The sequence below is a fragment of the Niabella ginsenosidivorans genome (assembly GCF_001654455.1).
Classification (GTDB): domain Bacteria; phylum Bacteroidota; class Bacteroidia; order Chitinophagales; family Chitinophagaceae; genus Niabella; species Niabella ginsenosidivorans.
In genome coordinates, this window is record NZ_CP015772.1 from 1326443 (window position 1) to 1441785 (window position 115343).

Here is a 115343-nt window from a genome sequence, read left to right on the forward strand (position 1 = left end):
ATCATTAAGCAGATCAGCCTGCATCTTGCATTGACCAGTTCCAGGAAGATGGTAGCTGTGGACAGCTCTTTTTTAATGGCTAAGAATTCAGCGCTTATCTTCTGATAAGCGGTAATATCCAGGTTTAGCACCGGGTGCGCATTGTGCTCGGAAAAAGGGAACTGTAGTGCAGCAGGGAAGGTTTCCAACAATGCCCGTTTTATGGTTAGCCACTGCCCTTTTACCGGTGGCTGCAGTTTCCATTGCTGCTTTTGCCCGGGATACAGTATATGGATCTGTTTTGCTTTTATTGTATAATCTTCAGCATTGATGGAATGGGTGCCATTTCCTTTTTGAAACAGCACCAGCGCGAACAAATTGTCCGCGCCGGTTTCCCAATCGCTCCCGTTTCCAAGCTCCAGATAGCTGACATAGATTCCTTTTCCGGATTGGATGGAAGTGCCCTTTACCGGGGCATAGTTTTTCGTTTTTTTTCTCATATCAAAAGCACGATCTGTTTTAAAAGCTTTTACAGATACCGCAGCATTGTTTCACAATTAAATACCCGGTGGGTTTGTGAGCTCTGTCATAAGGCTCCTACAGCCATTGCCGGAGCAATAAAAATACGCTATTAACAGGAATACGGTAAGTAGTCTTCTTTGTATGAATAAGTGAAAATAGCTTTAATATCATAATAGTTTGAGCGCTGCTTTCCAAAACTTCAGGATGCAGGGGGTGATCAAAAAGTACTATCAGCCTGAGGCAATCCTGAAAGCATTTATATTTATTACCGTTGAAAATAACAGTTAAGTTGCCAAAGCAGCTGTCATGGTGAGCCTCAAATAAAGGTGTTGCATTTAAGCTGATTGGGATGGCAATTTTTTTAATCGTCATCCCGGGCGCAGTCGAGGGGTCTTTAATATTATAGAGATTTACCTTCGGTGAAATTGTTCTCCACTCCGCTTCGCTACCAATGACGAAACTATATATTATTGATCTTCAAAATAATACAACACTTGTCAGTAACAGCCCGCCTGGATGGCAGATATAATGATCAGTGTCATGTCATTCCCTGCCTCGCCGGCCGATGCGCGATCTGCAGAAGACATATCCTGTTAAGGCTGTTTTGAAATCCAGTTGTACACTATCAGTTATTTTTGCGACTTTTCGTTGAAGCTGATCATCCAGTTAATGCCAAACTGGTCGATGATCATCCCGAAAAAATCGCCCCAGAACGTGTCGGCAAGCGGCATGGTTATCTGCCCGTATGTTGCCAGGCCGCTGAACAGCTTTTCCGCCTCGGCTTTACTGTCGGCCAGTACAGACACGGAAAAATTATTTCCCTGCACAAGCGATGCCGCCCATTGCGGGCCCATATCGCAACCCATCAGCACCGAAGCGCCAATGGGCAGTGAAATGTGCATGATCCTGTTCCTGTCGGCATCGGTAACGGTATATCCCTGTTGCTGCGGCAGTTCGCTGAACCGTGCCAGGTGGCTGAAGTTGCCGCCAAATACGGATCTGTAAAAGTTGAAGGCTTCTTCACAATTGCCGTTAAAGGTGAGGTATGTGTTTGTTGTTGCCATTGCGTGATTTTTTTTAAGGTGTTGAATTTCTTATTGCGGTTCCTGACCGGGTATTGATCAGCCGTTTCTTTTTTTTACAGCAATTTCTGTTACGTTTAGTTTTCGCCCAACCGGTTTTGCAGCTTTCTTATTTCCTGCTGAAGATCCTGCATGCGGTTCAGCAAATGCATGATGGCTTCCATTCCTTCCATATTAATGTCCAGGTCATAATAAAGATGCATGTACTTTTCAAGATCTGTCAGCTGTTCGTACGCAATAAAATTCTTTTTACCGGAACGGGTCAGGCGGATCAGGCCATGCTCATCCAGCTCCTGTACAAAAGAGGCCTCAATCTTATAATAGATACAGCATTGCTCTACAGATATTCTTTTTGCTTTTTCCATCGTTGTTTTTTTAGCGTTCCTTTGCCAGCTGTTCAAATAATTCTTTTTCTTTTGCGGTAAGCTTTGTTGGTACCTGTACCTGGTAAGTGATATACAGGTCGCCAAAGCTGCCTTCTTTTTTATAAACGGGGAAACCTTTTCCTTTCAGGCGGATCTTTGTACCGTTCTGTGTTTCGGGAGCTACTTTTAATTTTACCTTTCCACCCATAGTGTCTGTGGTTGTTTCTCCGCCCAGCAGGGCTATATAAAGATCCAGCGGCACATCGGCATAAAGGTCATTGCCTTTACGTGTAAAATGCGTGTCGTTTTTTATTTCAAAGGTAATATACAGGTCGCCGTTGGGGCCGCCGTTTACACCCGGTGCGCCATAGCCTGCTATTTTTATTTCCTGGCCATGTTCTATTCCTGCAGGCACGGTGATCCGGATGTTTTTTCCATTAACAGTAAATGTTTGCTGGTGCGTTTTGCAGGCTTCGGATAAATTTACCTGTACCATTGCCCGGTAATCCTGCCCTTTAAACCGGTTTTGTGTGCCCCTGCCGCTACGGTTGCCAAACAGGGAGGCAAAGAAATCGGAATAATCGCCGTCTTCGTCTCCATCAAAAGAATAGTATTCCCCTCCATTTCCGAAAGGATTGCCGCCAGTTCCGAACGGGTGACCGCCTGCCGCCTGTTGTTGTTTCCGGGCTTCCTCAAACTGCTCTGCATGTTTCCAGTCTTTTCCGTACTGGTCGTATTTTTTTCTTTTTTCCGGGTCGCTCAACACCTCATTTGCTTCATTGATCTGCTGGAATAGTTTTCCTGCACCCGGATCATTGGGGTTCAGATCAGGATGATGCTTGCGGGCCAATTTCCGGTAAGCCTTTTTTATTTCATCCGCGGATGCATTTTTGCTTACGCCTAAAATTTTATAATAATCAATATAATCCATCACTTCAAAAAATTTCAGGTAGTCTTCCGTATTACTGATTGCTCTGAGCCGGTGCCCGATCCCTTTTATGAGCCGGGGTCGGCGGAATACTGATCTAACATCTCTATTGTGGGCACAAAGAACAGGGATCCTGTTTGCGCTGTGCTGAAATCCAGCAACCGGTCATAATTCCCCGGAGGATCTCCGATAAACATATTTTCAAGCATTTTTTTTGTGGTGCTGAAGGTATTGGCATAGGAAATGAAATAAGTGCCTGCCTCACCTTTGGAAGGATGCCCGAATGGCATATTGTCCCGGACGATTTTCAGGTCGTTGCCCTGCTCATCCGTTATGCCGGCAAGGGCGCTGTGCGAGTTGGAAGGCTTTACCGCATCCGTCATTTCAATATCGCTTAATTTATACCGCCCGATCACCCTTTCCTGTTCTTCTGTGGTTAAGCTTTCCCAGGCCTGCATATTGTGAAGGTATTTCTGTACAAACTGGTAACTGCCGCCTTTGTAAACGGGGTCTTCATCGCCTACCAGCGCAAACAACCGGCGTTCCCCGCCGATCGGGTTTTCGGTGCCATCTACAAAACCAATAATAGAGCGCCCGTCCCAATACCTGAATCCGTGTACTTCCTCCAGGCAAAGAGCCACGGGGCTCAGCACAGCCGCTATGTCGGTTGCCATATCAAAGCAAATGCCCGCATTAATGGCCCTCAGATGAAAATGAAGATCGGCCGGGGTGGCCACAGCTGTGTGTTTTGTGCCTGTAATGGGCTCAAAATTTTTCAGCTCTTTCGGCAGCGGTTGCGGCAATCCCAGTTTTATCCAGGCGTCATGACCCACCCCCATCACGCAACTGGTTCTGCCATCGGCCACGCGTATCGTAAAGGAATGGTTCAGATTTTCTATCAAAGCGCAAAGCCTTTCAAAAACCGGCCGGATGTCGGCGTTCTCTTTAAACTTCCAAACGGAAAATATTGTATTGTTATTGGGATAATCCGTTACATTCTGCGATTCATATACTGTTTCTTTTTTCATATTCTTTTTTCATATTCTTTTTCAGCAGTTGCCGCTATGGCAGGTTGGCTGCGGGCCCCACCCATAACTGCATTGCCCTGTGATCTTTCCGGTAATCAAATTTGAACAAATTTAGCAGCTATTATCCGTTGTCTTTATATCCGTGGGATTGATTAATAATATTCGATATTTTTTTCACCGTTTTTAACAGGAACAATTGTTTCCTCTTAATATTATAATAATTATTATTGTACACCATTCAATAAGCACCGCTTTTTGGGCAGTATTACAATACAATTTACTAAAGAATTGACTTATATAATGGGCGGAATTTAACGGGTTCCTGCATTAAAAGACAATAATGCAGATTTTTCCGGGAAAACCGGTATGTCTTTTCAAAAGTTTCCTTTTGCAGAAGGTATATCTTTGTAACAGTCAGCACCGGATTTAAAATTGTTGATACCTGTACCATGCAGCACTGGGAATTATTGCTTTTTTTTGGGATCATCGCTTTTATTTATGCTTCTGTGGGGTTTGGCGGCGGATCCAGCTACCTGGCGGTTTTGGCCCTGTATGCGCTTCCTTTTAAAGAACTGCGTTTAATAGCGCTGATATGCAATATTATAGTGGTTACCGGTGGTGTTTATATTTATATAAAGAATCATCAGGTACGCTGGAAAAAGATCCTTCCGCTTGTGGTGCTGAGCGTGCCGATGGCGTATTTAGGCGCAATTGTGCGCATCAGCCAGGATGTTTTTTTTGTTATTCTCGGGTGCAGCCTGGTTATTGCAGCCGTTCTGTTATGGATAAAGAGCAGCCCTGCTTCCATTGCTGATATAAAGGAACCGCAAAAGAGCAGCTTTATAAAGAACGGCGCATTGGGGGGTGCTATCGGTTTTTTATCGGGTATGGTAGGCATTGGTGGCGGTATTTTTCTTTCGCCGGTACTGAATTTAATGAAATGGGATACGCCGCAGAAAGTAGCAGCCACTGCCAGCCTGTTTATACTGGTAAACTCTGTGGCGGGTATTGCAGGGCAGCTTACAAAGCTTCCCGGGGAGATGAATTATTACAGGATCGTTCTGTTATGCCTGGCGGTTTTTATCGGGGGACAGGCAGGATCCCGGATGGCCATAAAATTCAACCCGCTGGTCATCCGCCGCCTGACGGCCCTGTTGGTACTGGGCGCCGGGGTGGAAGTTCTGTTCAAACATTTACCTTTGTTTTTTTAAACCGGGTTATAAAAAATGGAAATAGCTGTATTGGCATTTGGTATTGTAAAAGAGATCTTCGGGGCAGCATCCGTGCACAGGGAACTGCATGATGGAGCTACGGTACTGGAATTAAAAAACGGGCTGGCAGCTTCTTACCCGGCTTTGAAGAAATTAAGCACCTGCCTGATTGCTGTAAATAATGAATATGCCGGCGACGACCAGGTCATTCACCCGGATGATGAAATAGCCGTTATTCCACCGGTAAGCGGCGGGTAAAAAGAATGTATGATTGATGTAATTATATCTGACCGGCCACTGGATACTGCTGCCTGCATCAGCAGCGCAACAGATGCAGCATGTGGCGGTGTGGTTAGTTTTGCCGGCGTTGTAAGGAACAGCACCAACAACAAAAAAGTGCTGCGGCTGGAGTATGAATGTTATGAACCGATGGCGTTGAAGGAAATGAAGAAAATTGCGAAGGCAGCTATTCGTTTATATGCTGCCCGGAGCATTGTCATTCAACACCGCACCGGTATTTTATATACAGGGGATATTGCTGTGGTCATTGTAGCAGGCGCACCGCACCGGGAAGCGGCTTTTGATGCCTGCCGCTACGCCATTGATACGCTGAAGCAAACAGTGCCTATATGGAAAAAAGAAGTTTTTGAGGACGGCGAAGAATGGGTGTCGGCGCATGCATAAGAACCGCAGCTTTCCTGTTACTGTTGTTTTTTTTTATTAAATTTATAGAGCCGTCTTTTTTACTTAGAATTATACGGAATGAAACATCCGCAAACAGCATCCATTAAGCAGATCCCCATTCAAAAAGTGAAGGATTTTACAAGCGCCCACCTGTCTGATATTCTTTCCGTTGAGGAGCCGCTTGAAATAAGGATCGGCTATGGCACACCGGGTAACCGGGTAGGAAAAAGCATTTCTGTGACAATGCGCACGCCGGGCAACGACCCAGAGCTTGCGGTGGGCTTTTTGTTTACAGAGGGAATTATTGCTTCCGGCGACCAGGTACAGTCAGCTGGGCAGGTGCATATGGAATGCGTATCGCAAAAGGAAAATATTATCCGGGTAGAGCTGTCGGAAAATTTTATACCTCAGCTGGCACAATCGGACCGGAACTTTTATACTACTTCCAGCTGCGGGGTTTGCGGCAAAGGCTCTATCCAGTCTATAAGAACGGTTAGCCCTTTCAGCCAACTGGAAAAGCCCCGGCTAAGCCTGGCCGCAGCACTTCTTTACCAGCTACCGGCAACATTAAGGGCGGCTCAAAGCGGCTTTGCGGCTACAGGTGGCATCCATGCGTCCGGGCTTTTCACCACCGGCGGAGAGCTGGTCTTGCTGCGTGAAGATGTGGGCCGGCATAATGCCCTTGATAAGCTCATTGGCAGTGCGCTGACAGATAAGCTGCTTCCGCTGAACCGGCATATTTTGCTTCTTAGCGGAAGGGCAAGCTTTGAGCTGATTCAGAAGGCAGCGATGGCGGGCATTGCCATTGTTGCTGCTATTGGCGCCCCATCGAGCCTGGCGGTTGATTTAGCCGGGGAATTTGATATGACGCTTATCGGCTTTTTGAAGGAGAACCGATTCAATATTTATAACAAAAGCAGCTGTCATGAATTCATTAATCAGTAATCACCATGGATAAAAACAATCCGTGCATTCGTGGCTAAAAAATAGAAAGAATGAAAATCAGGATTAAAGGTAACTCATTAAGATACCGGTTGACCCGGTCTGAAGTAGCAAAACTTTGGGAAGAAGGTTTTTTGGAGGAGCGGACAGCATTTACCGGCAATGCACTGGTGTATGCAATAGAAGCAGTAAGCAGTGATCAGCTTTCCGCCGATTTTAATGCGAACAGGCTTGTGCTGCATATACCAAAGCAAATGGCTGACGCGTTGTACAATACCGACAAAGTAGGCTTTGAGGATCAGTCCGGTACCGTAAGCCTGCTTGTGGAAAAAGATTTTGTATGCATTGACAATACAGAGGAAGACCAGAGCGATAATTATCCCAATCCATCCATTTCCTGTCAATAAAATAATAACAAGATGAAAGATGAACATCAGATGGAAGATGACAGCCGTTTAAAAAAAAAGGATCATTTCAATGAAAATGGGGGTTTGAAGGACAAGGGCTCTTTGAATGGGGATGCATATGAAAACGGAAAAGGAAAAAAAGATGATAAAGAACCGGATGCAGAGAACCCATATAAACTTACCGGCCACCTTAAGGTAACGCATGTAGAAAAAAAGGCTGCGGGCATACCGGCTGTAATAGCTTCTTTTGCCGATCTGATTGAAGAAAAAACGCTCATAAGGGGTACACGCGCTTTATTTAAGATGAACCAGTTTGGAGGTTTTGACTGCTCCAGCTGTGCCTGGCCCGACCCGGACGATGACCGCTCGCCAATTGCTGAATACTGCGAGAACGGTGCCAAGGCATTGGCAGAAGAAGCCACTACCAAAAAAGTAACGCCCGAATTTTTCCGGAAAAACTCGGTGTATGAGCTTTCTCAATTGGATGATTACCGGATAGGGAAAATGGGCCGGCTTACAGACCCGGTATACCTGCCCAAAGGCGGTACGCATTACCAGCCTGTTAGCTGGGAAGATGCGTTCCGGAAAATTGCGGCGCACCTTAATGCACTGGATTCGCCGGACGAAGCAGCATTTTATACATCGGGCAGAACAAGCAATGAAGCCTCTTTTGTTTACCAGCTTTTTGCCAAAGAATACGGTACCAACAATATGCCGGATTGTTCCAATATGTGCCATGAAACATCCGGATCCGGGCTGCGGCCTACCATCGGCATCGGAAAAGGAACAGTAAAGCTGGAAGATTTTTACGATGCGGATGTCGTTATTATCATTGGGCAAAACCCCGGCACCAATGCTCCGCGTATGATGAGCGCGCTGGCAAAGTGTAAAGAAAACGGGGGAAAGATCATCGCCATCAATCCTTTGCCTGAAACAGGGCTGATGGGCTTTAGGGATCCACAGGAAATAAAAGGCATCCTGGGGGATGGTGTAAAGCTTGCCGACCTTTACCTGCCTGTAAAAATTAACGGGGATATGGCTTTGCTGAAAGCCCTTGAATGGCTGCTGCTTGATTTTGAAAAGAAATCGCCCGGGGAAGTGCTGGACAGGCAATTCATAGAAGAAAAAACGGTAGGCTATGATGCTTTCATTAAACAGTTTGAAGAATACCAACTGGAGGATCTTGCAGCAGAATCCGGCGTGGCTCCGGCCCTGCTTTATGACGCGGCCCAGATGATGGCTTTTAAAAAGCGCATCATCATCTGTTGGGGCATGGGCATCACACAACAGCCCAATGGAGTGGATATGGTAAAAGAGATGCTCAACCTGCTGCTGCTGAAAGGAAGTGTCGGTAAAAAGGGCGCAGGTGTTTGCCCGGTCCGGGGGCACAGCAACGTGCAGGGCAACAGGACCATGCTGATTGATGAAAAGCCAACTGATGAGCAGCTGGATCGTCTTGAAAACTTCTTTGGATTTAAGATGCCCCGCAAGCACGGTTATGATGTGGTAAGGGCTATTAAAGCCATGTACGAAGGGAAGGTGAAAGTGCTGTTCTGTATGGGGGGAAATCTCCTGTCTGCCGCGCCGGACACCACTTACACTGCCAGCGCTTTAAGAAAGCTGAACCTTTTAGTTTGTGTTTCTACAAAATTGAACCGCGGGCACTTAATTCACGGAAAGGAAGCGCTGATCCTGCCCACTTATTCCCGTTCAGATTTTGATATAGTGAACGGCGAACTGCAGATCGTAAGCACGGAAAACTCAATGGGCGTGGTGCAGTCGTCAAAAGGTGTTTTAAAGGCGGTGTCTGATAACCTGATCAATGAAACACAAATTGTTTGCCGCATGGCAATGGCTACTTTGGGCAGCAGGTCGGTGGTTGACTGGCAGCGTTTCCACGACAGTTATGATGCGGTAAGGGACGCTATTGAACAGTGTATTCCCGGTTTTGAGAACTATAATGTACGGGTGCGCCGGAAAGGCGGTTTTTATTTGCCAAATGCAGCAAGGGATGAGCAGCGTTTTGCAGCGCAATATGATTACCGTGCGCCGTTTACCCTTACGGAAATTCCTGATAACAGGCTGGCTGACGATGAATATATGATGGCGACCACCCGCACGCACGACCAGTTTAATACCACTATCTACGGGCTGGAGGATCGTTACCGCGGTGTTCATAACGGGCGCAGGGTGATCTTTATGAACAAAAGTGATATTGAGAAAGCCGGGTTTAAACCAGGGGAGAAGGTAGACCTGTTCAACTATGACGATGGTATAGAGCGCATTGCCCCGCTGTTTATTATTGTTTCCTATCCGATACCCAAGCGGAATACGGTTACTTATTTTCCAGAAACCAATGTGCTGGTTTCGATTAATAATGTTGTAAAGGAAAGTAATATGCCGGCGTCAAAATATGTGAAAATTAAGATCTGCAAACACGATCCTGAAATATACCAACGGATCAACCGGTTGTGATGTGCGAGGGTTGGCAGGTTCAGGGCGCAACTCGTCACGCTGGTTCCTTATGTGCGTCGCAAATTGTATTTCCCCGTCACTCCTGGCTAACGCATTCTTCTTTAGAGCCCTTCCATATAAAAGACATTAAACTTATGGCCATCCGGGTCGGCAAAAACAAAACCGTAATAGCCCTTTCCGAATTCTTCAGGAGGGGAAATGATTTTTCCACCCGCTTTTTCCACTTCTTTTGCCCAATGATCTGCCTGGTCTTTACTTTCAGCAGAGAGGGTGAAACAAACTTCGGTTACATCTTGTGCGTTGGCTATTTCACTTTTTATATTGTTTTTGAGGATGTCTTTCAAAAAAAAGTGTATCACAAAACCATTCTTACCCACCAGGAAGCTGGTAAGTTCCGCATTGGGAGCTCCATTGGGCTTAAATCCAAGTTCAGTATAAAATTTTGTTGTTCGCTCTAAATCGCTTGCGGCTAAATTTGCCCATATCATTTTTGGATTCATATCATTAAAATTTAGAAAGTTTCAGATTGGATGCACCTGCCTGATCTTTCATGAACGGTATATTGTTTTTGCGGTTTCAGCATCCGGCCGGGGCGCTTTTGATTTGAGCAGGCATCCCTGTAAACGTTTGGATTGTCACCTTAAACTGTTTTAAGGCAGCCGGTAGGTGGCAATAATGACACCGGTATCTGCAGCCACGGTATCAACTAACCGCAGCCTGGTTAACTGTTTACTATCCTTAAAAAGCTGATGTCCCTTTCCAAGCACCAGCGGGTGGATCTGCAATAAATATTCATCAATCAGATCCTGCTGCATCAGCGACCGGACCAGTATACCACTGCCAAAAATGATCAGTGTTTTGTTGTGCTCCTTTTTGAGCTTGGCAATGCTGCCGGCGGCATCGCCTGCCAGCAAAGTGGAATGCTCCCAGGGAAGCTTATAATCAGGGTTGTGAGAAACAACAAATTTCTGAACACTCGTAAGCGCCTGTGCCATAGGATGAGCGGGTTGCCGTACATGCCAGGCTTCATAAAGATCTTCGTATGTTATGCGCCCTGCAAGCAACGACCAGCCGCCGCCCATATATTTACCGACCACTTTTTGTATTTCAGGATCATTCCCTGCTACCGCCCAACCACCGTATTCAAAACCATCGCGGGTATCCTCGTCCGGGCGGCCGGGTGCCTGCATCACACCATCGAGCGTCAGGGCCTCAACTGCTATTATTTTGCTCATCCGGAAAGGTCAATGGGTTTCTGTATAAGTCTTAAAATTGTCCAGTATTGCCTGCCAGCCTTGTTGTTGCATGGCTACGGGGTTTTCATTTTCTGCTTCAAACAAGGTTGTTGTTTTTGTTTTATCGCCCGCCTCTTCAAAAGTGATCGTTACTTTTCTGCCATCCGCTATAGTATATACTATTTTTTTACCGTCAATGATCTCATCATACACTGCTTCAAAATCAAAGCCGGCGCTGCCGTCTTTTGCTTCCATGCGGGCAGTATATTTCCCGCCTGCTTTTAAATCGTTTACTGCACGTGGGCAATACCAATCATCTGAAGCAAAATTCCAACGGGTAATATGCCCGGGGTCTGTATAATATTCCCAAACCTTTGCTGCATCAGCGTTTATGATAGTTTGTACGGAGATCTCCTGTCTTTTTTTCATTGTATCCTTTTTTTTAATGAGCAATCCTGCTTTTCAGTTATGTTTATGCCCTTGTGCATGATAATACCAACAAAGTCAGTCATGTCAGCCTGTTAACTCACGGGCAATACAAAAGTAGCAATGGAAATAAAAGATAATGATATGGGTTTACGGCATTTTAAAGGGGCAATTGCGGCAAAAGGGCCTTTTAATACTAAAGATGTTTCGCGCTAGCCGGAAAGGCGGTACCGGCATTTTAGAGAACTTGTCAATAACAGGCACTCATAAAAGCGCTGCATTTAAGCCTGCCGGCAGGGAGTTCATTGGTCCGATCATTTGAGCTGAACATTCAGAACGGGAGACCTCATCTGTTATAGAGGCTTTTCCATTGCTGCCGCTATCGCGGCATCCGGTCGGTCCCGATGGCTATCAGATGGCGCCCTTAGGTACACTCATTTCCAGTAACTTTATGTTATTATTTTTTCTATACCCCCCTTTAATGAGTATACAGTTACATCAGGAAAATGTTCTTTGATCAGCCGTACAGCAATGGCACTCCGGCTGCCCGAAGCGCAATAACAGATGACGGGACCGGAAAAAGAAAGCCCGTCTAAATGATCGCTCAATTCATCAAGCGGAATATTTTTTCCGCCAATATTAAAGTGCTCATGTTCTTTTTTGGTGCGCACATCTATCAATTGATGATTGCTGGCTTGCTGCAAATCGGTAAAGCTGATGGTTGCAACGGTTACAGGCAGCTCCGTAATTTTTACATCCGGTCTTTTTTTCAGATGAATGATACGGGTGCTGCCGTCCCGGGCATTGATCATCCATAATTTCCCGGCCAGCAGTTCCTCAGCCCCGGTAAAATATTTTATGGCTTCGTTTGCCTGCATACAACCCACAATGCCTGCCAGGGTTGGGATTACCCCACCTTTGGCACAGTTGGGCACCTGCGCTTTTTCTGCATCAGGAAACGCATCCCGGTAATTGGGTGAATAGCTGCCGTCCTGCTGCAATACATTCCAGATGCTCATCTGCCCTTCATACTGATAGATAGCGCCATATATCAAAGGTCTGCCGGACAGCACGCAGGCATCATTTAATAAATATTTTGTTTCAAAGTTGTCTGTTCCTTCTATCACCAGGTCAACCTCTGCGATCAGCTCCATGATATTGGATGCCGTAATACGGAAAGGATAGGAGATCAGGTTGGCCGATGGATTTTGCTGTTGTAGCTTTTTAGAGGCTACCTCAGCTTTCAGCAGGCCCAGATCCTGCGGTGTATATAAAAGCTGGCGGTGCAGGTTGCTTTCTGCCACCGTATCATCATCTGCAATGCAGATTGTGCCTATACCGGCTGCTGCCAGGTATTGCGCAGCAGGGCAGCCCAGGCCACCGGCTCCTACAATCAGTACCCGGGCCTTTTGCAAAAGCTGTTGAGCACTTTTCCCGAAACCCGGCAGGGCCATCTGGCAATGGTAACGTTCAAAGTAATCGGTCATTGCGGTTGATTGCTTTACCAATAATTAATAATCTTTTATTCAATTTATTCAATTATTTAATGCCAGTATATATTTATCAATATACAATTGCTTTTCTCTGGATTTGTATTGTTGTATAAAACGCGGATGTTCCAGTACGGTTAAATGGCCAAAAAGCTTTGCTTCCCTGTTCAGCTTACTGATAAAAGCTGCATTTTTCTTTCCCAATATAAACACTTCCGAAGTATCCAACCCAAGGCTGATATGCTTTTTCAGAGAGCTTATCATAAAGTCTTTTACCGTTTCAAAAAGGACCGTATCATCATAATAATTGGCATTGAGCCATTTGCCGTCTTTTGTTTGCCGGGTGATTGCCAATGGAAAGGGAGAGTTGATATAAAAACGCTGATAGAAATCTGCCACACCTCCATAAGCGGCTATCATTTCATACATAAAAACAGAAGACACTTCGTGTGTGTACGCTGATCTCATTTCAATGCCGCAAACGCTTTTCAGCCGCTTGGTATCAGTAAATGGCACGCCGGTTACACCTGCGCCGTGCCTGCTGGGATTGATCCCTATAATGAACTTGCGTTGCAGGGTGTCCCTGTAATACTTGTGGTAAAACTGTTGCATGATCTCTATCGTTTCAGGATTGTCCAGGTAGGGATTGATTACCTGGAAACCTGCGGGCAGCTTGCCGGAGTACCGCAGCTGGCGGTTGAAATCAACAACTTTATCGGCAAAGGTTTTTGTCATAAAAAACAGTTTGAGGCCCCGGTGCGATAGTAACCGTTTTTATTATTCACTGCAATGCTTCGGTCCCTATTATCATTTGCTCAGCAGGACTTTTGCTTTTTCTGCATCCTCAGGCGTGTTTACGTTCATCAGGGCTTCGGGTTGGGCTGGTCGCAGGAGCGTAAGATTACTGTTCTGCAATACTTTCCTAGGGCAGGTAATTCCTTTTCCTAAAAAGTCCAATAGTACAGGATAGCTTTCCGGTTCCCAAATTGCGGTCAATGGTTCGGGCAAACCATCATGCGGGCTTTCATAAGCGGTTGCGATCCTTTTCCTATCTCTGTTTTCAATTAAAAAACGGATCGTTGCTTCACCCAGCAACGGAAGATCGCAGGCAATGACCAGCCAGGCCTTATCCCTTTGGGAGCGCAGGGCAGAAAGGATACCGCCAAAAGGCCCCATGTTCAGAAACGTATCGGGCAGTGTTTTATAAGCAGCATCCATCTCTTTTGCCTGATCCGGGCGGCAGGAAATAAACACTTCCTCACAAAAATGGCTCAGCAGATCTGCTGCATAATAGCGTTGTTCTTTATTATGCCATCTGATCAGGTCTTTGTCTGTTCCCATGCGCCTGCTTTTGCCACCGGCAAGCACCAGGCCGTTTAACGGGAGCGTATTATTTTTTTCTTTTGAGATCATTTTTACCTCCGCTTTTTTCTATCAGCTTTATTTCCCGGATCACCATATCGTGGCTCAGTGCCTTGCACATATCATAAATAGTAAGTGCCGCTACCGAAGCGCCGGTGAGTGCTTCCATTTCTACGCCGGTCTTGGCCTCAACGCCCGCTGTACAATAAATGACCATGTCCTGCTGACCGTTCAGCTCAATATTGATCTCGCAATTGTCCAGCCCTATGGGATGGCAAAGCGGTATCAGCCCGCCGGTTTTCTTGGCTGCCATAATTCCTGCAATGACCGCTGTCTGAAAAACCGAACCTTTACGGGTCATAAAATCATCTTTCCGTAGCGTTTCCATAACCTGTTCCGGCAGGGTTATCATTGCCCGCGCAACTGCATTTCTGCGGGTGATCTTCTTTTCACTTACATCTACCATAACCGGTTGGGAGTTCTTATTTACATGAGAAAGTTCAGCCATAAGTAAAATTATAAATTAAAAATTGTATACTTATCTACAGGGAATACTATACTTTGCCCTCCATTTAAATTGCGCTATATTCATTTTATTTTGCCCTGAATATCTTTTTCAAAGATAATCGAATTTATTTGAGGTATCGGGTGTTCCGCTGCATGCTATCAGCTATCAAATGTTGCCGGTTGTTAAAAACTGACCTTAATTACGGATACAGGGCTCTTTTAAACGAGGCCGGGCAATTGCAGTCTGCCGGGTAGTGCATCAGTGGCGATAAAAACAAATAAAAACAATTGCAGAAGAATTGATACAGCCCCTGATAGCATTACTATGCCGGCTGGTAGCGCCACACCTTATAAACCTCGCCCTTCTTAAACTCATTTTTCTCCAATGGTAATTCTATAAAAGCATCCGTATAGATGAGGTTGGAAAAATCACCGGAGCCGTTGGTATCAACAGGTGTTGCCTGCCAAAGGCCCTGATGGCTGGTATCCAGTTTTACCTGTGCAAAATATTGCAGGGGATAAGGAAAATAAATGTCCTTTTGTAAAACGGCATACCCCTGTAACTGTGATTGTATTCCCAGGGTATTTTCCAGCCAGGGAATAAAATACCGGTGCAGGCACATGAATACGGAAACCGGGTTGCCCGGAAACGCAAATACTAAGGTGCGGTTCCCCTGCGTACCAAACCAGAAGGGTTTTCCGGGGCGCTGCTGCACTTTGTGAAATAATTTCTCCACACCCAGTTCTTCCAGCACCTGCGGCACATGATCAAATTTCCCCATAGAAACACCACCGCTCATCAGCAATACATCATAGTTGCTCAGGCAGCGGGCCAGTTGGTTGCTAATCAGCTCAGCATCGTCTTTCCAATGCTGCAGTTGTGCATTGATCTTATATTTTTCCAGTACCGATTTGATTACAGTTCCGTTGGAACGCCGTAACTGGTAAGGCGTGGGCGTTTCTTCAGCGTTTACCAGTTCATCGCCTGTGGTAATGATCACTGTCCGGGGAAGTTTTTTGACCCAAAGCTTTGTTTTTCCAACAGCGGCGGCCAGCCCGGTCAGTGGGGGAGTAATGATCCTGCCGGCATTGGCTACCACATCTCCCTGCTTTTTATCCTTTCCCCTAAGATGAATATTCTGGCCCTTTTTGATCTCAATATTTTTTATGGTGGCTATGCCATCAGCTATATCAATGTCTTCATACCGGATCACAGTGTCTGCAGAATCATCCAGCGCCGCACCGGTCATTATTTCAATACAATCATCTTTTGCTGTAATCGTAACAGGATTTTCACCTGCGGCTTGCGTCGCCTTTATTTTGAAAGAACGCAAGCCATCATTATACGTACTGAATTTTATTGCGATACCATCAACGGTGGATCTGTTGAACGGCGGTAAATCTCTGTCGGCATAAAGGTGCTCAGCTAACACACGCCCTAACGCTGTTTCATAAAAAACTTCTTCAACACCAAAGTGGCGAAGCTGTGATTGAATAGTTTTTTCTGCCTGTTCTACGGTAATCATACTATCAGCCTCCTATTGTTGCCATTGATTGCTGCGCTGATTTTTGTGCCGCCAGTCTGTTCTCTGCTTCCCATCCGTCTGTTGGTTTTTTTAGGACGGCATTGGTGATCATTGTTTCCAGCTCTTCATCGGTACATCCTCCACGTATTATTTCTTTTAAGTTGAATGTGCCTGCATCATACAGGCAGGTCCGCAAAACTCCTGTAGGCGTAACGCGCAACCTGTTGCAGGAGCCGCAAAACGACCGGGTATAGGCGGCTATGATGCCTATATTTCCCTTATGCCCGGGAATATGATAATTAAAAGAAGTGGAATGGGGCGCGTCTGTAATTTTCTGAATACCGGGAAAATGTTCCCGGATATGTTCCAGTATGCGCAGGTAACTCCATGCCGGCGAAACGGGATGCGTGCCGCCGTTGAAGGGCATTTCTTCAATGAAGCGGACGCTTACCGGTGCTGTTTTAGTGAGCTGTATCAAAGGAACAATATCAGTAATATTGCAGTGTTCCATTACCACTGTATTTATCTTTACGGCAATATCGTCAGCTAAAAGCGCATCAAGCGTTTTTAATACTTTATCCAACCCGTCTCGGCGGGCGATGCGGATAAAACGGTTTTTATCCAAAGTGTCCAGGCTAAGGTTTACAGATTTAATGCCCATTCTTTTTAATTCAGGAACCAAAGGTGCGGTCAGTAACCCGTTGGTGGTAAGCGTCAGCTCCTGCAACCCGTTCATGAGCGAAAGGTTTTGTAAGAAGGGCAATACATCTTTTCTTACAAAAGGCTCACCACCGGTGATGCGTATTTTTTCTATGCCCATCTTTACCAGCAGCGAACAGATGCGCAGCATTTCTTCATAGGTCATCAGCTCTTTGCGGGAGCGCCAGTCCAGTCCTGCTTCGGGCATACAATAGGTACAGCGCAGGTTGCACCTGTCCGTAACGGCAAGCCGCAAATAATTGATGATGCGTCCGTAGCTGTCTGTTATCATGGCTGTTCCTGTTCTGCCCGGCTCACCACTACTTTGCTCAGGCATTTAATAAACCTGCGCCCTGTTTTGAAATCGGTTGGCGTTACCACTAAGATCCTGCTGCGCATATCCTGCAAAGCCTCACCGTTTATTGAAGTGACGATAAAAATATGATTACCTGTGGGCGAATTAAAGATCTCATTCCAGGAATATACCACTTTGTACTGATCGCTTGCAACAAAGGTGAAATAAAACTCGCTGAACCGTTTCAGATTATCTTCTTTTAGCGGTATGTCTTTCAACAGGTCTTTTACCAGAACGCCCTTTAGCTGTTTTAATGTGTCGCGTGGCTCTCCTTTATGATTGGTGATGACGATGTCGGGGATAGGGCCGGAAGGCGATCGCTCAATAGCTGCAAGCGTAAACTTCAGCTCGTTTGTGACCGCCCCGGTGACCAGGAATTCGTTGGTGGCTTCGATCGCCTTCTGTCCCCGGGTGGCTATGCATAAAAGCATCAGCATTATTGTTATCAGTTGCTTCATCTTTAATGATTCGTTATTCCCGGCTGGTGCATTTGTATTTAAAAACCGCCATCCGGCTTTTCCTGTTTAATAAACGGATGATTACTGCCCCAAATTTAGCATAAGTTGAACCATGAATTGCTCATTTCTGATAATAGATGATATTCGACATTTTTTTCACCTTTTCTGATACAAATAATTCCCTGCCTGTGCCTGCTAATTATTATTTTGCAATAACCTGCTGCAGCGCAGTTTTATCATGTATTTCAACATACTTATGCAGGGGTACCGGACTGTGGTACATACGATAGCATCATTACTCCGGGCAGGAACAGAGCGGATGTTTGTAACAGTGACCGTTGTCATAAAAAATTAAGCAGCGCTTGGGGTTTGCTGCATTCCCGGCTATGTAGATCCCTGAAGACAGGAGACGCTTCAAAAATGATTCCTTTGCTTACTTCAATCTTAATAAATCTTAAATTCTTTTTATGGAAAAGATAATCGGTATAGATCTGGGAACAACCAACAGCTGTGTGGCTGTAATGGAAGGCAACGAACCGGCCGTGATCGCCAATGACGAAGGGCGCCGCACCACACCGTCTGTTGTAGCATTTTTGAAAAACGGGGAACGCAAAGTGGGGGATCCTGCAAAAAGGCAGGCCATCACTAACCCTCAGAATACTATTATGTCCGTAAAGCGATTTATGGGGCGTAAATATGATGAAGTGCGGCATGAGCTTTCGCATGTAAGCTATAAAGTAGTGCGGGGAGATAATGATACCATCCGCATTGATATTGACGGACGTCTGTTTACGCCACAGGAAATTTCTGCCATCATCCTGCAAAAAATGAAAAAAGTTGCGGAAGACTACCTGGGGCAGGAAGTAAACGAAGCGGTGATCACCGTGCCCGCTTATTTTAATGATGCACAGCGCCAGGCCACCAAGGAAGCCGGAGAAATTGCCGGTTTAAAAGTGCGGCGCATTGTAAACGAGCCAACGGCAGCCGCCCTGGCCTACGGTTTGGAGAAAGGGGATAAGAGCCATAAAATAGCGGTGTTTGACCTGGGTGGCGGTACGTTTGATATTTCCATACTGGAGCTGGGCGATGGCGTTTTTGAAGTGAAATCCACTAATGGTGACACGCACCTGGGGGGTGATGATTTTGATAAGATCATTGTAGACTGGCTGGCCGATGAGTTTAAAAAAGATGAAGGCATTGATCTTCGCAAAGACCCTATGGCCTTACAACGGCTGAAAGAAGCCGCAGAAAAGGCAAAGATTGAACTGTCTTCCGCTACGGAAACAGAGGTTAACCTGCCTTATATCACCGCTGTTGACGGGGTGCCCAAGCACCTGGTTAAAAAACTGACCCGTGCAAAATTTGAACAACTGGCCGATCCTTTGTTTGAGCGCTGTTTAAAACCCTGTGAGGCTGCGTTAAAAGATGCAGGGCTTACTGCAAAGGATGTTGATGAAGTGATACTGGTAGGGGGCAGTACCCGTATTCCCAGGGTACAGGAGATTGTTGAAAAATTCTTTGACAAAAAGCCCAACAAGGGCGTAAACCCCGATGAAGTGGTAGCCATTGGTGCCGCTATCCAGGGCGCGGTACTGACCGGGGAGGTAAAAGATGTGGTGCTGCTGGATGTAACCCCGCTTTCTTTAGGCATTGAAACAATGGGGGGAGTAATGACCACCCTTATTCCTGCCAATACGACCATACCGGCAAAAAAATCAGAAGTGTTCTCTACTGCCAGCGATAATCAGCCCGGCGTGCAGGTGCATGTGCTGCAGGGCGACCGTTCCATGGCTACAGATAATAAAAGCCTGGGGATCTTTAACCTGGATGGGATCCCACCGGCTCCCAGGGGCGTACCTCAGATTGAAGTAATTTTTGACATTGATGCCAATGGTATTTTAAATGTGAGCGCAAAGGACAAGGGAACCGGTAAAGAGCAAAAGATCCGCATAGAAGCCGGCAGCGGCTTAAGCAAGGAAGAAGTGGAACGCATGAGAGCGGATGCCAAAGCCAATGAAGCAGCAGATAAAGCAGCCAGAGAAAAGATTGACAAATTAAACCAGGCAGACAGCCTGGCCTTCCAGACAGAGAAACAACTGAAAGAATACGGGGATAAGATCTCCGCGGAAAAGAAAACGGTCATTGAAGGGGCACTGGCAGCTTTGAAATATGCGCATGAACAGCAGGATATACCGGGTATAGACAGGGCCGTTGCCGATCTGAACACAGCCTGGTCCGCTGCCAGTGAAGATATGTATAAAACAACGCAACAGGGCGCGGCAGACGGAGCACAGGCCGGTAACGCACCGCAGGGAGGCGACCATCAGCCCGGTGGTGGAGAAGATGTAACCGATGTGCCTTTTGAAGAAGTGAAATAGAACCGGTCCTGAGGTGTTCTGTGAATGGTTTAGTGAGGATTTAATTATAAACTGTTTATTGAATGCGGCGATTGAAATTCCGCTGGTAGGCAGGTGCCGCATTCCGGCCGGAGGCATAATTCATTAACCGCGGCACTATCAGGCAGCAGGCCAGGTATTCCTCTTTATGCATTCACAGGATACAGCCAATCCGGCCGGTAAACAGGAAAAGTGTAAATTTACTTTCTGATAATTGGTTGAGTAGCGATATTTTTTTAGTGATGACGTGAGCCTTCCTGTTAAACATAAGATCTATACCATCGGGCATTCCACCCATAGCTTTGCTGTATTCCTGGAGATGCTGCAATCTTTTGATATCAGTACCCTGGCCGACATCCGGCGCTTTCCAGGCTCGCGAAAATATCCCTGGTTTAATAAAGAAGATCTGGCAGCAGCGCTGGAAAAGAACGGGATCCGTTATATGCACCTGGAAGAACTGGGCGGAAGGAGGAAAGTACAAAAAGACTCGGGGAACAGCCGCTGGCGCAATGCGTCCTTCAGGGGATATGCGGATTATATGGAAACAGCCGCTTTTGAAAAGGCTGTCCTGAAACTGGAAGCGCTTGCCCTGGCACAGCCAACGGCTTATATGTGCTCAGAAGCCGTATGGTGGCGCTGCCATCGCTCTATGGTGTCGGACTATTTAAAAGCAAAGGGGTGGAAGGTACTGCATATTATGGCAGCAGGCAAAGCAGAAGAACATTCGTACACGTCGCCTGCCCGGGTTGTTGGCGACCGTGTTTTTTATTCAGACGAAAATCTGTTTGATCAATAAAAAAATCTGATAATGGCTACAACATTCAAAGTAGGCGATGTGGTAAGCTGGAACTCTGAAGCCGGAAAGGTTTCAGGAACAATAATAAAAGTGCATACGAAAGATTTTGATTACAAAGGCTATACGCATCATGCAACAGAAGCCGATCCGCAATATGAGATCAAAAGCAGTAAATCGGATCACATTGCAGCCCATAAAGGCACTGCGCTTACAAAGGTTACGAACCGTTAAGCCATAGGCATTAAGATTTAACTGTGTTTAATTTTAACGCCTGCATGCAGGAGCAGGCCTGTTTTATTCATATCAGCTTCTGCCCGGTATAGTTTGGCATTGATCCTTTTTTCATAATTTTGATCAGCTCTTTTTGGGATCACGATCAGGCAATGGAACTGATTAGTGGGCACCATACACACATAGCATTTCCTCAGGCCGTATTCTGATGAAACCCAATCGTAAAATTGTTCAATTAAAATGATCACAAGGCAACGCACCAACTGGCTGCAAATGTTATTTATCTGGAAAGGTTCTGTGTTAAGGAATATCATCATCCAGCTTATTCTAATTGCAGTATTTTCATTAACCATTCTTTATTTTAACGGAAGAATATATCATTATAAAGTGCACCTGAACCCTACCATTTTTACCCTCATAGGGCTGGCGTTAGTGATTTTTATGGGTTTTTATAATACAGCAAGCTATGACCGTTTCTGGGAAGGCCGGAAATTATGGGGCACCCTCATTATAGAGGCAAGAATGCTTACAAGGCAGGTGCTGACCTTAGTAAGGATTCCTCGCCTGAATCCGGGGAAAGTAAGACGTCCTTTATAAAAATGATCGCAGCCTTTGGATGGTTGCTCAATTACCGGTTAAGGCATAATACAGGTACAGAACAGCTTTCCCGTTTGCTTACTGAAGAACAGCTCAGCTATTTAGAAGACAAAAAATACATCCCGGTAATGATCCTGGATCTGCTGGGTAAATGGATCAGTGAGCAAAACAGAAAAAAATATATTGACAACATTGTTTGGGTTGCTATGGACAAACAACTGAATCATTTTTCTCAGATCGTTGGCGGATGCGAGCGGATCTCTAATACCCCTTTACCTTTTGCATACAGCGTTTTGCTGCACCGGACCGTTTATTTCTACTGTTTCTGGCTGCCCTTTGGCCTGGTGGACAGTCTGGGCTGGATGATACCGGTAGTGGTACTGCTCATCAGTTATACTTTTATAGCACTGGATGCGATCATCCAGGAAATTGAAGAGCCATTTGGAGAAAAGGAAAATGACCTGGCATTGAATACTATCTGTCAGAGCATTGAATATTCAATCTTTGAACAGGCACAGATCCCGCAGGAAGAATACAAACCTTCCGGCTCATATTTTATTGACTGATCCGGGCAGATAACAGCCGGTTACAGAATGCTTGTCCGCTAGGCTATTACAGGGGCATTATTATTCTGTGTTTCCCGCGCAGAGAAGCGCTGATTGTAAATTATATAAAAAAAGTACCTTTAAGCATAAAGGCTCATACCGGTGCCGGTAAAGGCCTGCACTCCCTGTTAACAGAAAAAGTATAGTAATGGATAGCAGATAAACATTTAAAATGATTTTTTATGGCAATGCAATCGATCAATCCGGTAAACGGTAAAATTATCAGAACATATAAAGAGGATACCCAAAAAGCGCTTGTACAAAAAATTGAATCAGCAGAAAAAGCCTGGCAGCGATGGAGAACAACTTCCTATGAAAAAAGAGCGCAACATCTGTTAAAAGCGGCTTCTTTATTAAGACAGCAGGAAAATGAGCTTGTAAAACTGATGGCATTAGAAATGGGAAAACCCCTGAAGGATGGTGCCGCGGAAATTGAAAAATGCGCCCTGGCCTGTGAATATTATGCAAAGAACGGAGCTGCCTTTTTGAAGGATGAAGTTATAAAAACAGATGCCAGGAAGAGCTTTGTTACCTTTCAGCCCATAGGGGTTGTACTGGCCGTTATGCCCTGGAACTTTCCTTACTGGCAATGCTTCCGTTTTATTGCGCCGGCCTTAATGGCCGGCAATGTGGGGCTGCTAAAGCATGCCTCTAATGTGCCCGGCTGCGCGCTGTCTATTGAGCAACTGCTTTTAAAGGCAGGGTTTCCGAAAGGAGTATTTCAAACCCTGCTTATTGGCAGCAAAACAGTAAACAAAGTAATTGCGCACCCTTTGGTAAAGGCCGTAACCTTAACGGGCAGCACTGAAGCGGGCATGCGCGTTGCGGAGCAAGCCGGAGCGCTGATCAAGAAAACGGTTCTGGAGCTGGGCGGCAGCGATCCTTATGTGATCCTTGAAGATGCAGACCTGGAGCAGGCTGCAACGGTCTGTGCAGAAAGCCGTTTGATCAATAACGGACAAAGCTGTATTGCGGCCAAACGCTTTATAGTGGTAAAAAAGGTGGAAAAAGAATTTGTTCGTTTATTCAAAGAGAAAATGAGCCATAAAAAGCTGGGAGATCCCCTGGACGCGCAAACGGAGCTGGGGCCGATGTCGCGGGCAGACCTGAGAGATCAGCTGCACCGGCAGGTACTGGAAAATATTAAGGCAGGGGCTACCTGTATACTGGGAGGGGCGATCCCCGGTTTTAAAGGAGCGCATGCATTCTATACGCCTACAATACTGACCGGTATCAAAAAGGGGATGACCGGCTATGAGGAAGAGCTTTTTGGGCCAGTGGCCTGCGTGATTACTGCAAGGAATGAGGCGCATGCAATTGCAATTGCGAATGACACTGTTTTCGGACTGGGCGCTGCGGTGTTTACAAAAGATATAGCCAAAGGAGAACGGATAGCCAGGGAAGCATTGCAGGCCGGATCCTGTTTTGTGAACGGGCTGGTAAAATCTGATCCGCGTGTGCCGTTCGGCGGCATCAAACAATCCGGTTACGGGCGTGAACTGGGCAGCTTTGGAATCAAAGAGTTTGTTAATATAAAAACGGTCTGGCGGTAAGACTCTTTCCTTTTTTTGATTACAGGCTTTCAACCCCTTCAGAAGCATCGCTTCCGGTCGTTGATCGCAGCCGCTCAATCACATTTTTAATATTGCGGCGTCCTGCGCCTTGGGCCCGTTATTGTTTGTTGCTACGAATGTTTGGCTGCGGAGCAGCCAGGCTTCGTCAGTTGTTAATAGCAAGTGTTGTAATTTATTGAAAATAATTCTGCATAGAGAGTTGCATAGAGAGTATCATCCGATAACCATCGGATCCGGCCGGAATTTTTCCCAAAAGCAAAACGGACGGAAGAACTATTTCCGTACTGACCGTGAAGAAAAATAATTTTGATACCGGTTCCTTATAAGGTGCAGCGCCCCCGGTACTATTTATAAAACCCTTCAAAATGATCACAGAGCCGCAGCGCGGCATGATGTAAGCCTCCGCCGGCATGTTGCTGCCAGTAACATTGTTTTGAAGAAAATAGTTGTGCCCGCACTACACAGGCCAGGGTATTACAGCTTAAGACAAAAATACCCGGATAGCGCTGCTGTCCGGCTGTGCGGGTATTAATTTGTTCATGTTGCAAGGAACTTTAAAGGCACCTCACTTATAAAGAAAAACTGATGCCTGCATTCCAGTTGGTGCCTGCCTGGGGAAAATAATAGTTTTCGGTAGTGAAGCTGCCTCCCGTTAAATAACTGTAGGTATAACCATTGTTTTCATATTTTTTATTGAGCAGGTTATTAACCAGTACAATAATGCTGATCTCTTTAAATGCCCTTGTGCGCAGTTGATAGCGCAAACGCAGATCCGTTAAAGCATAAGGGTTAATGCTTTTCATTTTATCGGAGGCATTGTCCAGGTACTGACGGCTGATGTATTTTTCAAGAATATCCACATACAGATGCTGGTTGCCGGTGATCTTATACAAAGGTTCCACGGTAACGCTTCCGCCTGCAATTGTATTCGGCGAAAACGCAATATCCGTATTACTGTACTGAACGGACAGCTGTCCGCCGTTATCATAATCATCTGAGTACTGCGTAATATTTCGGATCCTGTTCCTGCTGAAAGTAGCATTGGCATTGATCTGTATCCAATCTGCCGGTTTGGCACCGGCCGTCAGCTCTATGCCGGCACGGTAGCTGTTGTCTACATTGGTTCTGGCATAAGCGCCCACATCATTGATCTTCCCGGTAAGGATCAGCTGATCCTTATATTTCATATAATAGGCGTTGATACCTGCCTGGAACAGGTGGGCATTGTATTGATAGCCGGCTTCAATATCCTGCAAATGCTCGGGACGGGGTTGTTCAGATAAGCCGGCTTCAAAGTCATCCCTGTTGGGTTCTTTATTGGCAATAGCATAGGATGCATATAGCTTGCTGCTGCCCTGGTTGTGGTGGTTGATGAAATAGCTGATCCCTACTTTGGGATTAAAAAAATGATACGTGTTGCTGATATGTATGCTGGTATCTTCCCTGAAACCATCAATCGTGTAAACAACATTGCGGTATTGCAGGTCTGCAAATGCATAAAAGTTGGGGGCTATTTGCTGCTGTAACTTTGCATAGATATTAAAATCACCTTTAAAGGAAGGCAGGTCATACCATTTATAATCAAGCGGTACCCCATAGTCTGCCCAGGTTACATAACCATATTGCCCGCCATCATAACGGGTGTAGGCACCGCCGAAAGTGAAATTGGTTTTGGCGGTATTATAGCTGGTTGAAAAAACGGTTCCGTAATAATAATTATCCAGCCAGAGCTGTCGGGTAAGGTTGGTTGTTTTCAGGGTGTCGCCCGGCGCCTTTACAAAACCGGGTAAATAGTAGTCTGCAAAAGACTGGTCGCTCTTGTATTCATTGTAATACCCTTTTCCCCTTGTTAAAAACGTTGCGATGTTTAAAGACCAGTTATTGTTGAGCTTTTGATTCAGAAAGAGCTGGTAATAGTCCTGCCAGTAATTATCCGTCTGGTCGTTATAATAGGTGCTGTCATTAATCTGGCCCAGGGTGTTGGTCCTTCTGCCTGTCTGATCCAGCACTGTTTCATAATTAAAATCAGCCGGATCGTCTTTATCGGTATAGGTTACCCCGATCCCGTTCCAGGCCTGGCCGGTACGCTCTTTGCCCGTGAGGTAATTGAATTTGATGTTGGTGGCTTCATTTTTTGATGTCCAGGACCCGATCACCTGTGCTGCGGACAGGCTGGAGGAGGAACGATCTATATACCCGCCGGAGCTCATCTTGGATAAGCGGATATCAAACTGGAAGCCCCCTTTCAGCATCCCTGTTCCGGCGCGCAGCGTATGCTTCCACGTGTTATAAGACCCATAGGAGTTGCTGAGGGATGCACTGGCTTCCCTGCTTTGTTCCAGGTTGGAGATATTAATGGACCCGCCAAATGCCCCTGCACCATTGGTAGAGGAGCCGGCGCCCCGCTGGATCTGTATGGTAGAGGTAGATGATGCAAGATCGGGCAGGTCTACAAAAATGGCGGCCTGGGATTCTGCATCATTTACAGGGATCCCGTTCATGGTTACGTTAATACGCGTCATATCGGTTCCCCGTATTCTCAGAGAAGAATAACCCACTCCCAGGCCATCATCTGCGTTCACGATCAGCGACGGAGTCTGGTTTAACAGATAGGGTAAGTTTTGCCCCAGGTTTTGTTTCGACAGTTCTGATGCCATAACATTGGATGTGGCAAAAGGGGCGCGGTTGCTCAATCGCAGGGAGCGTACTTCTACAGGAGACAGCTGGTAAAAGCTGTCTGTTTTTGCGGCAATAGTGTCTGTTTGTGCAAAAGAAAGTTGTGCTGCCATTATAAGGCACGCGGAAAGAAACATCCTCTTCATTTGTTTTTTCATTTTAAGATCCCGCCGCCGGCGGAACAGGTAAAAAAATAATGAGAGGGAAATGCTGAAAAAGAAAGGAACCATCCTTCCCTGCGCAGGCATTACCCTGATCAGGTTTACGGGTATTATCTCAGCCTTTATCCGTTATTAGCGGAATCAAGCACCCCGGGAACGCTGAAAACTTTATTGGCTTGCTGAACATTCAAACAAGCGCGCTTTCATTTTTTGAAAGAACGGATGCAAAATTATAAAAAAAATCAAGATAAAAGGAACTGTGTAAAATAATTAATTCCGGAATGCTTTTGTTATATCGGTTTTTTGTTCTATCTTTGTAGTGCGAGGTAGAGCAGCGGTAGCTCGTCGGGCTCATAACCCGAAGGTCCCAGGTTCGATCCCTGGCTTCGCAACTAACCAAATCCCGTTCTATAGCAGGCGGGATTTTTTATTTTGCATATATAATACATATAATATGTGCAGGGTTTATATAGTATATGGTAAAAAACCAGCAAAAATTTATACCGGTTTAAATTCCCGATGCCGATTCAAATCCAATGGATTTTAAGTTTATTTTTGTTCTCCGGGGCAACAGCATAAGGGATGCCGGCAAAGACGCCCCGGACAGCGAAATAAATCGTTTAACCATACCAGGGTCTATACAGTAATGAAGGCAGGTTTTGTAAATATTTTCGGAAGGCCTAATGCGGGTAAAAGCACTTTGCTGAACGCCTTAATGGGGGAGAAGCTGGCCATTGTTTCGCCGAAAGTACAAACCACGCGGCACCGGATCAAAGCCATACTTACAGAAAAAGAATACCAGATCATTTTTTCAGATACCCCGGGTATTATTGAACCCCAGTACAAGCTGCATGAAAAAATGATGCAGGCAGTAAAGAGCGCACTGGAGGATGCCGATGTGGCTTTGCTGATGGTGGATATTAATGATAACCGGGAAGAATGCGATCAGATCTTTTCGGCCCTTAAGCTTAAAGTACCCTGCATTTTGGTGATCAATAAAATTGATAAGGCTTCAAAAGAAAAAATTGAAGAAACGGTCGCCTGGTTTAAGGATAAGCCTTATGCAAAAAACATTCTGACCATTTCTGCGCTGGCGGGTGTGGACTATGAGCATTTTATAAAACCGATCGCTGACCTGTTGCCGGAGGGCGCGCCTTTTTATGATACCGACGAGATCAGCGACCTGCCTACAAAGTTCTTTGTCAGCGAGCTGATCCGCGAAAAGATCTATGAGCTGGCACAGGATGAAATACCTTATCATACAGCTGTTTTGATCCGCGAATTTAAAGAAAAACAAACCCTGGTAAAGATTATTGCAGATATTATTGTGCACCGGGAGACCCAGAAAATGATCCTGATCGGCGAAAAAGGAAGCATGGTCAAAAAAATTGGTACGGCCGCCCGTAAGGATATTGAGGCGTTTTTAGACCGGAAAGTGTTCCTGGAGCTGTTTATAAAAGTAAAACCCAAATGGCGGGATAACGAGTTGTATTTAAAAGAATACGGGTATGGAGCTTAGCCCGGAAAAGGGCAGCTGCCTGGAAAAATAAAATTGCAGGACTGATAATATTTCGCCATTTTTGCCAAAATAAATAACTTGCCTTGCCCGAAAGGCTTATAAAACAAAATAAGATTTACATTGGTTCCCGGGCAGAAACAGTGAGGAGAATTTAAAAAATTAAATGGCAGTACCACAAAAACCAACTTACAGACCACCAGGTACAGGATTTAAACCGGGTGGCGGTAACAGGCCCAAAGGAAATTTCAGAGGAAGATTTCAACCTCAAAAAGAAGCAGAACACCGCATCAATCATTTTATTCGTGTGCCACAGGTACGGCTTGTTGGCGATAACGTTGAGCAGGGTATTTACCCTACTCAGGAAGCACTTAAAATGGCACAGGACATGGAGCTGGACCTGGTGGAAATTTCACCAAAAGTAGACCCACCTGTTTGCCGTATTATAGATTATAATAAGTTTTTATACGATAAGAAGAAAAAAGAAAAGGAACTAAAGGCAAAAAGCAAGACCACCGAGATCAAGGAGATCCGGTTTACGCCGAATACAGATGATCACGACTTTGACTTTAAAGCCAAACATGCTGAAGGCTTCCTGAAAGAAGGAAACAAGGTAAAAGCCTATGTGCAGTTTAAAGGACGTGCCATCCAGTTTCAGGATCGCGGGCAGCTATTGCTGCTGAAATTTGCAGAGCGCCTGGCAGAGTTTGGCACATTGGAGAATATGCCTAAGCTGGAAGGCCGGCGTATGCTGGCAATGATTGCTCCTAAACCTGCAAAGAAGAAATAAACATCGTTTTTAATTGTTTTTAACAGGAAGGCCCATTTTGTATGGGCCTTTCCTGTTGGTATGCAGAAGCAGGCGGGTACTAAAGCGCATCAGAAACGGATATCATTCAGCAGCCCGCTTTTAAAGGTGTCATAGAACAGCTCCCAGAACATAATGCCCCCCAGGTGATTTTGCCGGATGTATTCCGTTTTTAATTGCAGGGACCGCTTATTGTCGCCTGTTACAAAAAGCTTTCGATCTTTATTGAACCAGTAAGGTGCTGCAGCATGCTCGTCCCAGTATTGGATAAACCCGCTGCTTGCCGAAAGAGAATCCGTATTCCACCGGTAGCCACTCATGAACAGGAATTTGCCAGGCTGGAAAAGGCCGTTATTGATCGCAGTATCTACCTGAAAAGCGCGTACATAAAAAGGTACGCCCACAACAATCTTCCGGAGCGGAAAATTTATTTTTCTGAAGAACCGGATAGCCCTTTCAACAGACTCTTCATCGGGCGCAGCAGAATATAAGGATGACTGATGCCCCGTTTTTGTGGAATAGCCATGCACCAGGTCATAAGTCATCAGATTCACAAAGTCTACTGTGCCGGCGATCTTCTGCCATTCAACAGATTCGTTTAAATAATATTGAAAGCCTCCTGCAGCGAATGTTACCAGCTTTTTGGCGCCCAGTTTTTTTCTCAGGCTTACCACCAGGCTGGTGAAGTTTTGCTGATCGGCGGGTGAGAAGGGGTGCCCGGGTACTCCCTGTATGGCGGGATACTCCCAGTCAAGATCAATGCCGTCAAGCCGGAAGTCCGCTAAAAAATTCTTTACGGATGCAGAAAACTGTTCAATACTATCCGGGTGACTGAATGTACCTGAGCAGGGTCTGCAACCGCCCCAGCCACCGAGCGCGATCATTGTTTTGAGATGCGGATACCGGCGCTTTATGATCTGGAATGCCTTTAATGCTGCTGTATCTTTTGCCCTGAATACGGCAAACTTTCCCAGGCTGTCCAGGTGCCCGAATCCGTATATAAGATGAGTAATCCTTCCCAAATCATACTGTAACAGGGTAGCACTGTCGCCGGAATAGTAAGCAACGATCTTATAATTTGTTTGCCGGGCGTTTGCACTGAGCAATACCAGGAAGAAAACAGCTGTTAAACTCCAATTTTTCAAAACTATTTGGTTTTGTACCGGAATATACTACAATTCAGCAATACATGCCGCTAAAAACCGGATCGGCCCTCGTGCTTTTGCAGGACCGGAAGGAGGGCCAAAAGAATGTAGATATGTGCAATCAACAGTCCTGCATAATCAGCCCATCTGCTTTCAGGTGCCCGAATAATAATAGAACGCCCGGTACCTGTGCCGGTTCTTTTCGGTAGGAGGGCTCATCAAAAAACCGCACTGCTGCAATTTCATTTCGGGGCTCTATATCCTGTGTCAGTTCATACAGAAAGCAGTCCTGCTCCATTATAATATAATCCGCTTCTCCATAGGCAGGCGCAGTAATGTGCCGGAAAAATGTCAGTTCCTGTTCTTTTATAACCAGGCTCAGTTCTTCTTTTATTTCTCTTATAAGTGATTGAACGGCTGTTTCTCCTTTGTCAATTTTGCCACCGGGTAAATACCATGCCTGCCTGTTCTTGCTATAAGCTAATAAGAGCTGCCTGTTTTTTATAACCACCAGTCCGGCGGTTGGCAGCTCTTTTATTGTATTGTTCCTGTTCATTTTCCTGCAAACTTTAAAATAGCGCCGGCAAAGATAACGCCCGCGCCTAATAAGGCAAAGTGGATTAAAGGATCAGTTGCTCTGACCAGTGAAGCCCTCCGCTAAGCCCAGCATCTGAAAATTCAATATGGATGACCCTTCTTCTTTTTTTATTAACGGTTCTGCCTGACCTATGCAGGAGCAGGGGCTTCATGATCATGATACCGCCCCGCGGAACTTTGCAAATGGTGGGTTGCTCCCTGTGCTTATTAAAACGATCCGGTGAAAGAATCCCGCTTTTATGAGAACCGGGAATAACTTTTAATGCACCATTGTATTCATCTGTATCGTCCAGGTGAATACGGATGGTAAAGTTGTTCTCTAAAATTTCAACGGGTGGCTGAACTGCATATTGACCCTGCTTAACCGTCCATAAACTGTAGCCGTCCGTATTTATTTTTTTATCCACTGAAATGGTCAGATCCTGATGGTATGCCACGTACCAGTTGGATGTTTCAGGCTTATCGAAGTAAATGCTTTTGGTTACAAAATAGATGCTTCCAAACACCTCATTAATGACTGCTTTCAGCCGTTCATTAAAAATTAACGGCAATACTTCAGGTATCTCTTTTAAGAACTGCCGTATTGCAAAGAGATCCTTTGATCTCCGGAACGTGTTGTGGTGGGTATCTGTATTGCTGATGGCAGCAATGAGCGTATCTATTACGCCGGGGGTATAAATATCCGGGATGATTGCGAACCCATTGGTGTTTATAGCGGATTGGACCTGGTCAGGATGGTTCATAAAAAATCAGATTAACAATAAGAGCTCCGGCCGGATTACAAGTCTTTCAATAAAATTGGGCCCGGCCCATTATAAGCAGTCACTCCCGGGTTTAAAAACCAGCCTTTTTATAATTTTATATATCATCTTTCGCTGAGCGCGTTAATGTCTTTAACTTCTAATACCTGCTGCAGACTTCCTTTTGTTACAGCATTGATCATTGCCCTGCCTACCTGCTGCAGGGTGCTTACGCTATCGGGAGCAATTGCTTTAAGCACCGGGTAAAGCCAGCTCAGGTACCTGTAAGCGCGCAGGGTAAACTGCTGCCCGGGCACTGCTTTCATAAATGCTGGCCGGAACATAAAGGCATTGCTGAACCCGGCTGCCAGCAGGCCGTTTTCTGTTTTTCCTTTTACCCGGGCCCACATGGAGCGCCCTTTTTCCGAGCTGTCGGTACCGCGTCCGCTTACATAAATAAAAGTTATCTGCGGGTTCTGGCGCAGCATCACCCTGGCAAAATGCATAGTTGTATCATAGGTAATGGTACGGTATTGATCTTCCTTTATGCCGATACTGCTGATGCCCGCACAAAAGAAGCAGGCATCATAGCCTTTCAGCATTTCATCATCCATCTGAAGTTCCCGGAAATCGGGCACCAGGTATTCTTTTAATTTAGGATGTGTTTTCCCTGCCGGCCTGCGGCTTACAGAAAGAACTGCTGCTACCTGGGGGCTCTGAAGGCATTCCAGTAAAACGCCTTCACCAACCATTCCGGTGGTTCCGGTAATTATTATTCTGATCCCCATGTTTTTTATTATTATAATGGTTTGTGTAACGCTACTGCACCTTTTTGGGAGGCACAGTATTGCCTGTTGTTTTTTTAAATGCCCACCCCATACAAACCGGCCATAGTTTACCGGTGCCTGAAAATGGACCCGTTTTATGATCAGGCTGGTCCCATCACTGCAAAGACATAAGTCCAGATAATGAAAAAAAGCTGCAGTGGAATCCGGAACCACAGGTACTTTACTCCCTGCCCTGTAAATGTTGTTCTTGCTCCGCCTTCTCTGGAAACTGCAGCATAAATATTTGCGGGCAGAATAACCAGGAAAAAGCAAATAAGCATCCAACCTGTAAGGATGCATGTTTGTGTAAATAAAAGTCCTGCAGCTGCGGCTATTTCGAGGATCCCGGTAAGCAGAATGAGCAATATCCTGCCCGGAATGGCTTTGGGCAGCATCAGGGCCATTTCCTTTGGCTTTGCAAAATGCGCAATGCCGGTAAAGAGCAGCATTACTGCCATTGCAATGCGCCCTGCCAGGGAATAGTCGTATACGCCACTCACAAGCCTGATGACGAGCAGGCTGAGTATAAAGGCAATGATAAGGATCAAAAAGGGCTTCATATGTTCAATAAATGGGTTTTTACTTTTGTGTATGATGTTCCTGAAATTGCAGGAGTTATTTTTAAAGATAATAAAAAACAGGCAGCGCTGACAGTGAACCACATTGCTGTTCATTTTTCGTTCAGCAAGATCCGCAAAATTAATGAATACTGGTTTTTGAGAACACATGGATCACTATTACTCCGGCTATGATCAGCGACAGGCCAATAATAGCAGGAAGATCCGGTATCTGCCTGAAAAAAACAATGCCCACTAATGTGATCAGTACAATGCCCACGGCCGACCATATGGCATAGGCAATGCTAACTGGTATTGTTTTAAGGGTAAGGCCCAGGAAGTAAAATGCCAGTATGTATCCTGCAATGGTTGCTACAGAGGGCAGGGGCTTTGAGAATTGTTCGGATGTTTTTAGTGCCGAGGTGGCGATGGTTTCAAATAGAATGGCAAGGAACAGGAAGATGTAATTTTTCATTGCATATTTTTTACACAGGCAAAAATAGGACTGTTGCTGATGAAATGTTGCTGGTTTGCAGTAAAACGGAGCGGTTTCTTAAAAGCCTGGTGACAGTATTTCTAATTATGATCGATCATCCACATACTGATGCCGAAACCGGCATAAGTGCCTTGCGGGTTATCCTCATTGGGCCCCTGGAAATCATAAATGTCGTTGTGCCGGTACACCATCCCGATGCCCTTTGCATACTTTTCAAATCCCACTTCTTTTAAGCCTAACTGTGTGCCGGACGTTGGGGGAATGTTTAAGACGGTATTGTTTTGCTGAACGGACCATACGTCCCTGTAGGTGTGGTTATCAACCGTTGTATCTCCAAAGTTATAGTAGCTGAAATTCCAGGTATTCATATCCCTGCCGGCCTGTGTATCATACAGATCGGCATAAGGGTCTGCTGCCAGGTAGGCATTGCCTTTCCAGCTGGCACCTGTGTAAATAGGGTTGGTAATCTTTATTACCTTTATATTGTCTTCAGTAACTTCAATGCTGTTCTCAGCCGGCGTTATGTAATAAAGGCCATCATCTTGCCAGTTGCCCGTTCCATCGGCATTACGGAGGGTACGGTGCACAACAAAGGTTTGCCTGCCCTGGTTATCGGTGGTTACGGATTCTATTAAGTGCTTTACCTGGTACTGATGCACCGCTACCTGGCTGCCGCTTCTGACAAATACGGTAGAATCAACCCGGTAGGTGATATATTTCCCTACTGAAAGCGGGTAATAATCCTTTATACTGTCTTTCGGCACAAAATCGCTGTTCTTATTTCCGCAGGAAAATAAAAGAACGTTCAGGATAAAAAGGGGCAGTAGGAAAAACAGTTTTTGCATTTGGCGTTGCTTTGAATACAATGAACAGGATTACCGGGCAAAAGGCGATCTGTTGCCGGAGCGGATGATGCCCCCACCAATAACGTCATCGCCTTCATAAAACACAGCGCTCTGGCCAGGCGCAATGCCTTTGGCATTCTGGTAAAAAGCCACTTTTATATCGTTCCCTTCGGGGTACAAATTGGAAAGGGTGCCGCTGTCCTTGTAGCGGATCTTTGTAATGGCTTCCATGCCTGGCGTAATGCTGTCGTATTTTATATAGTTGATCTTTGTAACCTGCATTTCATTTTTCTCAAGATCCACTTCATCCCCCAGCATAACGGTATTGGTGTCCGGATTGATCTCTGTAACAAAAGCCGGCCTGCCAAGGGCTATATCAAGCCCCTTCCGCTGCCCGATGGTATAAAAGGGATATCCTTTATGCTGCCCCAGCACTTTCCCGTTCTTATCTATAAAATTGCCGCCGTTTACACGGTCTTCCAGTCCGTCTACCCTTCTTTTCAGGAAGGAGCGGTAATCATTGTCCGGCACAAAGCAAATTTCATAACTTTCGCTTTTTTTTGCCAGTTCCGGATACCCGTAATCCATTGCCATCTGGCGGATTTCCGTTTTATGAAAGCCACCCAGGGGCAGGATGGTTCTTTTGAGCAGGTCCTGTTCAACGCCCCAAAGCACATAGCTCTGATCTTTGGCAGGGTCAACCGCCTTGCTGATCACATAGCGGCCGTTGTTATGCCGGCGAACTTTTGCATAATGCCCGGTTGCAATAAAATCGCAGCCCAGGGCATCGGCTCTTTTTAACAGCGCACGCCATTTAATATGTGTATTGCAAAGCACGCAGGGGTTGGGTGTGCGCCCTGCCAGGTATTCCTCTACAAAATCATTCACCACAAAGTCGCCAAATTCTTCGCGGATGTCCAGGATAAAATGCGGGAACCCGTGCTGCACAGCCGCCATACGGGCATCATTAAAACTATCCACATTGCAGCAGCCGGTTTCTTTTTTGCTGCCACCGCTGCCCGTGTAATCCCATGTTTTCATAGTAATGCCGATCACTTCATAGCCCTCATCATTCAGCATCAGTGCTGCCACTGTGCTGTCGATGCCGCCGCTCATTGCTACTAAAACTTTTCCTTTTTTGCTCATAATAATAGTTTGCAAAGATAAACCAAGAAATCGGAATAAAACAGCGCCCATTTTTTATGGCACCATCTGGCGGGCATACAGGGCTGGCACTGCAGGTAACGTGTTGTGAATCAGATGATACGCACTTTATCACCGGAGGGTAAAATTTTATGGTGATTCTGCCTGAAAAGATTATCTTGCCGGATGAATTTGTAAATTAAAATAAGAGCACTATGTTAAAAATGCAGATCATCGGCAATCTGGGAAGGGATTGCGTTGTAAATAATGTGAATGGAAAAAGCGTGATCAATTTTACGGTGGCGCATACTGAAAAATACCGGGACAGCCAGGGCAATAACCAGGAAAAGACCACCTGGGTGGATTGTGCCTGGTGGACAGACCGCACCACCATTTCTCAATATTTGACCAAGGGAAAACAGGTATATGCGGAGGGAACTCCCGAGGTAAGAAGCTTTACCCGTACTGATGGTACCAGCGGTGCCGCGTTATCGCTCAGGGTTCGGGAGGTACAGCTGCTGGGCGGCCGTGCAGACGGCAGCGCTCCTGTAGCTAACGGGGGATATAGTTCTGCTTCCGGGAACGCTTCCAACCCGCCTGTTGGTGGCGACGATACGGTTGATGACCTCCCGTTCTGATCAATTGATTTTTTTTAGCAGCCCCTGCATAAGGGGCTTTTTTGTGAACGGTATTCTGTGCAGGGGCAGGGTCAAAACAAAGCGGTCCGTTTTGCCGGGCGCTTTTTGATCGGGCTAAATGCCTCTTTCTTACCAGCACCCTGTTGTTATGCCTGTGTTTAATGCCTGTGAATGCACGGCCCCCGTTTGCGGAAGCGTGATTGAATGTAAAGCCGGTACAGGCCGGACTGATGGGTCCGGGGTTTTTATACAGCTTCTCAAATACGTTCGTGCCATAGTGGCGATTGATCCCATTAAATTTATGTGCCTTACCTCAATTTTGCGCTCTATTCATTTTATCTTTACAAAAAACGATAACTGAATGAGACCTGTTTTTATTGTTGCGCTGGGCGTAGTACTGCTTGGAGGTTGCAACCTTAAACTGAAATCCAATACAGATATTCATAAACTTTCAGCCAAAGAGGCTGAAGCTGTTTTACAGGGTAGCTGGCTGATTTACGAGGTAGGTGTTAAAGAAACGGACGATGAGGTACAGGATTTCTTCAGGGATACGCTCCTGCATCTTAAAAATGCAGCAGAATTAACAACGCTGGCCATTACACCCGGTCATCATTTTATTACGGAGGACAGTCTGGGCAACCAGACCCAAAGAACCTGGGAGTTCTTTCCTCCCAACCTGATCGGTTTTAAGCACGATGATATGGTGTTTGAGATTGCCGGTTTATCTGACAGCACGCTCACCCTGGATCTGAGGCTGGATCATAAAAAAAGAACTGTAAATGTGCTGCTGGCCTGCTACAGGGTGAGCCCGCAGCAATATGGAAAAGCGCTTACTGATCCCTCCTTAAACAAATGGCGGGCAAAACCGGGCAGGGCCGAAGATCCTGCAGCCATTGCACAGCGCGTGGTCAGCCTGTTGCAATACAATGCTGTTTATTTAAAGGCGATTGCTGATTCCCGCGCAGATTATTTTAATACGCGCAGGTTCCATTTGCCATTCTCCTATTATAACGGAGGCGTCGGATTAAGAAGTTTTGATTCCACCTCACAGTTTGCCGGTTTGTTTTTTAATACAGAAAATGCCAGAGAAGCTTATGCATTGTTAAAAGAGAACCTAAATGTACGGCCGTATCCCCGTATAGATAATTACATGCTGGCCTATGCCGCCTTCTTCAAAGACCTGGGAGAAGTGATTGCGTTAAACACATTCCAATAGGACATTTCAAAAGCAGGCCCGTTGTTATTGAACCACCTGGTCAGACGCGTCGGCGGAAGATAAGGTTTAACACAAATAGGATCACAACAGCACCTAATGCACCTTGTAAAATGGTGCCGATAGTGCCGGAGCCAAAACTGATATGCAGTTTGCCCAGCAACCAGCCGCCTACAAAAGATCCTAAAATACCAATGATGATATTTCCGATCAGCCCCAGGCCGCTGCCCTGGAAAATAACGGATCCCAGCCAGCCGGCAACGGCCCCGATAAGCAACGTCCAAAGTATATCCATTTGTTGTAAGATTTAAATGTTCAGGTCTTTTATTTCTAAATATATTGATTCTTTTTGTTCCGGCGCTTAAAGGCCAGATTTTTTTTACAGAAGATTTATGGCTATTGTTGTTACTTTGTAAGATGCAGGAAATGAACTATTCCCTTGAACATTTACGTGATTTTACGATACAGGTTTTTAAGAAAATAGGCTGTTCTGATAAAGACGCAGCAACGGCAGCAGCAGTATTGCTTTCGGCTGATTTGCGTGGGGTGGATTCGCATGGAGTGGCACGCCTGGCCGGCTATGTGCGGCTTTGGGAAGTACAGCGCGTAAATGCAACGCCTGGTATAAAGGTGATCCATGAAACCCCGTCTACAGCTGTTGTTGACGGAGACAGGGGGCTGGGCCTGGTAGTGGCTCCCTTTGCCATGCAGATTGCTATTGAAAAGGCAAAGAAGGTTGGCACCGGCTGGGTAAGCGTACAGAACAGTAATCATTATGGTATTGCAGCAGCACATGCTATGCAGGCACTGGCGCATGATATGATTGGTATTTCTATGACCAATGCAAGCCCGTTGGTTGCCCCAACTTTTTCAACGGCAAAAATGCTGGGCACCAATCCTATTTGCGTGGCAGCTCCGGCCGGCCGGCAGCCCGCGTTTGTGGCAGACCTGGCAACCACTACAGCGGCAAACGGGAAGCTGGAGATTTTACAACGTAAAAATCAGAAGGCACCGCCTGGCTGGGTACAGGATGCGGAAGGAAACCCGACTACCGATGCGGATATTTTAAAGCAAGGCGGCGCTTTGCTGCCCCTTGGTGGCGACAGGGAGCATGGCAGTCATAAAGGATATGCATTGGGCGCAGTGGTAGATATTTTTTCGGCAGTATTAAGCGGAGCTAACTATGCACCCTGGGTACCCCCGTTCCCGGTATATGTACCGATGCCGCAAAAGCAGCCTGGTAAGGGGATCGGGCATTTTTTTGGTGCCATGCGCGTGGATGCCTTCAGAACGGTGGATGCTTATAAACGGGATATGGATGACTGGATCGAAGGGTTCCGGAATGCAGCTACCATAAAGGGGCAGGATAAAGTACTGATACCGGGCGACCCGGAGCGTGAAACAGAAATAGTAAGAAGACAGGAAGGAATACCGCTGTTGCCTGCAGTTGTAGCCGACCTGAAAGCCCTCGGAGACAAACTGGGTGTGGCTTTTTAAAATGAATGCTGTTTACTGATGATTTTTTACGAAATTCGCGACCGGGCAAAATTGACGGGCGCTGCCGGGCATGGCAATGCTTTTTGTCAGGAACGCTTCAAAAAAACAAAAAATAAAAAAGAAATAAACAGGGACACTCATGAAGGTAATGAAATTTGGAGGTACCAGTGTTGGTAAACCGGAACGGATGAAACATATTGCAGCGCTTTTGCAGAAAGAAACAGAGCCTGCTATTGTAGTGCTTTCCGCGCTTTCCGGAACCACTAATGCACTGGTTGAAATTGGCAATGCGATTGCAGGGGGCGACAGGCATACTGCGCAGCAACTGATCAATAATTTAACAGAGCACTATAATCAGTTTATACAGGAGCTGTTCTCAAAAGCGGAATCATTGGCAAAGGCCCAGTCAATTGTTGACGAGCATTTTGAATTTTTGAACATCATTCTTAAAATATCTTTTAGTGAAGCGCTGAGCAAGGACATCCTGGCCCAGGGCGAGCTGCTTTCCACCAAAATATTTTCAGCATACCTGGAAGAGATCGGCGCTTCCTATGCGCTGTTGCCCGCGCTGGAGTTTATGAGCATTGATGAGAACGAGGAGCCCCAGATTGGCAGTATTCGTATTAAGCTGACACAACTGCTGAACCTGAATAAGGATAAAAGAATACTGGTAACACAGGGCTATATCTGCCGGAATGCAAGAGGAGAGGTAGACAACCTTAAAAGGGGCGGCAGCGATTATTCCGCGTCCCTGATCGCAGCGGCCATTAATGCATCGGTTTGTGAAATATGGACGGATATTGACGGCATGCATAATAATGACCCCCGTGTGGTGGGCACAACCCGGCCTGTTGAACAGCTGAGCTTTGAGGAGGCGGCGGAACTGGCCTATTTTGGCGCCAAGATCCTGCATCCCGCTTCCATATGGCCGGCACAGCAATATAAGATACCGGTGAGGCTGCTGAACACCATGGAGCCGCAGGCAAAGGGCACATTGATTACCCTGGAGCCCAGCGGGCATGGCGTAAAAGCAGTGGCCGCAAAAGATAATATTATTGCCATCCGTATAAAAAGCAGCCGTATGCTGCTGGCTTATGGTTTTCTGAGAAAGATATTTGAGGTGTTTGAAAAATACAAGACCTCAATTGATATGATCACCACTTCCGAGGTAGCCGTTTCACTGACTATTGACAGCGCAGAGCACCTGGAACAGATCATTAAGGAACTGGAAGTATTTGGAACGGTGACGATAGACAGGGAGCAAACCATTGTTTCTGTTGTAGGCTATAATATTAATGAAACCGAGGAGATCATAAAAAAGCTGTTCGGGTCCGTAAAAGATGTGCCTATCCGCATGGTGTCTTACGGGGGAAGCCCGCATAATATTTCTTTACTGGTATCTGCTGATGAAAAAGTACATTTGCTGAAGCAGCTGAATAAAGGGATGTTTGGGCTGGATTAAACTCCCGCAGAACGCATAGAATGATGCTGAATAATATGTTTTTCTTCGTTCCGAGGCTCCGGAACGATGGGGAAATATACCCGGCATAACTATATCGCTGATCTGCTCGTTTTTGCAGGCACCCGCACAGCAGGGCCGCTGAACTGTATTTCCGCCATTGTATCCGTTTGAAAAAAGTCTATTGCATACCGGGTTTTGGGGTTGATGAAAAGATTTACGGTAACCTGAAAATTGAAAATGCAGCCTTGCATTTCATCAACTGGCTGGACCCGGAAGAAGGAGAGTCTTTCCGCCATTACTGCCAGCGGATGTCAGAACCGATCGATTCCGAAGACCCGGTTATTATAGGCATTTCCTTTGGAGGGATGGTAGCCCAGGAAATTGCAGCTTTCAGGAAAGTAAAACTGATCATCCTGATCTCCAGCATCAAAACAAGAGCCGAAATGCCGTTGAGCATGCGGATAGCAGGTACATTGCGGCTGAACAGGCTGTTCCCCGTTAAAATGATCCAGCAAAGCAACCAGGTCTATAAGATCGCTAACCGCAGATTAGGCGCCTATACAAAAGAAGAGCAGGAATTTGCAAATGTTTACCGTAAAAATGCAAAGATCAGTTACGTGAACTGGTCTTTTGATCAGATCCTGAACTGGCGAAGCGGGGGAACGCCGGAAAAGATGATCCATATCCATGGCAGCAAAGACCGGATCTTTCCTATAAGAACCATTCAGGCCGATTTTATTATTGAAGGCGGAACGCACATGATGATATGGAACCGGTCGCAGGAAATAAGTCGGATCATTAACGACCAGCTTGCTGATGAATAGGAAGGAACTGCCCGAAAATGCGAAGAGGCATTACATATTCCCAAAACTTATGGGGCTACCGTGGAAATTTTTAATTTTCCCGCTGTTCAAATGTCTTTTTCGTTGCATTTTTAACAACGAACCTGTAGCTGCTTTTTGACAGACCGCCCCGATGGCTTTTAATCCGTATGAGATAATCTTATTACAGGGATATTGCCTCTGCGAGGCAGCAGTTCCATTGGGAACGGACGCAGGAACCAATCCCTTGCTGAAAAACAAGATCCTCCCCGGAAGGCACTGCCTGCATTCATATTTCCGGAAATCCCCGGGAACATTTTTATGCAGGACGCATTAGCTGGTGCTGTGGCTAATAACCTGTTTTGGCAAAGGCCTCCTCCTGTTTTTTGATTGCTGATTCCCCGAGGTGCTCTGCAGCGATGATGACCCTGTAGGTGAATTTTTTGCTTTCTCCCGGTTGCAGGGTAAGGTTCAGGGAATCTTTCCCGTTACTGAACACAAACCTTCCCAAGGGGTTCAGGGCAAACAAGCCATATCCCCGTGCATGCCAGTAAGTAGGGTACCCCGTATTGGAAGGATGGTCCAGCAGGGCAATGGTAATGGGAGCGCCGTCTTTCCGGCCCTGCAGCATGGCCCAGGTCCCCTGGCTGCTCCATACCGCATCTCCTTTCAGCCCGTTTGATGCATAATACATGCCGGTAGCTTTTGGGTTGCCCGATGCGGCGACTGTTGTTGCCGTACCATGCACATCTGTAAATGTTTTTGATTCCGCGGAAGGCATTTCCAGTTCTTTGGCTACTCTTATTGCAAAGAAGCCATCTTTTACATCTTTAAAGACCACTGGTTTTTGAAGGGCTGTAAGCGTGGTAGACCGTGTTATATAGAACAACCGGTCTTTAACCTCAAAAAAATAAGTAGTGGTTTCATTCAGCAGTTGTTCTCCTGAATGCGTAACCCAGGTAGCTGTTGTTTTTAAGGTAGCAGTAGTGGCTGTCTGTGCTTTATCAGTGATCTGCCGGTGCATGATGGTGCCGTAATGCTCCTTTTTTGAAGCAGGAATGGCAGAGGAATTATTCCAGAAATCGATCCCGTTCACTGATTCATAATTCAGCCAGATGCCTACATGGTGCGGATGGTCAGTACTTTCGCCGGGTATGGGTTTTACGGGGAAACCGCGTGTAACTGTAATTCCGCTCAGTGTATTTACAGGATAAAGAAATGGTTTTGCAATGCTGTCCGTATAACAATAGGCGGTCAGCAGCCGGCCATTATAAAGCACTGCCACCTGCTTCCGGGCAGGCTCATCCACCAGTTGAAACCCTGTAAGGGCCTGACTGTTTGCGGTCAAAAACAAGGTTATCGCCAGGAGGGAGAAGCTGTATTTCATATGCTTGTTATTATTCTATTACATGTCAAGTGCCAATTCTGTGAGTATCAAATGCTGCCGGGTGAAATTTAAAGGCCGGCTATTTACCGGATAAAATGATCACTCAATCGTTGTATCTATTCAAAGATAGTCAATGGCTGCTATATTCTAATGGTACCCGCTAATGCAGTGTATAACCTTTTGTGGCCCGGGAAGCTACCGGCCATGGTTTGTAGTTTATGAACCAGAAATATAGCATGGTCCCGGAGGCTTTGCCTTCTTCAGTTCCGACAGATAGCTATTTTCTTCAAACTTATATTACGCCGCGCTGCGGCTCTGTGATTATTCTGGATGGTTCAATAAATAATATAGGTGCGCTGCACCTTTACCATACGCTATTTGGAAAGCATAGCTGCTGAGCAGGCCGGTCCATAGCAGCAAACAATCATAGCCCCCCAAAGGCGCGCAGCGCCGTAATATTAAAAACAGGATGGACAGGGTGCGGCCAGTGACCGGAGGAAATGCTTCTGACGGACGGGTAACCCTGATGCCCGTTATTATAAGGGTTATTTTCAAAAAACCTGGCTTTTACTGCTGTACTGCCGGCTACAAACAAAAAGAGGTGATCTGTACGACCCCCTCTGTATACTTTAAAAACAATGATATTTAATTGTGCCCCGGCTGCACCTTTATGGCTGGGCCGGTCTTTTTAGCGCCTCTTTTTAAACCGCCTTTCAGGTCAACAAGAACAGGAGCCGCCACAAAGATAGAAGAGTAGACCCCGGTTATCACGCCGATCAGCATCGCAAAGGCAAATCCTCTTACTGCCTCACCACCAAAAATGAACAGGATCAGAACCGTAAGGAATACTGTAAGAGATGTCATAATGGTACGGCTCAACGTGTCGTTGATGGCTTTATTCACCAGTTGCTTCTGATCCAGGTTGGGGTACAACCGCCCGTCTTCCCGTATACGGTCAAACACCACCACCGTGTCGTTCATGGAGAAACCGATCACGGTCAGTATCGCCGCAATAAAATGCTGGTCGATCTCCAGCGGGAAAGGCACAATATCCCGGAAATAGGAGAAGACAATCAGTACCACCAACGCGTCGTGCAACAGGGAGAAAATGGTGCCCAGGGAGTACCTCCAGTCGCGGAAGCGGAGGAAGATATAAAGGAAGATGGCCAGTATGGCCAGGATCGTGGCCTTTACCGCGCCCCGTTTCAGATCGTCCGAAATGGTAGGTAATACGATTTTGGAGCTGAGTTTATATTGATTGTCGAACTGGGCAAAGGTAATACCGGCTGGCAGATAGGTTTTTAACCCGTCATACAGCTTATGCAGCACGATCGAATCTGCCCGCTGACTGTTGGGATCCTTGATCAGGTAAGAGGTCGTAATATCCAGCGTGCTTGCATCACCTACTGTTTTGATGCTGGGGTTTTCATTATCAAAGGTTTTCTTCAGGTCATCACGTACTTTCTCAACATCTACTTTTTTATTGAAATCAATACGATAGGAGCGGCCTCCGTCAAATTCCACACCATAATCAAACCCATGGAAAATGGTACCTAGTGAAAGCAGCAGGATCACTACTGAAATAGCGTAGGCAATTTTCCGGAACTCAATAAATTTGAAAGCGCTGTGTTTGAAAATGCTGCGGCTCAGGCTGGTAAAATACTTGAGGTGACGGTTCTTATCGGTGAACCAGTCCGTAACCCAGCGGCTTACCAGGATACCACAGAACAGGGAGAGCAACAGACCCAGTATCTGGGTGGTTGCAAAACCTTTTACAGGCCCCAACCCAAAATAATAAAGAATGATTGCTGTGATCAGGGTAGTAACGTGGCCATCCAGAACGGGAGAAAGGGACCGGTTATAACCTTCATTGATGGCTGTAATATATCCCTTGCCCTTGGTGAGCTCTTCTTTGATCCGCTCATAAATGATTACGTTACTGTCCACCGCCATACCAATAGTCAGTACAAGACCCGCAATACCCGGGGCAGTCAATGTTGCTCCAAGGCCCGCCAGCACGCCCACCGTAAACAGCAGGTTCAGGATCAGGGCAATATTAGCAATCCATCCACTGGTATTATAATACACCAGCATCAGTATAAAGATGACAATAAATGAAATGGTGAACGACATTAAGCCCCCTTTAATGGCTGCCTGTCCAAGTGTGGGCCCAACCGTTTCATCAGAAACGATTTTTGCCGGTGCGGGCAGTTTCCCTATTTTCAGGATATTGGCAAGGTCTTTTGCTTCATCCTGGGTAAAGCTCCCGGAAATGCTGGAACGGCCTCCTTCGATCACATCATTTACGATAGGGGCAGAATAAACCTGGTTATCTACCACTATCGCTATATAACGGCCCTTATTGGCTCTTGTCATGTCGGCCCAGATGCGGCTTCCCACAGCGTCCATTTCCAGGGAAACATTGGTTTTGCCCGTCTGGTCAAAATCATAGCCGGCATTGGTTACATGCTCGCCCTCCAGTTTTGCTTTATCTTTCCCGTAGGTCTTAATGGCATATAGTGCCACCATATTGCTTTTCTTGTTGCCGGCACCCACTCTTTGAGGAAGACCATACATCCAGGCAACTTCCGCCGGGAACTGTGCTTTTATAGCTGGCGTGTTTAAGATCTCCCGGACAGCAGCAGTGTCTTTGATGTTCACCTGGCCAATCATACCCACATCCGCCAGGCGGCCCTGCTGATCCATAGCGGGTATCAGCCAGCCCCAAAGGTGCTTCCTGGCTTCTGCCTCCTGACTGGAAGCTGCATCAGTGGTTTTGGGTGCATTCTTATCGCTGCCGGCCAGTTGCTTCAGTTGCTCTTCCAGCTTTTTGGAACTATCCTGGGCAGGGGCTTTTGTTGAATCGCCGGCTGCCCCGGCTGCGGCCGAATCAGTTTTTGCTGTACTGTCTTTTGCCGTTTTTCCGCTGTTCCGGGCAAAGAACAGTTCATCCGTTTTTTGCAGGTTGGCCCATAGTTCAGAAATATTGTACACTTCCCAGAACTGAAGGTTGGCTGAGGCCTGCAGGTTTTTACGAACTCTTTCCTTATCCTGTACGCCCGGCAATTCCACGGAAATGATCTGCTTATTCGGGTCAGGGTTAATGCCCGGCTGCGCTACGCCGAATTTATCAATACGGGTAGTGATCAGTTTGGCGGTATTGTCAAAGGCCGCTCTTGACTGATCCTGCAAAAATTTGATCACTTTTGAATCGCTGTCGGTCACTTTAATGCTTTCATGGTTTGCTGTAGCAAAGATCGAGGCCAGCGGGGTGTTCGGGCTTAATTTCTTAAATTCTTCAACAAACAGGCTGATGAAATTCGCATCACTGTTACCCCTGCGTTTGTCGGCATTATCCAGTGCTTTCAGAAAAACAGGGTCGTTTGAGTTATTCGCCAGTGTTTTCAGCAACCCGGTCATTTCCACTTCAAGGGTCACGTTCATACCACCCTGGAGATCCAGGCCAAGGTTCAGCTCTTCTTCTTTGGCCTTCTGATAGCTGATAGCGCCGGTGATGCCATAGGTAATGGTTTCATCTTTGGTGCTATCCTTCAAACGGCTCAGGCGCTCATTATAAATATGCGTTAATGTTTCCTGGTACACTTCCTGGGAGTCCTTATTGGATGGGTACTTTTGGACAGCAGTCTGGTAATTGGCATTCACATAATTCCGGGCAATCGTCTCTAATTTCTTTTCATGGTTGCGGACAAACCATGTAAATGACAGCTGGTAGAGTGAGTAGATAATGAGTAAGATTGTAAAAAATCGAACCAGTCCTTTGAGTTGCATACGTTTTTGTTATTTTAATCTTGGGTTCCTCTTATTTTTAAAGGGGGCAAAGATAAGGTTTATAGGCATAAATTGAATTTCGTTTTATACACGGTTTTTCTACTGGATAAATTTCTGAGTTGCCTGGTTTTTTATAGAATATTTCAATTTTTAGACCTGAGAAGTTCGATCCTGTCTTTGTATCCCCTAAATTTGCGTGAATTTATTTAAAAAATAATCTTTAAAAATTTAAAATGTCGTTATCTTCTCTTTTACAGCGTTTTAGTGAACCTGAGACCTTAAAGATGGCCAAGCTGGGCCGAGAATTAAGGGCGCAGGGCATTGATGTGATTGATCTGAGCCTTGGCGAACCGGATTTTGATACCCCCGAGCATATAAAGGATGCCGCTATAAAGGCTATTAATGATAACTGGAGCCATTACTCGCCCGTTCCGGGATTCTTAGATGCCCGCGAAGCAGTTTGCACCAAGTTGAAGAGAGATAATAACCTGGAGTATAAGCCGGAACAGATCGTAATATCAACAGGCGCCAAACAAAGCCTTGCCAACGCGATCCTGGCTTTGGTAGATGATGATGAAGAGGTGATCATTCCAACCCCTTACTGGGTAACTTATTCAGAACTGGTAAAAATTGCAAGGGGCAAAGTAGTGGAAATAAGGACAACGGTTGAAAAGAAATTAAAGATCAACGCGGACGATCTGGAAAAAGCCATTACCCCAAAAACAAAGGCTTTCCTGTTTTCTTCTCCCTGCAATCCTTCCGGCGCCGTGTATACTAAAGAAGAACTGGCCAGCCTGGTGGAGGTATTTAAAAAGTACCCGGATATCTACATTATTTCTGATGAGATCTATGAATATATTAATTATGTAGGCCGGCATGAAAGCATTGCCCAGTTTGATGAGATCAAAGACCGGGTAATTGTAGTAAACGGGCTGGCAAAAGGTTTTGCGATGACGGGATGGCGCATTGGTTATACGGCATCAACCGTTGAAATCGCAAAGGGAATGGAGAAGCTGCAGGGACAGATCACCAGCGGTACCAACACGATTGCCCAGAAAGCAACAGTGACCGCGCTTACGGCAGACCTGGCTCCTTCCATGGAAATGACGAAAGAATTTGCCCGCCGTAAAAAACGGGTAATGGAACTGATCAGCGATATACCGGGTATTTCCTGCACAGAGCCGGATGGCGCCTTTTACATTTTTCCGGATATGAGCTATTATTACGGTAAATCTGATGGGGAAACTACGGTAACGAACTCCGCAGATCTCTGTATGTATTTGCTGAATAAAGCACATGTTTCATCAGTAATGGGAGCTGCTTTCGGGGAGCCGAATGGCGTTCGTTTTTCTTTTGCTAACAGCCTGGAAAAGATTGAAGAAGGATGGGCGCGTATTAAGAAAGCGCTTGCGGCGCTGAAGTAAATTTCTATTGGTTTTATCATATAATTTTTTTGAGGATGCTGATCGGACCGGCATCCTTTTTTTGTAAATTTATAGTAACAACAACCTGATCAGAGTTCTGGTAGATCACACTATTGCTTTTAATTAAAAGAGCGCATTAATTGATTTTTAAAAAACTAAGCATCACAAAACAATTGTTGGGTCCTGCTTTTTAGAGAACATGAAGCTTTCAGGGGTAATTTTTCTGATACTTGTTACCGGCCTTACCGGAACAACATGGATGGGGTGCCAAAATGGAGCCTCTCAGCAGGTAACGCATATGACTGCTGAAGCAAAGGGCATTATTGCAATGCCTGATAGCCCTGCAAAGGTAGATTCAATCATTGTTTATACCGGCCGCAATCGTAAAAAGAGCACACTGGATACCTTATTTAAAATAGGGTTTGAACTGGTGGAACGATTAAAATACCGGCAGGCAGAGCCCAAACTGCTGGATGCTTATGGTGTTTATAACCGCGATTTTTCGCGTTACGACATAGCGCTGGAAAGTCATCAGAAAAGTATAGAACTGGCCAGAAAGAATAAGGATGTTCATACCGAGATCCGTGCATTGAATAATATAGGTGTAGTGTACCGCAGGTTAGATGAGAACGGTAAAGCAATTACCAACCACATGGCGGCCCTGCGGCTGGCAGAAAAGACAGGAGATGATTTCAGCGCCAGTGTTGCGCTGAACAGCATTGGTAATATTCATATAGTGCTTGGAAACTACGACGATGCAATCCGTTATTTCCAAAAAGGACTGCCCATTGCCCAGAAGGCAAAAAATTACCTGGGCATGGCCATGAATTATAACAATATTGGTGAGGCCTATGAATTAAAGCGGGAACTGGACTCCGCCGACAGCTATTATAAACAGTCTCTGTTCTATAATGAAAAAATAAAAAGCGCCAAAGGTATAGCCATCAGCTATAACTCCATCGGGAGCATTCTGAAAAAAGAAGGCAAATTAAATGAAGCGCTGACCTTGTTCAAAAAGGCAAGGATCATTACAGACACGCTGGGCGATGAAATTTACCGGGCAGGCAATTACAACAGCCTGGGGGATATTTATTTAAGGTTGAAACAGTACGACAGTTCCAGAAATAAGTTTCTGAGCGCGCTGGTGATTGCAAAGTCGATCGGAACCATGACGGAAGCCCGGAATGCCTATGAGGGCCTGATGCGGCTAAATGAACAGACAGGGCACCTGGACTCAGCGCTTAATTACAGCAAGCTTTTTAAGGCATATAGCGATAGTATTGTAGCGGAAAGTAACAACCTGCACGTGCGCCAGATGGAAGCTTTATATTCTACAGAAAAAGAACGGGCAAAGATCAACGCGCTTGAAACCAAACGCAGAAATGATCATATATTCGGATTTGGCGCACTCATATTATTTATACTCATACTGGTTTCCGGTATCTTATATTATTTAAGGTACCGTTTGCTGGAGCACAATAAACGGCTGCAGCAGCAGCTGGAAATAAGAACGCAGATTGCATCAGACCTGCATGATGATATGGGCTCTTCCCTCAGCAGCATTCATATTTTTAGTGAGCTGCTGCGGAAATCAGGAAATAATAAAGAAGAACTGCTGACCAAAATAGAGGAGAATGCAAGGGATACGCTGGATGCGCTGGATGACATCATCTGGCTGGTAAAGCCTACCAACGATCGCTTTGAAAATCTTTGTCAGCATATAAGGGAATATGCAGTGCCCATGTTTGAATCAAAAGAGATCCGTTTTACCATTGATTTTCCTGAATCAATTGCCGAAATCCCGCTGCCAATGGATGTACGCAGAAATATTTTCCTGATCATTAAGGAAAGCGTGAATAACCTGGTAAAATACTCCCAATGTACTGAAGCTGCTATTACTGCCATTGATGAAGATACTGTAATATTCTTTGCCATAAAAGACAATGGCATTGGCTTTGACGCTGCAAAGCTTACCAACCGGAATGGTGTTAAAAACATACAGGCCCGGGCTAAAAGCATGAAGGCTGATATAAAAATCACCACCGCCAGCGGTGCGGGCACACTGGTTGAGTTTTGGGTAAAGAAAGACCGTACCGCCGCTGCCGAGGCATCCTGAAATGGCAGCATCGGTCATTTGCCAGTTGCGGAAGCTGATCAAAAGGCGGCAGGATTAAAATTTTCAGGGCCCTCTCTTTTGAGATCACCTTATTGCCCTGCCTGCAATGAGCAGGAGCGCTGAAAGGCGAGCCTGCCGGAGGGTTGTAAACAACTCACGGCTCATCAGGCTATTAATGAAATGGGCATTAATGAAAAAAATATCACTCTGTACCGATCCCGATGGTTATTGGGATCAACGAAGGGTGAGGTTACAATCAAATCATGGTTCGTCAAGTTCATCATGACATTCGTTTTGATAATACCCAGGATTATCCGTCATCCGAATGACCGGATCCAATGAACTTAATTTTCCCTTTTATAATTGACTGTTAACGCTAATAATAACAGGATGTCACCCTGCCTGCCGAAGGGGGATATAACAACATCTTTGTTTCGAGTTCACCACTGCATTATACCATTCAACAGGTCAGAATGCCTGAGAGGTATGAAACCTGGTAAAAAAATCAGGCGCGTAGTGATCCCCGCTGATGGAATCCGTGCCCTTCCCGGGGCTTACCCGAAAACGTTTTCGCATTTTTTTTAATATTTATGAAAACGATTTCATAACTTTTCATTTCATAACGATTACTTTTTTCTAATCAAAACGATTGGTTGCATATGTCTAAGATGTTAAATCTTCAGATAAAGAGCCTGCTAAATGTTCTTTGTCTGATCCTGCCGTTTTTTCTTTTTCCTGTTTATTCTTTTGCACAGCTGAAAACGATTTCAGGAACTGTCAGGGATGAATCCGGTAATCCTTTGGCGGATGTTTCCGTGGTGTCTGCCAAAACCAACACGGGTACCAAAACTGATGCTTCCGGGCATTATCGTATTTCGGCTGAACAGGGCGCCTCGCTGCTCTTTTCGTCTGTAAACTATGAAACGTATACCCTTGTGGTGGACAACCGAACGAGCTATGATGTAGTGCTTAAGCTGATCAATAGTGATTTGGCCGATGTGGTGGTGGTAGGTTATGGAAAACAGAAAAAAGTGAACCTGGTAGGGGCGGTATCCATGGTAAAGATTGATGATAAAACCACTGGCCGTGCTTTACCGAATGTATCTTCTGCCCTGACCGGTTTGGTACCCGGCCTGTCTGCCGTACAAAACTCAGGTATGGCCGGTGCCAATGGAGCACAGCTCATTATCCGCGGTTTGGGCACTGCCAACAACAGCTCGCCGCTGGTTGTGGTAGATGGTATGCCGGATGTGGACATTAACCGGGTGAACCTTAATGATATTGAAAGTATCTCCGTTTTAAAGGATGCCACTTCCGCTTCGGTGTATGGGTCCCGGGCGGCCAACGGTGTTATACTGATCACCACAAAATCCGGTAAAGGCAGTTACAGAACCGCCTTTAATGTTTCAAGCAATATGACGCTTGAAGTGCCCAGGAAAGCCTATGAGTTTATGGCAGATTATCCCAGGGCGCTTACCCTGGAGCAGGTAAGGGCCGCTACCAATACATTACCCGGGAACCAGCTTTTTAAAAATGGTACAATTGACCAGTGGATGGCCCTGGGAATGATTGACCCGCTCCGCTATCCGAATACGGACTGGTGGGACATTATTCTGCAAAACGGGGCATATCAAAACTATAATGTATCTGCTTCAGGGGGCAATGACAAGTCGAACTTTTTCTCATCTGTAGGTATGCTGGACGAAAGGGGCATGCAGATTAATAACAGTTACCGGCAGTACAACGCCCGGTTCAACTTTGATTACAAATTAAAGTCCAATATGAATACGGGTGTCCGGTTTAGCGGAAACTGGTCCAACTATACCTATGCGCTGGCCGAAGGGTTTACCGATCCCGCTTCAACCAATACAGCGGGATTTGATATGCAGTATGCCATTGCCGGTATTACGCCCTATGACCCCGTATCCGGTCATTATGGAGGGGTCATGGCCTATGGGGAAGATCCGCAGGCTTATAATCCTTATACGCTTTATCAGAACCAGCTGAACCACCGCAACCGACAGGAAGCGTACACTTCCATGTACTGGGACTGGACACCTGTTAAAGGGCTGACAGCAAGAGTTGATTATTCATTGAACTATTATAACCAGTTTGCCTATACTGCTAATATGCCCAACCAGGCTTTTAACTTTCAAACGAATACCTATGGCAGCCGTGTATATGTGGGGCAGAATGCAGGCATCACCAATAATACCAGCACAGGGTATAAAACGATCCTGAACGGCCGGCTAAACTATCATACCGTCATTGCAAAAGATCATGATATCAGTGCCCTGTTTGTATATGCCGAAGAGTTCTGGTACGACCGTACGCAGGGAAGCGCAAGGAATGACCGGTTATATCCGACCTTGCATGAGATCGATGCGGCGCTTACTGATATACAGAGCACCAGTGGTAACTCAAGTACCGAAGGATTGCGCTCTTATATCGGACGGGTCAATTATACCGCCTATAACAAATATCTGCTTGAAGGTAATTTCCGGGTTGATGGATCTTCAAAATTTTTACCGGGCCACCGTTATGGATTCTTTCCTTCCTTAGCTCTTGGATGGAAATTTACGGAAGAAGGGTTTATCAGCAATTTTACGGATCAGTTTCTTTCACAGGGCAAACTGCGGGTATCCTATGGAGGGTTGGGTAATAACAGCGGTATCAGCCGCTATCAGCAACAGCCTACACTGGCTACTATGAACTACATCATCGCCAATAATATTACAACGGGGTTTGTAAACTCAAAAATGACCAATCAGGAGCTGACCTGGGAAAAGACAAACGTGCTGAACATCGGGCTGGACCTGGGCTTTTTAAACAACCGGCTCACAGCGGAGTTAGATTATTATGACCGGTTGACCACCGGAATGCTTCGTCCTTCAGACATGTCCATACTCCTTACCGGTGCCTACAATCCTCCTCCCAACAGGAATATAGGCAATATGCGTAACAGGGGGGTAGAAGCGAACATTTCCTGGAAAGACAATATTGCGAAAAGCATTAGTTACGGGTTTAGCCTGAATGCCAGTTATAATAAGAACCGGCTGGAATCCTGGAATGAACTCCTGACACGGGGGGCTACCAATAATGGTAATAATGTGTTTATAAACATGCCTTATGATTTCCTGTACTATTATGATGCGATCGGTATTGCACAAACCTGGCAGGATGTGTATAATGCCACGCCGCAGGGGGCACAGCCCGGTGATATTCTGCGCAGGGATGTAAATGGCGACGGCAGAATTGACGGGAATGATCAGATCGCTGATCCGAAGTTTAACCAGACAACACCGTCGTTCAACGGATCTTTAACCAGCTATATTTCCTGGAAAGGCATTGATCTTACCTGTATGCTTCAGGGAGCAACCGGCAGAAAAGACTTCTGGCTGAATGCCTTTAATAACGTTAATTTTAATACCTCCCGGTACGCCGTTACCTGGGATCACTGGAATAATCCCTGGTCGGTGGAAAACCGTGATGGCACCTGGCCGCGGCTTGGGGGAAGTGGCAATAATACGGCGACCTCTACTTTCTGGCTCGATGATATGAGTTACCTGCGGTTGAAAAATTTGCAGATAGGTTATTCGCTTCCTCCCTCTTTATTGCAAAGGGTGCATGTGGCCAGCTTGCGCATAGCCGGGTCGGCGGAAAACCTTGCCACCATTACTTCTTACAGGGGCCTTGATCCTGAAAAGGCCGGTAATAATAATAACATGTATCCCATTGTAAAATCTTATTCACTCGTTATTCAACTGGGTTTTTAAAAACGTTTAGCCATGACGAAAACAAAATTGATACAAAATGCTTTATTAGCACCTTCAATGGCATTGCTGCTATTGATGCAGGTTTCCTGCAGGAAGGATTTACTGGACAGGGAGCCGACCACTGAACTTGCGCAGGTAAGCTTCTGGAAATCTGAGTCGGATGCTACAACCGCTTTAATGGGCGCTTATGCCGCAGTGCGCCCCTGCTTCGACAGGGATTATTATCTGGACGGTCAATCGGAGTATGTGCGCACCAGGGGTACCAGTACCACTAGTGGTAACCTTTCACTGGGCGATGCATATAACGGGGGGAATTATAACCCAACCGGCTATGGAGGCAGTTTTGATAAAATGTTTCGCTATCTCTACGGGGCGGTAAACCGTACCAATTATGTTATTGATAATGTGAACCGGATGCTTGAAACTGCTGAGCCTTCTTCTGTTGCAGGATTGGAGCGGGTTATAGGAGAAGCCCGCCTGTTGCGCGGTATGGTCTATTTCCGGCTGATCTCCATGTGGGGCGATGTGCCTTATATTGGTCATGAGGTATTTAATAATTCTGAAGTGGCCGGTTTATCCCGGATGCCGATCGCCCAGGTAAAGGACTCGATCATGGCGGATTTTACATATGCTTACGAAAAATTGCCGGACAATGCCGGTGAGCTGGGCAGGGCTTCCAAACCTGCGGCCCTGGCCTTCAGGGGAAAGCTGCAATTATATTGGGCTTCCTGGAAGAACTTCGGGTGGCCGGAACTGGAAGGGTTTACCGCAAATGCCCAGGAAGCAAAAACAGCATATGAAGCGGCTGCGGAAGATTTTAAAAAAGTGATCACTGATTATGGGCTCGATCTGTATATGGGAGGTGAGCCCGGAGAAATTTCCCCGCCGGGAAAGGCGGATCAACTCCCCAATTATTATTACCTGTTTACACCAAAAGCCAATGGTAATTCAGAAATGATCATGGTGTTTACGCATGGTGGAACGGGCACCGGCCAGGGAGAAGAACTGATGCGTGATTTTGCGGGTCGTTCACATGAAGGGTCGCAATGCTGGGTATCGCCCCGTTATGAAATTGCCGATCGTTACCAGTCGCTGACCACCGGTGATTTTGCAACGCCGATGATTCCGATGAACCCGTCTACCAATACCGCGGCACGGACCACACCCAATTCGGCGGTCAATCCGCAGAGCTATGCCAACCGGGATTACCGGATGAAAGCCACTATTGAATGGGATTACGAGATGAGTATTGGCATGGTTTCCCTGAAGTCTACCGGTTTTGTACCTTTTATTTATAAAACCTGGGCACAGCCGGTTACCATTGATGGAGTGAAGTATACCACCTATAATACGGATGGAACCAATTCCGGCTATGTGTTCCGCAAATTTGTGCGTGATTATGCAGGGCAGGGCAGAAGCGACGGCGATTTTGCCTGGCCGGTGATGCGCCTGGCCGATGTGTTTCTGATGTACGCGGAAGCAACCAATGAATTGAACGGACCGCAGGATGATGCCATCGCCCTGGTGAATCGTATCCGTCATCGAGGTAATCTTCCGCCGCTTGCCGCTGATAAAACCGATACTAAAGAGCATTTCTTCAGCGCAATAGAACAGGAGCGGATCATTGAACTGGCAGGTGAGGGGATGAGGAGCTTCGATTTGCGCCGCTGGCGGGCACTGGAAAGAGTATGGGGCCCTCCCGGCAGCGCAGGGGTCTGGCGTATAGACACCTGGGGCGCCAATCAGCAGCGCTATTTCCAGAACACTTCCGAAAGAGAATACCAGCAGGATTATATATTCAGGATCCCTCCCAGCGAAAGAGACAAAAATCCCAATCTTACACAAAATATTCCGTGGAGATAAACTTCAATAGTACTAAAAAATGAAAACAATGAAAACGTATATAATGGCACTCGTTATTAGTGTAATTGCGTTTGCCGGTTGTAAAAAAGATTATCCTGTTGATGAAGACGGCCTGCTGATCACTACCCGTGCAGAATGTTATGTGAGCAATTTTGAGTTACTGGGTACTGATTTTGTAACCGTATTAAAAGGAGCGCCTGTAATAGATACTGTAGCACAAACAATCAACGCACAGGTGGTTTATGGTACGGATCTTAAAAATTTGTATCCGCAGTTTACACTGGTCACTGATGCAAAGCTGGATCCCAAGATTACCGGGAAAGTTGATTTTTCAGACCTCGAACATCCTAAAGTATACACGGTTGTTTCGGGTAATCGAAAAGTAAGGAAGCCCTATACGGTTTATATAACAGTACAACCGAGATAAAAGAAGTATTTAAATAATTCAAAAATTACGGTGATGTTACACAGTATAAAAATATTCAGCAAAACAGCAATACCGGTGTTGGCAATGATACTTTTTTTTACCGGTTGTAAAAAAAAGGAGTATGCAGTTCCTGTACCAAAGGATGTTTTGCAAAATGATGTAATTAAGCGAACGCTTGGGCCCAATATTGTAGGGCAACAGATAGAATTTGCTTATGCAATGGCCATTTTGCCGGAGAAAGGCAAACTGGTTGCTGCACAGGTAGAAGCGTCCATTGCAGGTGCAACCGGCACCTATCTGGAAAACCATTCATATTATACCAATGGCAGCGGACAGGATGTTGGTGTTTCTGTAGCAGAGCCATCTGTTACAAATGGAACTGTTACATCCGTTACCTATAATGTAGACACTTCTGCTGCTACGCTCCGCTACTATTACGTAATTCCGGAAGAGGCCCGCGGTAAACAGGTGTCCTTTACCTTTTCAGCCAAAAGCAGCAATGGTGAAACCGTTTCCTATAAGATGGGCCCTTATACGATCGCTCAAATGAATATGGTGCGGAATTTAAAAATGCATACCGGTGATTCGGCATATATATCGATCGCGGATATGAAAGTGTACGATGCGGCAGAAGCCGCCGCCAACCCGGATAAGATTGACCTGGTCTATGTATATTATGCTGATCCGGTTGTAACATTTAACCATGCATTGGTTTCCCCTGCTGCTGATGTGCAATACCTGCCGGGAGTAAATTTACCTGCCGGTTTAAATAAGAGCACGAAAGTGCAAAAGGTATTTAACCTGCAGGACTATAATTTAGCGCAATCTCAATATGGCATCTATATTGATGATCCTGATTTTCAAAAGCTGGATCTGTCCAATGCGCCCAACTTTGCTATAAACCTGAAAGCAGAAGCGGGTGCCTGGGTGGAAACCAGTGATGGTAAATACCGAGCCTATATCTACTTCAATTCGGTTGATAACACGAATCAGCGGGCTATCATCAGTATGAAGCGGTATGCAGTGAATGCGCAATAAATTGGATGAAAAGAAAGCGAATGATGCGCTGTGAATGGCAAGTACTGTAAAATGTTAATAAACAATAATAACAGGATGTCGCTCTGAGCCTGACGAAGAGTGGTTTTACAATAGAATCATGCTTAGGCGGGCTCAGTACGACCATCATTTTTGTTATTTTAAGAACTTGCCTGCTGACCGCAGGAAGGTTTAATCGCTTTGTTATTGGGAACTCTAAAATAACAGATAGGTATCATGCATTGAGAATCAATATGAGGAAAAGGAACCTGATTGTTCAATGACTGATCACAACTTTTTATTGATGATAAAACTCCACTAAAAATGGTCTGTATAAAGCACAATGTCCGGTTGTTGGTATTATTGGCGTGCTCTGTTGTAATATTAACACAGTCATTGAAGGCACAACAGATGCTGCATCCGGGTATCAATCAAAATGCGGCGGATCTTGCTGAAATGAAACGCAGAGTAAGGGCCGGCGAAGAGCCCTGGAAAAGCGCTTTTGACAGGCTTAAGGCAATAGCCGATACTCCCTTTGTTGCAAGGCCATTTGCTCATGTGCTTCGCGGGCCTTATGCACGGCCGAATATTGGCGGCAATGAATTATCAGCGAGTGCGGAAATGGCGTATAACTATGCATTGGTATGGTATATAACCTCAGACCGGAAATATGCGCGCAAGGCAATAGCTATATTAAATGCCTGGTCGCCGGTGCTGTGGGATTTTGATTATAATGATGCCAAGCTCCTGGCCGCATGGACAGGGCATGTGCTTTGTAATGCTGCAGAGTTGCTGAAATACACCAATGCCGGATGGGAACAAAAAGATATTGATGCATTCCGGAATATGCTGATGACCGTTTATTACCCGTTATTACGGTATTATTTCCCCGAAGCAAATGGTAATTGGGACGGGGCGATCATTCATAGCATCATGGCTATAGCTGTATTTACAGATAACCGGGCTATGTTTGATAACGCCGTTGATCACTTCCTGCATGGTCCCGTAAATGGCAGTGTGTTTAAATATATCTATCCCAATGGTCAGTGCCAGGAAAGCCCCCGCGACCAGGGACATGTACAATTGGGCCTGGGCGAATTTGCAGGTGCCGCACAGGTAGCATACACACAGGGTCTTGATCTGTTTTCCATTGGTAATAACAGAATAGGCATGGGCTTTGAATATACAGCAGGTTTTTTACTGGGGAAAGAACCTCATTGCTACTGTACCATATCAGAGCGCGCTAAGAATGCCGGAGGTAATTATGAATATGTATACCGTCATTACAAAGCTATAGGAGTGGAGCTGCCGTTTGTAAAAAAAGCGGCAGATGCGGTGAGGCCAAAGGCTGCCCGCAACGTGCTGACCTCAGTAAGGCAATTTGATAAAAATGCAATTGAAAAATCAAAGCCCATCCGGCGGTATCCGCTGCAATCCGTGGTGGGTGCAGGTGCTATACCGCAAAATCCGGACACTGCAGGTGCTGTTTTAGTGCTGCCCGGACAATCGGTACAGGCTGCAATAGATAGAGCCGCCGGTTCCGGCGGGCGGGTATTGATAAAGGCGGGCATACACATATTGCCGGCAACCCTTCAGCTCCCTTCCGGCGTACATATATACGGGGAAGGAATGGCTTCCGTTCTATTCCTTGATCCGGCATCAGGTATGAGGGATGCGATCGTGAATAAGGAAGAGGATATGCATAATATTGCCCTGAAAAATTTAGTGATTGAAGGTTCCGGTAATGTTGATCCCGGAACGGACCCCAACTCTAACCGCGCTTTTAAAGGACGTTACAACAGGGGCGGCATCATATTCCGTTCTTCAAAAGAAGGCGGTATGCATAATATTACGTTAGAACACATCACCGTAAGAAACTGTACATTCAACGGCGTGCTGATCAGCGGAGCGGATTCAATAGCTGTTTCAGGATGTGATCTTAGCGAAAACGGGGGAAACGTTATCCCGGGAGCTTCACTGCAGCATAATCTCCTGCTGACTCATTGTCAAAACATAACAATCAGTAATAGCCGGCTTGTTACCTCGCCCTATGGGAGTGGTGCAGCACTGGAACATTGTAAGCAAGCCTCACTGACCCGTTGCGAAATAGCAAGAAACGGCTATTATGGTGTATTGATCAGTGAAAGTGAAGCTATCCTTGTACGTCAGAATCTTATTGAAGGCAATGACCGCAGCGGCGTGCTGGTTGCTTTTTTATATAAGGGCTCAAATAAAGTCATAACGGAGCAGAATCTTATACACTACAATGGTGGCTACGGATTGGAATCGTATGCTGCAAGGGGCAGCAGGTATGAGAAAAATATATATGAAGGGAATGGTACGGGGCCTTTACAGGAGAAAATATCTGAAGAGAAGTCCATACTTATGTATTGATGGTATGTATCATTTATAATCAATCACATCATATGAACAGTCCAGTACGATTATTGCAGAAAGGAAGCATACTTCCGCTGTTTATTGCAATGCTGCTACAGGCCGGCATTACTACCAACCTGTTTTCCCAGACTGATTCAATAGCTGTAACTGCTGCTATTGGTAATCATCCGAGGATATTGCTGTTGGAGCATGAGGAAGAAAATATCAGGAATACAATTGCCGCAGATCCTGTATGGCAGCGTATGCATGAGGCTATCCTGTCGGAGTGCGATAAAATAGTAGCTGAACCGCCGGTTGAACGCATAAAAATCGGGCGCAGATTACTGGATAAATCCAGGGAAGCCCTGAGGCGCCTGTTTTTTCTGTCGTATGGGTACCGGATGACGCAGCAAAAGAAGTACCTTGATCGTGCGGAAAAGGAAATGCTGGCCATTGCAGCGTTTAGTGACTGGAACCCTTCTCATTTTCTGGATGTTGCCGAAATGACAATGGCGGTATCGATCGGATACGATTGGTTGTATCAAGAATTGCCAGCCGGTTCAAAAGCCGTCATTAAAGCGGCCATTATTGAAAAAGGGCTGAGCCCTTCCCTTGATCCCAAGAATAATAGCTGGCTGCGGGCCGAGCACAACTGGAACCAGGTGTGCAATGCCGGCATGACATACGGTGCTATGGCGGTCTATGAAGATGCTCCTGCATTGTGCCGGAGTATCATTAACCGTGCTATAAAAACGATCGTAAAACCTATGCAGGAATATGCTCCGGACGGTGCCTATCCGGAAGGGTATGGGTATTGGGGTTATGGTACAAGTTTTAATGTGCTATTTCTGCATGCGGTAAAAAAATGCTTTGGCAGCGACTTCGGGCTGAGTAACAGCCCGGGCTTTTTAAGGACCGCTTCTTTTCTGGAAAATATGACCGGGCCAACAGGAAAGCCCTTTAACTTCTCGGATGCAGGAGAGGGCGGCAGCGGGTTACAGCCCGCTATGTTTTGGTTTGCCGCCGCGCTGCATGATCCGTCTGTATTATGGGTAGAGCGCGGGCGGCTGCTTGAAAACAATTTTTCTGCATTTATGAACGACCGGTTGCTGCCGGGGATCATGTTGTGGAATAATGGCATTAAGATAAACTCCATTACGGCGCCCAAAGAGCTGATATGGGTGGGCCGGGGCAGGACACCTGTTGCGCTGATGCGGACTTCGTGGACGGATACTTCAGCCATTTTTGTAGGTATGAAAGGAGGATCTGCATCGGTGAATCATGCGCATATGGACATTGGCTCCTTTGTTATGGATGCCCAGGGCGTTCGCTGGGCCATGGACTTTGGAGCACAGGATTATGAATCGCTGGAATCAAAAGGATTGCAGATATTTGGACGAACACAGGACGCCCAGCGATGGACGGTGTTCCGCTATATTAACCAGGTACATAATACGCTTACTGTAAATGACCGGCAGCAGTTAGTGAAAGGATATGCTCCTATAACCGGGCACTCTTCCGACCCCTCCTTTCTGAATGCTACTGCTGATCTTAGCGAAATCTATAAAGGGACGCTGGTAAAAGCCCTGAGGGGCGTTGCAATAGTTGGTAAAAAATATGTGGTGGTACGGGATGAAATGGAAACGGCAGCAGCTCCTGTAACCATAAGATGGACAATGCTGACTCCTGCTGAAGCGAAGATTACAAATGATCATACCATAACGCTTACCCAAAAAGGCAGAACGCTGCTGCTGGACGTAACTGCATCGGGCAAAGTAGTAATGAAAACATGGTCCACAACCCCGCCGCACGGGTATGATGCGCCCAACCCCGGAACGGTGCTTGTTGGGTTCGAGCTTACAGTTCCTGCGCATACGAAAGCATTTACTGCGGTGCGCCTGATACCGGGAAAGAGCGCCGGGCAAATGGTTGTGCCCTCTTTGAATAAATGGCCTGCAGGCAAATAATGTATAATGATGTATAAACCTTGTATGAAGAATGAAAGGTTATATGGAAGAAGCAGGTTTTTCAGGATCATCTATTCCTGCTGTTATGGCTTCTGCCTGTTATATAATACCGCTGCAGCACAGAATTTAAGAGCAGATGGTTATAAAGGCATCTGGTTCACATTAGGGCAATTTACTGCGTACGGCGACAAATATTCAGGCGGGCTGGGTACTTATACTTCAAGCCATGTACCTGTTGCAATCTATTCCAAACAGGTGCACAAAACCTTTTTTGTGTACGGAGGCACAACAGCGCAGCATGAAAGACACCTGTTAATTATGATCTCTTATTTTGATCATAAAACGAAAACAGTGCCCCGGCCGGTTATCGTATACGATAAAAAGGGAGTAGATGATCCCCACGATAACGCTTCGCTCTCAATAGACGGTAAAGGATATCTGTGGGTATTTGTGAGCGGGCGGAATACCAGTCGCCCGGGTATCCTCTTTAAGAGCCGCGCACCGTATAGCATTGACCGGTTTGATGAAATTTTACAGGGAGAGATGACCTATCCCCAACCCTGGTGGGTAGAGGGGAAAGGTTTTTTATATCTTTTTACAAAATATACAAAGGGAAGAGAGCTGTATTGGAAAACAAGCACCGATGGGATCAACTGGACAAAAGATCAGAAACTGGCAGGTATGGGAGGGCATTACCAGGTAAGCAATCTTCATAATGGAAAATTATATTCCGTTTTTAATTATCATCCGGGGGGAAATGTAGATAAGCGAACAAATGTTTACCTGGTTCAGACAAAAGACATGGGAAAAAACTGGACAACCGTGGATGGTAAAACTATTCAGACACCTTTAAGCTATCCTCAAAATGATGCACTTATTAAAGATTATGAGGCTGAAGGAAAACTGGTATACCTGAACGACCTGAATTTTGATAAAAAAGGCAATCCTGTAATTCTTGCCGTAATTAGTAAAGGATACCAGGCGGGTCCCTCCGGTGATCCGCGTGTATGGACCGTCATACACCGGACAGGCAAAAGCTGGAGCTTCGATCCGGTTTGTACTTCAACGCACAATTACGATATGGGCTCACTTTATATTGAAAAAGATAAATGGCGTATTATAGGCCCTACAGAAACAGGCCCGCAGCAATATGGAACCGGGGGAGAAATGGCACTATGGGAAAGTGTAGACGAGGGAAAGACCTGGATAAAAAAGAGGGACCTGACGTTGCATAGTACCCGTAATCATTCTTATGCAAGAAGACCATTGAATGCCCATTCCGATTTTTATGCATTTTGGGCAGATGGTAACCCGGACAGCCTATCCGTATCCTACCTGTATTTCTGCAATAAAAAGGGGGATAAGATATGGCGGCTCCCCTATACGATGCAGCATGCACAGGAAACCCCCGAGTTGCTTTTAAAACAAAAATAAATCTTGATAAATCTGCGCAATATATTTCCGTTCTTATTCAGCAGGTCTTTTTTGGGCAGAACAGTTGCTGTCATCTTATTAGGTAGTTTTACCAACACCTCCGTCTGCCAGACAGCGCATCCGCATATACTGGTCAATGCTTCAGATAAGCAGCTCATATTGGATAAGATCGCCAGACAGGCATGGGCAAAAAAAGTATTCGATAGTATGCGGTCCGCTATTGCGCCTTACGCAGAACGGCATAAAACGGATCCGCAATGGATATTGAGCCGCTACCTCATGAACCGCGTTCCCGGAAAAAGATATACCCATTTTTATGCTGATGCGGGAGGATCGGCCCTGATAGGCTATAGCGGGGATGCCCCGTTCCCCACTGTCCGGGTATCATCAAATAAGCGGCCGCCTGTAACAAAAGAGGGATTGAGCTATAAATTGCCAACCATAGAACAATTAAAGCCTTATGATACAGCAATGCTGATGCAACTGGAGCGCTTAGGGCCGGATGCACGGAAGGAATGGGTGGATCCGCAGTCTTTTGTAGAAGTGCTGAATGGTAAAATCAACCAGCTTGCATTAGAAGCATCGGTTATTTTCTGGTTGACCGGTGAACAATCTTATGCGGCGTTTGCCGCTGATATTCTGGATCAATGGGCGCATGGGGCATCGCAGCAGTTCCCCGTGGAAGGCGCCTGTCGCACAGGGTTTTTATCTGTGCAGAGCTTAGGCGATGGTCAGTATGAAGCAATGCCGCTGATATATGATTTTTTATATGATTACCTGCGCCGGCATCATTATGGAACTTCCTGGTATGAAAGCGTATTTGAAAAGATAGCGCACACCATGACCTTTAACGGGTTCTGGAATAATAACTGGTTTGCCGCACAGTCGCCTGCAATGGTATTTGCCGCGCTATCACTTGAAGACCGATCAAGGAAGGATTTTTATCTTAATTTCTTTTTAAATAAAGATACGATCAACGGCTCCTGCGGGCATCTTGCGTTGCCCTCTGTCGTAAAAAAATGGCTGACGCCCGATGGCCACTGGAAAGAACCGGGCGGGTATCATAATTACCCCGTCAGCAATTTGTTGATTGCAGGACTGGCAATGGAAAAAAACGGCTATCCTATATTCAGGCAGTTCCCCCAGTTGCTCAGGGCTTCATCCGTTTTATTGAAATATTCCTTTCCGGATCTAAGTGCCCCGTCTTTTGGTGATACAGGGCCGGCGTCACAAAGCCCGGAATGTCTTGAAATAGGATTGCTGATGGCAACCAAATATAAGGACAGGATACTGCCGCAATTACAATCGGCAATGCATACACTTCAACAGAAGAAGGGCTACAGGCGGGAAGCATCCGGTTATATGGGCTTACTGTGCTATCTTCCTGAAACAGCATCCTGTAGTGCTGTTTATAACTGGCCCAGGAGTGGCGCATTGGATTTTGCAAAATGCTATCTGCAGCGTAACGGTACCGGCAAAGAACACGGATTAATGTATGCCGTGCAGGGAGCCACCTATAATCATAATCATGCCAATGGCATGTCGGTGGAACTTTACGGATCAGGAATGGTGATGGGGGTGGATCCCGGGAAGGGAGTGACTTATGAAGTGCCTGTGCATGTAAATTATTATGAACAATGGGCCGCACATAATACGGTGATAAGCGGCAGCCGGTCTGCGTCCGTTCCTTATTTTCACGGAGGCGGCGGCGCTAAAAACATAGGGCATATTACGCTTTCTGCTATGGAGCCCCTTGCAGACAGTAACGCAATTTCTCCGTTTTGCTCATTTACTGATACACGTTATACAGATATTGCCACCAGGGCAAAGCAGCAAAGGACGCTCGCCATAATCCGGCTGTCTGATAGTACGGGATATTATCTGGACATTTACCGCTCCGATCATCCGCAGGACAATGAGTACATCTATCATAATACAGGGGATACGGTAAGCCTGCTGAACAGGGATCGTAAGCCTTTGGAATTGAAAAGAGCCGCTATTCCGCTCTGCCGGTCGCCTTTTGATCCTCCCGGTCTGAGATATATACGAAATACTTTAAGCAGCGCAACCGGTGAAAATATTACTGCATTATTTCGTCTGGAAAGGAACGGTACGGATCAATACATGCAGGTGCTATTTGCAGGGCAGAATGACAGAACTTTTTACGCCGGCGAAGCCCCTTCTACCAATACTGCACCGCCTGTTTACCGTAACAGGCCCACACCTGCTATAGTGTGCAGGCAGCAGGGAGAAGCCTGGGCACGTCCTTTTGTAGCCATCTATGAACCCTTTGCAGGAAGCGGGAAATATAGTGTAGACCGGATTGAAATGGAATCTGAGCGCGGCGATAAAAATTTTACGGCGCTCAGCGTATACAACCGCGATGGCAGCCGGCAGCTGATTTTACAATCGGCAGATTATACTGTTTTAAAGCAAACAGCCATTTCGAAGTTTGAAGGTGCTTTCGGGGTCATTAACCTTGTAAAGGATCAGCCGCGCTATCTTTACATGGGATATGGCCGCTGCATTGAATACGGGAAATATGGTATAAAAATGAAGAAACCCGGAGCTGTAAATTTATCTGTTTCAGCTAAAATATTAGAGATATCCTGCAGCGGGGAGGCTTATATAACTATAAAAGGGAATAAACAGATTGCTGCAGTTTTTTTAAAGGGCCCGACAGAAAAAAAGCTCCTCATTGAAAAGACCGCAGACGGTATCGGTTTTAGTGTTCCCCCCGTAAAAGGAGGGATTATTCAGTTAACTGTTAATCATCAGCCATAATAAAATTATATGAAAATAGTTGTATCTGTATTTTTACTGACACTCTTTGTATCTGTTAAAGCGCAGGAGAAAGATCTGTTAAGCGGTAAATATTCACGGAATCAATTGCAGCAGCGATTGATCCCCCAAAAAGAGTGGACGCCATTCCCCCGGTTAACTGACAGAGCCGCCTGGAGCAGGGCAGACGATACGATAATGAGAGCGTACCTGAAAAAAGCGGAGTCGTATATTCATTACGATTGGCCGGCTATACCTGCCACTACTTCATTGCTGATAGAACGGACAGGAGACAGGGCCTCCTATGAGCAAATAAGTTTTCAGAAAAGACGTGTGCTGGGTACATTGCTGCTGGCAGAGGTATATGAAAACAAAGGAAGATTTATTGACCCTATCATTAATGGGGTATGGTCTGTTTGTGAAGAATCTTTTTGGGGGGCCTCTGCGCATTTGCCCCGTACAAGGGAATATTCGGGGCTGATGGATGTATCAAAGCCGTTTGTTGAATTGTTTAGTGCAGAAACTGCAACGTTCCTGGCATGGGTTGATTATTTGGTAGGGGATAAGCTGGATGCAGTATCGCCACAAATCCGTAAGAGGATTTATTATGAGGTCAACAAAAGGATATTTGAGCCGCTGATGACGAAGCCGCACGGCTGGATGGCTGCTAACGCCAATGGCAGGCCGCCCAATAACTGGAACCCGTGGATCTGCTCCAATTGGCTGAATGCGGCGTTATTACTGGAAAAAGATGAAAAGAAGCGTGCCGATATGGTATATAAAATTTTAAATGTGCTGGATCAGTTCCTTAACCCTTATCCCGAAGATGGAGGATGCGACGAAGGGCCGGGATACTGGGGCGCTGCAGCGGCTTCACTCTATGACAATATTGCTATGCTGAACCTTGCAACCAAAGATGCCTTCCGGTATGTATATGCCAGTGAGAAAATAAAGAATATGGCGCGGTTCATTTACAGGGCGCAGATCGGTAAAGACTATTTTATTGATTTTGCTGATGCAGATCCCAGGCCGGGTATGGCCGCCAGCATGATTTACCGGTTCGGAAAAGACATCGGAGATGAAGCTATGATGCATTTTGGCGCATTTTACCGGAAGCCTAAAAACGGTGAAATTGGCAGCTTTCAGTATTTCAGGAATCTGTTTGAGCTGTTTATACAGGATGAGTACAGAAGCGCTCCGCAATCACTGCCCCTGCCTTCAGATGTATGGTTGCCGGGGATACAGGTAATGATTGCGAGAGATAAAGAAGGCAGCTCCAAAGGCCTTTTTGTGGCTGCAAAAGGAGGTCACAATGATGAGAGCCATAATCATAACGATGTGGGCAGTTATATTGTATATTATGATGGCCTGCCCGTGATTATTGATGTGGGGCGGGGAACTTATACCAGGAAGACCTTTAGTGATAAACGGTATGAAATATGGTCCAACTGCTCGGATTATCATAATTTACCATCAATCAATGGTGTTGCACAGCCCCCGGGAGCCAACTTCCGGGCCGCTGATGTTTCTTATGTGAAAAACAAAAAATTTTCTGAACTGTCTTTGAATATTGCCGGTGCATACCCTGCCGGTGCCGGGATTCAGCAGCTATGGCGTACTGTCCGGCTTAACAGGGCAAAAAACGTGGAAGTAACAGATAAACTGTCCCTGCAGGCCGCTGGCACCGTTACGGAACATCTGATGACCTGTTATCCGGCCGTATTGAAAAAAGAAGGCAAAGTTGTTATTTATTATAAACAGGAAAACGGAGAAAATAAAAATTTTATAGTACAATACGATCCTGAGCAGATGAAAGTAGTGATAGAGAAAATACCACTTGTTGCAATGGAGGACAAAGGTATAAAAGAAAAATGGGGCGATACTATTTATCGGATCAGCTTTTCGGGGAACACCGCCGGAAAAAGCGTGGTAAAATTTACCATCAGACCTGAATAAAAGCCGTACAAAAAACACTGACCTGGATTCATTGCAGAATAAGAAATATGGAAGCAAAAAAGAATAAAAAAGAGAAGAATTCCATACATGAAATTGCAGCAGCATTGCACTTGTCTCCGGCAACGATCTCACGTGTATTGAATAACCATCCGCATGTTCATGAGGCTACAAGAAGCAAAGTGATGGCAATGATCAAAAAAAGGGGATATAAGCGCAATCTGATCGCATCCAGCCTTCGTACCAATAAAACCCACACCATAGGGCTGATTGTGCCGCGGATCTCTATGTATTTTCATACTGAGGTAATTACTGCCATTCAGAATCAACTGCATGCCCAGGGATATAACCTGGTTATCTGCCAGTCGAACGACCAGCTTGAAATGGAAAAGGATCTTACCCGTATGCTGTATGCTTCCCGGGTAGATGGGGTAATTGCCTCCTGTACATTGTTTACAACAAACTTTGACCACTTTGATATTCTGGTACGGAATAATATTCCGGTGATCTTTTATGACCGGGTTCCAATGAAGCCCTATCCGGCCTGTATTATTAAAGGAGATGATGTCAGGGGCAGCTACCTGGCCGTATCCCACCTGCTGGAGCTGGGTGCAAAAAGGATCGCCTTTATTAATGGCCCGCTGAGCTGTAATTTGTATGTAGACCGTTATGCGGGGTTTGAAAAAGCCATGATGCAGTACAATGTGCCCATTCATAAAGAAGCTGTTTTTTACCATGAGCTAAACCAGGAAAATGCCCGCAGGTCATTGCATAAGCTTTTTAAAAAGCCTCCTTTCCCGGATGCGCTTTTTGCAGCAAATGATATTACGGCGCTTACTGCGTTGCAGTTTGCCAAAGAGCGTGGCATTGCAGTGCCTGGCAAATTACGCATCGTAGGTTATTCCAATGATCCCAGAACTTCAATAACCTCACCATCTGTTACAACGGTCAATCAGTTCCCCGGGCGTACGGGAAGAGTGATCGTGCGGGAACTGCTGAAACTGCTCAAAGAGCCCGGACAGGTAAAGACAGATCAATTGCCTGTTATTACGCCGGTAGAACTGATCCGGCGCATGTCAACATAAGCCGGTAAAGAACAAAAAAAATAAGGTTATTATACACCATTTACAACGATTTTGACACCATTATTCTTATATTCTTATCTTCTGTTATTGTATCAGCAGGGATCTATTCTCAATTTCTAGGCAAACCATGTTGCTGTAAATGGGAAAGCAAGGCAACCAATCGCCTCCTTTAATATCAATTAGATGCTTTAAAAAAGTATTGTCATCCTGACGAAGGAAGTTTGTCAAATGAATTATGGTTCGACAAGCTGTCACCACGACATTGCCTATTGAACGGATTTTAATGTAAAAGGTATAATACCCGGCTTTCCAATGTTCTTCATGTTCTGCAAGATTGACGCTTGTGTTATTATTTGTTAATCAATGACTTGTAATTCATTAGTTAGCAATAATTTTTACTTAAGCACTGATATTTATTCTGAAACCCTTTACTGCTGTTGTTCTTTTTTTATCCTGAACGTCTTTAAAAAATGAAATCTGTATAAAGATGTGCCAGTGGAGAGGCAAATAAAACAGGCGCTTAAAAAAACTGTTTAAAAATAAGGGCAGCTCTGAAAACAGAGGGGTATGTATACTCATGATTACATCGGTTAATAAAATAAAAATCCCAAACAGGGCAACAATTGCCGGCAAATACTATCTTTATTAAAATGAACTTATATGAGGGAATTTTTTTATATACCATTTGTATTGATTGCTATGAACAGTGCGGCACAGATAAAATATCCTGTAACTAAAAAAGAAACGGTTACTGATGATTATTTCGGAACAAAAGTAGAAGACCCTTACCGCTGGCTGGAAGATGATAACAGCGCGGCCACCAAAGCATGGGTAACAGCAGAGAACCATGTTACAGAAGCCTACATGGGCACTATTCCTTACAGAACAAAGATCAGGCAACGCCTGGAAGCCCTGTGGAATTATCCCAAATACGGGGCGCCCTTTTTAAAGGGCGCTTACTATTATTTTTATAAGAATGACGGGCTGCAGAACCAGGCAGTGCTGTACCGTGCAAAAAACCTGGACGATGCCCCGGAGGTGTTCATTGATCCCAATACATTAAGCAGCGAAGGAATTGCGGCGCTGAGTGGGGTTTCTTTTTCAAAAGACGGGAAACTTTGTGCCTATTCCGTAGCAAAGGCCGGCAGCGACTGGACAGAGATCTTTGTAATGAACGCAGAAACAAAAGAACTGCTCTCTGATAAAATAAACTGGACAAAATTTGGTGGTGCTGCCTGGAAGGGTGATGCCGGTTTTTATTACAGCGCCTATGATGAGCCGGATGAGCAATCAAAACTGAGCAAGAAAAATGAATTTCAGAAAGTGTTTTATCATAAACTGGGTACCGCTCAAAAAGAAGATAGCATTGTTTACCAGGATAAAGAGCATCCGCTGCGGTATTTTGGTGCAGGTTTAACAGAGGATGAGCGGTTCCTGATCCTGAATGTAACAGAAGGCACCAGTGGCAGCGAGATCTGGTACCGGGATCTGCAGGATGCCGGTCAGAAAGATTTTGCCCTGTTGGTAAAAGGGTTTGATACGGAATCGTCTGTTATTGAAAATAAGGGCGGCACCCTTTTGCTCAATACAAATTATAAGGCCCCCAATTACAAGGTGGTAGAGGTAGATCCAAAACATCCTGCAAGAGAAAACTGGAAAACAATCATCCCCGAGCAGCCGGAGGCGTTGCAGGGGGTTGGCACTGCGGGTGGTAATCTCTTTGCCAGTTATCTGAAAGATGCTGCTTCCAGAATTGTTCAATATGATTTTGACGGTAAGCTCATCCGCAATATTACATTGCCCGGAATTGGCTCCGCAGGTGGTTTTGGCGCAGCAAAAGAAGATAAGGATTTTTATTACACTTACACTTCATTTGCCACACCACCGGCTATTTATAAATATACCATCTCTTCCGGGGAATCCACGCTATACAAAAAAACAGAGCTGAATCTGAAAACAGATGATATTATAACTGAACAGGTGTTTTTTAAAAGTAAGGACGGTGCAAGAGTGCCCATGTTCCTGACATATAAAAAAGGCCTGAAAAAGGATGGAAATAATCCCGTGCTGATCTACGGCTATGGCGGCTTCAATATTCCTATGACGCCCGGCTTTAGCGTCAGCAACGCTTTTTTTGTAGAGCAGGGCGGCATCTATGTGGTTGTGAACCTGAGAGGTGGTAGTGAATACGGCGAAAAATGGCATAAGGCCGGAATGTTGCTGAACAAGCAGAATGTATTTAACGATTTTATTGCAGCTGCAGAGCACCTCATTACAGCCCGCTATACCAATAAGAGCAAAATAGCTATCCGTGGCGGAAGCAACGGTGGTTTGCTGATAGGGGCTGTAATGACGCAACGGCCGGACCTGTTTAAAGTGGCCATACCACAGGTGGGTGTTATGGATATGCTGCGTTTTCAGAAGTTTACGGTAGGCTGGGGCTGGGCCGTGGAATATGGTAGTTCAGATTCCGCAAAATATTTTCCGTACCTGTACCGCTATTCCCCCTATCATAATCTGAAAAAGGGAGTAACCTATCCTGCAACGCTGATCACAACAGGAGATCATGATGACCGTGTGGTGCCGGCGCATTCCTTTAAGTTTGCCGCACGGCTGCAGGAATACAATAAAGGCACCAATCCTGTATTGATCCGCATTGAGACCAACGCCGGCCATGGTGCCGGAAAGCCCACCAATAAGGTGATTGATGAAGCTGCAGATATCTGGGCGTTTACCATGTACAACCTGGGCATGGAGTTCAGGGAAAGGGAATAGTGAGTGGGGAAGAGGCAGATGGAGAGCAGCAGGCAGGGGAAAGCAGGTTCCTGATCCTGGGTCTTGCTATAGATTCTCAATGCTGAAAGCTGACCACTGAAGACTGATAGCCGGTAATGGTTGATGGTTCATAGTTCATGGTTGATGAACAGTCTTATTCTGATTCTGAAATCTGCTAACCGAAGACTGAAACCTCGTAGCTCATTGAGTAAGTGGTAGCAAATAGCGAGTAGGAATGTCAATGGTCTGTTCAGTGATACTGCCGGGTTCTGACTACTGAAAACTGGCAGCTGATAATTGAAATCTCAGGTACTCAAATCTCAATCCTTAAATCTCAGATTACAGCTTTTTATAAACAACGGACAGCAGTTAATTAAGTTATAACAGTTTGTTAACGTTGTTTTTTACGTAGATATTCGTACTTTAGTTACGAAGAACTTCGTCAAATCAACTCAAAAACTCAGCTCATGAACAAAAACGCAATTTTAAAAATAGCCATGTGGATTGCATTGCCCCTTACCTGCGTGGCTGTATTATCATTTACTTTTTTACCGCAACGGGCGCGGTCCGGTAATCTGCTCATCCACCAAAAGAAAGATACGATCCCGCCGGTAACAGAATTTGAAACAGGCAGGCTGGATGAGGCATTGAAATACCTTGATGAGCGAATGAAAGATTTTAATAATGAGTGGGCAAACAAAACGGGCAGGCATATTCAGCAGCAGGTTACAGATGCTATTGCAAAAATTGATTTTTCAAAAGCACAGCTGGCAGCAATGGAAGCCATTAAAAAAACAGACTGGGATAAAATAAACAGGGATATTGAAAATGCAACAGCCGGTATCAGTAAAGCCGAAATAGATCGTAAAATAGCAAAAGCAATGGCGCTCGTAAAGCCGGTTGATAAAGAAAAGATCCGGAGCCAGGTGGAGGAGGCAATTCGTAATGTTAATCTGCAGGTATTGAAGATTCAGATGGATGAAGCAAGAAAAAAGCTGCAAAAGCAGCAATTGGATATGGATCAGCATTTAAAAAGCATACTTCCGGGCATCAACGATCAGCTACTGAAAACAAAAGAACAGTTGCAACGCCTTAAAGATGCAAGCCTGCAGATGCAGCGGGACGGGCTTATTGATAGCAACTCCGGTAATAAGATACAGTTCATAAAAGGAAAGCTATTCATTAATGGCGTTCAGCAACCGGATAAAGTGAGCGATAAATACAGGCATTATTTTATAGACAGGAAGGGGTGTAGCAGGGAGCAGTCAACAATAGTAGCAGTTTAAAGCGATACGCTTGATGCAGCGGCCCCTGGTGTTACCGGGGGCTTTTTGTATTTATTAACAATAACGAAGCGGTTACTTTTTATGACCAATGTTTTAAGCCTTAAAATAAGCCGCTTGTTTTAGAAAGAATTGCTTCGATGGAAAATCCGGAAAGCCCATGCCGCTGTTGTTTTTAGCCGTTGATGATCGTATCATTACAATCAGGGATAAAATACGGATAGGTATTGAGTTTTCTTTTTACGATGCCGGTAGCATAGGTTGCTGCCCCGGGCCTGGAGCAATGGCACAGGATGCAACATTTAATAAGAACCTGTAATTTTGAATGGAACAATTTTATATCGGTTTACAATATGCATTTAAAGAAACTGGTGGTTTTAACCGGCGCAGGCATCAGTGCCGAAAGCGGTCTTAAAACATTTCGCGATAGCGACGGGCTTTGGGAAGGGTATGATGTTACGGAAGTGGCATCACCCGAAGGGTGGAAGCGGAATCCTGCGCTGGTACTGGATTTCTACAATATGCGCAGAAAAGATGTGGCAAGAGCACATCCGAATGCAGCACACCTCGGACTGGCTGCCCTGGAAGAAGATTTTGACGTATCCGTCATTACCCAGAACATTGATGACCTGCATGAACGGGCCGGTTCTACAAAAGTGCTTCACCTGCATGGAGAGATCTTTAAGATGCGCAGCGAACGGTCGTTCAAACCCTCCTTTGAGGTCAGGGGCGATATTTATATGGGTGACAGTGCGCCCGATGGCGGCCAGCTACGCCCGGACATTGTTTGGTTTGGCGAGGCAGTGCCCATGATTGAGCCGGCAGCAAGACTGGCTGCACAGGCCGATATTTTTGTTGTAGTGGGTACTTCTATGCTGGTATACCCGGCCGCCGGGCTGATCGAATATGTTGCAGATACCGTACCGAAATATATTATTGACAAGTCCATTCCGCAGTTACGGCGCATGGCGAACCTGGTTGCCATTGAAAAACCCGCCACTGAGGGGGTGCAGGAATTGAGAGGGTTGCTGAGAAGGTTGTAGGGGCAAGAAGAAAGTAGTCAATGGTCAATAGTTCCCGGATACAGGCTTCTTGATGCTGGGTACTGAGAACTGAAAACTGATAACTGCCCGCTCAAATCCCGATTCTCAAATCTCAATACCATCACACATATACTTCCTCATAAAACCGGATGCCTTCCGGCTCCAGTGCTGTCAGTACAGGATCGTAGATCTCTTTTACTATTGGTATATGCAATCCATTTATTTTTATGGCCCCGTTCAGCAGCAAACGTGTGGCAATAGCAAGCGGCAAACCTACTGTTTTTGCCATAGCCGTCTGAAGGGCATTATCTCCTTTTACAATAAGCGAGCTGAACAGTTGTTCTGTTCTGTTGTTCAGGGTAAATGTAATTTCATGGATCATGATGATCATGTCTTTGTCCTCGGGGCTCAGCGCCAGCCTGGTTTCCAGGAGGTACTGTAAAACATCCGCGGAACTTTTTGCTGAAGAAGGAATCCGTTCCTGGCTGAATAAGCCCAGGTATTCAAAAAGGCGTTTTACAAGGAGCTGGTGAAGCGGTGTTACATGGCGTTTCAGGTAATCATCAAACGTTTCAGTTTTCGTATAAAAATTGAGACAGGCCGTGAACCAGTCGTTGATGGATTTATCTTTAAAGCCTTCAATGATGCCGGTATCAAGCAGATTGGTCAGTCCGGCTGCAACTATATATTGCCACCCTGTGCAAAAATCCGGATGACGCAGCGTACAACGTACTACTGTTTTGGCGTTTTCCAGTTGATAGATCGGGATGTATTGAAGCGAATTGCGATTGGGGTAACAGGCCCATTTGCCCAGGGGGGGCACTTCAATGACCGGGCAGTTCTCAAAAACTTCGGTGTAAAGAAGGTGTTTGGTAATATTATCTTCTTTATAAACGGCCCCGGCGCTTCCTGCCAGTGTAATATTACGTGGGTTCCAGCTTACTTTATAATGCCAGGGATTATTGTCGTCTTCCGGCGCTACCAGTCCACCACAGTGCGATTTGAAACTGTTGATCTCGCCACCGGCATACCTGATCCGGTCAAAGATCCGCATGGCGCTCATATGATCCAGCCCCGGGTCCAGCCCCATTTCACCAAGGAACAGCAGCCCGTTTTTTTTGATGTCCTCTCTTAAAAGGAGCAGCGCTTCATCTATATAAGATGCGGTAAGGAAATTCTTCTTAAGTGCAAGGCAACTACGCGCAATTATAATATGAAAGGCCGGCGGCAGCATGGATATAACAACAGACGCCCTGGCTACCAGTTCATGGATAGTAGCTGTATCTGCCAGGTCAACGGCAACGGCTTTTCCTGCGGGATGCCCGTTGATTTTACTTTGCGCCAGTAAAAAATCCGCATCAGCAACTATAAGTTCCCATTTTTCTTCTTCGGCATATTGCAGGAAATATTGGATGAGTACTGTGGCTGACTTGCCGGCCCCGAACAACAAAATTGTTTTCATATGCAGCAAGTTAAAAAAATATAGCGAAACCTAGCTGGCGGATGCGGCCGGATGAGAACGCGGAAGCTGAAGGGCCTTCAAAAATGTCCGGTTCATGCATTATAATGAGCGGCACGCATCTCTCAGAGAGCAGGCAGTAAAGATGGGGATGGCACTGAAGCCGGCAAAAAAAATAGCTGCACCATTGTAAGTACAGCTATTCCTAATCTAAAAGAACTGTTATAATTTAGTAATAACACCGCAGCCAACTCGTGGCCCGCTGTTGCCGGTAGGTTGCGTTTTATAATCATCGGTACCGCCATGCACAATTACCGCCCTGCCAATGATGTCCTTATCGCCCTGGTCAACGCTCCACAGATCAGTAGTTACGCTTTTGGTACCATGGCCCTGTGCATCCAGTTTAATATTGCCAATGTCACCGGAGTGAAAAGAAGCGGAGCCCCATTCGCCATGCTTGGATTTTGTAGGGTTCCAGTGGCCATGAGAGTTTTCTCCCTTCATACCGCAATCTCCATGTTCGTGAAAGTGTACCGCAACATTGCTGTCGGCTCTTTCAGGCATATTGATTTCCACATCAAGCCTTATTTTGCCATCTGCCAGCTTATAGAACTTTGCGGTTCCCAGGTTTTTTGTACTGTCTGCTGTTGATTGCAGGTTGGCCACTGCTACCTGTGTGCCTTCCGGTGCCGGAGCAGCCGGTGCTGTAGCTGAAGAATCGATCTTCGTAGTGCTTACGGTTGTTGAATCTGTTCCGGATTTTTCTGATGAATTGTTTCCGCAGGATGCCAGGATAAAGAGGGCGGCGACGCCTGCTGCAAAAATCGTCTTTTTCATGATCTATCGTTTTTAAAAGTGTTGAGTTACTACTATATTTACTACGTAAAGCTAACAGAATTATTGTTACCAACAGCTCCTAATTGTTTATGGAACAATAATTGTTGTTTTTATAACTCAAAAAAAGTACCAAATGTCAGCAACAAAAAATCCATGGAGGATAATTGACCAGCAAGAGATGTATGATAATCCGTGGATCAATGTTACCGCCTATGATGTGATCAATCCGTCCGGGGGTAAGGGTATTTACGGAAAAGTGCATTTTAAGAATATTGCCATTGGCATTGTGGCGCTGGACCAGGAGATGAATACTTACCTTATCGGCCAGTTCCGTTTTGTGATCGATATGTACAGTTGGGAACTGCCGGAAGGGGGGTGCCCGGAAGGCACTGATCCGCTGGAAAGCGCCAGGCGCGAGCTGCTGGAAGAAGCAGGGTTGGAAGCAGCCCAATGGAAAGAATTGCTGCGGATGCATTTGTCGAACTCGGTATCTGACGAGCTGGCCATGGTTTACCTGGCTACCGGACTGGTGCAGAAAACACCGCAGCCGGAAGAGACGGAGCAGCTACAGGTAAAAAAGCTTCCGTTGCAGGAGGCTTTTGATATGATCAGGGAGGGACTTATTACAGATGCTATTTCTGTAGCAGCGTTGCAAAAAATAGAGCTGCTGTTGCTGAAAGGTATTCCACTGGTTTAAACTTTTCATATGGAACAATCATCAACCGGGAGCACACCCGCCATACAGGATAAGCGCCTGAAGCTCATCAGGCGCATCAGCAGATTGCTGGACGAACAGTTTTCGGTAGGCGGTTTTAAATTCGGGATCGATCCGTTGCTGAACCTGATACCGGTGGCAGGGGATGTGGGTGGTTACCTGATGTCGATAGGGCTGATCATTACCATGGCCCAATATGGCGCTTCCGGTAAGGTAGTTGCAAAAATGGTGCTCAATGCTACACTGGATGCCCTGGTTGGGGCCATACCGGTGCTGGGATGGATTTTTGATTTTGCCTATAAAGCAAATACCAGGAATGTAAAGCTGCTTACAGCCCATTATACGGAGGGCAGGCACAAAGGAGGCGCCGGACCGGTTATTTTTACTGTATTGATTGTAACGGGGGTCATTTTGATACTGGTGCTGTTCATTGCGTTTAAATTTTTACAATGGATGATGCAATGGGGCGATAAGGCCATCGGCATTAAAATATAATTTTCAGAGTAGCCGCAGGATTTCTTTTCTTTGCGGGGTGAAAGATTTCAGAAAAAAACAGCACCGGCCTAAAAAATCGAGCCTGGTTTATGGCCGGGAAGCAGTGGTGGCAGCGCTTCAGGAAGGGGCGGTGCTTGACCGCATTTATCTGGATCAGCAGCTGACCGGCCGGTTTGTAAATGATATCAAACGCCTGGCCGCTAACCATAGTGTTCCTGTAAATTATGTGCCCAAAGCAAAGCTGGATTTTTTTAATGTAGACGGACATGAAGGCATAGTGGCGCAAAAGGCCAGGATCCGTTACCAGGATCTTCAGGATATTATTTCGCTGGTTACGGAAAATGGTGAAGTGCCTTTGCTGCTGCTGCTGGATGGGATTACAGACATCCGAAATATTGGAGGCATTGCCCGGACGGCCTGGTGCTGTGGCGTGCATGCGATCATTATACCGGACAAAGGGGTCGGGGCATTGAATGAGGATGCGATCCTGACTTCAGCCGGGGCTTTGGAAAAGATTCCCGTTTGCCGGGTGAACAGCTTAATGAAAACCGTTGATGAGCTGCACCTGAACGGCATAAAAGTATTTGCAGCTGAGATGGAAGCTTCTAATCATATATCGGAAGCCGATTTTACCATTCCTTCAGCTATTGTAATGGGGAGCGAAGAAAAAGGCATTTATCCCGCACTGTTAAAGATATGTGACGAAAATATTTCTATCCCTATGCAGAATCATTTTGAAAGCCTGAATGTTTCGGTAGCAACCGGGATGATCCTGTATGAAGCGATGAAGCAGCGGATAAAGGGCTGAGGCGGGAAGGGCGCCCATGGTCAATAGTCCATAGCTGCTTTCTGCCTGATCCGGATCCCGGTAACTATCAGAACTGAAAACTGAGTACTGATCGCTGAATTCTCAATTCTCGACTTTCAACTCTTCTATACCGGCACTGCATCCAAATGGCTCCATAAATAAAGACAGGCATAGGTACGGTAAGGTTTCCACTGCTCAGTAACCGCTATGATCCTTGCCTCATATTCTTTTTTGCTGGTGAAGGTAATAGCGTATAGCTGACTGATGGCTCTTTGCAGGCCCAGGTCGCCGATGGAAAAGATATCTTCCCGCCCCAATGAAAACATCAGCAGCATTTCTGCCGTCCATTTACCAACGCCTTTGATCTGTGTGATGAGTTCAATAAACGCTTCGTCCGTTAACTGATGCAGTTTGGAATCGGTTAGCTTATTGTCCAGAAAAAACTGGCAGACGTTCTTGATATATTGGGCTTTTGCATTTGACAGGCCGATGCTTCTGAGCGTTTCATGCGGAATGGCCAGTATTTTACGGGCGGTTGGCTTTTGCCCTTTAAACAATTGCAGAAAACGTTCCCTCAGAACAGCTGCTACTTTTGTGCTCAACTGCTGCCCCAGGATAGAGGTGCAGAGCCTCAATAAAATGTTCTGTTGCAGCTGAAGGGTATAGATGCCATGCTCGCGGATCAGCCGTTTTAATACTTTGTCTTTTGAAAGATGTTTTTTATAATGCATCTGAAAATAAATAATCGGTTCCGGTTCCTAAATTAATAAAATTGTAACTTTAAAAAAAAATATGCTGAGCCGCGATCATCTTCTTGCACAGATATGCCGGTTTTTTGAAACTATTACTAAAGCAAAGCAGGCGCTGGGCGATAAACAGTATGAATTGCTGCGCGGTATTGTAAATGAAAATTTTAACGAAACCGCAGTTCAGGCATATATAGAGGAGGGTGATAAAGTATTATCAGAAGAAGAATATCAATATCTTTTATTTCAGTCGGAACTGCTTTACCTGCAATTGAAATTGCTGAAAACAACCGGTCAGCCTTATACGGAGGCATCCAAATGCTACCTGGATCTTGCTGATAAATTAATGAAAGCGGATGCTGTCAATTTTAACCTGGCTTTGCACCATCAGTCAGGACTGGTGAAAAAGGGTGCTTTCTGAAGAACTGTTCTTCAGAAGCTCCTGCTGAACGAACAGACCATAGCAGATGGCATACTTATTTAGCGAAAGTCAGCATCTGCGGGATTATTATATCATACCAATAATCCTGTTGTCCCGGATAGCTGAATGCGCGTTCAATAGTCCGCAGCGATCCATGATCCTGTTCGGGCCTGATTGGCGGGTATTTCTGAGATGCGCGGGTTACCCATATCTAAATGTTGCCTGTCGTTATATATCCATAAATTACTGATATTTGCCGGATGGATTTTATGGCTCCTATACAACTGGAAAAATTGTCGCCGCCTATAACGTACGGTGATAAGATCTTGCTGGTCGGTTCCTGCTTTACAGAGCACATCGGCAATGCATTGCTGGAGCATAAGTTCAATGTGCTGCAGAACCCGCACGGCATTTTATTTGATCCGGCCAGCGTGTATCACAGCCTGATGCGCTATATAGACGGAGCGCCTTACAGGGATAAGGATCTGTTCTGCTTAAACGAGGTATGGCAATCCTGGCATCATCATTCGCGGTTTGCTGATGTTAATAAAGAAGCAGCTCTGGACCGGATGAACCAGGCACTTGAAGAAGCACATGTTTTTCTGAAGCAGACCGACTGGCTGATCATAACACTGGGCTCATCATTTGCTTACCGGTTGAACAGTAATAACCCCGATGCAGCGCTTGCCGGGTTAAAAGTAGCGAACTGTCACCGGGCGCCCGGTCAGTGGTTCGATAAAAAAATGCTGGAGATTGATGAAACAGTTGCACTGCTGGATAATTTATACCATCGCTTAAGGATCTTTAATCCTAAAGCAAAGATCCTGTTTACCATAAGCCCTGTACGTCATTTACGCGATGGTGTGGTAGCCAATAACAGGAGCAAGGCGCGTTTGCTGGAGGCTGTGCACCATATTGTAAATAAATTTGATCATCATTATTATTTTCCTGCCTATGAACTGGTGATCGATGTGCTTCGGGACTATCGTTTTTACGATGCAGACCTGGCGCATCCCAACTATGCCGCTACCGGATTTGTGCTGGAAAAATTTACAGCAAGCTGTATTGATGAAGCATCACAAGCGCTGATGAAAGAAATACAGCCACTGGTAATTGCCCGGCGGCACCGGCCTTTTCATCCGCAAACCCAGGCCCACCGGCAGTTCCTGGCGGCACAATATGAAAAGGCGGAATTATTGATGGCAAAGTACCCTTTCCTGGATCTGAAGGAGGAAATTGCTTATTTTAAAGGAGATGAACAATAGCGGCTTGAAAGGAATAACCGCCGCCTGTTCCGCCAGTTTTCAGCAGACAGTTTTTTTATTCCTGATCCGGATTTTCAGAGGTCTGGGGTTAAACAACTGATAATATCTTTGTAGTTTTGTACTTTGATTGCTGGCACAAAAACGGGCGATTTTATGATCGCAACAAAAGGATATGCAGCGCATAGCAAAACAGACCCGCTGAACCCCTGGGATTTTAAAAGACGTGAACCGGGAGATGATGATGTACTGATTGATATTCTTTATTGTGGTATTTGTCATTCAGATATTCATCAGGTGCGGAGTGAGTGGGGGCGGGCTACCTATCCGATTGTTCCGGGTCATGAAATTGTAGGACGTATTGCTGCCGTTGGTAAAAATATTTCGGGCTTTAAGGTAGGGGATACGGCCGGTATTGGCTGTATGGTAAACTCCTGCCAGTACTGCGATAGCTGCCATAACGGATAGGAGCAGTTCTGTGATAGTAAACAAACCGTATGGACCTATAATTCGCCTGAAAAAGACGGCATAACGATTACCTATGGAGGTTATTCCAATAAGATCGTTTGTGATCAGCATTTTGTGCTGCATGTTTCTGATAAGCTGGATCTGAAAGCGGTTGCGCCATTGTTGTGCACAGGTTACCACTTACTCCCTGCTGCGGAAATGGAAGGTTGGCAAAGGCCATAAAGTAGGTGTGCTGGGCGGGTTAGGCCATATGGCGGTGAAATTTGCTGTTTCCTTTGGCGCTGAAGTAACCCTGTTAAGCACTTCAGCATCAAAAGAAGCAGATGCAAAACGTTTGGGGGCGCATAAATTTGTACTTACAAAGGAGGCGGGACAGGTTAAACATCTGGAGCGTTATTTTGATTTTATTATTGACACGGTTTCTGCACTGCACGATTATAACCTGTACCTTCAGTTGCTGAAAACGGATGGCGTGCATATCTGCGTAGGGATGCCGCCTGAACCGCTGTATATTATTGGCGACAGCTTAATGCGTGGCAACCGTGTACTAACCGCTTCGTCTATCGGGGGATTCCGGAAACACAGGAGATGCTGGACTACTGAGCAGCGCATGATATTGTATCAGACATTGAACTGATTGATATTAAAAATGTAAACGAAGCGTATGAGCGGGTTTTAAAGAGCGATGTAGAGTATCGTTTTGTAATTGATATGGCCACGTTATAGTATCCCGTCTTTTAGCTGTACTAAAAAGTTATTAAAAAGCGGTGCCTTTTATCATCAGCGGCTACAGGCTGAAAAGATCATATAACCAGATCATTAGCAGCAGCCCGCCAGAGCATACAGATCCGATACCTGCAAATAATAAAATTCCAAAACCAATGATCTGGAACCAGGTGCGGGCGTTCTGCAGTTTATTGTTCAGGTAGCGGTACAGGTAAATGCCTGTGAGCACCATAAACGGAAGCACCGACAGCGTTATTAATAACTGAAGCCCGGACATATCGTTTATACGTTTAAAACACCGGTTAAGGTTTCAAAAGGATCTTTCCCGTTCTGTGGCCTTCTTTTACAGCATTCACCGCTTTTATAGCTTCATTGAGCGGATAAACTTTTTCAACGTTCACTTTTAAATCCCCGTTTACAATCTGCCGGGCAATATTACTGAGCTGCTCCGTATCGGGCCCGCTATAAATTATTGTTGCATGCACCTGGTACCGGGAAGCTTCTGCTTCTGAAGGAGGTTGTACAATACTGACCAGCCAGCCGCCCTGTTTGATAACCTTAAAGGATGCTTCCTGTGTTTTTCCGCCAATGGTATCCAGCACCACATCCACATCCTTTACAATAACGGAGAAATCCTGTCGGGTATAGTCAATAAATTCATCGGCGCCCAGTTTTTTTATGCGGCTTTCATTTTTGCCGGACCCGGTTGCTATAACATAGGCCCCGGCCAGCTTTGCCAGTTGCACTGCCATTGCGCCCACGTTACCGGAGGCACCGTGGATCAATACTTTTTGTCCGGACTGTAAGTGAGCCGTTTCAAAAAGAACCTTTCTGGCCGTCAGTGCAGCTACAGGGGTTGCTGCTGCTGTTTCAAACGAAAGCGCTTCCGGCTTTTTAACAAGATCAGTAGCTTTTGCTACTACCAGTTCTGCAAAGCAACCGCCAAAGGTCGACAGGGTTCCAAAAACAGCATCTCCTTCTTTCAGTTGAGTAACACCTTCGCCAACGGCAGTTACTGTTCCGGATAGTTCGGAGCCCGGGATTACCGGAACTTTTACGCCCATCTCATTGCCAAAGATCTCAATGATCTTCCGGTCGTAGGGGTTTACCGCGGCATATGCGGTTTTAATTAAAACCGTACCGGGCGGGGGCACAGGAGCCGGTACTTCTTTATAAGTCAGGTTATTGATGCTTCCGAATTTTTCTAATACAACGGCTTTCATTGTTTAAAATTTAGCTGGAGAATCTTTTTTTCTTTTTAATGCTTTGGGCGGCTTAACCTGCAGCCAGTCAACAACTGTTGTATACAGACTTTGACGCCAGCTCTAAGTTAGCACATATCTTTGAGCTGATCTGTTTTTTGATGGATCAGTCCCGGAGTGCGCATAAATGATAAAGCCGCTATCAATTTTATTAAAATATCCATAGTTTCAAATGTCTGTGCGGATCTGGCGGGCTATCCCCGGCAGGTATGAACCAGGTGATGGAGAGCCTTCAGCAAACCCCGGAAATTAAATATATGATCATCCTTTATAGCGGTTAACATTAGGGGGTACCTGCGGCACACCTTAAAAGCCTGACCACTATATGACTGCAAATGGGGCGCCTATGTGAGACAAAGACACCGGAGGAGCGCGTGCAGGCATTACAGATATTCTTCCCTGTTCCTCATTCTTTGTTACTATACCGTAGGCTTATTAGCTCTCAGAACGGAATTGTGCAAGAACAGGTGGTGCCGTGTAGCAACTGCTCCTGTAAATAATGTAATATCCGGTCATTAATAGAGGCGGTTTCTGTTTCGTTTAAAAAAGGGCCAGGGCGTTAGCAGAATTGTTCCTGCGGCAACCTGCAGCACGTGCCTCTAATGATAAGGTGGCGACTATGGAGCTCTGTGCTGGCCGGAAAAAAGATAAGTTGATGTTGGTGTACTATGAACGGCTGCGTTACATCATTACTGCTCCAATAAGAAACGGTCGGCAGCGGGTATTTGCAGGGGAAAAACACCCGGGATTATTTTTTAAAGACCCTGTAAGGCCACTTCAGCCGGTTCCATTTTATAAAATAATAGGGTTCCAGAGTGGCCCCGAATTTTTTATAAAAAGCTTCAATTCCTGCAATATTGCTGCCCTCAAAATCAAGGATCAGCCCGGATGCAGCAAATTCCTGTATCAGCCGGTCATATAGGAACGGGTTAGCATTGGCTTTCCTGCCGGCAGCCGTTGTTGCAGAGCAAATATTATAAATGCGTTGCTCATCCCTGAAAAAAAGACTGATCGCCAATAGCTCATTATTCCTGTTGACCTGACGGGTAAAACAGTTGCCGGTGGCAAACATTTGTACTGCCAGCTGTGTTAATTGCGAGTAACATTTGTTATCTAATCCCATTTTTCCCCGGTACAGCTGGCGGTAGGTATTAACCGCTTCATGAATGTTGGGTTCGGTGCAATAGGTAAGCTGTTGTTTCAGTGCAGGTTTAAGGCTGTTATTAATGAGGCTTTTGTAATAGCTTGCCCTGATCAGGGCATAGTTTTTATCCAGCGCAAGAGTATAATTTTTTTTTTGTTGTGAAGGCTGGGCAGGAGCCTCATTGATATTGATTTCTGCAAAAGGGAAGCGTTCCCGGGCGCTTTCTATGAACTCGTCTTTTATGGCGTCTGTGACCGGCATGCCGGAATAGAAGCCCAGTTGCTGGGTAAAACGGGGCTGCGCCAGATAACTGATGCCATACTTCTTTTTGATGGTGAGCGGCATTACAGCAGAATAGTCTTTATTAATCAGTGCACCCCAGCCGGGAGAAAAAGCGTCCAGCCATATACTTGAGGCGTAGATCCGGTACTGGATACTTTTCCGGATAAAAGCATCCCATTGCCGGATGTTCAACTGCTCTCTTTTAAAAAAATGGATCTCCAAAATTATTATAGCCGTTTATTTACCTTTTCCCTGTAAAATTATCCGGAAAGTATGTAACATGATCTTAAGATCAAGAGATAGCGATATATTTTCAACATACATCAGATCATACCGGCTGCGCTCAATCATTTCATCCACACTTTCAGCGTAACCGAATTGTACCATTCCCCAACTGGTTAAACCTGGCCTTGCCTTCAGCACATATTTATATGTGGGAAAGCGTTCAGTGATCTGATGGATAAAATAGGCCCTTTCCGGCCTTGGCCCTACCAGGCTCATATCGCCTTTTAAAATATTCCAGAGCTGAGGCAGCTCGTCCAGCCGCCATTTACGCATAACGCGCCCCCAGTTGGTAACCCTGGGATCATTGTCAGAAGATAAAAGCGGAATCTGCTGCTCTGCATTTTTCTGCATCGACCGGAATTTGTATAAAATAAAAGGCTTGCCTTTATAACCGATTCTTTCCTGTTTGTAAATAATAGGTCCCCTGCTGCTGAACCGTACCTTTAAAGCAACAAAAAGATAAAAAGGAGCCAGCAGCACCAGCCCGGTGATGGCCACTATGATGTCAATGGTTCTTTTAACATTGGCCTGCCAGTTATTAAGCAGGGTGTTGGGCACATTGATCAGTATGCCGCCCAGGACGCTCCTGGTTTTTACGGAACCGGATAAAATATCCACTGTTTTGGCCACTATATTTATCTCCACGTCTTTCTGGCTTAGCCTTGCCAGCAGGTTCTCTAAAGAAAAATTATGCCAGTGGTTATTTATGATGACCATTCTGATCGCATTCCGGTCTATAACTGACTCCAGGTCGTTCAGGCCGCCCAGCCGTGGCATTGCGGTGCCGGTGCTCTCATTATTGTTTTCCGGCGCAATAAACCCTTTATAATGAAATCCCGCATCGGCTAAACCGGGGGCGGTTGTGGCAACGGTGGGGCTGACTTCGTTTTCATGGCTGATGAGCAGGGTATTGAAAATGATAGCTTTTGCCTTTATCTGGGCCTTAACCCTGTTCAGCACCAGCCACCGGAAAAAATAGGTAAGGCCGCAATGCAGCGCCACCAGATGTACCAGCATAGGAAAAATGCCTATGAATAAAAGATACTTCAGCTCAGGGAAGGAAAAAAGGAGTATATCACAGCCCATTAAAGAACAGCCGAGTGTGATAATAAATTCTTCAGTTCTTGATTTTTTATAAAGACTATGATAACTGCCCGCAAACATGAACAACAGCAACCAGAAGGCAGGCACAATGATGAGCGTAATTATCCAGTCGCGGTTGCTCAGGCTATAAATACTATTCCGTAAAAATACGATGAAGAGCAGCCAGGATAAGGCTGCGCCCAGATAGTCGGCCAGCAGGTACCATAGCAGCGGGATTTTTTTTGGGTGTTGCACTAGCTCTTTATTGAATGATGCCCTATTTTTTCCAAAATAAGATGTGCGACTTCCATGGCTTTTAAGCCATCAATTTCTGAAACAACTGTTTGGGTATTATTTACAATAGCGTCTCTGAACTCTTCCAGTTCCCGTTTAATAGCGTTGACCTCCGGTACCACAGGGTTTGCAATAGCGATGGTTTTTTTGCCGGAAATAGTATCAATATCAAAAGCAAATACATTGGCATCTGACGGTTCCTTTAATTTAATGATTTCTGTTTTTTTATTCAGGAAGTCGATACCAATATAGGCATCTTTCTGGAACAGGCGCATCTTGCGCATTTTTTTCATTGAGATGCGGCTGGACGTTAAATTGGCAACACACCCGTTGTCAAATTCAATACGCACATTGGCAATATCCGGCGTTTCCGTAAGCACGGCAACCCCGCTGGCGGAAATGCGTTTTACATCACTCTTTACAATGCTTAAGATAATGTCAATATCATGAATCATCAGGTCAAGGATCACACTTACCTCTGTGCCACGTGGGTTAAATTGCGCCAGGCGATGTACTTCAATGAACATGGGTTTCAGGGAAACCTCTTTTAAAGCCAGGAATGCAGGGTTAAAGCGCTCAACATGGCCTACCTGCAGCTTTATATTAGACTCTTTGGCAAGCTTTACCAGCTCACGGGCCTCATCCATAGTATCTGCAAATGGTTTTTCCACAAAAACGTGGCGGCCCATCCTTATCGCTTTCTCGCACCACTCATAATGGTAGGTGGTAGGGGTTACAATGTCGATGGCATCGCAAAAGCTCAAAAGGTCATCTGCATCAAAAAAACGCTTGATCCCGTATTTTTCAATAACCTCACTGGCAGTGGCATCGTTAGGCTCATAAAAGCCTGCCACTTCCACGTCTCCGATCTCCAGCCAGTTATTTAAATGAAACTTGCCCAAATGGCCTACTCCAACAATCCCTATTTTTAACATATGTGTATTTATAAGGTCAAATATAAGCTCAAAGATAGGTATTGGTATTTTTTATTAAACTAAATCTGGCAATAAAACCGTCTTTAGCCTCCGGTCTGCGGCTTTGTGATCTTATAGCACCACCTGAAAAGTTTTCCCTCAAAATCAAAAGGTGTAGTAGCTCTTGTAATATTACTGATGTTGCGGGAATGGACCTTTTCGCTTTCCAGTACGAACTTTCTTGCATTGGTGCTGAAATATAAGCTGCCGCCAGGTGCCAGTATTCTTAGGCAATCATTGATCAGTGAAACATGATCACGCTGAATATCAAGGATACCATCCATTTTTTTGCTGTTGCTGAAGGTGGGCGGGTCCATAATAATCAGGTCATACATGCCAGGAGCTATGGTTTTCAGGTATTGCAGCACGTCTGCCTGTACAAAAGTATACGCTGGATCTGAAAAACCGTTTAGTTGCATGTTCCGTTCCGCCCAGCTGGTATAGGTATTTGAGAGATCAACAGTGGTGATTGCTGCCGCCTTCCCGGCCGCCGCATAAACTGAAAAAGAACCGGTATAGGCAAACAGGTTCAGCACTTTTTTGCCTTCGCTTTGCTCCATTACCATTTTGCGTGTGATGCGGTGATCTAAAAATAAGCCGGTGTCCAAATAGTCGGTAAGGTTCACAATGAACTTCAGCCCGTTTTCCTGAACGGTCAGCTCATTTCCGGAAGCCGCTGTTTTCTGGTACTGCCCCTGCCTTCCCGCTTTACGCTGACGCAGTTTTGTGCAGATGTTTTCAAGGGGAATGCCGGTGACCTCTGAAATAATACTGGTGGTCTGTTCCATCCACCTGTAATGAGCCGCTTCATCCATATTGTGGTTCCGTTTGTATTCAGCCACGTAAATGTGTTGTTCATAAATTTCTATACAAACCGGAAACTCCGGCAGGTCATGATCATAGATCCTGTAGCAGGTAATGCCCTGTTTACGTGCCTGTTTTGAAAGATGCCGGAAAACTTTTGTTAACCGGTTGCGGAACATAATAAATTTTTCCCCGTTCAAATTTGATTTTTTTGCGAAATTAGCCTTTTTTAAGGATGCATTATGCAATTGTAGACATAGAAACAACGGGTGCTTACGCAGCAGCAGGCAGTATTACAGAGATCTGCATTCAGGTGCTGGATGAAGCAGGTACTATTGTAGAGCGTTTTGAAAGCCTTGTTAACCCCGTGCAGCAGATACCGTATTCTATTCAGGCACTAACGGGCATTACCAACGAAATGGTGCAGGAGGCGCCGCTGTTTGAAGAAATCGCTGAGCAGGTGTATACCTTGTTGCTGGATAAGGTTTTTGTAGCGCATAGCGTAAACTTTGATTACTCATTTGTGAAAAATCAGCTCTCTTATTGCGGTTTTGAACTGAATGTAAAAAAGCTGTGCACTGTTCGCTTAAGCCGTAAGATCATCCCGGCGCACCGGTCTTATAGCCTGGGAAAACTTTGTGAGGCGCTGGGCATTCGTCATGTAAATAAGCACCGGGCAGGAGGCGATACAGATGCAACCGTTGCACTGTTCCGTTTGCTGCTGGAGAAGGATACAGAAGGCCATATTGCCAAAAGCCTTAAAAAGACCTCAAAAGAGCAGGTACTGCCTCCTAATGTTCCTAAATCAGACTTTGATCAGTTGCCTTATACACCGGGCATTTATTATTTTCATGATGAAAAGGGCCGGATCGTGTATGTGGGGAAGGCTAAAAATATCCGGTATCGTGTAAGCAGCCATTTCAGTAATAATTCCACCAGCCGGCAACGGCAGAACTTTATGCGCCATGTATACCGCATCAGTTTTGAGGAATGCGGAACGGAGCTGATGGCTGCTGTTAAAGAATCAACCGAAATTAAAAGGTGGTGGCCACGGTTCAACTCATCGCAGAAAAGGCGGGAAGATCTTTACGGGATCGTGGCTTATGAAGATCAGAACGGGTACCTGCGCTTAGGGGTGGAAAAAATGAGCCGTGGCCGGCAACTGCTGAACTCGTATCATCATATAGAAGGAGCAAAAGCTGCCTTGCGCCAGTTAGTACATGATTTTAATTTGTGTCCGCGGTTATGCTTTATTGGCGAGGAATTGTTTGATGAACAACTGCACAGGGCATTGTGCGCCGGTGCCTGCATCAAAAAGGAAGCCCCTGAAGTGTACAATAGGCGTATAGCAGCAGCTATGGAGCATCTGAAAAATCTTCCTTCCTTTGCGATCATTGATAAAGGAATTCATCATGATGAAAAATCCTGTATCCTTGTATGGAACGGCAGCTTCTATGGCATGGGTTTTATTGCAGGTGATGTCCGGATTGAACAGCCGGAGCAGTTCAGGGAATATGTAACTCCTTATAAAGAGAACAGCGCCATTACCAATATGTTGTTTGCTTATGCAAAAAGATACCCTTCAAAAATTATTCAATTCAATAAAGTCGTTTAAAGTAAGATTATGATCAAGAAAACAGTGTTGTTATTGCCATTTGTGTTGTTATTATTTGCTTTCCTGCCCGCTAAGAAAAAGAAAGTGATTTTTTTCGGCGACTCTATAACCCAGCAGGGTGCACGGCCGGGAGGGTATATTACCCGCATTACGGATCTGTGTAAAAAAGAGGGGCTTTCTGAACAGTTTGACTTTATAGGAAAGGGCGTTGGCGGTAATAAAGTGTATGATCTTTTTTTGCGCTTTCAGCCGGATGTACTGGATCAGAAACCCGATATCGTTCTGGTGTATGTTGGCATTAATGATGTATGGCACAAAACATCTTCTGGCACCGGAACCGATTTTGATAAGTTTGGAAAATTTTATGACGCCATTATTTCAACATTGAAACGGCAGGGTATTCAGCCGGTTGTCTGCACTCCTTCTGTGATCGGGGAGCGGAATGATTTTACCAACCAGCAGGATGGGGATCTGAACCTTTATGCAAAGTGGATCCGCGAATATGCTGCCCAGAACAATGTACCTCTGGTAGACCTGCGCAGAATATTCCTGGAATACCTGCAAAAGAATAATCCTGATAATGCTGAAAAAGGAATTTTAACGGTAGACAGGGTACATCTTAATGAGAAGGGGAACCAGCTGGTAGCGGAAGAAATGTGGAAAGTGATCAAAACATTGAAGTAGAAGCCGCCTTCCCGGCTTTAGCAGGATAGCTGCCGGGATTGGCGAAGGGCAATTTTTACAATCGAATCATGCTTTGACAAGCGCAGCACAACAGCCGTTTTGTTATTTTAATGAGCATAAATGCAACGCTTTTATGATTGCCTATTAATGACAGGTGTCTTATTGTATTGAGAGCTAACAATATACAAAATCGTCGTCTCAACCGAGTTCGGAGAACGAGCGGAGAGATCTCTGTAACAGATGAGATCCCTCTGCGCACCCGCTGAAAGCGGGTTGGGGATGGCGATTAAAAAAACTTGTCATACGAATGAACTTAAATGCAACGCTTTTATTATTTCCTGTTAATGACAAATGCTGTAATCTGTTTGAAATGAATATGCATAATCGCATCATCCGATAGCCATCGACCGAAGTTTTACCCCAAAAGCAAAACGGGCGCCTGCCGGCAGAAACTCTTCTGCTATCGCATGTTGCGCTCCGGCACATATTCCGGGGAAATTATTCCATAGTTTCTACGTGGTGAATCAGTTTACCATCTATTGTCATGCCTTCAATAACCACGCGGAACGCATCTGTAACATCATTATTATAAAATGAGATGGTTATCTGTTTTTTCTTCGGGTCAATGAGCACATTGGGGTTCCAGTAAATAGTGGTTCGCAGATCTTTGTCCGCATCAGGTGCGGTAAACTGGCTGTAATATTTCGGCACATAGAATTCTTTAATAGCGGTATATCCTTCAATTCTGCTATCCGATAAGCCCTTGCCGGGTTCCTGCTTTATATCGCCTCCTTTGCGGGTATAAATAGCAATGGCTCCATTTGCACCTCCGGTGCCACCCATAAACGGGGGGCGGAACGCTTTAATATAGGCGATGTCATTTACATTCAAACTGGATGCAAAGCTGACGTCTGCCGGCATTTCATCAATATAGATCTGCGGAGACCCGCCGCGCCAGCTCAGGGAAGCATTAGAGCCAGACCCTGAGATCTGCAGGCCGGCTACTTTGCCCTGCAGGTAGGTAAACACATCCATAGCGCTTTTTGCAAAAGGGTCATTTAACACATCCAGTTGCACAGAATTCATATCTCCCTTAAAAAGCCCGGAGGCATATTTCTCATCCAGCAGCTCTGTAGGAGATTTGGTCTTTGCCTTAACAGTTACGGTTTCCAGCTCTTTATATTTGTTCTTTTCTAAAATGGCATTAGCAGCCGTGGCCATTTTCAGATGATATGCGTTACCGGCAGTATCCGCTTTAAAAGGCGTTGTCCAGTAATTGCCCGCTGCAGGGGTGCGCAGACGGTCCGACATGAATTGCACCATAGAGCCATCCAGCGTTTTATCCTGTATTTTATAAAATACACGGGCCGTATCAAAAAATATAGCAGAAGGATCGTTAAACCGGCCGTCTTTGTTAATAGGCATCATCAGCACTTTTCCATCGGTGGCATCCTTTTGTTTCATCATAACAACGATGGTGGATGCAGGGGAGATCTGGGAGGGCATAATGCCCGCCAGTTTTCCGGAAACGGTGATGTAAGAGGTATCCCTTGGATATTTAACTGCCGGCAGTTCCCCCGCAATCAGTTTGTCCCAGTTAAAGCGCCGCCATCCGTTGGTAAGCATTACCAGGTCCAGCTGTTGTTCCGCTTTTAAAGAGCTGTCTTTAAAATAATAGGCGGGGTTATATACTTTTCCCTTAAGTTCCCCTGTCAGCATCAGGCCGGAGAGGATATTTTCACTGCTGTCTGCGCCAATGGCCAGGTCCGTTACTGCCACAGACAGTGAGGCCGGCGTGCTGTCCGGCAGTGATATTACCAGTTCGTTCCTCGCCCGGTGGCTAAGGCCCCAGTGTTCCACCTCCATGGTAGCCTCTTCTCTATAGGAAGGATTGTTTACATAAGTGATCCGTTCTGCCAGTGGTTTCCAGTTTTTATCAAAGGCTGTGATCGTTAAAACACCATAAGGCAAACTCTGGAGGGGAATGGTTCCGGTTATAGGCTCCGCGCTCAGTGCTCTTGAAAAATTAAATACCACATGCTGGTACATGGTGCCAATGATGTGCAGGCTGTCACCGCCCGAAACAATTCCCGGCGATGCAGCGATCTCAAAACTCCGCTTGCCCGGCAGCACAGAAACCCTCATGGCAATGCCTTCTGGTTTAATGGCGGGTAAAGGAGTGGTGTATTCCGTTTTTTTATCGTCTTTCCATTTGGCGGTATATTTTGTATTGGCTTTGGGGGTGAGCAACAGAAAACCCATACCATCATGTATATTTCTGAGACTGTCAACAAACTTTCCTGCTTCATCTACCACAACGCCCGTTATCTTTACAGGGTCGCCAAATGCATTAGCGGCTTTAAAGGCAATCTTGTTGGGAATACCGGCAACGGCATCACCCCCTTCCGGGAAAAAGGTGAGCGACGGGGGCGGAAGCGGGCCTGTTTTACCTGCTGCTTCAGGATTGATGACAGGAATCTTTTTATAATACAGGAAAGAAGAATCAAAATTCAGCATCCAGCTCGTATAGGCTTTTACCGTGATGGATTTTCCCTGATAGGTGGCAGGTAAATCGAATTGCCCATTGGTCATACCGGTGATCAGCGGGCTTATCGTGTGCTGCAGGATCTTCCCTTTATCATCGATCCAGTCTACATACAGGTTCTTGCTGGCTTCAGCCGGGGCAATTTCTGCTAACGTATAGGCTTTGAACCAGATGGTTTCCCCGGGCGAATAACTGCTTTTATCATAATGCAGGTAGGTTCTTTCTGCAGGGAACCTGCCTGCAAAATTTTCAATTTTGGTATTAATATCCTGGCTTTTTGCCAGGGAAGCAATGCTGAAAAATGCGGTAACTAATAAAGACGGTCTTAAAAGCTTCACAAATTTATTGTTCATCATATTAAAGCGAAAATTAACACTTGTAACGGAATCGGTACTATATGGGACGACAATTTTACTATTTTTTAGCGGTTAACAGCCTGCAAATCATTTATATTATGCTATTTTATCAGAAATATGTACATTGTATAAAGGTTTTTTGTACTTTTGCGCTCCGTTTTTTACGGAACATTACTGAAGAGGTTCAACAAGGGTTCCAAACGATTGGAAACACCTCAAAGGTGTAACAAAAAATAACAGGTAAGATGCCTAAAGTAAAAACGAATTCCAGTGCAAAAAAACGTTTTAAAGTAACTGCAACTGGTAAAATCACTCACCAAAAGAGTTTCAAACGTCACATTCTGACCAAAAAATCAAAAAAGCGTAAACGCGCTATGCGCATTGACGGCGTTGTAGACAAAACCAATGTACATTTTGTTAAGCGTTTATTACGGTTAAAGTAATTCGTTGCTTGATTTTTTATTTTATTCATTACAATTAAAATTATTCAGATATGCCACGTTCAGTAAACTCCGCCGCTTCCAAAGCCCGCAGGAAAAAAATATTAAAACAGGCCAAAGGTTTTTATGGCAAGCGGAAAAATGTATTTACCGTTGCCAAAAACGTTGTTGAAAAAGGGATGACCTACATGTATGTAGGCCGTAAATTAAAGAAAAGAGATTACCGCGCTTTATGGATCGCACGTATCAATGCTGCCGTTCGTGAAGAAGGGCTTACGTACTCTGTTTTCATCAATAAATTAAAAGAAAAGCAGATTGACCTTGACCGGAAAGTGCTGGCTGATTTAGCCATGAACAACCCGGAAGCTTTTAAGGCTTTGGTAGCTTCAGTAAAATAAGCCCTGTAAAGTATTTATTAAAGAGAGGGGCTGTATCAAAAGTTCACTATTGTCTTGCTGAATTATTTCAGCATCTAAAATGAGATATAATTCTCAATAGATTCTGAACCAAGTTCAGAATGACATTACGTTCTAAAATAACTTTTGATACAGCTTCATTTTTGTTAATGGAGGTAATATCTTACGCCCAGGCTCACATACCGGATCCTTGATTTTTTATCGCGTAGCATATAAGCCTCTTCTTTATACAACCGGGTAATATATTGTGTACCGGTAGCCAGAACAGAAAGGTGGTTGGTAATACGCTGCTCTACCAAAATGTTTCCGGATACGCCAAAATTGTTGTATTTGTCTTTAGTGTTATCCTTCTTTTCCGATATCAGATAGGTATATTGAGAAGCTGCAGGCAATGGTTCCAGCTGATAATTATAAGTGTGGGCGCCCAACAGGAGGAAAGGCGCAACCCCCAGGCCAATATGGGTATGCTTTGTTATTTTGTAGCTTGCATTCAGATCTGCACTCAAAAATAGAAAACGGGTCTTTCCTATATCTTCTGTTTTTGCAGAAGGGTCAAATGTACTGTTCGTATTATTGAAGAAAGGGGTAATGCCCGGTATAAAAAAAGGATCTCCGTAATTTTCATAATAACCAGCCGTAGAAGAAACCCCATTTAGATCATCTATGGATCCGGAGCGGGTCGCATAAGATACATTGGTCTTCTTTCTGAACCGGATAAAAGAAAGCTGCAATGCAGGTTCGGCAGAAAACTTATCAGATAAAGGAATTTGTATGCCTCCTTTTATATTAGCACCCGCTCTTTTTTCATAAGAAGCGGCAATGCTTGTGCTTACTACAGTAGGGTTGTCTGTCACTACCGCCGCATAAGTGCTGGTATTGGTAACCTTTGGCAGGATCGATAAATTGCCATCAGCCTGAATAAACCAGTGCACCTGGCTATACCCGGTTTGCATAATAAAAAGGAGTAACAAAGGCAGAAACGTTTTGGGATAGTTCATACAGTTTTTTGATTTGCTGCAAACTTAAAGGAAATATTATGAAGAGCCAATTTCCTTCACTGACGGAGGCCCCGGAATTGGAGTATATGTTCCCTGCCCATTGGTGCTTCCTGCCGATGGGAGATAATAAAAATGTTGGGCACCCGGAATGGTATATGAGCAATTCCCTCACTGCTCAGAAACATTTTCAAATTTTCAAATTGGCTAATTGCTTAATTCAGTAATTTAGCGGGCAATTTTTAAAACATAAAGCTGCCGGCATTCACCGGATTTTTGGGGTAATGAATAATTCATACTTAGGCTTGGTTGACCAGACCTTTAACTTTCCTCAGGAGGGAATAGAAGTAGAGGAGGGGTATTTGAAATTTAATGGCATTGACCTGAAGGCCTTGATTAAAAAACATGGTACACCATTAAAAGTAAGTTATCTGCCAAAAATTGGGATCAACATTAACAAAGCCAAACAGTATTTTGCCGCTGCTATGAAGCGGCACAAGTATGAGGGCAGATATTTTTATTGCTATTGTACCAAAAGCTCTCATTTTTCTTTTGTAGTGGAAGAAGCCCTGAAGCATGATATTCACCTGGAAACTTCCTATGCTTATGATATTGATATCATTAACCAGCTTTACAAGAAAAGGAAGATCAATAAAGACATCAATATCGTTTGCAACGGGTTTAAGCAAAAGCCGTATACAACGCGTATTGCCAAATTAATTAACAGCGGTTTCAAAAATGTGATCCCGGTTCTGGATAATAAGGACGAGCTGCAGATGTATAAGCGCAGCATAAAAAGTAAAGAGCCCTTTAAACTGGGTATCCGCATTGCCGCAGAAGAAGAGCCTTCTTTCCCTTTTTATACCTCCCGTTTAGGCATCCGGGCAAAGGATGTGCTGGAATTTTATGTGGATGAGATCGAGGGGAATGAAGATAAGTTCCAGCTAAAGATGCTGCACATCTTTTTAAACAAGGGTATTAAAGATGATATTTATTACTGGAGTGAATTGCGCAAGAGCATTAACCTTTACTGTCAGTTAAAAAAGATCTGCCCGGAACTGGATTCCATTAATATCGGTGGCGGGTTCCCCATCAAGCACAGCCTGGCATTTGAGTATGATTACCAGTTTATGATCAATGAGATCATCAGCAATATTAAATCTGCCTGTAAAAAAGCAAAAGTGCCGGTTCCGAATATCTATACGGAGTTTGGCAGCTATACGGTAGGGGAAAGCATGGCGCATATCTACAGCGTAATTGGTGAGAAGACCCAGAACGACCGTGAAACCTGGTATATGATCGATTCTTCTTTTATTACCACCTTACCGGATACCTGGGGCATTGGTGAAAAATTCCTGATGCTGCCGATCAATAAGTGGAATAACGAGTACCAGCGCGTGGTACTGGGCGGCATTACCTGCGACGGGCACGATTATTATGATTCAGAAGAGCATATAAACGAAGTGTTCCTGCCAAAGATCAGGAATGATAACGGGGTAGGCGGATTGGGTGTTCCATCCATTGAAGCTTCACCAAAAAATACGGCAGAAACTGATAATGAGCCTTTGTACGTTGGCTTTTTTCATACGGGCGCTTATCAGGATCAGATCAGCGGCTATGGCGGCATTAAGCATTGCCTGATCCCATCTCCCAAGCATATTATCCTGGAATATGATAAAAACGGGAAGCTGATCGAGTGGGTATACGCCAAGCAGCAAACTTCGCAAAGTATGCTGAAGATACTCGGCTACCTGCGGTAACCACCGGCGTATCTGTGCCATTCTGAGAACGCTGTGAGCGCCATTATTGCACCTTTTTACGCTTTGCAAAGAGTATATATCCTGGGGTATTTGTCCGCTCTTAAAAAGAAATTTTAAATAAAAATGAAAAAAGTTTCTTTCGTATTAAAAAAGACATTATCTTTGCAATCCCAAATCAAACGGTAGTACCTTCAAAAACTACTGATAAGTTCTTCAAAAGCAATTAATTAGAGCAATAAAAAATCAGAATATTTTTAAAAATATTTTTGTTATTTTGAAAATTGTATGTATCTTTGCAACCCCAAAATGACGGGTTGGTGAGCGATGAAGAGTGAGGGCAGTTCTTTACTGTGTTATAATGCATCTGGTGATTATTATGGTGGTTCGATTCCGCCGGTGTTATCAGGAGCGGGTTGATGGGTAGCAATACTTTGATATCTGTGAAGATCTTTGAAAGTTAGGAAGCAATAGCACAATCTAGATTCTGTTTCGATAGTTATCGGGATGGGATCAAGGAAGGTAAGTCAAAGCGAAAGAAAATCGATTTGACACGTTTAATTTACTTTAGAGGGAATTAGATGTCAGAATCAAAAACTCATTTACAACGGAGAGTTTGATCCTGGCTCAGGATGAACGCTAGCGGCAGGCTTAATACATGCAAGTCGAGGGGCAGCGGGGGCTTCGGTCCGCCGGCGACCGGCAAACGGGTGAGGAACACGTACACAACCTACCTTTAAGCGGGGGATAGCCCAGAGAAATTTGGATTAATACCCCATAGGATGGTTAGTAGGCATCTACTGGCTATTAAAGATTTATCACTTAAGGACGGGTGTGCGCATGATTAGGTAGTTGGCGGGGTAACGGCCCACCAAGCCTACGATCATTAACTGGTGTGAGAGCACGACCAGTCACACGGGCACTGAGACACGGGCCCGACTCCTACGGGAGGCAGCAGTAAGGAATATTGGTCAATGGAGGGAACTCTGAACCAGCCATGCCGCGTGGAGGATGAAGGTCCTCTGGATTGTAAACTTCTTTTATCTGGGGCGAAAAAGGGTTTTTTTAGGCCAACTGACGGTACCAGATGAATAAGCACCGGCTAACTCCGTGCCAGCAGCCGCGGTAATACGGAGGGTGCAAGCGTTATCCGGATTTACTGGGTTTAAAGGGAGCGTAGGTGGGCTAGTAAGTCAGTGGTGAAATCTCCGGGCTTAACCCGGAAACTGCCATTGATACTATTGGTCTTGAATACTGTGGAGGTCAGCGGAATATGTCATGTAGCGGTGAAATGCATAGATATGACATAGAACACCAATTGCGAAGGCAGCTGGCTACACAAGCATTGACACTGAGGCTCGAAAGCGTGGGGATCAAACAGGATTAGATACCCTGGTAGTCCACGCCCTAAACGATGGATACTCGACATACGCGATACACAGTGTGTGTCTGAGCGAAAGCATTAAGTATCCCACCTGGGAAGTACGATCGCAAGATTGAAACTCAAAGGAATTGGCGGGGGTCCGCACAAGCGGTGGAGCATGTGGTTTAATTCGATGATACGCGAGGAACCTTACCTGGGCTAGAATGCGAGTGCCGTACCCTGAAAGGGGTATTTCTAGCAATAGACACAAAGCAAGGTGCTGCATGGCTGTCGTCAGCTCGTGCCGTGAGGTGTTGGGTTAAGTCCCGCAACGAGCGCAACCCCCATCACTAGTTGCCATCAGGTAACGCTGGGAACTCTAGTGAAACTGCCGTCGTAAGACGAGAGGAAGGAGGGGATGATGTCAAGTCATCATGGCCTTTATGCCCAGGGCTACACACGTGCTACAATGGGGCGCACAAAGGGTTGCGACCTGGTGACAGGAAGCCAATCCCAAAAAACGTCTCTCAGTTCAGATCGCAGTCTGCAACTCGACTGCGTGAAGCTGGAATCGCTAGTAATCGTATATCAGCAATGATACGGTGAATACGTTCCCGGACCTTGCACACACCGCCCGTCAAGCCATGAAAGCCGGGTGTACCTGAAGTCGGTAACCGCAAGGAGCTGCCTAGGGTAAAACTGGTAATTGGGGCTAAGTCGTAACAAGGTAGCCGTATCGGAAGGTGCGGCTGGAATACCTCCTTTTTAGAGCGACAGCCCCTCCTGATTCTTCCCTTCATGGGAGGGATAAAGAGGAAGGGGTGAAGATTTACCTGTTGCTATTGTTTCCTGCTTTTAAATTTATTTGTTTTATGAGCTATGGTCAATGGACTATGGACTAAAGGGGGGAAGTTCTTTAAAATAAGACCTGATGGCCAATTTGGAATACGGCATCTAAAGCCAGGGATAATTACTAATTATCACATTAGCATATTAGCACATTGGCACATTATTTAAATAGATCCGTAGCTCAGCCTGGTTAGAGCACTACACTGATAATGTAGGGGTCACCAGTTCAAATCTGGTCGGGTCTACACCTTATTAATTTAAAGTTCTGAATTTAGAATGTTAAAATTTTAAATTAAAGGAGGGGGGTTAGCTCAGTTGGCTAGAGCATCTGCCTTGCACGCAGAGGGTCATCGGTTCGACTCCGATATCCTCCACAGGAAATTTTAAATAATAAATGTAAAATTTAGAATTTAAAATGAAGTTCTTTAGATATTGATAATACCTGAGAGGTGTTTAGTTGGCTCGAAGCCAGATTATCAACTTAGGGTTGTGTGGTTATTTTCAAATTTTCAAATTTGCATATTATCACATAGATCAAAGATCTTTGACATATTGGAAAAAGAAACTGTTAGGAGAGTACCTAACAAATCGCAATCACAATTTGTAAGAATCACGCTATAAAAATTTTATGGATGGTCTGAAGAAATGTGGTTGGGTAACAATCTACAACAAACCTAAAAAAGAAAGTCCAGCAGGGATGCTGGCCTCATATTAATTAAGTTTTTAAACTTTTTTAAAGCGAATAAGGGCGTATGGTGGATGCCTAGGGTCTGAGAGGCGAAGAAGGACGTGGTAAGCTGCGAAAAGCCTGGGGGAGCTGCACACAAGCAATATATCCCGGGATATCCGAATGGGACAACCTGGTATACTGAAGGTATATCATTCCTGCTGTAAGGCGGGAAAGCCAACCCGGAGAACTGAAACATCTAAGTACCCGGAGGAAAAGAAAATAAGACAATGATTCCCTAAGTAGTGGCGAGCGAACAGGGAAGAGCCTAAACTTGAGCGGCGTGCCGCTTGAGGGTTGTAGGACTACTATTAGAAATCGTTATCAAGCAGAATTTTTTGGAAAATTAAGCCAAAGAGGGTGAAAGCCCCGTAAGCGGAAATTAACGAGGACGTGTAGGATCCTGAGTAGGGCGGGACCGGAGGAATCCTGCCTGAATCTGCCAGCACCATCTGGTAAGGCTAAATACTCCTCAGACACCGATAGTGAACCAGTACCGTAAGGGAAAGGTGAAAAGCACCCTGAATAAGGGAGTGAAATAGTACCTGAAACCGTACGCCTACAAGCGGTCGGAGCGGATTTATCCGTGACGGCGTGCCTTTTGCATAATGAGCCTACGAGTTACTCCTCACTGGCGAGGTTAAGTTATTGAAAACGGAGCCGTAGCGAAAGCGAGTCCGAACAGGGCGTATAGTCAGTGGGGGTAGACGCGAAACTTTGTGATCTATCCATGGTCAGGTTGAAGGTGTGGTAACACACACTGGAGGACCGAACCCGTTGACGTTGAAAAGTCTTGGGATGAACTGTGGATAGGGGTGAAAGGCCAATCAAACTGAGAGATAGCTCGTTCTCCCCGAAATGTTTTTAGGAACAGCCTCGGATAATAGAAGTGTACTAGAGGTAGAGCTACTGATTGGGCTAGGGGGCTTCACCGCCTACCAAACCCTGACAAACTCCGAATGCTAGTACATATCTCCGGGAGTGAGGCTGTGGGCGCTAAGGTCCATGGCCGAGAGGGAAATAACCCAGAATAGCAGCTAAGGTCCCCAATACATGGTTAAGTTAGACAAACGATGTGAAATTTCTATAACAGCCAGGATGTTTGCTTGGAAGCAGCAATTCATTTAAAGAGTGCGTAACAGCTCACTGGTCGAGAGATTCTGCGCGGAAAATAATCGGGTATTAAACCATGAACCGAAGCTCTATGATTGCCACCAGGTGGTAAATCGGTAGGGGAGCATTGAAACGGCGTTGAAGGTGTGTGGCGACGCATGCTGGAGCGGTTTCAAAAGAAAATGTAGGCATAAGTAACGATAAATAAGGTGAAAAACCTTATCGCCGAAAGTCTAAGGGTTCCTGATCAACGTTAATCGGATCAGGGTTAGCCCGGACCTTAGTCAAACCCGAAAGGGGTAGACGATGGAGAGCAGGTTAATATTCCTGCGCCTGCTATGCGATGAAAGTGACGGAGCATGTTAGCTGCCTAGTCTGACGGATTAGACGAGTGGAACCTTCGGGTGAAGCGCAGCAGTGAGAGTGCTTCCAAGAAAAGCGAGTATAGCAGCCGGTACCGCAAACCGACACAGGTAGACGGGATGAGTATTCTAAGGCGCTCGGGTGAGCCGTGGAGAAGGAACTAGGCAAATTGACGCTGTAACTTCGGGATAAAGCGTACCACAGCGATGTGGTCTCAGTAAAATGGTTCAACCAACTGTTTAACAAAAACATAGGGCCCTGCAAAATCGAGAGATGACGTATAGAGCCTGATACCTGCCCGGTGCTGGAAGGTTAAGGAAGGATGTTCGGAGCAATCCAAAGCTTCTGACTGAAGCCCCAGTAAACGGCGGCCGTAACTATAACGGTCCTAAGGTAGCGAAATTCCTTGTCGGGTAAGTTCCGACCTGCACGAATGGTCTAATGAGTTGAACGCTGTCTCCTCCACGAGCCCGGTGAAATTGTAGTATCGGTGAAGATGCCGGTTACCCGCCACGGGACGGAAAGACCCCGTGAACCTTCACTACAACTTTGCATTGATTTTGAATTACGGATGTGTAGTATAGTTGGGACGCTAAGAAGCATTGCCGCCAGGTAGTGTGGAGCGGTCGTTGAAATACCAACCTTCTTTGATTTAGGATCTAATGACGCGAGTCACACAGTGCATGGTGGGTAGTTTGACTGGGGTGGTCGCCTCCTAAAGAGTAACGGAGGCTTGCAAAGGTTCCCTCAGTACGGTTGGTAATCGTACGCAGAGCGCATTAGTAAAAGGGAGCTTGACTGTGAGGCAAACAGGCCGAGCAGGGACGAAAGTCGGCTAAAGTGATCCGGCGGTTCTGAATGGAAGGGCCGTCGCTCAAAGGATAAAAGGTACTCCGGGGATAACAGGCTGATCTCCCCCAAGAGCTCATATCGACGGGGAGGTTTGGCACCTCGATGTCGGTTCGTCACATCCTGGGGCTGGAGAAGGTCCCAAGGGTTCGGCTGTTCGCCGATTAAAGTGGCACGTGAACTGGGTTCAGAACGTCGCAAGACAGTTCGGTCCCTATCTGTGGTGGGCGTTAGTAAATTGCGAGGACATGACCTTAGTACGAGAGGACCGGGTCGTACGTACCGCTGGTGTATCAGTTGTGCCGCCAGGTGCAGTGCTGAGTAGCTAAGTACGGAAAGGATAAACGCTGAAAGCATCTAAGCGTGAAACCTGCCTCAAGATGAGTTTACTTTTAAGAGCCGTCAGAGACGATGACGTTGATAGGCTACAGGTGTAAAGGTGGTAACATCAAAGCCGAGTAGTACTAATTGCTCGTAAGCTTTAATTTTATTTTAGAGTTGGGTACTCTTTCTAATATTTTTTTTCCGATATGTTAATTTATTATCTCACCTGACCTTTCCTGAAGGAGAGGGATAAGATGAGAACCTTTTTATGGTGGTTATACCAAGGGTGTTCACCTCTTCCCATACCGAACAGAGAAGTTAAGCCCCTTATGGCCGATGGTACTGCACCACAATGCGGGAGAGTAGGTAGCTGCCATTCTTATTAGAGAGAGCCTCACAGTAATGTGGGGCTTTTTTTTGTGCGTATACGTACTACCTGCTACCGGTTTACTGGCTGACGAAGATGTGAACAGATCATCCGGCAGCGCACAAACGGAAATGATACCATTCCCCCGGGAAGAACCAAAAGAAAAGCTTCGCGCCGTTCAATGTTTCCGCAGAAATCGCTGCCGGCGAGGCAGGGAACAGCGCTGACAACGGTTCCTCTGCGCTTCCGTCAATAGCGGAAGTCTGCGTTTCGGGGAAATTTTCGGTCTGATTAAAAGGGCACTTCCCTATTACTTGCCAACAGATGCATTCACGCAGACTTACTGCTAACCTGCCTGATGCAGGATCAATTTCCTGATCCTGTATGATCTGTAAGTGCAACCGTTTGCACGGTAAACAGATCACTTTTTATCTTAATATCGTAAAGTAAAGGAGTTTAAAGATTGTTTTTTGCTTGTTTTATAGTTATGCAGTTTGTGAATCTGTAAATTTCTTTCAATGATAGCAGTTCACAAATATTTTTATTACTGCCTGACAAGGCTATAACTGGTTCAGGGAATCCGGTTCATTTTAAAAATTCAGCATGATCGGTTATAATCAATACAGTGACCAGGAGTTGACAAACCTGTTGAAAGCAGGAGACAGGGAGGCTTTTAATGAGATCTATTTTCGTTATTCCTCCCTGCTGTATCATTATGCTTTAAATATCCTGCAACAGGAAGATGAATGTACAGATGCACTACAGGACGTTTTTGTATGGCTTTGGGTGAACCAGAAAAAACTGAATATTACCTGTCTGAAAGCTTACCTGATGGCCGCGGTAAAATACAAGCTTACCAGGGTGATCCTGGCCAGTAAAAAAAGAGCTGAATTACTAAGCAGAACATATGCGTTAAAGGAAATGGCTGTTGAAGAGGACAGTATTGAAATAAAAGAGCTGAAAGCCGCGATCAATGATTTTGTAAATAACTTACCACAGCGTGCAAAAGAAATCTATCAGATGAGCCGGGAACAATACCTGAGCAATAAAGAAATAGCTTCCCGTTTGGGAATTACTGAAAAAACGGTTGAGAACCAAATGACCATTAACCTGAAAAAATTAAAACTGCATTTAGGTAAAATGTCATTCTGGAGCACTTTCCTGTAAATTACCGGCCTCTTTTTTTATTATACAGGCAGAGAGGTTCTCTACAGCAACCTTATGAACCGGCCACCTCGTGCATACAGCTGTTTTGTGGCATTATTTCAGTTTCCAAATTTTCTTAAAAAAAAAGCTCCGGGCTTTGGGGGTAGGTCTTCTTTTATGTCCCTATCATATAAAGGAACGTTAAATATCGTCACTTAAAAAAATGATCAGCGCGGAGGAACTTTTAAAAATTATTGAGCGTATTCAAAACAATACGGCTTCTGAAGAAGAGCTGCGCATTTACAATGCCTGGTGCAATTTACAGCAACAGCCAGACAAACAAATGCCTTCAGAGGCATTTACTCAAAAACAAGGGGCATTATTTCGCAAAATAAACAAACTGATTAACAGAAAAAGAAATGTGACCCGGTTGTGGGCGGGTATTGCAGCGGCAATTATTCTGATTGCTGTTTTGCCTGCTACTATTAAACTGCTAAAGTCCCCGGCCAGTGACCACAGCCAGATGGCAGCGGCTCCCGAACGGGATATAGCACCGGGAATAAACAGCGCAACATTGATTTTGTCAAATGGGCGCAGAATCACTCTGGCTGCAGGAATGCAGGGCAAGTTAGCAGAAGAATCAGGCACTGAAATTATCAGGACATCGGACAGCACTGTTCTTTATAAGAACTTTATGTCTATGCCGGCAAATAGCAACGGGGCAATTGCATATAATACACTTACTACTGCCAGGGCGCAACAATACCAGCTAGTACTTCCGGACGGATCAAAAATATGGCTTAATGCGGCAACATCAGTCAGGTTTCCGGTAAGTTTTTCAGGATTAAAAGAACGCAGGGTAGAACTGGATGGAGAGGCCTATTTTGAAGTAGCCAAGGATGCTTCCAAACCCTTTATTGTACACTCAAGACAGCAGGATATAAAAGTGCTGGGCACGCATTTTAATGTAAATAGTTATGCAGATGAATCAGAAGCAAGAACAACTTTATTAGAAGGGTCAGTAAATATAAACGGAAAACTAACATTGAGACCGGGAGAACAGGCAAAGCTGGATAGAGAAGGCAAAATTGAGATTGCAAAGGTTAAAACAACGGCTTCCATTGCCTGGCAGAAAGGTTATTTTGAATTTAACGATGAAAATGTATATGAGATTATGAGAAAGATTTCCCGTTGGTACGATGTGGAAGTGATTTATGAAGGAACTATTCCTTTAGATAAGATGGAGGGAACTGTATCCCGTTTTCAGCAGGTATCTAAAGTGCTTTCGATTATGCAGGCAACAGGTTTATTGAAGTTTCGTATTGAAGAGAAAAGAATTTATGTAAGCAGGGGATAAATACTTTTTATTTTAATTACTGCCAAAATTTGATTGCCGCTATTCTTAATAGACAATATAATATATCCTACCAATAATTTAAAAAACCAAAGTATGTACGGTAAAGTTTTGTACAGGATAGCCGATTCGCTATCTGAGACCGGATCGCCAAGAGGCTTATTTGCACGGAAGATGCTGGCTTTTTTGCTGCTGTTTTCATTTTTACAGGTAAGCGCCGGGGGGTATGCGCAGCGGATTAATCTGTCTGAAAAAAATGTGCCGCTGCTTAAAGCAATGATGGCCATCCGGGCTCAAAGCGGGTATGATTTTTTTTATGTAAAATCTTACCTGCAAGATGCAACGCCTGTAACTGTTACTATAAAAAATGCTTCTTTGAAAGATGCGCTCGATCTTTTATTTCAAAACCAGCCCTTAACTTATGAAATAAAAGACAATGTAATAGTTATAAAACGAAGAGAAGTAACACCGGTTAATGCTGCAACGGCCATGAATCTGTATCAGCCTGTTACAGGGCAGGTGAATGATGAAAATGGCAAGCCGTTAGGAGGTGTCAGTATTTCTGTAAAGGGAAGTAACCGTGCTGCAATAACAAACCAGGAGGGAAAATTTACAATTGACGTAAACAAAGGAGAAACAATTGTAATCAGTTATATTGGTTATGAAACCCAGGAAATCATTTATGAAGCCCGGACCACATTAGCAGTTGCGCTTAAACTGGCTAATAACCCCCTGACAGAAGTTACAGTAATCGGATATGGCAGCTTACGTCAACGGGATGTAACAGGAGCCATTGCCAAAGTATCCGGAAAAGACCTGGATGTGAGCATTACTTCCAGCTTTCAGCAGGCATTACAGGGGAAAGCTTCAGGGGTGCAGGTTACCCAGGGCACCGGTCAGCCCGGCGCGGGTGTATCTGTGCAAATCAGAAGCAACCCTTCATATGCAAATGCCGGAGTGTTATATGTGATTGATGGAGTGCCGGTAAATGACGCGGCCGGCGAGCCAAAAATTGGCGGCGACATCGGCGAAAAATACCAGGTAGGCGGTGTAGACAAATCGCCGTTAAACTTTATTAATCCCAACGATATTGAATCCATACAGTTTTTAAAAGATGCCAGCGCCGCCTCCATTTACGGGGCCCGGGCAGGCTCCGGAGTGGTATTGATCGTTACCAAAAAGGGCAGTGCCAATAAGGCCAGGCTCCAGTACTCGGGCTCTTATGGCGTACAAAAAGCAGATAAAATGTGGCCCGTTTATGGTGCAAAGGAGTATATGGAGGAACGTAATGAGCTGGCTCTGGAAAAGTGGTATAAGGATAGTTCCATAGCGCCCTATTACGGCACCAGGGATGCGGCTTCTGTAAAACCATACACGCCGGTATTTACACAGGACGAGATCAATAATGCCCTTTCAGGAAAATCAGCAACTGAGGCCATCACCAGGAATGGCTTTACGGAGCAGCATAATATATCTCTTACCGGCGGAAATGGTAAAACCAGCTATTTTGCATCGGGTAACTATTTTGACCAGCGCGGAGTGATTATTGGTACGGACTACCGCCGCTATAACGGCAGGCTGAACCTGGACCAGGTTATATCTGATAAGATTAAGGTGGGAACCAATATTGTGGTATCTAATTCGGAAGCTAATAACACTGTTACCGGCGGTGAAAACGAAAACGGAGGTATTGTTACAGCTGCAATTTACTGGGCGCCTATACAACCCTTGCAGGCGGCTGATGGCAGCTACCCGCTTAGCCCGTACTACCCGGCCATTCCCAACCCGCTTTCTTATGGCACTGTAACAGACCTTACAAAAGCGAACCGGCTGTTGACCAGTGCGTATGGAGAGTGGACGATCATACCGGGGTTGAAAGCCAAAGCCAACTTTAGCTATGACCAGTCCTATACCAAGCGGGCCACTTATTTTCCCAGAACTTTTTTGTACGGATCTAACGCAAATGGTGCCGCAAGTATTTCAGAGTCCGATGCACAATCTAAATTATATGAATACACCCTTACCTATAATAAAGATCTGTCAGAAAGGCACCGGTTAAACGCGGTTGCTGGCTACTCTTATCAACAAACAGGCTGGAGCGGCTTTAACGCAGGAAACCAGAACTTTCTTTCAGATCAGACGCTTTATTACAACTTAAAATCAGGTGCGGCACTAACCCCAGCGGTAGGCTCCAGCAGGAGCGAGCAGATCTGGGCCTCCTATTTTGCAAGGGCCATTTACACCTATAACAACAATATAACCCTGCAGGCCTCCATAAGAAGAGACGGGTCTTCTGTTTTTGCGCAAAATAAAAAATGGGGTTATTTCCCGGGGGTATCAGCCGGCTGGGTGCTTTCAGACGAGCCATGGTTGAAGGGGATCGGCGCGATCAGCTATCTTAAGCTGCGTATCGGTTATGGAGAAACCGGGAACAGTTCTTTCGGAGCCTCTGCCTTTCCTCTTTACCAATCATCCCTCAGCCCGTATTTCGGAAGCGGCAGCATCAATACCGGGGTTGTATTGACCCAGGCCGCTAATCCAAATCTTACCTGGGAAACGGCCGGGGAATTTAATACCGGCCTGGATTTTGGATTTTTAGATAACAGGATTTCCGGCTCCTTTGACTATTTTAATAAAACCATCCGGAACCTGATCTTCTATGTGCCTTATCCCACCGGTTTTATTATCAGCGGCGTGTATGACAATGCAGGTAAAACAAGATCCACCGGCTATGAGCTCAGCTTCAATACAAAAAATATCAGGTCAGAATCGCCCGACGGGTTTAACTGGTCTACCAGCATCAATTTCTCTCATTACCTGAACTACTGGGTGGAAAGGTCTGCGCTGGCATTGAAACAATTAGCAAAATATGAGTATGCAACCGGCAGCAAAGCCTTGTTCAATCCTGTTTTTGGTTACCTGTCTGACGGTCTCTTTACCGGCCAATACGGAACGGCGCCGGCCTGGATGCCCAATATGCTGCCGGGCGGCCTTATTTTAAAAGATATTCATGGTTATGATGCTGACGGAAACCTGACAGGGCCTGACGGGAAAATAACAGAGGCCGACAGGACTTATCTGGGCAATGGCGATCCTCAGTTTAACTTTGGTTTTGGTAATAATTTCCAGTTCAAAGGTTTCGACCTGAATATCTATATGTCCGGCATGAAGCGCAAATTATGGTCTCCGTTGGAAAGTGGAAGAGCTACAGAAACCAGCATGGCATCCAATAAGGGCTTTAATGGAATGCCTGTTACCAACAGATGGGGCATTAACAATATAAACGGTACTTTTCCAACGGCTCTTTATGATCCTACCTATAGCGGCTATCAGAACGGTGCGAGTTACTGGCTGGTAGATGGCAGCTTCCTGCGGGCCAGGAACATTACACTGGGCTATACCCTGCCGGGGAGTTTAATGGCCAAACAAAAAATATTTTCTTCAATACGGGTTTCTTTTGATGCGCAGAATCTGTTTACCATCACCAGCTATCCAGGGCTGGACCCTGAGCTAAGTCAGGATAACTTCTACCCGCTGGTGAAAAGTTATGTCTTTGGTATCAATGCTACATTTTAAAAAGTAAAAAAAGAAATATGAAATTATCTATCTCATATAAGAGCATAATAACAGCCGCATGCAGCGCAAGTCTGCTGCTTGTACTGGCCGGTTGCGAAAAGAAACTGGATTACACAAGTTACGGCGATCTGAATTCAGTAATCAAAACACCTGAAGGCGTGGCTGCCACCGTAAATGCCGCTTATACCGGACTGGCCGGCGGTGGCGACTGGCAAGGCGGAGCAATGGCCGGCACCTATAGCTGGAAGACCCAGGCCATGATGACCACCGATGAAGGTGTTTGCGCATGGGGTGGCGACTGGAGCCGTATGTATAGTTTAAACTTTTCGCCGGACTTTGACTGGGTAACCCATAATTACGGCAACTACCTGGCTTTTGTTTCCAGGGTTACAATTGCACTGGATGGTATTCAGGAAGTTACTTTGGACGAAGACCTGAAAAAAAGGTATATAGCTGAGCTGAAAGCATTACGCGCCTATTATGCGCAGATGTTGTATTTTAATTATGGGCCGCTTACCATAATTACCGATGCCGAAATAGCGTCCAACCCGGATGCCGATCCGGTACCGCGGCCCAGCAGTGAGGAGATGGTAGCCCAAATTGAAGCAGACTGGCAGGATGCCATCAACGGGCTGCCGCCCAAATTTACCGGTGGCGATTATGGCCGGTTTTCCAAAACCGCGGCGCTTACTGGTCTTATGAAGTTGTATATGCACGAAAAGCAATGGCAAAAGGCAGTAGCAACCGGGCAGCAGATTAAAACAATGGGCTATTCGCTGGAGGGCAGCTATCAGGATCTGTTTAATATTAATAACAAGGGAGGTAACTCTAAGGAGATCATCCTTGCGGTGGTATGCACCAATATCGCCAGCGTAACCAACTATACCAATATGTGGCTGGCGCATGCATTACCCGCAGATTATATAGACTCTACCGGTATCAGCCTCACCGCATGGGGAGGCTATAAAATGCCGTGGAAAAGCTATGATAAGTTTAATCCGCAAGACAAACGGTTAAATGTATTGTTACGGCGGTACCCCATTGGCAAAAACGCAGATGGCAGTGTTAAGTATAAAGATGCGCGAGCTGCAGGAGATATAGGAGCCGTGCCTATGAAATACGCGCCTGATCCGTCAAAAGCTAATTCGCAGAACAGTGCCGTCGATATGCCGATTTACCGGTATGCTGATGTATTGCTGATGCTTGCTGAAAGCATCAATGAAGCAAATGGAGGCCCCAATTCAGAAGCGTATAACGCCATAAACGATGTCAGGGCAAGAGCAGGTCTTGCTGCAATACCCACCGGATTAAATCATGATCAGTTCCTGCAAAAAATTCAGGATGAACGCTTGTTTGAATTATGGGCGGAAGGTCAGAGGAGGGATGATCTCATTCGCTGGAACTTATATACCCAACGTGCTGCAAATGATGGTTCCACTACTGCAGAGCCTTATAAAGTATTATTCCCTCTTCCCAGAACGGCAGTTACACAAAGCAATGGCATTATTAAGCAAAACCCCGGCTATAATTAATTCCCCGCAACCTGACAGTTCAAATGTGGGAGGCTTATAATGCCTCCTCATTTTATGGTATAAAAACTCCGGTGATATGCTCCTTCTGAGTTCAAACAGCAGTAACTCATTTTTTAATGACAGGTAATATTTGACCATGAAAAAAAAGGGATTTTTACAATTATGTACAGGTATCCTGTCTCTTTTGCTCTGTACCCGGCTTTATGGTCAGATCGAGAATTTTTCGGCACAGAGGATCGCTCGTATTATTCCAAAAGAGATCGATAGTGTATTAACGAACCCGGGAATCGGCTTCACCACTTTTCAGCGGTTCAATGGTGATACGCTGAATCAGGGGCTGGAATGGACAGAAGGCAGGCCCATCGTTTATCAGCCATTCAAGGGAAATTTAACCAATAAGGAATACCCGCTTACATCCATTGCTTATTTCAGGGTTTACTGGCGGTTCCTGGAGCCGGAAAAGGGTAGGTTTAACTGGAAAATCATTGATCAGGCACTTCTTACAGCTCATGAGCGCGGGCAAACGCTCATGCTGCGCGTGGCGCCCTATGGAGAAGGCGATGACAAAGATAGTGATGTGCCCGGCTGGTACCGGGCTATGGTGGGATCGAAAAATGAATGGTTCACAGATTCTGCCGGCTGGCGGGTAAATCCGGAAGATCCGCGATACGCGCAATATTACGGGGGAATGATTGCCGAACTGGGTAAACGGTATGATGGGCACCCGGATCTGGAGGCCCTGGATCTTTCTATTGTTGGCTTCTGGGGGAAGGCCGCGGCGCTTCGCAGCTTTCCCGGCAAACAAGGGAAGCTTTGGTGGACGCCTATACAGACCATTTTAAAAAGACGTCTTTGATTGCTTTGTTAACCGATAAGAAAACAGAAACATATGCCCTGTCAAAAGCCGGTATTGGTTGGCGCATCGACTGCCTGGGTGATATGGGAGGCTTTGATAAGAACTGGTCGCACATGCTGGATTATTATCCGGAAGGCATTATCAATTTCGGAATGCAGGATGCTTGGAAGAAAGGGCCTGTGAGCCTGGAAGTTTGCTGGGTAATGCAAAAATGGAAAGATGAGGGATGGAATATTGATTATATTATAGATCAGTCGCTTAAATGGCATGTTTCAAGCTTTAATGCTAAATCATCTGCCGTTCCAAAAGAATGGTGGCCACAGGTGAACCGGTGGCTGAACAAAATGGGGTACCGCTTTGTAGTGCGCAGGTTCACTTATCCGAAGGAGATCATGCGTGGCGGAAAATTATGGTTCACCTCCTGGTGGGAAAATAAAGGCGTAGCGCCCATATATAAAAGAGATTATTGCTTCGCAATACGGTTGCAGAACAGGCGGGATACGGTGATCCGTACTACTGATGCTGCTATTACGGAATGGATGCCGGGAGATAACCTGTATGATAATGCAGTGTACCTGCCTTATGATTTACCGGCAGGTAATTATCAGCTTGACATTGGTATCATAGAAAAACAGACAAATGAGCCCAAAGTAAAACTTGCTATTGAAGGCAGGACAGCAGATGGCTGGTATCGCCTCGGCAGCATCAGTGTTAAATAAACAGTAACTCAGGGCTTTCCGGAACAAGACAGTGTAAAGGCCCCAAATTACTGTTTGTTATAAAGTGACCGTTATTGTAGTGATCCTGTAGTAATTACAGCCAGAAATAAAAAACGCAATCAATATAAAAACAGACTAATGAAAATTTTTTTTACCTGGTACTGATCCTATCCGCTATAACCGCCAGTGGCCAGCAAAACAAGAATGAACAGTTGCACTTAATGGGTACCCGCAGCTGGATACGTGTAGGCTGGGATACGGTACCCGGCGCAAAAGAGTACCGGCTTTATTGGTCCGCGAAAGGAAAAAAGCCCGGGAAACCGGATACCATAATAAACGCAGGATCAAACCGGTTTTACATACAGAATGTGCAGCCGGAAGCTGTGTATAAAGTATGGGTGGCGCCGGTTACTGAAAGAAAAATAAAAGGCGTGTTAGCCGGTATTGTCAGGACACAGAAAAAATGGATACAGGATCCTGAAGAATTAAAGGAATTAAAAATCAACCCCAGCTCCGCAGCAGTGCCAAAAGGCATGAAGCTTTTCTGGCAGGATGAATTTAACGACGCATTATTAAACCGGAATAAATGGACGACCAACTATTTTTCTACGTTAAATTATCTGAGCCCGCAATCCCGCAAAGAAATGCTTAAAGATCAGTTGCCGCAACCGGCTTACAGGATGAACGGAAAAACGATCGATCTTTTTGTGAACGACTCATTGCCCGTAAGATTATATGACCCCAAGGGGAGCCAGAAAATATCCTCAATTCAAACCTATGACTGGAGAACAAATGAAAATCTTTTGGATAACAGCCGGGGTGGTTATTTTGAAGTAAAAGTAAGACGCAGCAGCAAGGGCAACCCAAAAGGCCTGAATACAGCTTTCTGGCTGGACTCACCAGGGCCGGACCTGCGTTATTATCTGGAGCAGGGAACTGTGTTAAATGGCGTACATGGCATCCGGCCGCCAGGTCAGGTTTTTGAGATCGATGTGTTTGAAAACCTGAACGCCCAGTTTGTATTGCACGGGCAGGTAGATAAGAACGGGAAATTTATACACAATCTAGCCACGCATATTGCTAATGGGTATCAGCACAAGGACAATTGGGTCACCCATGGCATTTTGTGGACGCCGGTCAGCATTAAACATTATATCAACGGCACCCTGATCCATGAGTATACAGACAAGCATAAAATTTATTCGCCCAATCATTTTATGAACGTTTTTTTGGGTAGCTATGGATCCGGCAACGCCGTAAATATGGAAGTGGATTATATCCGGTATTATCAATGGCCCTTAAAGGATAGTAACGAATTGCCCAATCCGGGTTTTGAAGATAGCGAAAGTCTTGTACCCTGGGAGGGTACCGGCACGCTGACAACGGGTACCGGCAGAAACAGCAACCGTGCCGTATTACTGGATCCCGGCCAGATGATTGAACAATATGTGTATGTTGATCGTCAATCCGATTATAAAATGGAATATTGGTTCAGCGGAGCGCGCATTACAGCAACCATTGAAGACGTGGCACCGGTAAATGGCGCCCTGACCCCGCTTGCGGTGCACAATGAAAACGGGGAGGGCTCTTTTAAAAAAAGGATAATCCGTTTTAAAACAGGCAGCGATTTCAGAAACAATAAAAAAACGATCCGTATCTCATTTGCCAATCATGGTGCCTCAGCTGTTGTTTTAGATGATATCACTATAAAAAAATAAACCGGCATTGAAATGTATAAGAGGTAAAAAATGTTGCACCTCTACAGCCCGCTTCGGGAATCTTTTGATCTGCCTAATTTTTCATTACCGGATAAGAGCATATTCTTTATAATTTTACAGGAAAACACGGTTTTGATCATACAACGGTATTTATGGGTTTTTGTGACGCTTACAGCGCTGGCTGCGGGCAGTTGTGCGTCCAAAGCCCCTTTGCAAAGCACATTCCATACAGAAGCACTGCATCATAAATGGAAGATAACAGCGCTAAAGGATTTTCCATTGTCAATGCCTTATGCTTTCCTGGATCTGAGGAATGTATACCATTCTACGGCTGCAATTGGCTGCGATACGCTAAGCGTGACACCCAGGCTGGGCTACAACCGGATAGAGCTGGACGACCGGGTATCCGCCGGCGGCCCCCCCAATTGTACAGACAGTGCTACCCGTTCCTTATTTATAAAGCAACTGGCTGATGTATATACGTATAAGGTTACTGCCACCCGCCTGGAGTTACTGGACCGGAAAGGTGCAACCGTTTTACAGGCTGAGATTGATCCAGAGGATGAAAAAGGGAGCCTTAACCGCAGATGGGCTATTGTAAAAATGATCAACGTTACATCGGACAGCTTTAACCTGCTGGATCCTTTTATTGACCTGACCGATCTTACCCGGGCCCATGCTTTTGCCGGCTGTAATCAACTGCGGTTCCAGGCAAAGGCCGTTGCGCCCTATTCCCTTTCTTTCAGTAAGGTGGCCGGCACCCGCAAATATTGCAAAGCAGCAATGGAATATGAATCCATCCTTACAAAGGCGCTGCCATTGGTTACCAAATACCAGGTCATCGGTAACCGCTTAAAATTATTTGATAAGGAGAATGTGCTTTTACTGGAGGGAAGGGCTGCTCTCAATGAAACCGGCCTTTCAGGGGCAAGTATGCCTGTCAAAAGCCCACTGAACCGTCAGTGGATGCTGACCGGAATGGAAGGTTTTACCAAAGGCGAACTGATAAAAGCAAAGGCTTCTATTGATCTTACTGACTTACAGCATGCCGGTAGTAAGGTTGGGTGCAATACGATCCGTTTAACGGCCATAGCACAGCCAGGCAACCGGGTTCAGTTTACGAACCTGTCCTCAACAAAAATGTATTGTGCTCCTTTTATGAAACTGGAAGCTGCCTGCATAGAAAAGCTGGAACAGGTACGGGTATATACCCTTGAAGGGCATAGGATTCAACTGAAAGACAGCGCAGGGAACCTGCTGATAGAAGCGGTGGCGGCTGATTGGGATTAAAGCCGGGCATTAAAGAGCTTTTTGTGAATGGTGAAAGGTGAATGGAGACAAAAGATAAGGACTGACTAAAAAGTCTGTTTATAGTAGATTGTCGTTCTGAACTTGTTTCAGAATCTATTGACAATGACAAAAGGGGCTTTTGGTCAGCCCCGGATAGCTGATACCTGACCGGGACGATGAAGGGAGTGACACAACCACGCCGGGCCCTGTTCTGCAGCCGGCTAAAAAACAACAATTAATACGCTTTTCTTCCGGAATTTGTATTGATTCTGACCGGGAGGAGTTTTTCATTCATCTTTGTGAAATTTTATAAGTGAAAAATTTTATGTACGTTTAAAGGGTATTTTCAGCTTATTTTGCAGGAATTTCCTACCTTTGCAGCCTTAAATTCCATTCTTTGGGTTCAGTTGGCTACTTGTATTTGTAAAACGCTGGTAATTAACAGGATGGAATTTGTCAAACAAAATCATTCAACTTTAGAACAATCATGGCAGATTTAAAATTTCAAAGGAACTTTGGTATTGCCGCTCATATTGATGCCGGTAAAACCACTACAACAGAGCGTATTTTACGTTATACCGGTATGATTCACAGGATTGGGGAAGTGCATGAAGGCGCTGCCACCACCGACTGGATGGAACAGGAAAAAGAGCGTGGTATTACCATTACTTCTGCTGCGGTAAGCTGCCAGTGGAATTTTCCTACCGATAAAGGAAAAGTAACACCAGAAACAAAAAAATATTCTTTCAATATCATTGATACTCCGGGGCACGTGGATTTTACTGTTG

General features: G+C 45.4%; 94 protein-coding genes, 3 tRNA genes, 3 rRNA genes and 1 riboswitch (2 of these 101 running past the window's edge). Of the genes, 62 read left to right on the plus strand and 38 right to left on the minus strand.

The features are described from left to right. The 5 genes from A8C56_RS05445 to A8C56_RS05470 form a co-directional block, all read right to left on the minus strand. Positions 1-479: the 5' portion of a helix-turn-helix domain-containing protein gene (locus A8C56_RS05445; RefSeq protein ID WP_067753093.1), read on the minus strand. The gene continues 373 nt to the left of window position 1, outside the view; 479 of the gene's 852 nt are visible here — the first part of the coding sequence; the start codon lies at positions 477-479; its stop codon lies off the left edge, out of view. A gap of 651 nt (positions 480-1130) precedes the next feature. Next, positions 1131-1565: a VOC family protein gene (locus A8C56_RS05455; protein WP_067753099.1), complete on the minus strand. Its 435-nt coding sequence runs from the start codon at positions 1563-1565 to the stop codon at positions 1131-1133. A gap of 95 nt (positions 1566-1660) precedes the next feature. Then, complete coding sequence (locus A8C56_RS05460; protein ID WP_067753102.1) at positions 1661-1948, minus strand: chaperone modulator CbpM; 288 nt, start codon at positions 1946-1948, stop codon at positions 1661-1663. Between the two features lie 10 nt (positions 1949-1958). Further along, a complete protein-coding gene (locus A8C56_RS05465; protein WP_067753105.1) occupies positions 1959-2879 on the minus strand; it encodes a DnaJ C-terminal domain-containing protein in 921 nt (306 codons plus the stop codon). Between the two features lie 65 nt (positions 2880-2944). After that, positions 2945-3904, minus strand: coding sequence for a Dyp-type peroxidase (locus A8C56_RS05470; protein ID WP_067753108.1), 960 nt, complete (start codon positions 3902-3904; stop codon positions 2945-2947). A 449-nt stretch (positions 3905-4353) separates the two neighbouring features. On the opposite strand from A8C56_RS05470, the gene A8C56_RS05475 reads away from it, so the two are divergent. The 6 genes from A8C56_RS05475 (at position 4354) to A8C56_RS05500 (ending at position 9623) form a co-directional block, all read left to right on the plus strand. Continuing rightward, a complete protein-coding gene (locus tag A8C56_RS05475; protein ID WP_067753111.1) occupies positions 4354-5115 on the plus strand; it encodes a sulfite exporter TauE/SafE family protein in 762 nt (253 codons plus the stop codon). Between the two features lie 15 nt (positions 5116-5130). Beyond that, positions 5131-5373 carry a MoaD/ThiS family protein gene (locus tag A8C56_RS05480; RefSeq protein ID WP_067753113.1) on the plus strand — a complete coding sequence of 81 codons (243 nt, stop codon included), beginning with the start codon at positions 5131-5133 and terminating at the stop codon, positions 5371-5373. A gap of 9 nt (positions 5374-5382) precedes the next feature. Next, the gene (locus A8C56_RS05485; protein ID WP_067753116.1) at positions 5383-5799 is read left to right on the plus strand and encodes a molybdenum cofactor biosynthesis protein MoaE; all 417 of its coding nucleotides are present in this window, start codon (positions 5383-5385) and stop codon (positions 5797-5799) included. Positions 5800-5877: 78 nt separating this feature from the next. Further along, positions 5878-6744 (plus strand): formate dehydrogenase accessory sulfurtransferase FdhD, encoded by an 867-nt coding sequence (fdhD, locus tag A8C56_RS05490; protein ID WP_067753119.1) that lies wholly within the window; start codon positions 5878-5880, stop codon positions 6742-6744. Between the two features lie 50 nt (positions 6745-6794). Next, a complete protein-coding gene (locus A8C56_RS05495; protein ID WP_067753122.1) occupies positions 6795-7148 on the plus strand; it encodes a DUF7009 family protein in 354 nt (117 codons plus the stop codon). A 12-nt stretch (positions 7149-7160) separates the two neighbouring features. Further along, the gene (locus tag A8C56_RS05500; protein ID WP_245645770.1) at positions 7161-9623 is read left to right on the plus strand and encodes an FdhF/YdeP family oxidoreductase; all 2463 of its coding nucleotides are present in this window, start codon (positions 7161-7163) and stop codon (positions 9621-9623) included. A gap of 101 nt (positions 9624-9724) precedes the next feature. Here A8C56_RS05500 and A8C56_RS05505 read toward each other — a convergent pair whose 3' ends face one another. From A8C56_RS05505 to A8C56_RS05550, 10 genes are all read right to left on the minus strand, one after another. Further along, entirely contained in the window at positions 9725-10123 is a 399-nt protein-coding gene (locus tag A8C56_RS05505; protein WP_067753125.1) for a VOC family protein, read from the minus strand. A 150-nt stretch (positions 10124-10273) separates the two neighbouring features. Beyond that, positions 10274-10858 carry a dihydrofolate reductase family protein gene (locus tag A8C56_RS05510; protein WP_067753128.1) on the minus strand — a complete coding sequence of 195 codons (585 nt, stop codon included), beginning with the start codon at positions 10856-10858 and terminating at the stop codon, positions 10274-10276. 9 nt (positions 10859-10867) lie between these two features. Further along, on the minus strand, positions 10868-11287 hold the full coding sequence (locus A8C56_RS05515; protein ID WP_067761627.1) for an SRPBCC family protein: 420 nt from the start codon (positions 11285-11287) through the stop codon (positions 10868-10870). A 446-nt stretch (positions 11288-11733) separates the two neighbouring features. Next, positions 11734-12792 carry a HesA/MoeB/ThiF family protein gene (locus A8C56_RS05520; RefSeq protein ID WP_218917252.1) on the minus strand — a complete coding sequence of 353 codons (1059 nt, stop codon included), beginning with the start codon at positions 12790-12792 and terminating at the stop codon, positions 11734-11736. 27 nt (positions 12793-12819) lie between these two features. Then, a complete protein-coding gene (locus A8C56_RS05525; protein ID WP_067753133.1) occupies positions 12820-13509 on the minus strand; it encodes an SMUG2 DNA glycosylase family protein in 690 nt (229 codons plus the stop codon). Between the two features lie 72 nt (positions 13510-13581). After that, complete coding sequence (locus A8C56_RS05530; RefSeq protein ID WP_067753136.1) at positions 13582-14187, minus strand: NTP transferase domain-containing protein; 606 nt, start codon at positions 14185-14187, stop codon at positions 13582-13584. Then, on the minus strand, positions 14165-14644 hold the full coding sequence (gene moaC, locus A8C56_RS05535; protein ID WP_067753139.1) for a cyclic pyranopterin monophosphate synthase MoaC: 480 nt from the start codon (positions 14642-14644) through the stop codon (positions 14165-14167). The genes A8C56_RS05530 and moaC overlap by 23 nt, the downstream gene beginning before the upstream one ends. A gap of 322 nt (positions 14645-14966) precedes the next feature. Further along, entirely contained in the window at positions 14967-16169 is a 1203-nt protein-coding gene (locus A8C56_RS05540; RefSeq protein ID WP_067753142.1) for a molybdopterin molybdotransferase MoeA, read from the minus strand. Positions 16170-16173: 4 nt separating this feature from the next. Next, the gene (gene moaA / locus A8C56_RS05545) at positions 16174-17205 is read right to left on the minus strand and encodes a GTP 3',8-cyclase MoaA (RefSeq protein ID WP_218917253.1); all 1032 of its coding nucleotides are present in this window, start codon (positions 17203-17205) and stop codon (positions 16174-16176) included. After that, positions 17157-17681, minus strand: a complete 525-nt coding sequence (locus A8C56_RS05550; protein WP_067753148.1) for a hypothetical protein — start codon at positions 17679-17681, stop codon at positions 17157-17159. Before A8C56_RS05550 ends, moaA begins: the two co-directional genes overlap by 49 nt. 467 nt (positions 17682-18148) lie before the next feature. Between A8C56_RS05550 and dnaK the strand changes: the two genes are divergently transcribed. From dnaK to A8C56_RS05575, 6 genes are all read left to right on the plus strand, one after another. After that, positions 18149-20059 (plus strand): molecular chaperone DnaK, encoded by a 1911-nt coding sequence (gene dnaK / locus A8C56_RS05555; protein ID WP_067753151.1) that lies wholly within the window; start codon positions 18149-18151, stop codon positions 20057-20059. A 265-nt stretch (positions 20060-20324) separates the two neighbouring features. Then, positions 20325-20873: a DUF488 domain-containing protein gene (locus A8C56_RS05560; protein ID WP_245645771.1), complete on the plus strand. Its 549-nt coding sequence runs from the start codon at positions 20325-20327 to the stop codon at positions 20871-20873. Positions 20874-20885: 12 nt separating this feature from the next. Next, positions 20886-21104 (plus strand): hypervirulence associated TUDOR domain-containing protein, encoded by a 219-nt coding sequence (locus A8C56_RS05565; protein WP_067753157.1) that lies wholly within the window; start codon positions 20886-20888, stop codon positions 21102-21104. A 240-nt stretch (positions 21105-21344) separates the two neighbouring features. Beyond that, entirely contained in the window at positions 21345-21701 is a 357-nt protein-coding gene (locus A8C56_RS25245; RefSeq protein WP_218917254.1) for a bestrophin family protein, read from the plus strand. A 2-nt stretch (positions 21702-21703) separates the two neighbouring features. Beyond that, positions 21704-22267 carry a bestrophin family protein gene (locus A8C56_RS25250; RefSeq protein ID WP_218917255.1) on the plus strand — a complete coding sequence of 188 codons (564 nt, stop codon included), beginning with the start codon at positions 21704-21706 and terminating at the stop codon, positions 22265-22267. A 221-nt stretch (positions 22268-22488) separates the two neighbouring features. Further along, a complete protein-coding gene (locus A8C56_RS05575; RefSeq protein WP_067753160.1) occupies positions 22489-23859 on the plus strand; it encodes an NAD-dependent succinate-semialdehyde dehydrogenase in 1371 nt (456 codons plus the stop codon). A 590-nt stretch (positions 23860-24449) separates the two neighbouring features. Here A8C56_RS05575 and A8C56_RS05585 read toward each other — a convergent pair. Beyond that, entirely contained in the window at positions 24450-26702 is a 2253-nt protein-coding gene (locus A8C56_RS05585; RefSeq protein ID WP_067761629.1) for a TonB-dependent receptor, read from the minus strand. 70 nt (positions 26703-26772) lie between these two features. Then, positions 26773-26880, minus strand: a riboswitch (TPP riboswitch). Between the two features lie 157 nt (positions 26881-27037). Between A8C56_RS05585 and A8C56_RS05590 the strand changes: the two genes are divergently transcribed. The 3 genes from A8C56_RS05590 (at position 27038) to infC (ending at position 29023) form a co-directional block, all read left to right on the plus strand. Beyond that, positions 27038-27109 (plus strand) — tRNA-Met (locus A8C56_RS05590). A gap of 254 nt (positions 27110-27363) precedes the next feature. After that, positions 27364-28236 carry a GTPase Era gene (era, locus tag A8C56_RS05595; RefSeq protein WP_067753165.1) on the plus strand — a complete coding sequence of 291 codons (873 nt, stop codon included), beginning with the start codon at positions 27364-27366 and terminating at the stop codon, positions 28234-28236. A gap of 163 nt (positions 28237-28399) precedes the next feature. After that, the gene (infC, locus tag A8C56_RS05605) at positions 28400-29023 is read left to right on the plus strand and encodes a translation initiation factor IF-3 (RefSeq protein WP_067753172.1); all 624 of its coding nucleotides are present in this window, start codon (positions 28400-28402) and stop codon (positions 29021-29023) included. An 89-nt stretch (positions 29024-29112) separates the two neighbouring features. On the opposite strand, the gene A8C56_RS05610 is transcribed toward infC, so the two are convergent. The 8 genes from A8C56_RS05610 to mnmA all read right to left on the minus strand — a co-directional run bounded on the left by A8C56_RS05610 (position 29113) and on the right by mnmA (position 35394). Further along, a complete protein-coding gene (locus A8C56_RS05610; RefSeq protein ID WP_084490028.1) occupies positions 29113-30186 on the minus strand; it encodes a glycoside hydrolase family 18 protein in 1074 nt (357 codons plus the stop codon). A 121-nt stretch (positions 30187-30307) separates the two neighbouring features. Then, entirely contained in the window at positions 30308-30742 is a 435-nt protein-coding gene (locus A8C56_RS05615) for an NUDIX hydrolase (RefSeq protein WP_084490030.1), read from the minus strand. A gap of 64 nt (positions 30743-30806) precedes the next feature. Next, positions 30807-31526 (minus strand): phytanoyl-CoA dioxygenase family protein, encoded by a 720-nt coding sequence (locus A8C56_RS05620; RefSeq protein ID WP_067753177.1) that lies wholly within the window; start codon positions 31524-31526, stop codon positions 30807-30809. A 122-nt stretch (positions 31527-31648) separates the two neighbouring features. Further along, positions 31649-32311, minus strand: a complete 663-nt coding sequence (locus tag A8C56_RS05625; protein ID WP_067753180.1) for a Rossmann-fold NAD(P)-binding domain-containing protein — start codon at positions 32309-32311, stop codon at positions 31649-31651. 140 nt (positions 32312-32451) lie between these two features. Beyond that, positions 32452-32910: a DoxX family protein gene (locus tag A8C56_RS05630; protein WP_067761633.1), complete on the minus strand. Its 459-nt coding sequence runs from the start codon at positions 32908-32910 to the stop codon at positions 32452-32454. Between the two features lie 139 nt (positions 32911-33049). Then, complete coding sequence (locus tag A8C56_RS05635) at positions 33050-33382, minus strand: DMT family transporter (protein WP_067753183.1); 333 nt, start codon at positions 33380-33382, stop codon at positions 33050-33052. Positions 33383-33483: 101 nt separating this feature from the next. Then, positions 33484-34248, minus strand: coding sequence for a hypothetical protein (locus A8C56_RS05640; protein WP_067753186.1), 765 nt, complete (start codon positions 34246-34248; stop codon positions 33484-33486). 30 nt (positions 34249-34278) lie between these two features. Beyond that, on the minus strand, positions 34279-35394 hold the full coding sequence (mnmA, locus tag A8C56_RS05645; RefSeq protein WP_067753188.1) for a tRNA 2-thiouridine(34) synthase MnmA: 1116 nt from the start codon (positions 35392-35394) through the stop codon (positions 34279-34281). A 212-nt stretch (positions 35395-35606) separates the two neighbouring features. Here mnmA and A8C56_RS05650 point away from each other — a divergent pair, with 212 nt between their 5' ends. Next, on the plus strand, positions 35607-36029 hold the full coding sequence (locus A8C56_RS05650) for a single-stranded DNA-binding protein (RefSeq protein WP_067753191.1): 423 nt from the start codon (positions 35607-35609) through the stop codon (positions 36027-36029). 361 nt (positions 36030-36390) lie between these two features. Then, positions 36391-37245 (plus strand): hypothetical protein, encoded by an 855-nt coding sequence (locus A8C56_RS05660; RefSeq protein ID WP_067753195.1) that lies wholly within the window; start codon positions 36391-36393, stop codon positions 37243-37245. Positions 37246-37285: 40 nt separating this feature from the next. Here the strand turns inward: A8C56_RS05660 and A8C56_RS05665 are convergent, their stop codons facing one another. Next, the gene (locus tag A8C56_RS05665) at positions 37286-37537 is read right to left on the minus strand and encodes a GlsB/YeaQ/YmgE family stress response membrane protein (RefSeq protein ID WP_067753197.1); all 252 of its coding nucleotides are present in this window, start codon (positions 37535-37537) and stop codon (positions 37286-37288) included. 131 nt (positions 37538-37668) lie between these two features. Here A8C56_RS05665 and A8C56_RS05670 point away from each other — a divergent pair, with 131 nt between their 5' ends. The 3 genes from A8C56_RS05670 to A8C56_RS05680 all read left to right on the plus strand — a co-directional run bounded on the left by A8C56_RS05670 (position 37669) and on the right by A8C56_RS05680 (position 41025). Next, positions 37669-38739 carry an Ldh family oxidoreductase gene (locus tag A8C56_RS05670; RefSeq protein ID WP_067761635.1) on the plus strand — a complete coding sequence of 357 codons (1071 nt, stop codon included), beginning with the start codon at positions 37669-37671 and terminating at the stop codon, positions 38737-38739. Between the two features lie 139 nt (positions 38740-38878). Next, positions 38879-40201 (plus strand): aspartate kinase, encoded by a 1323-nt coding sequence (locus A8C56_RS05675; protein WP_067753200.1) that lies wholly within the window; start codon positions 38879-38881, stop codon positions 40199-40201. Positions 40202-40368: 167 nt separating this feature from the next. After that, positions 40369-41025 carry an alpha/beta hydrolase gene (locus A8C56_RS05680; RefSeq protein ID WP_067753204.1) on the plus strand — a complete coding sequence of 219 codons (657 nt, stop codon included), beginning with the start codon at positions 40369-40371 and terminating at the stop codon, positions 41023-41025. Positions 41026-41371: 346 nt separating this feature from the next. Here the strand turns inward: A8C56_RS05680 and A8C56_RS05690 are convergent, their stop codons facing one another. Both A8C56_RS05690 and secDF read right to left on the minus strand, forming a co-directional pair. Beyond that, positions 41372-42409, minus strand: a complete 1038-nt coding sequence (locus A8C56_RS05690) for a DUF6807 domain-containing protein (protein WP_067753209.1) — start codon at positions 42407-42409, stop codon at positions 41372-41374. Positions 42410-43054: 645 nt separating this feature from the next. Then, positions 43055-46198: a protein translocase subunit SecDF gene (secDF, locus tag A8C56_RS05705; protein WP_067753214.1), complete on the minus strand. Its 3144-nt coding sequence runs from the start codon at positions 46196-46198 to the stop codon at positions 43055-43057. Between the two features lie 233 nt (positions 46199-46431). On the opposite strand from secDF, the gene A8C56_RS05710 reads away from it, so the two are divergent. The 16 genes from A8C56_RS05710 to A8C56_RS05785 all read left to right on the plus strand — a co-directional run bounded on the left by A8C56_RS05710 (position 46432) and on the right by A8C56_RS05785 (position 73536). Continuing rightward, complete coding sequence (locus A8C56_RS05710) at positions 46432-47622, plus strand: pyridoxal phosphate-dependent aminotransferase (protein ID WP_067753217.1); 1191 nt, start codon at positions 46432-46434, stop codon at positions 47620-47622. A 199-nt stretch (positions 47623-47821) separates the two neighbouring features. Further along, positions 47822-49738 (plus strand): tetratricopeptide repeat-containing sensor histidine kinase, encoded by a 1917-nt coding sequence (locus A8C56_RS05715; protein WP_067753220.1) that lies wholly within the window; start codon positions 47822-47824, stop codon positions 49736-49738. Between the two features lie 659 nt (positions 49739-50397). Further along, a complete protein-coding gene (locus tag A8C56_RS05720) occupies positions 50398-53514 on the plus strand; it encodes a SusC/RagA family TonB-linked outer membrane protein (protein WP_067753223.1) in 3117 nt (1038 codons plus the stop codon). A 12-nt stretch (positions 53515-53526) separates the two neighbouring features. After that, entirely contained in the window at positions 53527-55377 is a 1851-nt protein-coding gene (locus A8C56_RS05725; protein ID WP_067753226.1) for a RagB/SusD family nutrient uptake outer membrane protein, read from the plus strand. Between the two features lie 28 nt (positions 55378-55405). Next, positions 55406-55804: a DUF5018 domain-containing protein gene (locus tag A8C56_RS05730; protein WP_067761637.1), complete on the plus strand. Its 399-nt coding sequence runs from the start codon at positions 55406-55408 to the stop codon at positions 55802-55804. Between the two features lie 33 nt (positions 55805-55837). Beyond that, a complete protein-coding gene (locus A8C56_RS05735) occupies positions 55838-56842 on the plus strand; it encodes a DUF4466 family protein (RefSeq protein ID WP_067753228.1) in 1005 nt (334 codons plus the stop codon). Between the two features lie 393 nt (positions 56843-57235). Next, on the plus strand, positions 57236-59233 hold the full coding sequence (locus A8C56_RS05740; RefSeq protein ID WP_169818749.1) for a NosD domain-containing protein: 1998 nt from the start codon (positions 57236-57238) through the stop codon (positions 59231-59233). A 32-nt stretch (positions 59234-59265) separates the two neighbouring features. Beyond that, positions 59266-61182 carry a heparinase II/III domain-containing protein gene (locus A8C56_RS05745; RefSeq protein ID WP_084490407.1) on the plus strand — a complete coding sequence of 639 codons (1917 nt, stop codon included), beginning with the start codon at positions 59266-59268 and terminating at the stop codon, positions 61180-61182. Between the two features lie 24 nt (positions 61183-61206). After that, entirely contained in the window at positions 61207-62616 is a 1410-nt protein-coding gene (locus A8C56_RS05750) for a BNR-4 repeat-containing protein (RefSeq protein ID WP_084490034.1), read from the plus strand. A 51-nt stretch (positions 62617-62667) separates the two neighbouring features. Further along, entirely contained in the window at positions 62668-65400 is a 2733-nt protein-coding gene (locus A8C56_RS05755; RefSeq protein WP_157097883.1) for a hypothetical protein, read from the plus strand. A 9-nt stretch (positions 65401-65409) separates the two neighbouring features. After that, positions 65410-67353, plus strand: coding sequence for a heparinase II/III domain-containing protein (locus A8C56_RS05760; RefSeq protein WP_067753234.1), 1944 nt, complete (start codon positions 65410-65412; stop codon positions 67351-67353). 47 nt (positions 67354-67400) lie between these two features. After that, positions 67401-68435, plus strand: coding sequence for a LacI family DNA-binding transcriptional regulator (locus A8C56_RS05765; protein WP_067753237.1), 1035 nt, complete (start codon positions 67401-67403; stop codon positions 68433-68435). Between the two features lie 660 nt (positions 68436-69095). Then, positions 69096-71210, plus strand: a complete 2115-nt coding sequence (locus A8C56_RS05775; RefSeq protein ID WP_067753240.1) for a prolyl oligopeptidase family serine peptidase — start codon at positions 69096-69098, stop codon at positions 71208-71210. Between the two features lie 467 nt (positions 71211-71677). Continuing rightward, positions 71678-72496, plus strand: coding sequence for a hypothetical protein (locus tag A8C56_RS05780; RefSeq protein WP_067753243.1), 819 nt, complete (start codon positions 71678-71680; stop codon positions 72494-72496). A 157-nt stretch (positions 72497-72653) separates the two neighbouring features. Next, entirely contained in the window at positions 72654-72812 is a 159-nt protein-coding gene (locus tag A8C56_RS24355) for a hypothetical protein (protein ID WP_157097884.1), read from the plus strand. 34 nt (positions 72813-72846) lie between these two features. Next, positions 72847-73536, plus strand: coding sequence for an SIR2 family NAD-dependent protein deacylase (locus tag A8C56_RS05785; protein ID WP_067761644.1), 690 nt, complete (start codon positions 72847-72849; stop codon positions 73534-73536). 121 nt (positions 73537-73657) lie between these two features. Here the strand turns inward: A8C56_RS05785 and A8C56_RS05790 are convergent, their stop codons facing one another. Together A8C56_RS05790 and A8C56_RS05795 are read right to left on the minus strand one after the other, a co-directional pair. Then, complete coding sequence (locus tag A8C56_RS05790) at positions 73658-74998, minus strand: saccharopine dehydrogenase C-terminal domain-containing protein (RefSeq protein ID WP_067761646.1); 1341 nt, start codon at positions 74996-74998, stop codon at positions 73658-73660. Positions 74999-75217: 219 nt separating this feature from the next. Beyond that, positions 75218-75832 carry a superoxide dismutase family protein gene (locus tag A8C56_RS05795; protein ID WP_067753247.1) on the minus strand — a complete coding sequence of 205 codons (615 nt, stop codon included), beginning with the start codon at positions 75830-75832 and terminating at the stop codon, positions 75218-75220. 133 nt (positions 75833-75965) lie between these two features. Between A8C56_RS05795 and A8C56_RS05800 the strand changes: the two genes are divergently transcribed. From A8C56_RS05800 to rlmB, 3 genes are read left to right on the plus strand one after another with little or no spacing between them, the layout of a single operon-like run. After that, entirely contained in the window at positions 75966-76529 is a 564-nt protein-coding gene (locus A8C56_RS05800) for an NUDIX domain-containing protein (protein ID WP_067753250.1), read from the plus strand. A gap of 9 nt (positions 76530-76538) precedes the next feature. Beyond that, a complete protein-coding gene (locus A8C56_RS05805; protein WP_067753253.1) occupies positions 76539-77042 on the plus strand; it encodes a DUF4112 domain-containing protein in 504 nt (167 codons plus the stop codon). A gap of 37 nt (positions 77043-77079) precedes the next feature. After that, complete coding sequence (gene rlmB / locus A8C56_RS05810) at positions 77080-77850, plus strand: 23S rRNA (guanosine(2251)-2'-O)-methyltransferase RlmB (RefSeq protein WP_067753256.1); 771 nt, start codon at positions 77080-77082, stop codon at positions 77848-77850. Between the two features lie 125 nt (positions 77851-77975). Here rlmB and A8C56_RS05815 read toward each other — a convergent pair whose 3' ends face one another. Then, positions 77976-78581: a DNA-3-methyladenine glycosylase family protein gene (locus tag A8C56_RS05815; RefSeq protein ID WP_067753259.1), complete on the minus strand. Its 606-nt coding sequence runs from the start codon at positions 78579-78581 to the stop codon at positions 77976-77978. Between the two features lie 61 nt (positions 78582-78642). Between A8C56_RS05815 and A8C56_RS05820 the strand changes: the two genes are divergently transcribed. The 4 genes from A8C56_RS05820 (at position 78643) to A8C56_RS25405 (ending at position 81384) form a co-directional block, all read left to right on the plus strand. Further along, positions 78643-79017 (plus strand): hypothetical protein, encoded by a 375-nt coding sequence (locus A8C56_RS05820; protein WP_067753262.1) that lies wholly within the window; start codon positions 78643-78645, stop codon positions 79015-79017. A 269-nt stretch (positions 79018-79286) separates the two neighbouring features. Further along, positions 79287-80282, plus strand: a complete 996-nt coding sequence (locus A8C56_RS05825) for a GSCFA domain-containing protein (RefSeq protein WP_245645774.1) — start codon at positions 79287-79289, stop codon at positions 80280-80282. Between the two features lie 153 nt (positions 80283-80435). Then, on the plus strand, positions 80436-80747 hold the full coding sequence (locus A8C56_RS25400; RefSeq protein ID WP_317041094.1) for an alcohol dehydrogenase catalytic domain-containing protein: 312 nt from the start codon (positions 80436-80438) through the stop codon (positions 80745-80747). A gap of 151 nt (positions 80748-80898) precedes the next feature. After that, positions 80899-81384 carry a zinc-binding dehydrogenase gene (locus tag A8C56_RS25405; protein WP_317041095.1) on the plus strand — a complete coding sequence of 162 codons (486 nt, stop codon included), beginning with the start codon at positions 80899-80901 and terminating at the stop codon, positions 81382-81384. Between the two features lie 150 nt (positions 81385-81534). Here the strand turns inward: A8C56_RS25405 and A8C56_RS05835 are convergent, their stop codons facing one another. The 6 genes from A8C56_RS05835 to A8C56_RS05860 form a co-directional block, all read right to left on the minus strand. Continuing rightward, the gene (locus A8C56_RS05835) at positions 81535-81750 is read right to left on the minus strand and encodes a hypothetical protein (RefSeq protein ID WP_067753268.1); all 216 of its coding nucleotides are present in this window, start codon (positions 81748-81750) and stop codon (positions 81535-81537) included. Positions 81751-81775: 25 nt separating this feature from the next. Continuing rightward, positions 81776-82696 (minus strand): NADP-dependent oxidoreductase, encoded by a 921-nt coding sequence (locus A8C56_RS05840; protein ID WP_067753271.1) that lies wholly within the window; start codon positions 82694-82696, stop codon positions 81776-81778. A gap of 787 nt (positions 82697-83483) precedes the next feature. Then, a complete protein-coding gene (locus A8C56_RS05845; RefSeq protein WP_067753274.1) occupies positions 83484-84383 on the minus strand; it encodes a hypothetical protein in 900 nt (299 codons plus the stop codon). Positions 84384-84398: 15 nt separating this feature from the next. After that, complete coding sequence (locus A8C56_RS05850) at positions 84399-85784, minus strand: sugar transferase (protein WP_067753276.1); 1386 nt, start codon at positions 85782-85784, stop codon at positions 84399-84401. Further along, on the minus strand, positions 85784-86758 hold the full coding sequence (locus tag A8C56_RS05855) for a Gfo/Idh/MocA family protein (protein ID WP_067753279.1): 975 nt from the start codon (positions 86756-86758) through the stop codon (positions 85784-85786). The genes A8C56_RS05850 and A8C56_RS05855 overlap by 1 nt, the downstream gene beginning before the upstream one ends. Positions 86759-86841: 83 nt before the next feature. Further along, positions 86842-87801 (minus strand): class I SAM-dependent methyltransferase, encoded by a 960-nt coding sequence (locus A8C56_RS05860; RefSeq protein ID WP_245645776.1) that lies wholly within the window; start codon positions 87799-87801, stop codon positions 86842-86844. Positions 87802-87836: 35 nt separating this feature from the next. Here A8C56_RS05860 and A8C56_RS05865 point away from each other — a divergent pair, with 35 nt between their 5' ends. Together A8C56_RS05865 and A8C56_RS05870 are read left to right on the plus strand one after the other, a co-directional pair. Beyond that, positions 87837-89216 (plus strand): exonuclease domain-containing protein, encoded by a 1380-nt coding sequence (locus A8C56_RS05865; RefSeq protein ID WP_067753282.1) that lies wholly within the window; start codon positions 87837-87839, stop codon positions 89214-89216. 9 nt (positions 89217-89225) lie between these two features. Then, complete coding sequence (locus A8C56_RS05870; RefSeq protein WP_067753285.1) at positions 89226-89900, plus strand: SGNH/GDSL hydrolase family protein; 675 nt, start codon at positions 89226-89228, stop codon at positions 89898-89900. A gap of 498 nt (positions 89901-90398) precedes the next feature. Here A8C56_RS05870 and A8C56_RS05875 read toward each other — a convergent pair whose 3' ends face one another. Then, on the minus strand, positions 90399-92801 hold the full coding sequence (locus A8C56_RS05875; RefSeq protein WP_067753288.1) for a hypothetical protein: 2403 nt from the start codon (positions 92799-92801) through the stop codon (positions 90399-90401). 245 nt (positions 92802-93046) lie between these two features. Here A8C56_RS05875 and rpmI point away from each other — a divergent pair, with 245 nt between their 5' ends. Then, positions 93047-93244 carry a 50S ribosomal protein L35 gene (rpmI, locus tag A8C56_RS05880; RefSeq protein WP_067753291.1) on the plus strand — a complete coding sequence of 66 codons (198 nt, stop codon included), beginning with the start codon at positions 93047-93049 and terminating at the stop codon, positions 93242-93244. A 50-nt stretch (positions 93245-93294) separates the two neighbouring features. Next, positions 93295-93639: a 50S ribosomal protein L20 gene (gene rplT, locus A8C56_RS05885; protein WP_067753294.1), complete on the plus strand. Its 345-nt coding sequence runs from the start codon at positions 93295-93297 to the stop codon at positions 93637-93639. 164 nt (positions 93640-93803) lie between these two features. On the opposite strand, the gene A8C56_RS05890 is transcribed toward rplT, so the two are convergent. Beyond that, positions 93804-94655, minus strand: coding sequence for a hypothetical protein (locus A8C56_RS05890; protein ID WP_067753296.1), 852 nt, complete (start codon positions 94653-94655; stop codon positions 93804-93806). A gap of 281 nt (positions 94656-94936) precedes the next feature. On the opposite strand from A8C56_RS05890, the gene A8C56_RS05900 reads away from it, so the two are divergent. The 15 genes from A8C56_RS05900 to fusA form a co-directional block, all read left to right on the plus strand. Further along, positions 94937-96412 carry a type III PLP-dependent enzyme domain-containing protein gene (locus tag A8C56_RS05900; RefSeq protein ID WP_067753302.1) on the plus strand — a complete coding sequence of 492 codons (1476 nt, stop codon included), beginning with the start codon at positions 94937-94939 and terminating at the stop codon, positions 96410-96412. A 601-nt stretch (positions 96413-97013) separates the two neighbouring features. Further along, positions 97014-98537: ribosomal RNA gene (locus A8C56_RS05905) — 16S ribosomal RNA — on the plus strand. Positions 98538-98791: 254 nt separating this feature from the next. Beyond that, positions 98792-98866, plus strand: a tRNA-Ile gene (locus A8C56_RS05910). A gap of 55 nt (positions 98867-98921) precedes the next feature. Further along, positions 98922-98995 (plus strand) — tRNA-Ala (locus A8C56_RS05915). A 358-nt stretch (positions 98996-99353) separates the two neighbouring features. After that, positions 99354-102161, plus strand: a 23S ribosomal RNA gene (locus tag A8C56_RS05920). A gap of 103 nt (positions 102162-102264) precedes the next feature. Then, positions 102265-102376: ribosomal RNA gene (gene rrf, locus A8C56_RS05925) — 5S ribosomal RNA — on the plus strand. Together the 16S, 23S and 5S rRNA genes with 2 tRNA genes alongside form the textbook arrangement of a ribosomal RNA operon. Before the next feature lie 591 nt (positions 102377-102967). After that, a complete protein-coding gene (locus A8C56_RS05935) occupies positions 102968-103531 on the plus strand; it encodes a sigma-70 family RNA polymerase sigma factor (RefSeq protein WP_067753307.1) in 564 nt (187 codons plus the stop codon). Between the two features lie 202 nt (positions 103532-103733). Further along, positions 103734-104867 (plus strand): FecR family protein, encoded by a 1134-nt coding sequence (locus A8C56_RS05940; RefSeq protein WP_067753310.1) that lies wholly within the window; start codon positions 103734-103736, stop codon positions 104865-104867. A 93-nt stretch (positions 104868-104960) separates the two neighbouring features. Continuing rightward, positions 104961-108440 carry a TonB-dependent receptor gene (locus A8C56_RS05945; protein WP_084490036.1) on the plus strand — a complete coding sequence of 1160 codons (3480 nt, stop codon included), beginning with the start codon at positions 104961-104963 and terminating at the stop codon, positions 108438-108440. 17 nt (positions 108441-108457) lie between these two features. Continuing rightward, a complete protein-coding gene (locus A8C56_RS05950) occupies positions 108458-109972 on the plus strand; it encodes a RagB/SusD family nutrient uptake outer membrane protein (protein WP_084490038.1) in 1515 nt (504 codons plus the stop codon). Between the two features lie 136 nt (positions 109973-110108). Further along, positions 110109-110828 carry a beta-galactosidase gene (locus A8C56_RS05955; RefSeq protein ID WP_067753316.1) on the plus strand — a complete coding sequence of 240 codons (720 nt, stop codon included), beginning with the start codon at positions 110109-110111 and terminating at the stop codon, positions 110826-110828. Continuing rightward, positions 110825-111547: a DUF4832 domain-containing protein gene (locus A8C56_RS05960; RefSeq protein WP_067753319.1), complete on the plus strand. Its 723-nt coding sequence runs from the start codon at positions 110825-110827 to the stop codon at positions 111545-111547. Before A8C56_RS05955 ends, A8C56_RS05960 begins: the two co-directional genes overlap by 4 nt. 221 nt (positions 111548-111768) lie before the next feature. Beyond that, a complete protein-coding gene (locus A8C56_RS05965; protein WP_084490040.1) occupies positions 111769-113265 on the plus strand; it encodes a glycoside hydrolase family 16 protein in 1497 nt (498 codons plus the stop codon). Positions 113266-113295: 30 nt separating this feature from the next. After that, the gene (locus A8C56_RS05970; protein WP_067753325.1) at positions 113296-114555 is read left to right on the plus strand and encodes an META domain-containing protein; all 1260 of its coding nucleotides are present in this window, start codon (positions 113296-113298) and stop codon (positions 114553-114555) included. Positions 114556-115042: 487 nt separating this feature from the next. Beyond that, positions 115043-115343: the beginning of an elongation factor G gene (gene fusA / locus A8C56_RS05975; protein WP_067753327.1), read on the plus strand. It continues 1847 nt past the right edge of the window; the window shows 301 of its 2148 coding nt (coding positions 1-301); its start codon is at positions 115043-115045; its stop codon lies beyond the right edge, outside the window.

Excerpts from the sequence above, each read along its gene's own strand:
- A8C56_RS05455 (WP_067753099.1), bottom strand. The coding sequence starts at position 1,565 with ATGGCAACAACAAACACATACCTCACCTTTAACGGCAATTGTGAAGAA.
- A8C56_RS05460 (WP_067753102.1), bottom strand. The coding sequence starts at position 1,948 with ATGGAAAAAGCAAAAAGAATATCTGTAGAGCAATGCTGTATCTATTAT.
- A8C56_RS05465 (WP_067753105.1), bottom strand. The coding sequence starts at position 2,879 with ATGGATTATATTGATTATTATAAAATTTTAGGCGTAAGCAAAAATGCA.
- A8C56_RS05470 (WP_067753108.1), bottom strand. The coding sequence starts at position 3,904 with ATGAAAAAAGAAACAGTATATGAATCGCAGAATGTAACGGATTATCCC.
- A8C56_RS05475 (WP_067753111.1), top strand. The coding sequence starts at position 4,354 with ATGCAGCACTGGGAATTATTGCTTTTTTTTGGGATCATCGCTTTTATT.
- A8C56_RS05480 (WP_067753113.1), top strand. The coding sequence starts at position 5,131 with ATGGAAATAGCTGTATTGGCATTTGGTATTGTAAAAGAGATCTTCGGG.
- A8C56_RS05485 (WP_067753116.1), top strand. The coding sequence starts at position 5,383 with ATGATTGATGTAATTATATCTGACCGGCCACTGGATACTGCTGCCTGC.
- fdhD (WP_067753119.1), top strand. The coding sequence starts at position 5,878 with ATGAAACATCCGCAAACAGCATCCATTAAGCAGATCCCCATTCAAAAA.
- A8C56_RS05495 (WP_067753122.1), top strand. The coding sequence starts at position 6,795 with ATGAAAATCAGGATTAAAGGTAACTCATTAAGATACCGGTTGACCCGG.
- A8C56_RS05500 (WP_245645770.1), top strand. The coding sequence starts at position 7,161 with ATGAAAGATGAACATCAGATGGAAGATGACAGCCGTTTAAAAAAAAAG.
- A8C56_RS05505 (WP_067753125.1), bottom strand. The coding sequence starts at position 10,123 with ATGAATCCAAAAATGATATGGGCAAATTTAGCCGCAAGCGATTTAGAG.
- A8C56_RS05510 (WP_067753128.1), bottom strand. The coding sequence starts at position 10,858 with ATGAGCAAAATAATAGCAGTTGAGGCCCTGACGCTCGATGGTGTGATG.
- A8C56_RS05515 (WP_067761627.1), bottom strand. The coding sequence starts at position 11,287 with ATGAAAAAAAGACAGGAGATCTCCGTACAAACTATCATAAACGCTGAT.
- A8C56_RS05525 (WP_067753133.1), bottom strand. The coding sequence starts at position 13,509 with ATGACAAAAACCTTTGCCGATAAAGTTGTTGATTTCAACCGCCAGCTG.
- A8C56_RS05530 (WP_067753136.1), bottom strand. The coding sequence starts at position 14,187 with ATGATCTCAAAAGAAAAAAATAATACGCTCCCGTTAAACGGCCTGGTG.
- moaC (WP_067753139.1), bottom strand. The coding sequence starts at position 14,644 with ATGGCTGAACTTTCTCATGTAAATAAGAACTCCCAACCGGTTATGGTA.
- A8C56_RS05540 (WP_067753142.1), bottom strand. The coding sequence starts at position 16,169 with ATGATTACCGTAGAACAGGCAGAAAAAACTATTCAATCACAGCTTCGC.
- moaA (WP_218917253.1), bottom strand. The coding sequence starts at position 17,205 with ATGCCTGAGCAAAGTAGTGGTGAGCCGGGCAGAACAGGAACAGCCATG.
- A8C56_RS05550 (WP_067753148.1), bottom strand. The coding sequence starts at position 17,681 with ATGAAGCAACTGATAACAATAATGCTGATGCTTTTATGCATAGCCACC.
- dnaK (WP_067753151.1), top strand. The coding sequence starts at position 18,149 with ATGGAAAAGATAATCGGTATAGATCTGGGAACAACCAACAGCTGTGTG.
- A8C56_RS05565 (WP_067753157.1), top strand. The coding sequence starts at position 20,886 with ATGGCTACAACATTCAAAGTAGGCGATGTGGTAAGCTGGAACTCTGAA.
- A8C56_RS25245 (WP_218917254.1), top strand. The coding sequence starts at position 21,345 with ATGATCACAAGGCAACGCACCAACTGGCTGCAAATGTTATTTATCTGG.
- A8C56_RS25250 (WP_218917255.1), top strand. The coding sequence starts at position 21,704 with ATGATCGCAGCCTTTGGATGGTTGCTCAATTACCGGTTAAGGCATAAT.
- A8C56_RS05575 (WP_067753160.1), top strand. The coding sequence starts at position 22,489 with ATGGCAATGCAATCGATCAATCCGGTAAACGGTAAAATTATCAGAACA.
- A8C56_RS05585 (WP_067761629.1), bottom strand. The coding sequence starts at position 26,702 with ATGAAGAGGATGTTTCTTTCCGCGTGCCTTATAATGGCAGCACAACTT.
- era (WP_067753165.1), top strand. The coding sequence starts at position 27,364 with ATGAAGGCAGGTTTTGTAAATATTTTCGGAAGGCCTAATGCGGGTAAA.
- infC (WP_067753172.1), top strand. The coding sequence starts at position 28,400 with ATGGCAGTACCACAAAAACCAACTTACAGACCACCAGGTACAGGATTT.
- A8C56_RS05615 (WP_084490030.1), bottom strand. The coding sequence starts at position 30,742 with ATGAACAGGAACAATACAATAAAAGAGCTGCCAACCGCCGGACTGGTG.
- A8C56_RS05620 (WP_067753177.1), bottom strand. The coding sequence starts at position 31,526 with ATGAACCATCCTGACCAGGTCCAATCCGCTATAAACACCAATGGGTTC.
- A8C56_RS05625 (WP_067753180.1), bottom strand. The coding sequence starts at position 32,311 with ATGGGGATCAGAATAATAATTACCGGAACCACCGGAATGGTTGGTGAA.
- A8C56_RS05630 (WP_067761633.1), bottom strand. The coding sequence starts at position 32,910 with ATGAAGCCCTTTTTGATCCTTATCATTGCCTTTATACTCAGCCTGCTC.
- A8C56_RS05635 (WP_067753183.1), bottom strand. The coding sequence starts at position 33,382 with ATGAAAAATTACATCTTCCTGTTCCTTGCCATTCTATTTGAAACCATC.
- A8C56_RS05640 (WP_067753186.1), bottom strand. The coding sequence starts at position 34,248 with ATGCAAAAACTGTTTTTCCTACTGCCCCTTTTTATCCTGAACGTTCTT.
- mnmA (WP_067753188.1), bottom strand. The coding sequence starts at position 35,394 with ATGAGCAAAAAAGGAAAAGTTTTAGTAGCAATGAGCGGCGGCATCGAC.
- A8C56_RS05650 (WP_067753191.1), top strand. The coding sequence starts at position 35,607 with ATGTTAAAAATGCAGATCATCGGCAATCTGGGAAGGGATTGCGTTGTA.
- A8C56_RS05660 (WP_067753195.1), top strand. The coding sequence starts at position 36,391 with ATGAGACCTGTTTTTATTGTTGCGCTGGGCGTAGTACTGCTTGGAGGT.
- A8C56_RS05665 (WP_067753197.1), bottom strand. The coding sequence starts at position 37,537 with ATGGATATACTTTGGACGTTGCTTATCGGGGCCGTTGCCGGCTGGCTG.
- A8C56_RS05670 (WP_067761635.1), top strand. The coding sequence starts at position 37,669 with ATGAACTATTCCCTTGAACATTTACGTGATTTTACGATACAGGTTTTT.
- A8C56_RS05675 (WP_067753200.1), top strand. The coding sequence starts at position 38,879 with ATGAAGGTAATGAAATTTGGAGGTACCAGTGTTGGTAAACCGGAACGG.
- A8C56_RS05690 (WP_067753209.1), bottom strand. The coding sequence starts at position 42,409 with ATGAAATACAGCTTCTCCCTCCTGGCGATAACCTTGTTTTTGACCGCA.
- secDF (WP_067753214.1), bottom strand. The coding sequence starts at position 46,198 with ATGCAACTCAAAGGACTGGTTCGATTTTTTACAATCTTACTCATTATC.
- A8C56_RS05710 (WP_067753217.1), top strand. The coding sequence starts at position 46,432 with ATGTCGTTATCTTCTCTTTTACAGCGTTTTAGTGAACCTGAGACCTTA.
- A8C56_RS05715 (WP_067753220.1), top strand. The coding sequence starts at position 47,822 with ATGAAGCTTTCAGGGGTAATTTTTCTGATACTTGTTACCGGCCTTACC.
- A8C56_RS05720 (WP_067753223.1), top strand. The coding sequence starts at position 50,398 with ATGTCTAAGATGTTAAATCTTCAGATAAAGAGCCTGCTAAATGTTCTT.
- A8C56_RS05725 (WP_067753226.1), top strand. The coding sequence starts at position 53,527 with ATGACGAAAACAAAATTGATACAAAATGCTTTATTAGCACCTTCAATG.
- A8C56_RS05730 (WP_067761637.1), top strand. The coding sequence starts at position 55,406 with ATGAAAACGTATATAATGGCACTCGTTATTAGTGTAATTGCGTTTGCC.
- A8C56_RS05735 (WP_067753228.1), top strand. The coding sequence starts at position 55,838 with ATGTTACACAGTATAAAAATATTCAGCAAAACAGCAATACCGGTGTTG.
- A8C56_RS05745 (WP_084490407.1), top strand. The coding sequence starts at position 59,266 with ATGAACAGTCCAGTACGATTATTGCAGAAAGGAAGCATACTTCCGCTG.
- A8C56_RS05750 (WP_084490034.1), top strand. The coding sequence starts at position 61,207 with ATGAAGAATGAAAGGTTATATGGAAGAAGCAGGTTTTTCAGGATCATC.
- A8C56_RS05760 (WP_067753234.1), top strand. The coding sequence starts at position 65,410 with ATGAAAATAGTTGTATCTGTATTTTTACTGACACTCTTTGTATCTGTT.
- A8C56_RS05765 (WP_067753237.1), top strand. The coding sequence starts at position 67,401 with ATGGAAGCAAAAAAGAATAAAAAAGAGAAGAATTCCATACATGAAATT.
- A8C56_RS05775 (WP_067753240.1), top strand. The coding sequence starts at position 69,096 with ATGAGGGAATTTTTTTATATACCATTTGTATTGATTGCTATGAACAGT.
- A8C56_RS05780 (WP_067753243.1), top strand. The coding sequence starts at position 71,678 with ATGAACAAAAACGCAATTTTAAAAATAGCCATGTGGATTGCATTGCCC.
- A8C56_RS24355 (WP_157097884.1), top strand. The coding sequence starts at position 72,654 with ATGCCGCTGTTGTTTTTAGCCGTTGATGATCGTATCATTACAATCAGG.
- A8C56_RS05785 (WP_067761644.1), top strand. The coding sequence starts at position 72,847 with ATGCATTTAAAGAAACTGGTGGTTTTAACCGGCGCAGGCATCAGTGCC.
- A8C56_RS05790 (WP_067761646.1), bottom strand. The coding sequence starts at position 74,998 with ATGAAAACAATTTTGTTGTTCGGGGCCGGCAAGTCAGCCACAGTACTC.
- A8C56_RS05795 (WP_067753247.1), bottom strand. The coding sequence starts at position 75,832 with ATGAAAAAGACGATTTTTGCAGCAGGCGTCGCCGCCCTCTTTATCCTG.
- A8C56_RS05800 (WP_067753250.1), top strand. The coding sequence starts at position 75,966 with ATGTCAGCAACAAAAAATCCATGGAGGATAATTGACCAGCAAGAGATG.
- A8C56_RS05805 (WP_067753253.1), top strand. The coding sequence starts at position 76,539 with ATGGAACAATCATCAACCGGGAGCACACCCGCCATACAGGATAAGCGC.
- A8C56_RS05815 (WP_067753259.1), bottom strand. The coding sequence starts at position 78,581 with ATGCATTATAAAAAACATCTTTCAAAAGACAAAGTATTAAAACGGCTG.
- A8C56_RS05820 (WP_067753262.1), top strand. The coding sequence starts at position 78,643 with ATGCTGAGCCGCGATCATCTTCTTGCACAGATATGCCGGTTTTTTGAA.
- A8C56_RS05825 (WP_245645774.1), top strand. The coding sequence starts at position 79,287 with ATGGCTCCTATACAACTGGAAAAATTGTCGCCGCCTATAACGTACGGT.
- A8C56_RS25400 (WP_317041094.1), top strand. The coding sequence starts at position 80,436 with ATGATCGCAACAAAAGGATATGCAGCGCATAGCAAAACAGACCCGCTG.
- A8C56_RS05835 (WP_067753268.1), bottom strand. The coding sequence starts at position 81,750 with ATGTCCGGGCTTCAGTTATTAATAACGCTGTCGGTGCTTCCGTTTATG.
- A8C56_RS05840 (WP_067753271.1), bottom strand. The coding sequence starts at position 82,696 with ATGAAAGCCGTTGTATTAGAAAAATTCGGAAGCATCAATAACCTGACT.
- A8C56_RS05855 (WP_067753279.1), bottom strand. The coding sequence starts at position 86,758 with ATGTTAAAAATAGGGATTGTTGGAGTAGGCCATTTGGGCAAGTTTCAT.
- A8C56_RS05865 (WP_067753282.1), top strand. The coding sequence starts at position 87,837 with ATGCATTATGCAATTGTAGACATAGAAACAACGGGTGCTTACGCAGCA.
- A8C56_RS05870 (WP_067753285.1), top strand. The coding sequence starts at position 89,226 with ATGATCAAGAAAACAGTGTTGTTATTGCCATTTGTGTTGTTATTATTT.
- A8C56_RS05875 (WP_067753288.1), bottom strand. The coding sequence starts at position 92,801 with ATGATGAACAATAAATTTGTGAAGCTTTTAAGACCGTCTTTATTAGTT.
- rpmI (WP_067753291.1), top strand. The coding sequence starts at position 93,047 with ATGCCTAAAGTAAAAACGAATTCCAGTGCAAAAAAACGTTTTAAAGTA.
- rplT (WP_067753294.1), top strand. The coding sequence starts at position 93,295 with ATGCCACGTTCAGTAAACTCCGCCGCTTCCAAAGCCCGCAGGAAAAAA.
- A8C56_RS05890 (WP_067753296.1), bottom strand. The coding sequence starts at position 94,655 with ATGAACTATCCCAAAACGTTTCTGCCTTTGTTACTCCTTTTTATTATG.
- A8C56_RS05900 (WP_067753302.1), top strand. The coding sequence starts at position 94,937 with ATGAATAATTCATACTTAGGCTTGGTTGACCAGACCTTTAACTTTCCT.
- A8C56_RS05935 (WP_067753307.1), top strand. The coding sequence starts at position 102,968 with ATGATCGGTTATAATCAATACAGTGACCAGGAGTTGACAAACCTGTTG.
- A8C56_RS05940 (WP_067753310.1), top strand. The coding sequence starts at position 103,734 with ATGATCAGCGCGGAGGAACTTTTAAAAATTATTGAGCGTATTCAAAAC.
- A8C56_RS05945 (WP_084490036.1), top strand. The coding sequence starts at position 104,961 with ATGTACGGTAAAGTTTTGTACAGGATAGCCGATTCGCTATCTGAGACC.
- A8C56_RS05950 (WP_084490038.1), top strand. The coding sequence starts at position 108,458 with ATGAAATTATCTATCTCATATAAGAGCATAATAACAGCCGCATGCAGC.
- A8C56_RS05955 (WP_067753316.1), top strand. The coding sequence starts at position 110,109 with ATGAAAAAAAAGGGATTTTTACAATTATGTACAGGTATCCTGTCTCTT.
- A8C56_RS05965 (WP_084490040.1), top strand. The coding sequence starts at position 111,769 with ATGGGTACCCGCAGCTGGATACGTGTAGGCTGGGATACGGTACCCGGC.
- A8C56_RS05970 (WP_067753325.1), top strand. The coding sequence starts at position 113,296 with ATGTTGCACCTCTACAGCCCGCTTCGGGAATCTTTTGATCTGCCTAAT.